The organism is Archangium sp. (genome assembly GCF_036277355.1).
GTDB lineage: Bacteria > Myxococcota > Myxococcia > Myxococcales > Myxococcaceae > Archangium.
Genome location: NZ_DASUNC010000146.1, coordinates 1 through 115343, shown reverse-complemented (window position 1 = coordinate 115343; position 115343 = coordinate 1). Strand labels below are relative to the sequence as shown.

Sequence of the window (115343 nt, the reverse complement as noted above, 5' to 3'; positions counted from 1 at the left end):
GCTACCTGCCCGAGTTCGGCCGCGCCACGGGAGGCGTGGTCGACGTGGTGACGAAGTCCGGCTCCAACGCGTTCCACGGCTCCGTGTTCGGCAACTACACGCCGGGGACGTTCGCCACGGGGGGCAGGGAGATCCGCCAGGAGGTGGGCGCGATCTCCGGCCGGGAGTCCCTGTGGAACCTGGGAGACCTTGGCATCGAGCTGGGCGGTCCCCTCCTCCGGGACAAGCTCTGGTTCTACGTGGGCGTGGCGCCCTCGTTCACCCGGTACCAGCTCGAGCGCAACCTCAACGTGCGGGTGCTCGACGAGAACGGGGAGACGCTGCAAGACGAGGAGGGCTTCACGCGGACGCGGCGCATCGAGGGGACGCAGCGGAACTTCTTCGCGGACCAGCGAGCCCTCCAATACATCGGGAAGCTGACGTTCCTGGCGAGCCAGAACCACACCGTGACGCTCTCGGTGTTGGGCACCCCCGGCTCCTCGGGCGGCCCGGGGCGCTTCTCCTTCCTCGCGGACAACGGTGCCCCGGAAGTCACCGTCATCCAGGGGGCGCCCGAGGCCCTGAGCACCCAGCGCTTCAGGAACGGTCTGGACGTGGGACTCAAGACGTCCTCCTCGTTCTTCAACAAGCACCTGCTCCTGGACGTCACGCTGGGCTGGCACCACCAGGAGAGCGCCATCCGTGCCTCGGATGGCTCGCGGGCGGGCAGCAGGCAGGGGCTGTCGGAGCTCCCCCAGGTCAGCTGGGAACGGCGCAGCCCCTACGAGCACGCCCTCCAGGATTTCGAGCCGCTGCCAGACCCATCCGTCTGTGGCACCACCCCGGAGGAGGCAGCGCAGCTCTGCCCGGTCTTCGGCTACGTCACCGGCGGCCCGGGCGCCCTGGAGGAGCGGACGCTGGACCGCTACCAGGGACGGCTCGTCGGAACTTTGCTGGGGCGGGCCGCGGGTCAGCATGTGCTCAAGGCGGGCCTGGATGCCGAATGGACGCGCTACGACCACCTCCGGGCGGTGAGCGGCGGAAGTCTGATGTTCGAGTCGGAGGAAGGCGCCTACTTCGAGGACGACACCCAGTACGGCTACCTGCTCGGCCCCGATCAGGCGCGCCTCCTCCGCTCCTATCGAGCCCTCTCCAGGTCCAACACCCTGGGTGCCTTCGTGCAGGACAGTTGGAGCGTGCTCGACCTGGCCACCTTCAACCTGGGCGTGCGCTATGACACCCAGTGGCTGCGGGGAAGCAACGAGCTGGCGCTGGTGCTCGCCCACCAGTGGTCACCCCGGCTGGGCCTCATCGTCGACCCCACCCGCTCCGGCCGCTCCCGGCTGTACGCCAGCTACGCGCGCTATTTCGAGACGCTCCCGCTGAACCTCATCGACAACGCCTTCCCGGGCGCGCCCCAGGTGCTCTCACGCAAGAGCGCGGAGGTCTGCCGTCCCCTGGAGCCAGCGGCCAGGGAGGCGTGTTCCTCGGACCTCGCGCGGCTGCCCTACCAGGTGGACATGTCGCCCCTGGACCCCAGCCGGCTGTGGCGGGTGGAGGGGGCGAACAGCCCCCTCGTGGACCCGGACATCCAGCCTCAATCCACCACGGAGTGGGTCGCCGGTGCGGATTACGAGCTCTTCCCCTCCTTCCGCATCGGCCTCTCCTATACGCACCGCTCCCTCGACAAGGTCGTGGAGAGCATGAGCCGGGACGAGGCGGGGACGTTCCTCATCGGCAATCCGGGATATGGCCTGGGGCAGGACTTCGAGAAGGCCACGCGGACGTACGACGCGGCAACCCTCCTCCTCCAGCGCACCTTCGCCGAGCAGTGGCTGTTCCAGGCGAGCTACACGCTCTCCTTCCTGCGCGGCAACTACGAGGGCCTGTTCCTCAGCGAAACCGGTGAGCTGAACCCCAACAACAACACCGACTTCGATTCTCCCTCGCTGTCCATCAACCGCCAGGGCCCGCTGCCGGCGGACCGCACGCACCAGTTCCAGGTGTTCGCCGCCCGGGAGTTCGTGTTCGGACCGGACCTGGGCATCCAGCTCGGCCTCTCCTATTTCGGCGGCTCGGGAACGCCCTACAGCCATCTCGGCTCGCACGAGGTGTTCGGCGGAGGCCAGGTCTTCATCCTCCCCCGCGGCTCCGCCGGACGCCTGCCCTGGCTCCACCGGATCGACAGCCGTCTGGCCATTTCCTACAGGTTGACGAGAACCCTGACGGCCTCGGCGGGCGTGGATGTGTTCAACCTCTTCAACTTCCAGGCGGTCACCGCCTATGACGAGCAGTACACGCTCCAGGACGTCCGCCCCCTCCCGAACGGGACGCGGGAGGATCTGCCGGAGCTGAGGCGCACGAATGGCGATCCGCTCGAGCCAGGAGAGCTCAACCCGAACTTCGGCAAGCCCGTCAGCTACCAGTTGCCTCGTTCCTTCCGGTTCAGCGCCCGGCTGTCCTTCTGATGTGGCCAGCGGTTGTCAGGAGATTCCCATGACCCGGCATTTCCCGAGCAAGCGCCTCCTGCTTCTGACGGCGGCCTCCGCCCTCGCCGCATCCTGTGACACGCGGCAGCCCTCCCTCGGCTGCCAGGTCCAGGGAGTCGACTGGGTGGCCACCTACAAACCCGTGGGCACCAGTACCTGCCCCGAGCTCCCGGGCGAGAGCCTCGGACTCCAGGCCTATACCCGGTCCACGGGAGAACGGCTCCTGGCCCTCAAACCGCAGACGCTCAATGACATGGATGCAACGGATGAGCTGGATCCCGAGCACCCGCCCTACTCGCTCGGCGTGCTGCCGGCGGAGGCGGATGCGGAGGGCTTCTGCACCATCCCCTCCCTCTCGGTCGCGGAGAAGCATGTCCCGGAGGATCCGGAGCAGGGGCTTCCCGCGGATGCCCTCTATCGTTGGAGCAACGTCCGGATCGTGACGCGGCCCGAGGTGCCGGGGACGCAATTGATCGCGGACCTGGAGTACACGGCGGATGGCTGCACCGCCCGGTACGAGGCCTGGGCCATGTGGCCCGGGGACCTCGACTGCGCGGACGCGGACGCCCCCGACACACCAGACGAAAGCCTTTGCCAACAATCCGAGAGGATTCCCCCCCGTTTCGCCGTCACCTGCGACCCCGTCCTGCTTCGCTGCGTCCCGGCACGGCGTCCGCCTTCTACCCACCCGTAGCATCCCCCTGCACTGACTGGGAAACCCGCTTCCCCAGAATCCACCCCGGGGAGCATGGAGTGTGTCGTCGCCACTCCTCTCCGTGCCATGGCACGTGCGCTGCTGACGAAGCCTCATCCATTCCAACCTTGGGAGGAAGCGATGAGGCAGCAAGTCATTCAGTGGATGCTCGCGGCATGCGTGCTGGCGGGCTGTGGCGGTGCGGTGGAAGATCTGGCGGGAAGCGAGGAGACACTCGCACCGGCCGAAAGGGAGGACCCGGCGCCCGTTCGATACGGGCCCCAGGTCATCGCGCCCACCCACCAGGATCTCTCGGAGCCGTTGCGAGACCTCCCCGTGCCGCCCGCGAAGCCGCACGTGAACAGACCGCGCCTGCGCCGCCCTTTCCGCCAGTCGTGGCATCCCCCTCCCCCCTTCGAGGATCCCATCATCCAGCGCCACCCCGGCGCCTGGAAGATCCCCGAGCTCCTGCTGGAGGTGGAGGGCATGGGCCAGGGCTTCGCCGGGCCCGATGGCCCCTTCACGGTGGAGCGCTTTCCAGCGGATCCCGCCGGGGATGTGGGACCCGAGCACTACATGCAGATCGTCAACTCCAGCATCTCCGTGTTCGACAAAGGCGGGCGCGTCGTGTTCGGGCCCGTGCCCACCCGGATGCTGTGGTACGGCTTCGGGGGTCCCTGCGCCGACCCCCTCCGTGATGACGACAGCCGGGATGGAGATGGCGTGATCCGGTACGATCACCTGGCCGACCGCTGGGTCGTCACCCAGTTCATCCTCGAGCCCAATATCAACCGCTACCACGAATGCGTGGCGGTGTCGGAGACGGGAGATCCCACCGGCCGCTACCACCGGTATGCCTTCAGGTTCGAGGCCCCCAATGACTACCCGAAGCTGGGGCTCTGGCCGGACGCCTATTACATGACGTTCAACATGGAGGTACGGGCAGACCTCACCATCGCGCGGGTCTGCGCCCTGGACCGGGCCCGCATGCTGGTGGGTGATGCGGCCGCCACGCTGCAATGCTTCGACACGGATTCCTTCGGGCTGCTTCCAGCCGACCTGGATGGACCGAGGCCGCCGCCCGCGGGCTCCCCCCACTTCACCTTCGGGCTGGGCGAGGACTCCACCCTGGAGATGTGGAAGTTCCACGTGGACTGGGACGAGCCGGCCCGCAGCAGCTTCACCGGTCCCCACCCCATCTCGGTGGTGCCCTTCACGCCCCTGCTCTGCGAGGAAGGCGGCGAGCAGACGACCCGCTGCGTGCCCCAGCGAGGCGACGGGGCGCCCGCGTTGGACTCCCTGGGGGACGTGTTGATGAACCGCGCGCCCTACCGCAACTTCGGCGGCCACCAGTCCGTGCTCCTCACCCACTCCGTCTGGGCGGACGAGGATCGCGGCGGCATGCGCTGGTACGAGCTCCGCCACCCGGAGTCTCCCATCGTGTACCAGCAGGGAACCTACGCACCGGATTCGCACTACCGCTGGATGGGCAGCATCGCCTCGGACGGGATGGGCAACATCGCCCTGGGGTACTCCATCTCCAGCAGCAAGCTCTACCCCTCCATCCGCTACACCGTCCGGCGGGCCTCGGATCCCCTGGGGAAGATGGGCGGCGAGAAGACCCTGGCACGGGGCCACGCCTCCTTCGTGCTGAACAACTGGGGAGACTACAGCTCCATGAACGTCGATCCGGTGGATGGCTGCACCTTCTGGTACACGAACATGTACCTGAACGCACCGGAGGCCGTACCGGAGTCAGCCAGAAGAGAGGAAGAGGAGGACATGTTCAACCTCGACTGGAGCACGCGCATCGGTTCGTTCCGGATGCCGGGGTGTGATCTGCTGGCGCCCACGGTGACCCTCCTCTCGCCGGGCAACGGCGCCACGGTGAGGGGCGAGGTGGAGGTGCTCGCCCTGGTGAAGGACGACGTGGGCGTCATCCGGGTGGTGCTCTCCGTGGACGGGCGGCCGGTGGACACCGACAAGTACGCGCCGTACCGCTTCGAGTGGGACAGCACGAAAGTGCCCGACGGCCGCCATGAGCTGCTCCTCCAGGCCTACGACGCGGCCGGCAACGTGGGCCAGGCCTCGGTGACGGTCATCGTCGCCAATGAGGTGTGTGGCACCACCGCGCAGCTCCTGGCCAACCCGGGCTTCGAGGATGGCCCCACGGGCTGGCGGGCCACGGCCGGCGTCATCAGCCACATCACCAGCCCCACCCTGCCGGCCCATACGGGCGCCTGGCGGGCCTGGCTGGGCGGCTACGGCAAGCGCCACCGCGACACCCTCTCCCAGGAGCTCTCCATTCCCGAGGGAGCCTGCGGCGCCGAGCTGACCTTCTGGCTGCGCGTCCACACCACCGAGACGGCCTCCAGCGCGCGGGACACCCTGACGGTGCGGCTGCTCGACCCCCGCGGCCGCACGGTGGCCACCCTGGCCCGCTATAGCAACCTCGATGCGGGCCCGGACTACACGCAGCGGAGCTTCGACCTGAGCGCCTTCCGCGGGCGCACCCTCCGCATCGTGTTCGAGAGCGACGAGGATGCCTCGAGTGCCACCGGCTTCCTCATCGACGATGCCGGGGTGAACGTGCGGGTCCGCTCGACGCTCGTGAAGCTCGGAGAGAGCAGCGGGGCCTCCGCCCGGCCGTGAGGAACGCAGCTCCCGGGGAGCCGGCGCTGGAAGAGTCCCGCGCCGGCTCTCCGTCTTCCCTTTCAGGGATAGGGAGGGCACCTGACCGCCTGCGAGCTGTTGCTGGCACAGCCCGGCAGCTGGAAGGATCTGATATGGGTACGCCAGAACGACTGGATGCTCCGTCCCCTCGTGTATTGCGCCGTGTACCAGAAGGTGCAGCCGTCCGGGTCGACGTTCAGGGTGCTGGAGGTCGACCAGTTCGGGAATTCCTGGCGATCCCCTCCCAGTTTGAGCTCCTTCTCCACCCGGGCCATCGTCCCCCGCGTCGCCCTGGGTCCCGTCGCATCACAGCTCGTCGTGCGGCCGGTATAGAAGAGGGAGGGAGGACGATCCCTGCCGGTCACGGTGTAGGCCAGGGCGATGTTGCCTGCCTTGTCGAAGGCAATGCTGCCCAACCACCGGTAGCCATCATCCGGCGCATAGGTGCCGTATTGATAGGGTTGACTCGCGGGCCAGTCCTGGGGAGCCGCGGGCAACCGGATCTCGTACCAGCGCAGGGCACTGCCCCGGGTGGAGTCACCGGGCCTGTTGATGGCATGGGTGAGGAGCACGGCCTGATGGTCACCGAAGTTGCGGTAGGGCGCGCGGCCCGACAGCTTGTACTCCAGCGGATTGAGCCTCACGCTGGAAGACTCCCGATTCCTCGTGGCGTCCCACGGCTTCACCTCGAATTCCATCTGGAAGCGCTCCACCCGGAGCTCGTGGGGGCCGATGAGCGTGCTGGCGTGGCGCGGCTCCGGCGCGTTCCAGTCCACGAACACCTTCCAGACCCCCAGCCGGTTGAAGAAGTCATAGGTCCTGGACGTCATGGGGACCCGGGGCCGCGTCTGGCGCAGGGAGAAGACATGGAGCGGTGCGCCCACGGGTGGCGCCTCGGAGTCCCCGGGCGTCGCGCCCATGTCCAGATCGGCCGCCAGCAGATCCTGGTAGTGTTTGACATGGGCGTCCAGATTGAAACACAACATCCTGGCGGACCTGCCCTCCAGCATCTTCGCCTGCTCCATGGCGCAAATCCTCGCGCGGCGCGGGTGGATCTCGCCGTCGGCGCCAACCGAGGACATGGTGGTCGTCAGGTAATAGGCATCCCTCCACACACTGAGCTTCGGGAAGGCGTTGAACCCCTCGAACGTGGCGACATACCGGAAGTACGAGCCGGTGGGGTTGGACGTCTGCGACACCGCCACGCATTGGTAGTGCCTGTCCCGGTTCGCCCACGAGGCCTGGACGTCGGGCGCCAGGTCCGCCGTCGAGACGGTTTCGATGCGCGTGCGTGCCGCGGCGCGCACCGTGCCACGGTAGGTGATGATCCACCGCTTGTTCAGGGAGTCATAGCGAACCGTCCCGTCGGTCAGCGAAGGTCCTTCGCAAGGAGTTCCAGCCCACAACCGCTGGGCGGGCAGAGGCCCCGCGATGATGCCCCCGCGCCGTTTGTCGAACACGGCGATGGTGTCGTTGACGGCCTGAACGTAGTAGTCGGAATCGACATCACCGGAAGGAGCCGGTTGCTCATGGAGGGAACTGAAAGATGAAAAGTCCCTTCCCAGACCCGGGAAGCCGGGGCCTCGCAAATCGTCCAGGTCCAGTCTGTTGAGCTCACTCTTGGGCAACGTCGCGAGGGTGCCAGGCGTGCGGCGCGGCCTCGGGATGTTGAGGATGCGGATGGGCCTTCTGCCCGCGTTCGGCCCTCTGCGCACCTCACTCAGTGGAGTGGGCGAGAGGCCATGCCCGTCGAAGGGGATGGCGAAGGCATCGCGCTGCTCCACGGGGACGTGCATCGCGGTCACCGGATCATCCGGATCGTCCGGCATCCCCCCTTCCGCGACGTCCTCCACGTCCTCCACCCACTCCTCGCCCCCGCAGCCCGCCAGGACACAGGCCACGACCAGTCCACAACGAATGAGGGACTTCCGCATGCGCTTCTCCTCTCCGTGGTCCAACGAGCCACCACGGAGAGCAGCCGGTGTGCCATGACGCCATCACCCAGGCGGGGACAGCGGTCTCGCGCCCGGGGGCAGGGATGAGGAACCCGCGTTCCACCTTCCATGATTTTCCGGGAATACATGAGGAGGTACAACAACCTGGGAGTGCATTCCCTGACAGAGCCACACGCCGGGAATGTCACAAATGGGCCGGGCGCAGTCCCTTCCTGAGGGAAGGTGTGCCTACCTTGAAGCATGAGGGGCACCGGCCGAGCGCCTCCCGGGAAGAGCGAGCGCGATGAGGATGGAGGATGTTCGATGTATTCCTTTCCCATAACAGCCAGGACAAGGCGGCGGTCGAGCTCCTGGCGGAGCGGCTGAGGTCCGAGGCCGGGCTGCGTCCCTTCCTGGACACCTGGAACCTGGTGCCGGGCACGAGGTGGCAACCCTCTCTGGAAGACGCGCTGGAGAAGAGCCAGTCGGTGGCCGTCTTCTTCGGGCCCTCGGGCGTCGCGCCCTGGCACAACGAGGAGGTGCGGGTCGCGCTGGCCAACGCGGTGAGGACCCGGGATGAGTACCGCGTCATCCCCGTGCTCCTTCCCGGTGCGAGAGCCGAGGAGGTGACGGGCTTCCTGGCCCAGCGCACCTGGGTGGACTTCCGGGCGGGGCTGGAGGATGCCGCCGCATTCACCCGGCTGGTGGCGGGCATCAAGGGCCAGGCCCCCAAGCAGGACACCTTCCAGCTCCCCGACGAGCCCGCTCCCTACCGGGGCCTGCTGCCCTTCGGCAAGCGGCACGCCCGGTTCTTCTTCGGACGCGAGCAGGAGATAGAGACGGTGCTCGCCAAACTGAGACACTCGCCCTTCCTCGCGGTGGTGGGGGCCTCGGGGGTGGGCAAGTCCTCCCTGGTGCTCGGCGGTGTCCTCCCCCGCCTCGAGGCCTCTGGCCTGGGGGACGACACCCCGCTGCGCCTCCGGACGATGACTCCGGGAGGCCGTCCCCTCCGGGCCCTCGCGGACCAGATCGCGACACTGGGGCCGCCCGAGGCCCGCCTGGCCACCGCCGATGCGATCCACGAGCGCCTGGGCTCGGAGCGCGATGCCTTCAGGACCGCGGTGTGCACCCTGACGGCCGACCAACCCGGCACCTTCCTGCTCGTGGTGGATCAGCTCGAGGAGCTCTTCACCTATTCCGCGGACGGAAGCCTCTCGAAGTCCGCGACGGCCTTCCTCGAGAACCTGCGGGATGCCGTCGAGCACGGAGGCGGCGCCCTCCGCGTCATCATCACCCTGCGCGCGGACTTCTTCGAGCGCTGCCTGCGCATCCCCACGCTGCGGCTCCTGCTGCAGGATCGCGAGGTGTTGCTGGGGAGCATGGGGCCGGAGGCCCTGCGGGATGCCATCATCCGGCCCGCGCAGGCCGTGGGGGCCTTCCTGGAGAAGGGGCTGGTGAGCGCCATCCTGAAGGACGTGTCCCAGGAGCCCGGCTCGCTGCCCCTGCTCGAGCATGCGCTGTATGAGCTGTGGCGGGCGCGCAGCGGCGCCTGGTTGACCCTGTCCGCCTACGAGGCGAGTGGCGGTGTGGCGGGAGCGCTCCAGCGGCGCGCGCAGGCCTGCTACGAGGGGCTGAGCCCCCTGCAACGGGAGATCGCCCGGAGGCTCTTCCTGCGGCTGACGACGCTGGGCGAGGGCACTCCGGACACGCGGCGGCGCATCCTGTACAGCGAGCTGAGCTTCCCCGGGATGCCCGCCACCGAGGTGGAGCATGTGCTCCAGGCGCTCTCGGGCCCCGAGGCCCGGCTCATCGTCGTCCACGAGAACACCGTGGAGGTGGCGCACGAGATCCTCATCCAGACGTGGACCACCCTGCGCGGGTGGCTGGACGAGAACCGCCGGGAGCTGAGCATCCACCGCCGGCTGACGGAGGCGGCCAACGAGTGGACGGAGCACCAGCGGGACGCCAGCTACCTGTACACCGGCTCCCGCCTGCTGGAAGCCGAGGAGTGCTTCTCGGGACGGCCCGAGCCGTTGAACGAGCGCGAGCGGGAGTTCCTGGATGCGAGCGTGGAGCACCGCGACGAGGAGCGGCGCGCGGAGGAGCGCCGGCGTCAGGCGGAGCTCGAACACTCGCAGCAACTCGCCCGGGTGGCGGAGGCGGGCAGGCGGGCCGAGGCGGCACGGGCCCAGGTGGCCCGCAGGGCGACGCGGAGATTGCGCGTGCTGGCCCTGGTGCTCACCCTGGGCTCGGTGGGCATCTTCTCCTTCTGGAGGGAGGCGCGGCAGGAGCGGGATGAGTCCCTCTCGCGCGAGCTGACGGCCAATGCATTGCTGGAGCTCAAGGAGGAGCCGCAGCGCAGCCTGCTCCTCATCCAGCAGGCGTACCGCATCGCTCCGACGGAGCAGGTGGCGAGGGCCCTGTCCGCGTGGGAGCTCGAGCCGGCCCTGCTGGTGCTCCGGGACACCACCAACCTCGTCAGCCGCGCCGGGTTCCACCCCGATGGCACACGCATCATCCTGTCCAACAGCGAGGGGACGGTGCGCATCTGGGACGTGGCCTCCGGAAGGCCCCTGGTCACCTTGAGGAGACACACCCGCCCGGTGGGAAGCGCCCGGTTCGACCCCGACGGCTCCCGCGCCGTCACCGCCAGCCAGGATGGCACGGCACGCATCTGGGACGTGGCCTCGGGCAGACCCCTCGTCACCCTCGAGGGGCATACGGATGCGGTCTGGGATGCCCGGTTCAGCCCGGACGGCCAGCGCCTCATCACCGTGAGCCGTGACGGCACGGTGCGCACCTGGGATGCGGCCTCGGGCAGGCCGCTCCACATCCTCGCGAGGCGTCCCGAGGAGGTGGGGTTCGCCCTGTTCAGCCCCGACAGCACACGCGCCGTCACCGCCAGCAACGATGGCACCGTGCGCGTGCTCGACGTGGCCTCCGGCAGGCTCCTCACCACCCTGTCGGGACACCGCGCGGAGGTGTGGGAGGCCCGGTACAACCCGGCGGGCACGCGCATCGTCACCGCCAGCGCGGATGGCACCGCGCGCCTGTGGAACGCGGACTCCGGCAGGCTCCTCGCCACCCTCGTGGGGCACACCGGCGCGGTGCAGGGCGCCACCTTCAGCCCGGATGGCACGCGCATCGTCACCGCCAGCGAGGATGGCACCGCGCGCGTGTGGAGCGCGGACTCCGGCAGGCTCCTCACCACCCTCGTGGGGCACACCGGCCCCGTGGTGGAGGCGGGTTTCCGCCCGGATGGGGCGCGCATCGTCACCGCCAGCGAGGATGGCACCGCGCGCATCTGGGATGTGGCTTCCGGATTGCTGCTCACCACCCTCTCGGGGCACACCGACGCGTTGCAGGGCGCCACCTTCAGTCCGGATGGCACGCGCGTCGCGACCTCCAGTCTCGATGGCACGGCGCGCCTCTGGAATGCCTCGGGGAAGGTCTCCACCACCCTGCCCGGCACCGCGGCGGACTTCAATGCCGAGGGGACGCTCGCCGTCACCACCGGAGATGATGGAACGGCCCGCCTCTGGGATACGGACTCGGGCAGGCTCCTCCTGTCCCTCTCGGGGCATACCGGCGCCGTGCTGGGCGCGACCTTCAGCCCCAATGGCTCGCGTATCGCCACCACCAGCGATGATGGGACGGCTCGCCTCTGGGACGTGGCCACCGGCAGGCTCCTCGCCACCTTCTCGGGCCACACCGGAGAGGTGTGGTCCGCCAACTTCAGCCCCGACGGCGCCCGCGTCGCCACGGCCAGCACGGACGGGACGGCACGCCTGTGGGACGCGGCCTCAGGCAGGCTCCTCGTCACCCTCTCGGGCCACTCCGGAGAGGTGTGGATCGCCCAGTTCAGCCCCGACGGCGCCCGCGTCGCCACGGCCAGCACGGACGGGACGGCACGCCTGTGGGACGCGGCCTCGGGCAGGCCCCTCGTCACCCTCTCGGGCCACACCAGCCTGGTGTCGGATGCGAGCTTCAGCCCCGACGGCGCCCGCGTCGCCACGGCCAGCATGGACGGAACGGCACGCCTGTGGGACGCGGCCTCGGGCAGGCTCCTCGTCACCCTCTCGGGCCACACCACCGGCCCGGTGGAGGAGGCCCGGTTCAGCGCCGACGGCATGCGCGTCATCACCACCCACCAGGAGGACACCCCCTGTCTCTGGGACGCGGCGTCCGGTCAGCTCCTCGCCAGGCCCTTCGGGGAGGCCAGCCTGCTCCGGGGAGCCATCCTCAGCCCCGATGGCTCGCGGCTCTTCACCCGCAATGGCAACGGCACCATCCGCATCTGGACGCACCGGCTGTGGGAGCCCCTCGAGACGCAGCTCTCGAGCTGGAGCGCCGGGCGGGACCTGACGTGCGAGGAGCACGTGCTCTACCTGCACGAGAAGCGCGACTGCCCCCCCGCGGAAGCGCGAGCCAGTGGCTCCACCCGGTGACCCGGGCGCTCACCTCCTCGAGGAGCAGGCGCTGGCCACGAGGCTCACGACATGACGCGCGGGCCTCCATCTTGTGACGGGTCCCTCTCGAGTGAAAGGCATGTTCGATTCTGTCCAGGGCCGTGGGCAGAGCCCCAGGTCTCGCATCGTCCTGAGCGTCCTGCTCTCGCTCGTCCTGCATGCCGGCGTGTTGCTCCTCGTGTTCAGGTCCCTCACGCGGCCGCCCCCACCCCAGCAGGAGGTGCTGCGGGTGTCGCTCCTCCCAACCTCGGGGCCGCCCATGGCCGCCCCTCCTCCTCCGCCTGCCACCGTGGCGCACGGGACGACGCCCCCCCATCAGCCGGGAGGGAAGAAACCAGACGCCATCGTCCGGCCCAGGAGCCGCCCCCAGGAGCCACGGCTCCCCGAGGGAGAGCCCAAGCCGGACGCCGGGAAGGAAGAGAGCCCCGGGGAGATGGCGCACGGAGGAGCGGGTGAGGCGGGCAACGAGGCGATGGGCGGCGTGGTCGGAGGCGTGGTCGGAGGCATGGTGGGGGGCGCGGTGGGCGGTGTGCCCGGTGGCCAGGTGGGCGGTGTACCCGGTGGTCAGGTGGGCGGTACGGGAACGGGCGTGCTGCCATTCAGCACGGGAATGACCCGCCCGAGGAAGCTCTCGGGTCCGAAGCCCGAGTACACCCGCGAGGCGCTCGCGGCCCGCGTCGAGGGGGTGATGATCGTCAGGTGTGTCATCACGCTCGAGGGCAGGGTCGAGCAGTGCCGCGTCCTCAGGTCCCTGCCGTACATGGAGCAGGCCGTGCTGGATGCCCTCTACGCCCAGCGCTACCAGCCGGTGACGTCCCAGGGCCACCCCATCGCGGTGGACTACACCTTCAACATCCGCCTGAGCCTGCCCCGCTAGAGGGCGGGTGTTACATTCGGTGCCGATGAGCCTCGCCCCTCCATCTGCCGCCCCCGCACTGTCTGAACTGAGAACCTCCCCCGAGGACTCGGACCAGAAGCTCGCCGCCCTGCTGCGCTGGCTCGAGGACGGCGGCGCCCGCTTTCCCAAGCTGCACATCGTCCGGCAGGAGAACGGCGAGCGCTCCGTGCTCGCCCGGGCCGACATCTCCAAGGGAGAGGCCGTCCTCCAGGTGCCTCGCAGCCACCTCCTCACCCTCGAGGCCGCCAAGAGCTCCGACATCGGGCGCCTCATCCAATCCCACGTCAATCCGGACAACGAGGAGCTCTACCTGGCCTCCGCGCTCCTCCAGGAGAAGCACCGGCCCGGCTCCTTCTGGAAGCCCTACGTGGACACCCTGCCCGAGGCCTTCCCCCACGTCCCCCTCTTCTACAGTGAGTCCGAGCGCGCCCTGCTCGAGGGCTCCTTCCTGCTCACGCTGCTGGAGTTCCAGCACTACACGCTCCGGCAGGACCATGCCCTGCTGTGCCAGAAGGTCCCCGGCTACGAGCGCTTCTCCTTCGAGGAGTTCGTCTGGGCCCGGCTCTCCGTCTCCTCCCGTAACTTCGGCCTCAAGGTGGGCGGCCTCCAGGGGCGAGCCCTCGTCCCGCTGGCGGACATGCTCAACCACCGCCGGCCTCCCGACGTTCTGTGGGACACCTCGGCCGATGGCCAGTTCTTCGTGATGACCGCCCAGAACGCCGTGGCCACCGGCCTCGAGATCCACGACAGCTACGGCGCCAAGAGCAATGATCTGCTCCTGCTCCACTTCGGCTTCGTGGCCGAGAACAACGAGCAGGACGAGGTCTTCCTCTCCCTGGGTCTCCCCGAGGGCGCCGCGCTGGCCTCCGGCAAGCAGAAGCTGCTCGGGCTCTCGTCCCCCACCGCGCGCCAGCCCTTCAAGGTGCCGCTCCAGTACGAGCACGCGTCCACCCAGCGGATGTTCTCCTTCCTGCGCGTGGCCTGCGCGGCGCCCCTCGAGCTGCCCAGACTCGCCCCCCGGCTGTTGACGGGCCTGGGCTCCCTCAAGCCGCTGGGCGTGGCCAACGAGGAGCGCGTCCTGCGCGCCCTGGCCGCCGCCTGCGAGGCCCGGCTCGCCGCCTTCGACACCTCCTTCGAGGAGGACGAGCGGCTGCTCCGCGAGGAGACGCTCGCCCACAACGCCCGCAGCTGCATCCTCCTGCGGCGCGAGGAGAAGCGGATGCTGCGCGCCTGGCTCGAGCTGACCCGCGCCAGCCTGGAACTGCTGCGCATGCCTCGCGCGGAGCTGGAACGGCTCGCCGGGCTCCCCCAGTCACCCTGGGGCTGGTTCGATCGCTACGTCCGCGAGGCCGTGCTGGAGCTCGTCCGCCGCGCGTAGACGTCATCGCGCGGCCGCGCCTCCCACGAACACCGAGGGCAGCATGGCGCTCACCCCCAGCTCGGCGGAGAGCGCCTCCAGGGCCCCCGGGGACAGCCGTGGATCCTGCCGCAGCTGACCGAGCACCCGGGCCGACTCCACCACCCCGGGGCTGGCGCTCCGCACCTGGGCGACGAAGGCCGCGGCACACAACAGAGCCCTCGCGACGCGCCCCGCGGGAGGCGAGGAGTCGTGCCCCGCGAGCAGCACGGCGGACAGCACGTCCCCCAGCTCCGGGAACCCCTCCACCAGGCGGAGCACCCGCTCCCGCGAGGGCAGGACGAAGCGCCGGGGCTCCTCCAACCGCGCCGCGAGCACGAGCGTCCGGGCCGCCATGACGGCCAGCGCCTCCTCGCCGCAGCCTCCGCCCAGCCACGTCACACAGCGGCGGGTGAGCCGGACCAGCAGGGGCGCCATCTCCGCGCCCCCTCCCACCAGCTTCAACGCCTCGTCGAGCAGCCGTGCCTGCAGCTCCTGCGGCGTCACCGGGCGCTGTGTCCGGGGCGTCTCCCGCATCTCGTCCGGTGCCTCGTCCGGCGGCTCTTCCGAAGTCTCCTCGAGCGCCGCATCCGGAGGCGGAGGCGGGCCCACGGGGTACAGGGGCAGGGCCTCCAATCGCGGCGGCATGCGATCGGCCAGGGAGAGCTCCTCGCCCTGCCCGTCTCCCCCCACCTCGAGAAACGAGCGGTGCGCGGGGAACAGGCGCCCGAAGAGGCTGGCGATGTCCAGATGATCCACGCCGAGCTGGCGCTCCTCGAGGAAGGCCCGCAGGGTGTCCGCGAAGGCACGCGCCGAGCCGAAGCGGGCCTCGGGATCCGCGGCGAGGGCCTGGAGCAGCACGGTCCAGAGCGAGGGCGGGCACCCGGGCAGCGGCTCCAGGGCGCGCTCGTCGAAGGCACCGATGTGACGGAGGGCCTGGGGCGGCGGGCCCGCGAAGAGCGGCCGTCCCGCGAGCAGCTCGTAGAGGATCAACCCGAGCCGGAAGACATCCCCGCGCGCATCCGCGGGGCGGCCCCGGGCCTGCTCGGGCGTGAGGTAGGGCGGATTGCTCCGGGAGGCCCCCCCGGTGTCCACCAGCTTCACCTCGCCCCCCCGGGAGATCCACACGTGGCTGGGATGCAGGCCCCGGTGGCGGGCGCGCGCCTGGTGGAGGCTGTCGAGCCCCTCGGCCACCTGCAGCACGATGAAGCACATCTCGCGCAGGCCTATCACCATCCCCCGCGCCCGCGCCGCGAGCACCGCGCCCAGCTGCTCCCCGTCCACGAGCTCCAGCACCCGGCAGGGCAGCTCCCCGCTCAGGCCCGCGTCGAGCACCCGCACGACATTCGCATGCCCGGGCCCGGTGGCCCGCGCCGGGCCCAGGAAGAGCTCCACGAAGGAGGCATCCCGGGCGAAGCCGGGCAACAGCCGCTCCAGGATGACGGGCGAGACGGCCGGTGACTCCAGAGTCCCGGGCCCCGGGCTCCGGGCGAGGAAGGCCTCGGCCACGGGGTTCACCGCCAGTCTCCGGATGATGCGATAGGTACCCACGAGCGCCCCCGGCGTCCCGCCACCACCCGCGTGCCTGGCCCGGCTCCCCTTCGGAACCGGCCAGCCCGGGCCTCGCCTGGAAGCTAGGAAGCCCCCCCGCTCCGGCACCCCTCCTCACGGTACGGGTTGCCAGCCATGCAGCGAACGCTGGCTCGCCCTCCGAGCCTTCGAGCCGGGCAAAATTCCAAGAAAGTCGGGAACTTGAGGGGCTTCCGAGCACGTGGTACGACCTCGGAAGGCGTGCGACTTTTCGCCTTGATTCCCCTCACGGAGCCGGTTTCCCCATGAGCGAGCGCAACGATCTGCCGAGGATGCCCTCCTCGACGTCTCCCGGTGTGTCCTCCCCCGGTGTCCCCGTGGGCACCGTCAGCCTGGGAGGCTCCCCGACCCGTCCGGTCGCCACCGAGGCCCTCGCCTCCAACCTGGCCACGCTCCCCGCGGCCTCCACCAGCCCCGAGCAGGACGCCCGCGAGCGCATCGCCACCCTGGAGCGCGAGGCGCGGGCGCTCGGCAACGAGCCCCAGGCCGCCCTGCTCTTCCATGAGATCGGCCGCCTCTACGAGGATCCCCTCAAGAACCCGCGCAACGCCGCCATGGCCTACAACCAGGCCTACCGGCTCGCGCCCCGGTTCCTCGCCAACCTCCGCGCCGCGCGCCGGCTCTTCGCCGACGTGGGCAACTGGCAGATGGCCGTCCAGCTGCTCGAGGCCGAGCTGAACGCCACCGAGACTCCCGGTGATCGCGCCACGCTCCTCTTCGAGAAGGGCACCCTGCTCGAGGAGCGCCTGTCGCGCGAGGCCGACGCCACCGACGCCTTCCACCAGTGTCTGGAGCTGCGGCCCCAGGATCCCTCGCTGCTCACCCAGCTCGAGGCCATCTATGCCGCGCGCAATGATCATGCCTCGCTCGTGGAGGTGTACCGGCTGCTGGCCGCCGCGCTGGAGACGCCCTCGCTGCGCGCCCACTACCTCACCGCCGCGGGCCTGGTGCTCGAGGAGCGCCTGAAGCGTCCCAGCGAGGCCGCCGCCTGCTTCCGCGAGGCCTTCACCCTGGACCGCACGGACCTGCTCCTGCTCAACGCCCTCAAGCGCGTGGCCCTGCGCGAGGGCCGTGCCGAGGAGCTGCTCGAGGTGCTCACCGCCGAGGCCGAGGTGCTCGGGCCCCAGGGCGCCCCCGCATGGCTGCAGCTGTGCAAGATGTACGAGCGGCTCGGGCGCAAGGAGGAGGCGCTGGCCGCGCTGCTCGACGCGCGCCGCGTGAGCCCCAACGAGTCCCTCATCCTCGCCGCGCTCGCCAACATCTACGAGACGCGCCAGCGCTTCGAGGAGCTCGCCGACGTGCTGCTCGCCTGGGTGGGCTGCATCAACGACGAGAGCGAGCTGGTGGCCATCAACCTGCGCCTGGCGGCCCTCTACGAGGAGGATCTCAAGCGCGAGGTGGAGGCCATCTCCCGCTACCAGGCCATCCTCTCGCGCATCCCCGGCCACGCCGCCGCGCTCGCCGGCCTGGGCAAGCTCTTCTACCGCATGCGGAACTGGGAGGGCCTCGTCTCCGTCTTCGACGCCGAGACCGCCGCCACCCCGGATCCCAAGGAGAAGGCCGCGCGCATGTTCAAGGCGGCGGAGATCCTCGAGGAGCGGCTGGGCCGGCAGGAGGAGGCCATCCAGCGCTACAACACCTGCCTCCAGCTCCAGCCGGGCTACCTCCCCGCCCAGAAGGCCCTCACCCGCCTCTACGAGCGCCAGAGCCGCTTCGCCGAGCTGGTGGCCATGTACGAGCAGGATCTGCTCCAGACGCAGGACAGGGATCAGCTCATCACCACGCTCAACAAGGTCGCCGTCATCTACGAGGACCGGCTGAGCGATCTGGACCACGCCATCGAGTGCATGCGGCGCATCCTCGACCTGGCGTCGGACCACCTGCCCACCATCCGCAACCTGTCGCGGCTGCTGGAGCGCGCCGGGCGCTTCCAGGAGCTCATCACCAACCAGGAGCTGGAGGCCTCGCTGGTGGGAGACACCAAGCAGGTGCTCTCGCTCTACCACCGCAACGCGGAGATTCTGGACGAGCACCTGAAGGATCGCGCGGGCGCCATCGCCGCGTACGAGCGGGTGCTGACGCTCACGCCCTCGTACCTGCCGGCGCTCAAGGCGCTGGGCCGGCTGTACGCGCAGGAGGGCAAGTGGGATCTGCTCATCCGCATGTACCGGGCCGAGGCGGAGTTCGCCCCCACGGCCGAGACCGCCGCGTCGCTCATCTACAAGATCGGCGAGCTGTGCGAGCACCGGCTGAAGGACGAGCACCAGGCGGTGGCCTCCTACCAGGAGGTGCTGACGCTGGCGCCGAGCCACTTCCCGGCGCTGCGCGCGCTGGCGCGGCTCTACAAGGCGCAAGGCGCGTGGGAGAGCCTCATCGAGGTGCTGCGCGCCGAGGCCGCCAACCGGACGGATCCGATGGAGCGGGCCAACGCGCTCTACCACGCGGCCACCATCTGGGAGGATCAGCTCAAGCGGCCGGAGATGGCCATCGAGGTCTTCCAGGAGGTGCTGCGGATGGCGCCGGGCCACGCGGCCACGCTGCGCGCCCTGGAGCGGCTGTACCTGGCGGACGAGGACGTGAAGGAGCTGGTGGCGCTGCTGGACCGCGAGACGCAGATGGCCCAGACGCCGGGGGCCAAGGTGGCCGCGTACATGAAGCTGGCGCGGCTGTACCTGGACCATTTCCAGGAGCCCGCGCGCGCGGCCCAGTGCTGCGAGGCGGTGCTGGCGCTGGAGCCCGGCCACCTGTCGGCCCTCAAGACGCTGGAGCGCATCCGCGCGGGGGACCGGGCGCGCCGGGGCGAGCTGCGCCTGCGCCTGGCCGAGGTGGTGAAGGACGCGCGCCTGGGCACCGCCCTGCGGGTGAACGCCGCCACGGACCTGGACAAGGGCGCCGACGTGGAGGCCCTGCGCCGCGCCGTGGCGGAGAACCCGCGGGACGTGCGGCTCGCCTTCTACCTGGAGCGCGCCCTGCGCCAGACGGGCGACGCCGCCGGCCTGTCCGAGCTGTACATGCGCCGGCTCCAGGTGGTGGGTGACGAGCTGGAGCGCGTGGAGCTGATGCTGCGCTGCGCGGAGCTGGACGAGACGCGCCACAACAACCCCACCCGCGCCGAGCAGGCCTACCGCGCCGCGCTGCAGCTGCAGCCGCAGTGCCTGCCCGCGCTGCAGGGCCTGCGCCGCCTGCTGGCCCGCAGGGGTGACGCCGCCTCCGCCCGGCTGCTGCTGGAGAGCGAGGCCCGCGTCGTGAAGGATCCCCGCAGCGCCATCGAGGCCTTCGTCGCCGCGGCCCGGATCGCCGCGGGCCCGCTGCGGGACTCGGAGGGCGCCATCGCCCTGTACCGCCAGGCGCTGGAGAAGGATCCGCTGGACGCCCAGGCGACCGCGGGCCTGGAGGATCTGCTGGCCGCGCGCGGTGGCGCGGCGGACCTGGCCACGCTGCAGGAGCGTCGCGCCGAGGCCCGGCTGGCGCAGCAGGATCCCGCCTCGGCCGCGGCGGCCTTCTTCGGCGCGGCGAAGACGCACCTGTCCTCGCTGGGCAACCGCGCCCGCGCCCTGGAGCTGCTCGAGCGCGCCCTGTCCCTCCAGCCGGCCCTCCCGGAGGCCCTGGAGCTGCGCGGCCAGCTGCTGCTGGAGGAGCACCGGTACGCCGACGCCGCCGCGATGCTCGCCCAGCGCATCCCGCTCGGGGGCGAGCCGGCCCACGTGGCGAAGCTGCACCTGACGCTGGGCGCGCTGTACCAGGATCAGCTCTCCGAGCCGAGCCGCGCCGCCATCCACCTGCACGCCGCGCGCGAGGGCCTGCCGCGCAACACCGAGGTGCTGGAGCGCATGGCCGCCCTCTTCCAGCAGGTGCGCAACTGGCAGGGCGCCCTGGACTGCCTGCGCCGGCTGCTGGAGATGGACCTGCCCGTGGCCGAGCGCGCGCGCCACACCGTGACGCTGGCGCAGATCCACGAGCAGGGGCTGGGAGACGGCGCCTCCGCCTCCACGCTCTACCGCCAGGCGCTGGAGCTCACCCCGGGCGACGGCACGCTGGTGGACCGGCTGGTGGTGCTCTACGAGCGCGCCGGCAACCTGCTGGAGCTCTCGCAGATGCTCGAGGCCCAGGCCGCCCAGGCCCAGGCCACCGGGGACACGAAGCGCGCGGCCTCGCTGCGGCTCAAGGTGGCGGACCTGTACGCCGGCCCGCTGGAGGAGCCCACCCGCGCCATCACCTTGTACCGGCACATCGTCGACGCGGATCCGGCCAACGTCCCGGCCCGCTCGGCCCTGGCCACCCTGTACATGCGGGACGCGGCGGCCTCGCAGCTCGCCATCGAGGAGAACCGGCAGCTGCTGAAGCTGGAGCCCACCCGCGTGGAGAGCCTGCACGCGCTCTTCCGCCTGTGGGAGGGCACCCGGCAGACGGACAAGGCCTTCTGCGCCGCGGCCGTGCTGCACTTCCTGCGCTCGGCCAACGAGGCGGAGGCCACCTTCTACTCGGAGATGCGCAGCCGCCTGCCCACCGAGACGCAGGAGCGTCTGAGCGTGGCGGACGTGGACGCGGGGCTCATGCACCCCTCGGCCCGCGGGCCGCTGCTCGAGGTCATGCGCGCTGTGGGAGATCAGCTCAGCAAGCTGCACCCGGCCCAGTTCGAGCTGCTCGGGGTGGACCGCAAGACGGACAAGCTCAAGCCGGACCACGCCGTCTTCAAGGCGGTGCGCACCGTGGCGCAGGTGTTCGGCGTGGAGGAGTTCGAGGTGTACCAGGCCCGCCGCGGCCTCATCGGCCTGGAGACGACCGAGCCGCTGAGCATGTGCGTGGGCCAGGACGTGGTGCGCCGCTTCAACGCCCGCGAGCAGAAGTTCCTCTTCGGCCGCGCGGTGCTGGGCCTGCTCAACAAGACGGCGGTGCTCTCCAAGCTGTCGCGCGGCGAGACGCAGGACCTGTTCGGCAACTCCGTCCGCATCTTCGCCCCGCTGTTCACCGCGCTGGGCCGCAACAACGAGGAGCTGGTGCGGCAGTACCGCCGGGCCTACTCGCGCAAGGCGCTCAAGGCGCTGGAGCCGGCCGCCCTGGAGCTGGGCCCCCAGTCCCGGGTGGAGCTGGAGCCCGTGCTGGAGGGCATGGCGTTCTCCGCGGACCGCGCGGGCGTGCTGATGTGCGGCGACGTGTCGGTGGGCCTCACCATGGTGCTGCGCGAGGACCCCCACTTCGCCACCGCCCGCCTGGACAACGCCGAGCCCCTGCTGCAGGCCCTGCGCGAGCGCGCCGACCTGCAGCAGATCCTCACCTACGTGCTGTCCGACGACTTCCTGCGCCTGCGCCAGCGCGTCGCCCTGGCGCTGCCGTGAGCTGAAACCGACCCGAGATGAGGGGCACCCCCCTCCCGCCCCTCACCTCGGATCGACCTGCAACCCCTCCGGCGCGCGCTTCGGCGGCAACACCCGCTGGAGGGCGAGCAGCGCCTCGCTGTCCAGCGCCACTCCCGCGAAGACGGTGGGCGTCCACGCCCCCTGCCAGAACGCGGCCTGCGTCGGCGGCCCCTGGCGCCAGGCATCCTCCTTGCGGAAGTTGGCCCCGGCGTTGAGGTACAGCACCCACACCTTCAGCGTCAGCCCGGCGTAGACGTTGGCCGGAAAGCCATTGCCCCCCAATCCCGCCATGACGCCCAGGCTGAACGTCTGGTGGCGATCCCGGCTGTTGAAGTCCACGGGCAGGAACGCGACCGCGCCCAACACGTCCACCCGGGGCGCCTCCGTGCCCACCAGGCCCGGAGAGGCCCCACCGCCCCCCGGCCCGAGCTGGACGTCCTCGAGCCGCCGCAACCCCACGCCGCCTCCCACCATGAAGCGGAGGAGCTTCCGCTCGTTCCCGAGCTCCTCCAGCGCGTCCGCATGCTCCGCGGCCATGGACAACAGCTGCTCCTGCCGCGACACCGCCTCCCTCAGCTCCCTGTTCTTGTCATCCACCGCACGGACGAGCTTCGCCCGCTGCTCTTTCAGTTGCGTGGAAGTCTTTTCATCCGGTCTGATCTTCTCCAGTTGCGCATCCAGGGCCTCGCGCTCCTGGAGCAGGCGCGCGATCCGGCTGCTGTGTGAGGCGATCTGGTTGCGCAGATCGGTGACGACGAGCTCCGGGTGGACGATGACCGGAGGCGGAGCGGGAGCTGGCGCCGGAGCCACGGGCGCCGCGGGTGCGGCGGACACGGCCACGGGCTTGTTCTGCGCCAGGGCCGGCGCCGCCCAGAGGCAGAGCGCCCCCAGGACGCGGTGAATGGATTTCCACGATACGTGTTTTCCTCCATGTGTCGCGGCCATCGTCTCCCCCCTGAAACGTGAGCACCCGGCTCGGGCCGGAAAGGAGCGGGTCCTGCCCCCGCGCCTTCACCCGCACTGTGCACCAGGGGCGTGATTGGCGCGTGATGTGAGGCCTTGAAGCGGTGCTCCGAGGCGTGACTCCAGCGTGACAGCGGTGTGTCTCCGCGAGTGCACGGGGCTCAAACCATCCTTGCGGCCTGGCTCACGGAGCGTGAAGAATCCCAGCTTCTCTGGAGGGGGGTGTATGCCATCGGTTGCCACGCATATCGAGGTGCTTGGCCGTGCCCGGGTGAACTCGCCCCTGCATGGCGCGAGACACATGGAGCGCAAGGCGGCGGCGCTGGTGACGTACCTCGCCATCGAGGGCCCCACCGAGCGCAGCCGGCTCGCCAGCCTCCTGTGGCCGGATGCGCCCGACAGGAGCGCTCGCGTCAACCTGCGCCAGCTCCTGCGCAGGCTGCGGCTCACCCTGGGTGAAGACAGCCTCGCGGGAGATGATCCCGTCTGGCTTTGTGAGGGCATCCTCGTGGACGCCCGCGAGTACTCCAAGCTCCCCCCCTTCCAGGGCGAGCTGCTCGCCGGCTTCTCCTACGAAGACTGTGGAGAGCTGGAGGAGTGGCTCCGGATCCAACGGACCCGGTTCCACTCCCTGCAATGCCGTGCCGCCGAGGCCGAGGCCCTCCGCCTGGAGCAGGCCGGCCAGCTCGAGGCCGCGCTCGAGACGGTGCGGCGTCTGCTCCAGCTGCAGCCCACCTCCGAGCAGGCCTGGCAGACGGCGATCCGCCTCCACCTGCGGCTCGGGGATCGCTCCTCCGCCCTCCTGGCCTACCGCGACTGCCGGGAACAGCTCCACCGCGAGCTCGGCATCGATCCCTCCCCGGAGACCCGGGCGCTCGTCCAGGAGTTCGAGCGGCCCGCGGAGCAGGAGCGCCCCAGGCTCCGTGCGCCCGAGGAGCTCCCGCTCGCGATGCTCTCCCCTCTGGAGCTGGTCGGCCGCGACAACGAGTGGGCCGTCCTGGAAGAAGCCTGGGCCGCGGGCCGCCCCGTCTACGTGCTCGGCGAGGCGGGCATCGGCAAGACGCGGCTGGTCTCCGAGTTCTGCAGTGCCCAGGGCTCCTGGCTGCTCGTCGCCGCCCGGCCCGCGGATCCGTCCACGTCCTACGCCACGAGCGCCCGGGTGTCCCGCGCCGTGCTGGGGCTCGAGCCGGAACGGCCCCTGGAGCCCTGGGTGCGGCGGGAGATCGCCCGGCTCGTCCCGGAGCTGGAGCCCAGCGCACCGCCCCTGCCCTCCACCCCCGAGGAGAAAGCCCGGCTCGCCGAGGCGCTCGCCCGGTTGATCCGCACCCGCTGCGGGGAGATGTCGGCGCTGGTGCTCGACGACGCGCACCGCGCGGACGCGGCCAGCCTGGAGTTGCACCTGCGCGTGCAGGATCTGCTGCTGGAGCCGGAGCCCGGAGGTGAGGCACTTCGCCTGCTCACCTGCTTCCGCACGGGCGAGCTGGCCCCCGCGTTCGAGGAGCGGCTGCGCGAGCACCGGGAGGCGGGACTCGCGGCGTGGCTCCCGCTGGAGCCGCTGATGCTGTCGGCCGCGGGCGAGCTGCTCGCGCAGATGGGGGTGCCCCGGCTGGAGGCGATCGTTCCGCAGCTGGCGAGGTACACGGGCTGCAATCCGCTCTTCCTGATCGAAACGGTGCGGAGCCTGGTGGCGGCGGGCTTCGATGGAACCTTTCCCGCGGCACCGCCGCCGTCCGACCGCGTGACATGGATTGTCGAGCAGCGGCTCAAGCGGCTGTCCCCGGATGCGCTCCGGCTGGCACGCACCGTGGCGCTCGCGGGAGCGGACTTCAGCCTGGAGCTGGCCACGTGCGTGCTGGGGTTGCACGCCGATCAGCTCGCCGCGCCCTGGAAGGAGTTGGAGGAGGCGAAGGTGCTGCGCGGCGCCACCTTCACCCAGGGCGTGCTGCGCCGGGCTGTCATCGAGACGCTCCCCCAACCGGTGCGCGAGGCCGTCCTGCGGCGCATCTCCGCCTGTCTGCAACCCATGAAATGAGGGAAGGCCGCACCGCCCCCCCTGGTGACATGTGAGGTGCACAGGGTCTCTGGCATCGCCGTCCCCATCGAGCCCCCCTTCCGGGGCAGAGGAGCAAACGCCATGGGCCTTTCGAACGGCGAATGCCTCACGGGTCTGGCGAGGCGGCGGGAATCCACCCCGCCGCCACCGCGTCAGCTCACAGCACCTGGATGGTGAAGTTGGTGGAGGTCTGGCCGAACCAGGCCACGTTCTCCTTCAGCATGCGCCACTGGAAGTTGTAGACGCCCGGGGTGCTCGGCGCGCGCAGGTTCATGGTGATGTACGCCCACTGGCCCGTGTAGATGGTGCCCGGGAGCGCCACGCGGTGGGTGCCCCACGTGGAGTTGTCCTGCGGGTTCTGCGAGCCCAGCTTGTAGCCGGCCGCGATGCTCCAGGCCGTCGTGCCGGTGTTCTCGAAGATGGCCGTCACCGTGAACGTCTGGCCACGGGTGACCGACGTGGGCCGGTTCTGGAAGTCGATGAACTTCGCGTTGTCGTACGGCTTGTACAGATAGGCGAGGTTGCGCACGTCATACGCGACGAGTCCCGGGTGCAGGCTCTTGGGCGGCGCCACGGTGACGCCCGGCTTGAAGGCCGCGCGGCCGGCGAACTCGCCCTCCGAGTAGTGCATGATGGACTGCGTGTTGTACGGCTCGTTGGGCACCACGGGCTGATCGCACTGCGCCGCGATGTTCCCGTCGCTGGGCGCGTAGATGTAGAGGTAGGTGGCCTGCTCGCAGCGCTGGTGCTCGTGCCACAGGCCGATGGTGTGACCCAGCTCGTGCACACCCACCTGCCACAGGCTGTTCTGGAACCACAGGCGCTGCGCGTAGCCCTTGTAGCCCACCTCCGCGCGATCCGAGCCATACGTCAGCACCACGTACTTGCCGCCGTTGGTGCCCGCGACCAGGCGCACGCCCGTCTCGCCCGAGCGGCTGTTGAGATAGTCGATGGCCTGCTGGAGCACGCCGCGGGTGCCCGAGGGCATGCCGGCGTCCCACTGGTAATAGACGACGCCGCCCGGCCACATGCCGCCGTTGATGTACATGACCTGCGAGGAGACGTCCCCCGCCTGCGCGGAGACTCCGCCGCTCATGCGCCGCAGGGCCTCCTCGCGCGTGGTGGCGATGTCCTCGGCGCGGCCGAAGACCATGTCTCCCTGGACCGCGTAGCCGTCCTCCACGGTGTAGCGAACCTCCACGGTCTTGCCGTGGGCGGCGGGCACGTAGCCGACGCGCACCTCGCTGGACGCGGCCTTCGGCTGCTCGGTGTCCTCCGGCTGGCACGCCGTGGCGGTCAGCAACAGGGTGGAGGTCAGGAGGAACTTCGACAGCGACTTCAGCTGCTTCCAGAACGGAACGGAGGTCATGGGAAGAGTGCTCGGTGGCAAAGGGCTTTGGGTCGAAACGAGTGGGACCTGCAAATCGGGCATCCCATCGCCATGACGTTTGACCGGGAATTTCGTCCCATTTCCTCCAGCGGTGGGGAGTGGCGCCTTCAGCGCCACGCGTTGGCACTGAATTCGCAGATAGCCGCGGCCCACCTCCGAGCAGGCCTGGCAGACGGCGATCCGCCTCCACCTGCGGCTCGGCGACCGCTCCTCCGCCCTCCTCGCCTACCGAGACTGCTGGGAGCAGTTCCACCGGGACCTCGGCATCGCACCCTCTCCGGAGACCCGCGCGCTCGTTCAGGAGCTCGAACGGCCCGCCGAGCAGGACCGTGCTCATCCTCGACGACTTCGGTCTGGAGCCCTTGGGCGCCAGCGAGCGCAAGGAGTTGCTGGAGGGGCGCTATGGCGCCGGCGCCACCGTGGTGACCAGCCAGCTCGACCCGAAGGACTGGCACGCGGTGATTGGCAACACCACCCTGGCCAATGCCATCCTCGACCGGCTGGTGCACAACGCCCATCGGCTTGAGGCTCACGGGCGACCCGGTGCGTAGCCCGGGAGGGAACTTGACCCGGGCCAAGAAGGGGGTGAAGTGAACCCCGGCCAGTGTCGCTGACGCTCCGACTGTTCCGCTTGCTCCGAAACGAGCGTTCCACTTCGTCCGGAACGAGTGTTCCACATCACCGGAATACGCAAATCGACGGGGTTCAGCATCCAGACCGGGCGGTTCGCCTGGAGAGGCACACAGATGTCCAGGCATGCATTCGGTACTCGTCCCGTGGACACACAACGGCCCTTGCGCGTGGGGGCGCTGGCCCTGGCGGCGGTGATGCTGGTGACAGCGTGCGCCACGGGAGCCCCCTCCGGCGGAGGAGTGACGGCGTACCGTTACAGCCCGCCCACACCCGAGGGCTCCTCCGAGGCGTGGACGCTGGAGGAGGAAACCGACGAAGAGGACACAGGCGACGGCGAAGCCATCTTCTCCAATCTGCCCACGGACTTTCAGCCGGTGCGGGTCAGTGACTCCGAGCTCAACGCCGCTCTGACAACGTTTTGGCTCCAAGTCCCGCTGCGGGTGTCCGCCCCATGTCCCCCGTTGTACGTCGGCCGGAAGCTGGCGCTAGCCTCCGCGCCTTTGAGTGGCGAGGCGTGGCAATCAGACCTTGCGCAATCCTATGAGCGATTTTGCGAGCGGCGTGGCACTCCTGGCGACTGTCTAAGTTTGCTTGATGATGGGCCCCGCCTTCAAGCCAACGACAAGCGCAGCATTGCCCTTGCCCTGGCGGTGGGGCCTGCCCTGGAAGGAGTGGACGCGGAGGCGCGGGCCATGCTCAACCCCATGCGGGTGCTGGCTACTCTCAGCTTCACCATTACAGCACACATGGCGCTTTTGCTTGCACCGGAGCCAGTGACAAAGGGCATAGCCCTCGCGTTCTCCGTGCTCATGTGGGGCTATCTCGGATGGGAGTTCTTCGATCTGCTGCGGGCTTATGCACAGCTTTACGAGGATGCGCCGCGAGCCTCTACCTTTGCGGAACTGCGGGAGGTGGGAGACAGGTTCGGAAGAGTCATCGGCCCCAATAGCGTTCGAATTCTCGTCATGGTAGCGACGGCGGCGGTAGGTGAAACGGCGGTACTCATGTCGAAAGGGCCGAATCTGCCGGGCTTCGGGCAAGCCTCGCGCACGGTCGAGACAAACACCGGGCTCCGCCTGATGGATGCGGCAGCCGGGGCCGAGCGAGTCATTGTTTCCGTGAACGAGGGTACGATTCGTATTGTCTTACCAGTCAACGCGGTGTCAATGACTGCACGTAACGGGGGCGGCGAGCGCTCCGCGCTCAAGGCCATTGAATCCCCAAAGAGCGGCAGACTTCTCCCTGATGGTCATCGTGCCTTCCGTTCATTCAGAGCCTTCAAACGTCAGATGAGCAAGGCTGGGGAGGGCCAGGAGTGGCATCATCTTGTCGAGAAGCACAAGTTCAACATCAAACGCTTCGGTGCCGAGGCCATTCACAACACCGAGAACGTAATTCCATTGGATAAGGATCTGCACACGAGAGTGAGTGCGTTCTATTCCGCGAAGAACCCCTACATCACCAGCTCGAACAACTTGACGGTACGAGAGTGGATCAGAACGCAAAATTACGAGGCGCAGCGCTCGTTTGGATTGCTTGTCCTCAAGAAGCTCAGGAGCGGGGAATGGTGAGGAAACTAGAGAGGATCGTGGAGGAATTTGCGGAGAACGTGGCCGCACAAACAGATGCGATAATGAGAGGGGATGCCAAGACCGGCAACAAACACGCTAATCGTTACATCGCTGCGCTCGAAAAATTGCGGTCGGAGGGCGATGCCGGACGTGACGCCCTGTCCTTGCTACTAAAGCATCCGCGCCCGGATGTGCGCGTCGGTGCTGCTGCGTTCTTACTGCGTTACCGGACAGCAGAGGCAAAAGCAGTGCTCGAGGCAGCCGCTAGTGGGGGCGGAGTTGCGGCTATCAATGCGACCATGGTCCTGAAACATTGGGAGGAAGGAACATGGAACCTGGATCCTGAGTAGGACGCCGCGCGAACCTCGGGCCGGTGGGAGGCCGAGCCTCCTCCCAACGAGGAGGCAGAGGGCCTTCATCGTCACCAGCGCGCTGCTGACGTTGAAGTGACGCCAGACACTAAGCTGGATGTAGATGGACGCCCGGGGGAAGTACTTGAGGTGGCCCGTGTGGTCGTAGTGCACGTGGCTGAGGATGACCGAGCGGATGTCCTCCGGGCCCACGCCCAGGCGCTCCAGCTGGGGCAGCAGCTCGTGCTCGGGGAGGATGATCGGCGGCGCCACCCATCCGGGGCCCTGGAAGCGCTGGCGCCCCACTGGATCCTTCAGCCGCGCCGGATCCGTCCCCGTGTCGAAGAGCACCCAGCCGTGCGCCGTGTCCAACAGATACGCGCACACCGGCTCGCACAGGATGACGGTGGGATCCGCGCCCCGCAGAGACACGGACCGGGGGAGGACCTCATAACCACAGCGGAGGATGAACAGCCGGCGCACGTCGCTCATGCGCCCCGAGTCTCACCCGGACGGCGGCTCGAGTGCATCCGGCGCGTCGTCCGGAGGCGCCATCTCGTGTGCCACCAGCGCATAGGGGAAATCGAAGCTCCTCTCTTCATCCTCGGTAACCGGGGGGGTCAGAACCCGAGGAACTCGGTGTGGCAGCTCGTGACCCTCGAGAACCGCGACGTCTCTGGGCGATGCGCCGCAGCAGTGCCTCCCCCTGGGAACGAGGCGGCTGGCGGGCGAGGAACGCGGGCACCCTGGGCGGACTACCTGAACCGTACCGACGCGTCCCAGGGTGTCAACGCAGCGGCCACCGGCACCGGCACCGCGTGGACCCTGACCATGGTTCCCTGAGCCGGCGCGTGAGTCCAGGTGCTCCAGACTGGGAGAAGCCTTCCAGCAAGGCGCACCGAGGCTCGTCAGAACTCGATGACGATGCTGACCCGGCCGGGCAGGTCCTGCTTCTGCTCGGGCTTCAGCCGGTAGCCCGGGCTGGAGAGGACGCCCTGGACGCAGTCGCGTTGCTTCCCGCTCAGTTCGCCGCCCGTTCCCACGAGCTCGAGCGCATGGTCGGAGACGGAGCCGCTCGCGGCGTTCACCGCGGCCGTCCAGCGCAGGGCCCCGGGACGCTCGGTCCCACTGAAGCACTGCGCCAGACGCGGGCTGCGCGCCGCGACCTGAAGGCGGAAGTCGTCCAGCCAGCCCGGCGAGGTCTGCGCCTCGTTCTGGTAGCGCCCTCGCCGCTGGCGCTCCATGCGCTCGCTGGATGCCTTCGGCTTGCTCGCGGGCGGCACGGGCTTCTTCGGCGTCACCTCCGCCGGCACGGGCTTCACCTCCGGCTCCGGAGGCGGTACGGGCGGCGGCGGCGCGCACTCACAGCGCACCAGCATCGCCAGGAGCAGCAGCGCGGCGATCGTCACCGCTCGGCGAATACGCCTCCGCCTCTTCTCGCGTTGGACGACGGGGAGCTGCTCCACCCGCTCGCGTGCCGCCCGCTTCATGAGCGCCACCGAGCGGCTCAGCTCCTTCTTGCGCTGGCGCAGCTCGCGCCGAAGCTCCCTGGGGGTCATTCGGAGAGCCTCCACCCGAAAACGAGTGCGCCCTTCGCGTCCCGCCACTCCACCGGCTCGAGCACGATCGGCGTGAAGACGGACGGCGCCTCGGGCTCGGGCGGCCGGAAGGGCCATGGCAGCGGATCGGCCGGCGCCAGGCGGATGCTCCCGGCGAAGGTCGAGCGCGTGGGCGACAGCGCCCGCGCGTTCCCACTCACCGAGTCATCGAGGTGGCTCAGGCCATCGAGGATCGACTGGGTCCGCTCCATGAGCTCGCCGGCCGTCCGGCTCTGCGACTTCGCCGTCGTGGATTCGGCGCTCAGGGGCCGGAGCAGTTCGAGCACGCGCTCGAGCGTCGGAACGTTGGCCCGGCGCACGTCCGCATCTTCCACTTCGATGTTCTCAAGGAGCTGGCGCAGGAACCTCAGCACCGACGAGGGCTCCTCGCGGAGCGCATCGCGCAACCGCGCCGCCATCTCTCCCGGCTTGCCCTGCGACAGCGGCCGGAGCCGCTCGACCGTCGCGTCGAAGGAGCCACCGCGCCGGGCACTCCGGTCAATCCGCTCGAAGGAGCGAGCGTCCGCACGCAGCGCCGCGCGCCAGACCAGATCCTCGATGACCTGGTTGTACTCCTGCCGAGGAACCAGCGCCTTCAGCGTGGCGACGACCTCGTCGTTGGTCTCGTAACGGGAGAGCACGTACGACAGCCACCGCCGTGCGAGCCCCAGGGTGACGGCCGCCTCGCGCGAGGTCTCGGCCTGCTGCATGGCGTACGCGAAGGAGCGCAGGGACTCCTGCAGCGATCCCTCCTCCAGGAAGCCCACGCCCCGGTGCAGCGCGATGACGGCCCGCTCGCGGAACCCGGTGCTCTCATCGAGCTCGAGGAGGCTCTTGCCTCGTTCGCCCGAGGTCAGCGCACCGCGCGGCTCCGCCGACTCGCTCGCTCCCACGAAGCCGATCCAGGCCTCGAGCTCCTTCCCGTCCTTGCGGCGGATCAGCTCGTCGATGATCTCGAGCATGAGCTTCTGGAGCGCGGCTGGCTCCTTCGACAGCGGTTGCGCCCGGGCGAACAGGAACAGCCGCCGCTCCCGGCTCAGCGCCAGCCACTCCCCCGAGGTCCAGGTGAGGCTTCGGCGAAGGAACGCCGCCTGCGGCGAGTCCTCGGGAAAGGTCTCCAGCTTGCTCCGGAGCTCCGCCGCACCCGCCGCGGAGACACCGGCCACCCGGGCCTGCTGCGAGAGGTTCCGGGCGCTCTGACGCGCCTTGCGCGCCTCCAGGTCCGAGAGCAGCAGGTTGAGGTCGAAGATGCGCGCCTCCACCACCGACAGGTTCCGGACCTTCTCCCGCACCAGGGTGGCGCGAGACCTCGCCAGCAGATCCCGCAGGAGCCAGCCCGCGTTCAGTCGATCCTCGAGATCGAGGAACGGGGTCCATCCGAACCGAAGCGCCGTGAGGGCCGGCAGCAGGCAGTCGGTCCGGAAGAAGGTCACGGAACGCAGCTCCTCCGCCGAGAGCACGTCCCGCAGCGAGATGAGCCGCTGCTGGCGCCCGACCTCGAAGACGTCCCACGGCGCGGGCATCGAGGGCGGCGAGCCTCCGCCGAGCCCCTGGACGATCGTGTTGTGCAGCCCCAGCGGCCAGAGGCCCGCGCCCCCTCGATCGTCCTCCTCGAACCCGTCCTGGCACATCCCGAGGCTCCCGAGCGCCGCCCACACCACGGAGCGGAATTCAGGATCCTCTCGCGTGCGCTCGCCCTGCTGGAGAAGGCTGTTGCGAAGCAGCCACAGCTTGAGCACGTCCTCCGGACGATGGTCCCGGAGCGCGAGGCGCGCGTTGTAGAAGACCACGGTCTGCCTGGACGCCGTCTCCTCCGCGGCCGCGGCGCTCGACAACAGGCCAGCGATGATGACGGCGGCCCAGCGCATCAGAGTGTCCAGCCCACGGCGAGCGAGAGCTCCCACCAGAACCCCAGGCCCGTTCCGGTGACGAATCCCAACAGCGGCACGGCCATCATCGCCCGCGGCGACAGGAAACCGCCGGACCCGAAGTACACGTCCACGGAGAGCCCCGTGAGGAGGCCGTACCGGGCGGGGTCGATCTGCATGCCGCCCGGCCGCGAGGCCTCGAGCTGACCCAGCTCGTGGTCGGTGAGGCGCGGCGCGAGGAGCGAGGTGGCGACATCCTGGAACTTCATGCCGCCCATCGCCCCCGGGTAGAAGAGGTAGCGGAGGCCCGCGTTGGCCGAGAACACCAGCTCGGTCGCGGGGAAGAAGCCAGGCAGCGCGGTCACCACGCCCTCCGCCAGCGGGTACCCGACGTTGACGTCGAGCTCGATGCGGCTGGGGCGGCCGTATTGGCGGTACGGCGTGAGCGCCAGCTTGTCGGTGCTGTCGGTTCCCCAGGTGAACGCGCGGGAGAGGGCCACCTCCCCCATGAACTTCCCGAACGGCCTGCGCGCCATGAGGCCAAAGCGGGTGCTGCCGAAGTTGTTCCGCTCGAGGAGCTCGCTGCCGATCAGCCCGAGCCCCAGGGTGGACTTCCGCCAGTCGAAACGCACCGACTTCGAGGCCGCGCCGATCATCCGCTCGGTGAGCGTGTCGAGCGGCGCGCGGAAGCCCTCCAGCGTGTCGTCGGCCTTCTCGGGGCCCGCGGGGGGCGTTTCCGAGGACGTTTCCGGAGCCTGCGCTTCCGGGGGCTGCGCTTCCTCGGCCAGTACGGCGCGCGGCGACAACAGGAGGACGAAGAGGACGAGAAGGCTACGGATCATTCGGGAAGCCTCCGTCACCCGGCCGCGGGAACATCGGGCGATAGCACTGCATGCGGTAGGCGTCCCGGAACAGCGCATGGACGTTGTAGGTGACGCTCGTATCGAACGTCGGGTGATCGCAGAAGCGCGTGCACTGCGCCAGGATGTTGCCCACGGGGAACTCGCCCGTCGTCCACAACTGGCTTGCCCAGGTCTCCTCGTTGGAACTGCCGATTCCGAACGGCACGCTGAAACCGTAGGCCGTCACGGCCCCGGCGAGAGAGCTCTCGTAGCTCGCCTTCAACAGGAACGGGAAGTCCCAGAACAGCCCGAGCGCATACGCGGGCTGCGGGGCCGACTGGTGCAGCTCGGGAAGCTGCTCGAGCGCTGCCGGAGGCGTGCTCGGGGTGCGGAACACGATCTTCCGCTGGTCCGCGTCCGGGCAATAGGAGAACGCATCGCCCGGCTCCGCCGTGATGAGCTCGTTGTTGTAGAAGGTCGCGGTCCCGAAATCTCCCACCGGTACGTTCTCGGTGAGAGGCGTGTTCTCGGGAGCCCGGAACGACATCGAGGTCATCCTCCCCGCCTGGCTCTCCGAGTACTTCTCGATGAACCGGAGGTACTGCGCACGGGTCGTCAGGATGGGGATCTGATTGAAGCGGAACGGCCCGAGCTGGATGTCGGGGATCTCCGGCACCGCGGGGCAGGTGCTCGACGCCGCCGCGGGAACGTCGTCGAGATCATCGAACGAGAAGTTGGGGGGGCACCACAACACCAGCCGCCGGAGCTCCGGGCGCCCGACGGTGCGCGCCAGGCTGTCGTAGACGAAGGCACCGGTGACCCGTGGCGAGCTCTTGTCCCGCTCGAAGGGCAGAACCTTCTGGAGCGCCTCCTCGAGCACGGAGCCCAGCCGGCCCGTCGTGTCGTCGTGATGGAGCCCCAGCACGAGGACCATGTCCCGCCCCTGCATCCGCACTTCATCGATCCGCGTGCGGAGCCGGGCGGCGAGCTCGTCGGCGAACCCGCGAACGTTCCAGTCGTCGATGCAGAGTTCCGGAGCGTCCTCGAGGAAGAGGCGCTGCTCCTGCATCTTGTAATGCGGCGCGGAGATCGTCCTCCGGCACGGGCTCAACATGAACTTGATGGGAGTGTTCTCGGTGATGGGGCTGCGCAGCATCGGGAAGGCCGGGCGGACCTGCGGGTTCTTTCGCGCCAGCGCCACCGCCTCGAAGGTGCCCCGCTTTGCATCGATGACGGTCGCGCGCGCACAGACGACCGGGGACTCGGAGGCCGACAGCGGAAGCGTGCCCACGTCGAACACGGCCCGCTCGGTGGTCTCCACCGGTCCGAAGTCCAGTGGTGGCAGCGCTCCCGGACAGTCCGGAACCGAGCCGTAGCCGTATGGGTTCCCGCTGAAGTCCGCGGCGATGGCGCCGTGCCGCCGGCCGGAGATGGAGAAGTGGCGCCGCAGCCCGTACTTCTGCACCTCGTGGTTGCGCAGCGTGGGGAACTGGTGCCGGGCGCGCCATTGCACGTGCGTGTTGGTCTCGTCGAACACGCCGTACACCAGCAGGCTCCGGTTCGTGTGCGCGGGCCCCCTGCCGATGACGTTGAGGGCCACGCGCGCGTCCATCGTCATCTCGCCGGCACGGTGGTAGCGCAGCCGCAACTTCACCTCTCGCGGCGGCTCGCTCAGCGCCACGCTGGTGCTGCCGCACACGCTCTTGGGGCCGCAGTCGGCCGGAACGTGGGTGTGGACCGTGCTGAGCTGAGACAGCGGTGTCCAGGGCAGCTCGAAGTGATCGGTGCGGACCGTGAGCTCGAGCTGGCTGTCGGGCCCCAGCCCCTGCTCGGCGTTGGCCCGGTAGAAGACGAAGAGCGTGTCCTCCTCCTCGAACCAGGCCACGTCCGCGAGCGAGAAGCCCGCGTTGATGTCGACGATCGGCACCTTGTCGCAGGAGGCGATCGTGACGGCAGTGATCCCGATGAGCAGCAGGCGCGCGCGATCCATCCCGGTCCACCCCACCTAGGCGATGATCTCCGCGAAGGAGACCTTCCCTCGCGCGACCTGCTTCTTCACGGCGGAGATCAACTCGTTCTGGCCGCGCCGCGCGGCCCGGAGCTGCTCCTCGCGCGAGACGAACGACATGTTGGCGCGGATGGCGTTCTGCATCGCCGGTGCGAGCCGCGCGATGAAGCTCTCCTGCCACGCGGGCTGCTGCACCGAGGACCAGCCGGCCAGCCCCCGGACGTCGACGTCGAGCAGCATGTCCCTCTGGAGCTCGTCGGGCAGCTTGAGCAGCATGTCACCGTAGAGGATGTCCTGGTACCAGAGCGGCAGCGCCCCGCCGGAGCGCTCCAGCGTCCGCGCGAACAGCGCACCGCGCTCGGAGGACTCGATCAGCGGCAACAGCACCGAGAGCGCGCCCGCGGCGTCGAACGGGCGGCCCCGATCCAGGATGCCCTGAGCCGGAGGCGCCGGGGGAATCGGCTTCCCCGCGCGCGCGGCGTCGAGCACCTCGAACAGGTGGACCGTCTCCTCCTTCGAGATGCGGTTGGACGCGAGCAGCTCGTTGGCGATCCGCACCCGCAGCTCGGGTGGAAGGATCCGCGCCACGTCCTGCTGACAGTCGGTGGGCACGTGCCCGAACAGCAGCGCCCCATGACGGGGCGACAGGCTCTCGATCAGGTGCGCCACGCCGTTGGAGCCGAACTCCTCGCGCAGGCTGCGGTACACCTCGGCGTCGGCCTGGGCCATCAGCGTGGAGGAGATGGCGTGCTGGTTCAGCACGCGGAAGAACTCCGCGTCCGAGAGCAGCGCCTTCTCGTCCACCGTCTTCAAGTACCCGGCGAACTCCACCTTGCGCACGGCGAGCTCACCGTCCGAAGTGAAGGCCAGGGGCAGCCGATCTCCGAAGACGAAGATGGCCTTGGCCAACAGCTCGAACTCGCCGGCCTTCAGCCAGTCGCGCAGCAGCTCCACCACCACGCTCTCGTCCTTGGCCAGCTCGGCCTGGGCGATCCGGTCGTTCCACAGCCGCTGCTGGGCCGTGACGAACGCCGTCTCCACGTCCGCCTGGGAAGGCGCCGGGTCCACCTCGTCCGCGGTCGGCTCCTCGGCCTTCGGGGGCGTCCCGGCCTCCGGTGCCTTGTCGAGCGAACCCGCCGCGAGCTGCGCCGCCAGCGCCTTCTCCTCGAGCGTCTCGCGCCCGAGGCGGCGCAGGGCCCAGATGATGGTCAGCGCCGCCATCGTCAGCATGATCAGCGCGATCATCCACGAGAAGTGCGGAAGCAGGCTGACCCAGAGCTCCCGCAGCGCGACGTCGGCCTGCCACGTCACCGGCGCGGGCGGCTCTACCGGCGCCACCGGCTTCTCCTCGACCTCGGGGGCCGGAGGCTTCGGGGGCTCGGGCAGAGGCGGAGACTCACGCAGTCCCGGAGAGATCGGCTGGAGGATCTGCCGGCCGACCTTCACCTTGAGCCACCCCTTCGACAGCCGCTGCTCGAGGCGCCGGACCAGGGCCTGGACGTCCTGGGTGGAGACCGACTTCTCGTGGGTGAACTCGCACTGCGCCTGCGTCAGGTACTCCTGCGGCGGCACGCTGCCGGGGCCTTCGGTCTGGCCGAGCCCGGGCAGCGAGCTGGTGCGCGGCATGTCGACGGTGACGTGGTCGCGGTAGACACAGCCCTTGGAGAAGCAGCGCTCGGGGGCGCAGTCCTGGGCCAGCGCGAGATCGAACTGGCTCTCGAGCGTGCGCAGCTCCAGGAGCACGGGCGCGGGGACATGGCCCTGAGGCACCGGTGCCGGCGCTTCAGGGAGGCTGGTGCCGGCCGGGGGTTGGGTCTGGGCCTGCGCCACGGCGCTCAACGCGACCCAGGCGACGAGGACGGCGAAGCGGCTCATCAGTAGATCCTCACGACGACACGGCGATGCCGGGCCAGGCGCTCGTCTTCACTCAGGCCCTTCAGCAGTTGCTCGGGGAGCGGCTTCGTCTCGGCGTAGCCCTCGACGCGGATGCGCGAGCGGTTGATCCCCACCTCTTCCAGCCGCTGCCGCACCACGATGGCGCGCGCGCTGGAGAGCTCCCAGTTGCTCGCGAACAGTCCACCGCTCATGATCGGTGTCGAGTCGGTGTGCCCCTCGACCGCGAAGTTGTAGTTGGACGAGTACGGCGCGAGCTCCTTCAGCATCGACGCCACGGTCTCCTCGAACTCCGGCCGGATCTTCGCCTTCCCCGAGTCGAACACGAGCCCGGAGTTGAGCGACACCTCCAGCCCCGCCTCGGTCACCGTGGTGGTCACGAGGTTCTGCAGGTTCTTGGCGGCGATCTGCGCCTCGAGCTCCTGGCGGATGGACTCCAGGCTCGCCGGGCTCTGCTTGCCGGAGATGCTCTGGGCGATCTGCTGCATCTTCATCTTGCTGAGGTTCGCCGCGGTCAGCAGCACCACGAAGAACAGCAGCAGGTTGGTGATCAGATCGGCATAGCTGAGGAGCCAGCTCTCCTCATGCGCCGCTTTGCGTCTTTGCATGGCTCACCTTCACCGCTCGCCGCGGGAGACGATCTCGTTGACGCTCTTCTCGCACCGCTCGAGCAACCCCAGGCGGTCATCGAGCAGCCCGTTGAGGAAGGTCCCGATCGGCCCGGCCACACCGGCGCCGAACGCCACGCCGTACAGGGTCGCGAGCAGGGCCAGCGACATCGCCGCGCCGATGTTGAGGTTCTCCGAGCTCATGTTGCGGAAGAGCTGGATCATGCCGGTGATGGTGCCCACCATGCCGAACGCCGGCCCCAGCTTGGCGAGCATCTCCCAGTTGTGGATCGCCGGCTGCCACCGGCTGATCTCCTCGTGCCGCAGCTCGGTGAACGTCTTGCTGCTGGAGGCCTCGTTCGCCCGGTTGAGGATCAACTCCAGCATCTGCTTCACCGCGGGGAAGCGGCTGTTCGCGGCCAGATCGACCGCCTGGCTGCGCTTGCCGTCACGCCACAGCGCGGACAACTGCTCGCGCTCGGCCTCCATGGCCCGGGTGGTCCGGCTGAACAGCGCCAGGCCGGGGATCAGCTCACGCAGGCACAGGACGGTGCGCCACACGGTGGTGTGGCTGGAGCTCACCAGCACCGCCGAACACGACCCGACCAACACCATCACCATGGCGTGGGCGTCGAACGCGGAGATGACCGCGTTGCTGCGATCCTTGAACCCGTACCAGATGATGAAGCCCAACAACACGAAACCGATGATCTGCACGAGGTGCTTCTCCTGTTACTGCTGGCGCTGGAGCTCTTCGAGCTTCTTGCGGACGCCCGGCTCACTCTCGATGGCTTCGACCTGCTCGTAGATTTCGATGGCCTTCTCGCGCTCCCCCATCATCAGGAGCAGCGAGCCCTTGGCCCGAAGGAACTCGGGGTGCGACTTGTAGCGTGCCAACACGGTCTCACACCACTCCAAGGCCAGGTGGTAGTTGCCCTCGCGGGTGGCCTGCTCCATCAAGGTGCGCGCACGGGTGATGCTCACCTCCGCCGCCGCTTCGTCGATGCGCAGACCGCGCGCCCGGTAGGCCTCGATGAGCGATTTGTCCGCCGCGGAGGGCGGCGGTGGCACCACCCGGCTTGCGGGGAGCGTCTTCACGTCGCCGTTGCCCGCGCCGTGCTCGATGACGATGCGCTGACCCGTGGCCAGCATGGGCACGTCCACCTCGGTCATCAGGTTGCCGTCGTTCCAGCGGACCTTCATCACCGTGGTCGAGCCGAAGCCGAAGGGCCGCACCAGCGTCCCCTCCTCCTTGAGCGCCTCGGGCTTCTTCGGCGGCGGCTCGACCAGGTAATGGGTGTAGTTCCGCGTCGCGCAAGCGGAGGCCAGGAGCGGCAGCAGGAGGAGCAGGAATCGGTTCATGGCAGGAAGGGCAGCGCGGTGATGTTCATGAGGGAGATCCCGATGCCGACTCTCCCGTTGGTGGACGCGGTGAAGGTGACGCCGTAGTTCGAGCTGGCGATCGGCACGCGCAACACGAAGACGGCGGTCAGCAGCGGATCGAGGACCTGGGTGGGCTGGCCGCTGATGCCGCTGGCGATGGCCGTGGGCACGCTCAGCAGGACCTTCCCGCCGACCATGAGGTTCATCGCGTTGGGGATGACGCGGTAGTAGGAGCCGCCCACGCCCACCAGCGGATCGAAGATGGAGAGGGTCAAGCCGGCGAGGTTCGCGTTGGTGTCGCCCCACTGCTCCGCCCAATCCAGGGAGACGTGCTGGCCGGGGTACATCGTCACGTCGAGGAACGTGTGGGTGAGGCTGTCTCCCCGCGCGCGCCGCTCCAGCTCCTCGGTGAGGGTGAAGTTGCGGCGGGTGCGGGTCAGCTCGGTGAGCCTCGGGTCGAAGTTCTGCACGAACACGATGCGGCTGTTGTGCAGATCGATGATGCGCAACGAAACGCCCTCGGGCGTCTCGTCGAGCCAGATCGCCGCCCGGGCCGGCGGAGCCGTTCCCCGTGCGTTCTCGTCCAGCCGGATGATCTCCTCGGCGCCCAGCGTGGTCGTGAACTGCTCGAGCCGGCCCTCCTCCACGTACAGGCGCGACGTCATGCACGCCTCGCAGGAGCGGAGCGCGGCGGAGCCGAACACGCGAACCAGGGCCTGCAACGCGGCGGCCGGGTACCAGGCCCTCGACTCCTCGAAAGCCGGCGAGACACTCACCACGATGGCGGGGGTCACGTCCTTCAACGCGCTCCCGCCCTCCCCCAGGCGCAGGGTGAGGGTCTCCTCCACGCGGGCGAGCGCCTCGCGCGAGGTGTCACGCTGGGCGAGGGCCACGGCCGGCAGCAACACGGCGAGCAGTGCGAGTGGCTTCAGAAGCAAAACGTCACCTCCGCGCCCACCGTGTGGAACTTCAGGATGCCGAGCAGGTTCAGGTGGGTACCGATGGAGGGCGCGGTGTCGAGCGCTGGCGCGGACTCGAGGAACACCGAGGCCGCGATGCGGTTCCCGACGCGCAGCTCGAGCCCGATCGGAAACGCGGCGAAGGTGGCGTGGGGCTCGATGAGCAGCGACGGGATGTCGGAGAGGACATCCTCCAGGTTCAGCACCTCGCTCCGGAACACCCGCGCCCCCTGCCCGTGGATGGAGATCACGGAGCCGCCCAGGAAGAGGTAGAGATCCGGCTGGGTGAGCGAGGCGACCGAGCCGGTGAGCAGGCGGGAGATACGCGCCTGCCCCATGAAGCCCGTGTGCAGTTGGGGCATCCAGGTAACACCCAACGAGAAGGTACCGGTCCAGGCTCGCGCCTGGGTGAGCGCCACCTCGGCCCCGGCCTGGAGCCAGATGAAGGGCATCGCCGCGATGGGGCCCGCGCTGGGGGGCGAGGCGTAGCTCCGCACCGCGAAGCGCAACGGCACGGTGAACACGCCGCGGCCCTGCAGGGCATCGAGGTACTCCTTCCGCGCCTCGGCCGCGCTCTTGAGCTGGTCCCCCGAGCGCAGCAGCGCCGCCGACGACGTGGAGGTCGTGAGGGTCCGCGCGTGGATGATCGGAAGCGCCGGCTCTAGCGAGGTGATGCGGGCGCGCAGCACCAGCGCGCTGCCTTCCGCCTCGAAGTCGAGGAAGATCGCATGGCGCGCACCGGAGAGCGCCCCCGCGGCGGCCAGCGCTTCCGGCTGGTCCACCCCCCGGGAGACGATCGTCCCCTTCGCGCCCGAGTGCACCACCACCGCGGTGCACTGCGGGCAGTGCGCCAGGGTCACCCGGGTGCGCGGGTTCTTCACCACCAGCTCGGCGAAGTGGTTCTCGATCAGGGCGGCCAGTCCACTGCCGAAGCCCACCGGCACGGTGACATCGGCGAGCACCACCGGTGTCTCCAGCTCGAACACCGGCTGCCGCGTCCAGCCGTAGACGAGCTCGTCGAGCAGATCGTACGCCTGCAGCTGGATCTGCCCCGCCACCTCCGCGCGGAGCTTCTCCATCTGCGCCCGCTGCGCCTCGGCGACCTCCGGGGACACCCCCGCCCACGCCGGCGAGGAGACCAGCGCGAGCGTGAGGGCGAGAAGCGCCGGCCTCATCGCAGCCATCTCCACTCTCCCTTCAGACACAGCCCGGCGTGGAGCTGCGTCTCCCGTTCGTCGATCAGCATGATCCCCAGGAACGCGTCGTTCTCGCCGAGCGCACGTTGAGCGAAGTAGCGCTTGCACGCCAGCGGGTAGGCATCCTTCGGCGCCATCCGGCCGAGCACCACGATGTCGCCCGCGGCGAGGACCGGAACCTTGTCGGAGACCCTGCGTCCCTGCTCGGCGAGCTCGGTGCGCGCCGCCACCGAGATCTTCGCCGCCACCTCGGGCTGGGGATAGAAGGCGTCCACGTGCCAGGTGAGCCCACCCTGCCCCAGCGCGCTGGCGACCTCGGCGAGCTCTCCCACCGACTCGCGCAGCGAGGAGAGGATGACCTCGTCGCGCTCCGGCCGCTCTCCCTGGCTCATGATGCGCCGCGTGCAGACGAGCGCATCGGACTCCTGGTTCGCCAGGCGCGCGGGCGGCGCGGGGATCTCACCCGGGTGGAGCTCATGCGCCCGCTGCTGGCTCATGCGCGAGCAGTCGAGGTTGCGCGCCTCGGACTTGCCGTGCCAGATGCCGGGCGCGGGATCGTACGGGCGCCCCGAGGACACCGAGAGCTGCACCAGGAGCAGGACGAGCAGGGTCTCCATCACGGCACCGTACCCGTCTGGCGTGGGTCGCCCCCGCCCTGGGGACGAGGCTCGAAGGAGCGCAGCACGTCGGCCCGGACCCGCGCGTTGAAGGCGAGCTGGCTCAGCTGTGCGTAGAAGTCACGCGAGAAGTCCCGCGACGCCGCCTCGCCCGTGATCTCCTCCTCCGGCGGGCGCACGACGGCATCCAGCACCCAGTTCACGCCCCAGACTCCGGCGCCGAAGTACTCGATGAAGCGCGCCTTCAGGCTGTCGGAGGCGAGCACGAACCCGCTCGCGTCGCGAATGGTCACGTCCTGCGCGACGCTGTACTCCGTGACGGCCGGCACGATGGTGAGGGAGATGACCGTGAGGGCCCACAGCACGCCGCTGGACTCCTTGTGGAGGAGCCGCGACGTCAGATCGACGACCAGGTCGGGCGGGGTGCCGTCCTGGAAGCTCCGCGACGGCCTGCCACTTCGTGACACGTCGGTTTCGACCCGCGCGCCCTGGTTGCGGAACAGCGAACCGACCTTGCGGCAGAGGAGATCGGTGTCGCTCGCATTGAGGTAGTCCCCCGGAACGCAGCGCACGAGCAGGCGCATGCCCTCGAAGTTCGCGAGCTGCGGATCGACGATCGACGGGCGCTGCAAGGAGCTGAGCGGCTGGTACACGGTGGTGGTGACGCAGCCGGAGAGCAGCACGCCCAACAGCAGCACCCAGCCCGCTTCACTCGCCCTGCGCCCGGATTTCACAGCACGGCTTGTCATGTGGTCGACGACTTTATGCAACTGTTGCGCCGACGCCTATAGGAAGAACACCGAGGCGAGCTGTGCGCTTCAAGCGCAACGAGCCGTGACACGGATGTCACACGGGCCTTCATGGCCGGGCGCGACCCTATCAGAATCCTGAACCCGGCGAGACGTCTGCTCCGTTCCCTGGGCACATGCCGCTGGCCCCGCCCCTCGCGTGTACCTCATGCCGCCGCTTCCTCGGTGGCGGCCACCCGGGTATGCGCCAGCGCGGCCAGCGCTCCCGGGCCCTCCACCCCGTACACCTCGAAGTCCGACGCCGGCTCGAAGTTGCGGCGCACCAGCCCGCGCAGCACCTTGCCGGGCCCCACCTCGATGAAGGTGCGCGTGCCCGCCGCCATCATCCCGGACATCGTCCGCGTCCACAGCACCGGCTCGGCCATCTGCGCCAGCACCTGGCCGGCGATGCGCTCCGGGTCGGACTCCGTCTCTCCGGTGGTGTTGAGGTAGAGCGGGACGCGCGGCGGGCGGAAGTCGACCCGGCAGAGCGCATCCAGGAAGCGCTCGCGCGCCTCGTGCATCAGCGGGCTGTGCCAGGGGCAGCTCACCCGGAGCATCACCGGCTGGCCTCCCAGGCGCGAAGCCAACGAGGCCACCGCGTTCAGGGCCTCCACCTCTCCGGACAGCACCGTCTGCATGGGCGCGTTGTAGTTGGCCACTCGCAGGCTGTACCGGCCCCGCAGCGAGCCCACCAGCTCCTCGACGGCCACCGTGGTCAGCCCTCCCACGGCCAGCATGCCACCCGGGTGGCGCCGCGCGGCCTCGTCCATCAGCCGTCCGCGCACGGCCGCCAGGTAGAGGGTCTCCTCTTCCGTCAGGACTCCCGCGGCGCACAAGGCGGCGAACTCGCCCAGGCTGTGCCCCGCCACGCTGTCCGGCTCATGGCCCGCGTCCCTGAGCAGCGCCAGGCAACCCAGGGTGATGGCCGTCAGCGCCGGCTGGAGCACGTCCGTGCGCTCCAGCTCATCGCCCGGGCCCTCCCAGCAGAGCCGGGACAGGGGCAACCCGCTCACCTCCTCCGCCTGCTTCAGGATGCGCAGGGCCTGCGGAAAGGCACCGCACAGCTCCCGGCCCATTCCGATCCGCTGCGAGCCCTGTCCCGGAAGGAGCCAGGCCGTCAGGGTGGAGTTCTTCGACGCAGTCATCACATCTCCTCGCTCAAGGTCCGTTCAGGAAGAGCCTTTCAGCGGGGAATGTGACGGGCGATGGGCAGCGCCAGTGCAAGCAGGAGAAGCAGGCAGGCGCGGACTCCACCTCGTCACTGCGTGGGGCAGGGCCCGTCTATTCCATAGCAACCCCGTCTTGGAAAAGGATCCCCATGCCCATCACCGCCGCCATCCCTTCCCTCTCCCTCCACGAGGATCACAACCGGGCGCTCCAGATCATCGCCCGCTCCCTGTTCCGCGAGCTGAGGGCTCATGGCTACACGCCCCACCACGTCATCAGCCTCAGCACCGAGCTCATCGAGCTCGTCACCGACGGGTTGAAGGGCGCAATGCCCGAGCCCGGCACCCCTTGAAACATGGACGGAGCCGGCCCGCTGTGGACGTCCCAGGCTTCACGGCTGGGAGGTCCGGCGGCCCGGCCCTTGGATCCGCGGCACGCCAGCCCGCTCAGGGCAGCCCGTACTGGAATCCCACGGAGACGGTGTTCGCCACCCCCTCCGAGCCAAGCCACTGACGGGAGTAGTCGAGCCCCAGACGCAGGTTGTAGCCGGAGAAGAAGTGGGACACGGACACGTCCAGGCCCCGGACGTCCGAGAGCTGCGGCTGGAGGCGGCTCGCGAAGGCTTCTTCCCAACGGAGCCCGAGCTGCGTGCGGCCGGCACCGAGCTTCAGCGGGGGAATGTACGCGGCCGTGATGGCATAGGCCCGCTGGTAGTTCCGGTGCTCGTCGTAGTGGTAGTAGGCCAGGTCGAGCGTGGCCGTGCCCATGCTCCCGAAGTTCTTCTCCGCGAACAGGTCCGCCGTCACCGCCAGGAGGTCATCGACCTGCTGCGACACGGGCGCGTCCGCCGGCGGAGGAGGCGTGCCCAACGGAGGACCGGGCGTCCACGTGCGCCCGTCGTGCTGGTACTGCATCGCCACTCCGAGCGCGAGCACGTCCTTCTCTCCGAGGTAGGAGCTCGACACGAAGTAGCCGGGTTCACGGCCCAGGAGGCTGACGCTCAGGCGTCCCGACAGGCGCGGGCCCGCGTCGCGGTTCTCCAGCTGGTGCACCATCAGCTGATACTTGAACAGCCCCTCGGACAGGGAGCCCCAGACGGAAATACCGGTGTCACGCCCGAAGAGACCGTTCTCTCCGCCAACGCGGCGCACACCGCCGTAGAAGCCCGGGTAGTTCCAGATGAGGTTCCGGAACGGGCCGCTGAGATTGAAGCGATCGAAGGGCACGACGAACCGGCCCACCCAGATCTGCAGCGGGTCGGCCAGCTTGAACATGCCCACGGCGTCGAGCACCCGCACCTGCGCGGAGTCGAAGCTCTCCGCGGAGCCGACCCCGCTGAAGGCATACGAGAACCACGGGGTGAGCTGCCCGCTCACGCCCGGAACGGCCAGGATGGACTCGAAGCGGTAGTCATCCAGGAAGGCGTCATGCTTGCCCTCGGCCAGCGTGTTCACCCGGACCTGGAGGTGAAAGTCCAGCGGAGACGGCTTGGGGGCCGGGGCCGGCTTCGCCTCCTCCGCCACCGCTGCGTCGAGCGGAGCCATCAGCAGCGCCATCATCGCGGGAACCGTCAGGCTCGTCATGGCTCGAATACGATTCATGGACACGGGCTTTCTCCGGGGAGCAACGGTTCAGATGGTCTTGAGCTTCATGACGTGGGTCTGATCCATGAACCCCTTCGCGAAGTAGGCCTTCGTGTAGTCCTTGTTCATGTGCTCCCGCAGTGCTTCCCGGCTCTTGAAGATCTCCCACAGCACGAACCTGCCGGGGTTCTCCAGGTCCTCGAGCACCTGGAACATGATGCAGCCAGGCTCCTTGACGGTCTCCGCCACCACCTCTCGCAGCGCGGCCTTGAGCTCGGCTTCCTTGCCGGGCTTCGCGCTGATGAGCGCCGTCATCTCCAGTCGTTCATCCGTCATGGAATGTCCCCCGCTTGTCAGCGGCCGATGCCCTGCATCGCCGCTTCCGGGTAGCGTGCTCCCACCACCTGGCCCACGTCGATAGCACTGGAGAGCCGGTCGACCTCGGCGGTACTGAGATGGACAGAGCCCGCGCCGAAGTTTTCAATCAAATACTTCTCCCTGCGGGTGCCGGGAATGATGTGGATGTGCTCCCCACGCGCAAGCACCCAGGCCAGGGCAATCTGTGATGGAGTGCACTTCTTCTCGGCCGCGAACGCCTCGAGCTTCTCCACCAGGGCGAGGTTGCGGTTGAAGTTGTCTCCGGCGAAACGTGGCAGGAACTGCCGGGCATCCCCGCCCTTCCTGACGTCGTCGGGCTTGAGGGTCGCGGTGAGCAGGCCCCGGCTCAGCGGGCTGTACGCCACGAAGGCCACACCGAGCTCCTTGCACGTGGGCAGCAGCTCGGCCTCCGGGTCTCGCGACAGCAGCGAGTACTCCGACTGGACGGCGGCAATCGGGTGGACCTCGTGCGCCCGCCGCAACGTCTCCACGCTGACCTCGGACAGCCCGAGCGCCCGGACCTTGCCGGCCGCCACCAGCTCGGCCATGGCCCCCACCGTCTCCTCGATGGGCACCGACGGATCCCTCCGGTGCACGTAGTAGAGATCGAGGTACTCCACGCCCAGCCGCTCCAGGCTCCGGTCGCAGGCCTCGCGGACGTACTCGGGGCGCCCATTCACGCCACGAGCCAGGCCCCCTGCCCCGTCGCGCACGATGCCGAACTTGGTGGCCAGGAACACCTTCTCGCGCGGAACGTTCTTCACGAAGCGCCCGAGCAGACGCTCGTTGGCACCGTTCCCATACATGTCGGACGTGTCGAAGTGCACGTATCCCAGCTCGAGGGCCCGGGAGAGGATCCGGAGGTTCCCGGCCTCGTCCGACGGCCCGTAGAACTCACTCATGCCCATGCAGCCGAGTCCCACCCTCGGCACGGTGCGCTTGCCCAGGGTTCCCAGTGGCACGGTCTTTCGAGTCTCAGTCATCGCTTCTCTCCCATGAGTCCGGCGCCGGGATGGACGGGACTCGATTCGAGCTTCCGAGAGGAGCCGAGCGCGCCGAGCACGAGTGTGCCGAGCGTCGCGGCTCCGGCGGCGGCCATGACGCCCTTCCAGCCCCAGCGCTGCCAGACCGGACCGAGCGCATAGCTGCCGAGGCTGCCACCCGACAGGCAGCTCAGCAGATAGAGCGACGAGGCCGCCCCCATCTGCCGCGGCTGGATGGCGGTGGTGACGTCGTAGAACACCGCGGGCTGGCAGGCGTACACGCCGGTGTAGAGCACCAGCACGCCGAACATCACCGCGAAGACGTTGTGGAACACCAGCATGATGCCGAACGAGGCGAGCACCATGACCACGCCCGCGCGCACCACCCGGTTGACGCCGTAGGTCTGCGCCAGCGCTCCGGCCTTGGGCGCGATCACGGCGCCACCAACGCCGGCCAGGCTGAGCCAGCCAATCTGCCCCACCGTCAGGCTGAACGGCGGTTTGACGAGGTAGAACGTGAGGAAGGTCAGCGTGCCCAGGTAGGCGAAGAACAGCAGGAACCCCGCCAGGTAGCGGCGGATGATGTGCGGCATGGTCAACAGCTTCAGCGTCCGCGCGTACTGCCCCGCCAGCGAGGGCTTCTCCCCGGGGATGGGGAGCAGGACCCGGGCGCGGAACAGCGCGACCGCCAGCAGCAGGACCGGCACGCTGTAGCCGATCATGGCATGACGCCAGCCGAAAGAGCCGGTGAGGATGCCGAGCACCGTGCGGCCGACAATCAACCCGGTGACGGTGGCGCTCAGGCACAACCCCAGGTAGGCGCCCGCCTTCCCCTGGGGCGCGATCCGCGTCATGTACGGGAACATGGGGCTGACAAGCCCCGCGGCGAACACGCCAATGAGGCTCATCCCGACGTTGAAGATCGTGAAGCTCGGCGCCAGCCCGCACAGGGCGACGCTCCCCGCCAGACCGAGTGCGCTGAGCATGGCCATGCGGGTGAGGTTCATCCGGTCCGTGAGCGGCCCGAGCAGGAAGAACGCGATGGCGTACGCCAGGCTGCAGTAGCTGAACGAGACGCGAACCGCGGTGGTCTCGATTCCGAAGTCCGCACCGATGTTCTGGAAGATGGGTTGCACCATCACGATGGAGCCCAGCGCCAACAGGATGGCCGCACACGGCGTCAGGGCCGCCCACTTCGTGCTCTTGTCATGGGTCATGGCTGCCCTCGGGTATCGAGCCCCTCGAAGGGGGAAGGTCCGGACTTGAGCTGGGCGTGGACGTCGCCACCCAGACCGTGATGGCCAATGGCGCCCCCGAAGCTCATCTGGGGGCTCATCCACAGCACGATGACGTCGATGATGCGATTGGCGTCCGGGCCCGTGGGGAACGGGTTGGGCATGCGCGCGAAGTAGGTCGCACGCCCGTTCGCGTCGGGGATGAACACGTTGGGGATCCCCAGCGGACCGGGACGCTGGGGATCATTGGGCCGGATCTCGTGCCGGCGCAGCGCCATGATGGTGTACAGGCTGTGGGGAATCATGCCTTCGAACTCGAAGGAGAAGTCCGCGTAGGTGTCCGCGACCTCCACCGTCATGGTGCCCCTGGCCTTGCACCACTGGCCGAGCGTGATGGGTGACGTGATCTTCCGGCCATCCATGGGCCGGTAGTCCGGAATGTACGCCTCATGGAGCGGGAGCGACGGGCGCACGATGGAGTGTGCGTCCGGCGCCTGCTCGGGCGCGAAGACACACGGGTAGTTGTTGCACGCGAGCGGCAGGGACACCGTGTAGAGCACGGCATCGCTGCTCGCCAGTTCATCCGAGGACAGGTACCGGATCACCTTGTACGGGAGCAGCTTGCCGAACTCGGGCACGGGGCTCTGTGCCGAGACGATGGCCGCACTCCACTTCATCGTCAGGTCTTCCTGGATCACGTTCCCGATGACGATGAAGTTCCCATCCTTGTCCATGATTTCACTCGGTGGATAGGGAGGGCCCTGGGTGGTCAGCTTGAGATTGGACGTGTGTGTCGTGGTCATGGCTCGTCTCTCGTCCGTGCCGCTCAGTGCCCCGCCAACACGCGCCAGTTGCGCTTCCGGGCGACCTCGAGCATTCCCGGGGAGTCCCCCACGACGACGGGGTTCCCGACCTTCTCCATGAAGCAGAGATCGGAGACGTGGTCGCCGTACGCGAAGCAGGAGTCCAGCGGGATGCCGCGCCCGTCGATGTAGCGGAGGATGGCGTCCCACTTGCCGTCCCCGATCACCTGCTGCAGCAGCCTGCCCGTGTAGACGCCGTCCTTGACCTCCAGCTCGGAGCAGATGAGCCGGTCCGCGCCCACGTACTCGCGGATGGGGCCGAGGATGTCCTCGAACGACCCGGAGACGAGCACGAGCTCCGCGCCACGCTTCCGGTGCTCCTGCTGCTCGGAGTACGCGGCTTGGACGAACATGTCACCCCGCGCCATGAGGTCCTGCATCCACGTCCTGGCGATCTCCCGCAGTTCCGCCTGGGAGATGCCCGCGAACATCTCGTAGAAACGCCTGTTGAGCGCCACCCGGTCCGCGGTGGGCGTGTTGCCGTCCTTGATGGCCTGGAACTCCTTGCGCTTCTGATCCACGCTGGGATTGGCCGCGTAGGGCGACTCGTACAGGAAGTAGTCCATGAACGTGATCATGCTCTTGAAGCGGATCAGCGTTTCATCGACATCCGAGAACACGATGTACTTGTTGGTCATTGCGGTGGGGCTCCTGCTCAGGCGTCGACTTCGTTGATGGGAGAAAGGCTGGGGGAGTGCTTCACGAGCGCCATGCGGGACAGGAGTCCCTCACGCGCGCTCAACAGGGCCTTGTCGAAGGCCGCGTACTTGATGACGCATTCGGTGATGGGCACGCCGACCTGGAAGAACTCGACCTTGATGTCGAGGAACACCGACCCCGACTGGCGCGTGTCACCGCGCTCCGCCAACACCTTCATCGTGATGTCGGTCGGCAGGGGGAAGCCGAACGTGTGGTACGTGATGTTGTACTCGTTGAGCACGAAGTAGTAGGGGCGGCCGATCTGCTCCAGCCAGAAGCGCTCGGTCGCGGCCAGCAGCATCTGCCGCGATGCCTCGAAGAACACCACGCCCTGGAGGTGGTGACCCGTGACGTGGTCGCTCATCTCCGCGCAGTCATCGTCCAGCACCAGGTGGCAGCGATACAGATCCGCGGCCTCGTCCTTGTACGGCGTGGTGATGATGGTGTTGTAGTTGAAGTGCTTGTGGGTGTACTTGCCCGGGCACCGGTCGCGGATGCGGGCCTCCTGGATGGTGACCAGGGAGCGTGCGGCGCTGCGCTGGATGCGCTCCTCGAGCAGGCCCAGGCGCTCCAAGGAGACGCCCTGCCCCACGATGAGGGCGTGCGGCCGGTGGACCGCGTTCTTCTCCAGCAGCTTCTCGAGGTTGGAGACGGTCATCACCCCCGGGTTCTCATTGGAGAAGGTGACGAACTTGTCCCCCACCACATGAAGCACCTGCGTCGTGTCCCGGCCGAGCGACTCGGGTGGGCGAGCAAGCGGACCAGCGCCAGCGCTCTCTACTGAGGCGCCGCCAGGCCGCGGATGAACCGTCTGGGAGGAGGAATGAGGTTGTTGATCAGATGGGAGCATGGGGCCTCTGTTGATGGAGGGGACCCGGCGGGGTTTGTGACGACATCTGGCCCGCCGAAAGCGCCTCTCCTGCGTTGAGGGACTGAGCGGAACTTTGTGACGGCGTCTTGCCGCGCACCGCGAACATTCCGCTGCTCCATCACATCGTCGGCATCTCCACTCTTTCGCTTCGTCTCTTCAAAAAGGGGTGAGCGAAGATGGCCGATGTACAGTGGTTGCTGGAGCGACTGGAGTCTCACGGCACGCGGCCCGCGATGATCTGGGACGATGCCGAGGTCACGTACGCCGCGCTCGTGCGGCGGGTGAACAGCTGGCTCGCGGAGCTGAAGGCGCGCTCGTTGGAGCCGGGTATGACGGTGGCGCTGAAGGGGGACTACAACCCCGAGACCTGCGCCCTGCTCATCGCCCTGGTGTTGAACCGCAACATCGCGGTGCCGCTCGCGCCGACCGTCAAGACATTGAAGGAGTTCCTGGAGATCGCCGAGTGCGACGCGATGTTCGAGTTCGACGGCACGGAGTTGAACGGGGTGACGCGGCTCACGCCCGCGACACAGCACCCGCTGAACGCGCAGCTCAAGCGCCAGGGCTCTCCGGGCCTCATCCTGTTCAGCTCCGGCTCGACGGGGAAGAGCAAGGCGTCGCTGCTCGACTTCGAGAAGCTGCTGCGGAAGTTCCAGAAGGCCCGCGCCGGGTCGCGCACCTTGAGCTTCCTGCTGCTCGATCACATCGGCGGCATCAACACTCTACTGCATGTGCTGACGTCGGGCGGGACCGTCGTTCCGCTGCGTGAGCGCTCGCCGCAGGCGGTCTGCGGCGCCATCGCCAGACATCGGGTCCAGCTCTTGCCCACCACCCCCACCTTCCTGAACCTGCTGCTCATGTCGGAGGCGTATCGCCAGTGCGACCTGTCGTCGCTGGAGATGATCACCTACGGCACGGAGCCCATGCCGGCCGCCACCCTCAAGCACCTCCACGAGGTGTTCCCGCACATCAAGCTCAAGCAGACCTACGGGCTGTCGGAGCTGGGCATCCTGCAGACGAAGTCGAAGGACGACGCGTCGCTCTGGGTGAAGGTGGGTGGTGACGGCTACGAGGTGAAGATCGTCGACAACATCCTGTGGATCCGCTCCGAGTCGGCGATGCTCGGCTACCTGAACGCGCCCTCCCCTTTCACCGAGGATGGCTGGTTCATCACCGGCGACGCGGTGGAGGTGGATGGCGAGTACATGCGCATCCTCGGCCGCAAGTCGGAGCTCATCAACGTAGGCGGTGAGAAGGTCTATCCCTCCGAGGTGGAGAGCGTCCTCCTCCAACTCCCCAACGTGGCGGATGTGACGGTCATGGGCCGGCCGAGCCCCATCACCGGCCATGTCGTGGTGGCGAGGGTCGTGCTGCGCGAGACCGAGGACCCGATGGCGCTCACGAAGCGGCTGCGCCAGTTCTGCCGGAGCCGCCTCGCTCCCTACAAGATTCCCGTGGCGGTCGAGGTGGTCCAGGGCCAGCTCCACGGGGACCGTTTCAAGAAGGCTCGGGCTGCCTAACACGCATCAGGAGAAGTGAATCGTGTCTACCAACGCAGAGAATCGTTCCAAGGTCGTCATCGTCAGTGGAGGCAGCCGCGGGCTGGGCCAGGCGCTCGTCACCGGCTGCCTCGAGCGGGGCTACACCGTGGCCACGTTCAGCCGCTCGGAGAGTCCCTTCATCAAGACGCTCACCCAGCAGGATCCCGAGCACGAACGCTTCCTGTGGGAGCCGGTGGATGCGACCGACCCCGCCGCGCTCAAGGCGTTCGTGAGCCGGGTGGCGTCGGCCTACGGCCGGGTGGACGCGCTGATCAACAACGCTGGCGTGGGCATCGACGGCATCCTGCCCACGATGCGCACCGCGCAGATCGAGCAGGGCATCGACCTGAACCTCAAGGCCAGCATCTACCTCATCCAGGCGTGCTCGAAGCAGATGCTGCAGCACTCGTCGGGCTCCATCATCAACATCTCCTCGGTCAACGCGGTGCGCGGGCACTCGGGGGTCGCCGTCTACAGCGCGACGAAGGCCGCCCTCGATGGCCTGACGCGGAGCCTGGCCCGCGAGCTGGGGCCGAAGCACATCCGCGTGAACTCCGTGGCACCGGGCTACTTCGAGAGCGAGATGGTGGCCGACCTCACGCCCGAGGCCAGGCAGCGCATCATCCGCCGCACGCCCCTGGGCCGCCTGGGCACGGCCGACGACATGGCCCATGTCGTGCTGTTCCTCTTGTCACCGCAGGCTTCTTTCATCACCGGTCAAACCATTGTCGTCGACGGGGGTATCACATGCTGAATCAGGTTCCGAGCAAGCAGGAGATCCAGAAGCTCATCGAGGAGAACATCCGTCAGATCCTCGAGGAGAAGGCCCTCCATGACGGCGAGCTTCCCGAGATCGGCCTGGAGGACCGGCTCGGTGCCGAGCTGGGACTCTCCTCCCTCGACCTGGCGCAGCTCGTGGCCACGCTCGAGATGCACCTGAAGGCCGATCCCTTCCAGGAGTTGGTGCCCATCACCAGCATCCGCACCGTGGCCGACCTGTGCGGCGCCTACGAGAAGTTCTTCTCCGGCGACACGACCGACCAGGACCAGATGGACGCGCTGCTCGCGAGCAAGCGCCGCGCCGAGGCCCGGCGCAACAACAACCGGTCCTGATCCACCTGCAACTCCTCCCCCACTGACTTCGCACGAGACACACTGTTATGAGCGGCTTTGACAACCTGAAGGGCGTCGCAATCATTGGCATGGCGTGCCGTTTCCCTGGAGCCAAGGACCTCGACGCGTTCTGGAGGAACCTGTGCGAAGGCAGGGAGTCCATCACCTTCTTCAGCCGGGAAGAGCTGGCTGAAGCGGGTGTGCCCGCCCACCTCCTGGACAACCCCGGCTTCGTTCCCGCCTCGCCCTGCATCGAGGGCGTGGATCAGTTCGACGCCGGGTTCTTCGGTGTCACCGGGCGCGAGGCGAGCCTCATGGACCCCCAGCAGCGCCTCTTCCTGGAGGTGGCGTGGGAGGCCTTCGAGGACGCGGGCTACCACCCCGAGTCCGTCGGCGTCCCGGTGGGCGTGTTCGCGGGCTCCGGGGGCGTGGTCACCAGCTACCTGGCCGCGTACCAGCAGCGCGCCCCGGAGCTGCTCGGGCCCACGGGCAGTCTGCAGCACATCGGCAACGACAAGGACTTCGTCGCCACCCGCGTCTCGTACAAGCTGGACCTGAAGGGCCCCAGCATCAACATCCAGACCGCCTGCTCCACCTCGCTCGTCGCGCTGCACCTGGCGTGCAGGAGCCTGCTCGAGGGCGAGTGCGACATGGCGCTGGCGGGTGCCTCCACCATCCGCTTCCCGCACAAGAATGGCTACGTGTACCAGAGCGAGGACATCCTCTCTCCGGACGGGCACTGCCGCGCCTTCGACGAGAAGGCCCAGGGCACCATCTTCGGCAGCGGAGTCGCCACCGTCCTGCTCAAGCCCCTGCGCGCGGCCATCGAGGATGGTGACCACGTGTACGCGGTCATCAAGGGCAGCGCCATCAACAACGACGGCGGGCAGAAGGTCAGCTACAGCGCGTCGAGCGTGCCGGGCCAGGCGACGGCGATGCTCGAGGCCATGACGGTGGCCGACATCTCGCCCGACACCCTCGGCTACGTGGAGTGCCATGCCACCGGCACCACGGTGGGAGATCCGCTGGAAGTCCAGGCGCTCACCCGCGCGTTCCGCACCGGCACCCAGCGCAAGGGCTTCTGTGGCATCGGCTCGGTGAAGACCAACGTCGGCCACCTGGAGCAGACCGCCGGCATGGCGGCGCTCATCAAGACGGCGCTGACGTTGAAGCACCGCCAGATTCCGCCCACCATCAACTTCGAGAAGCCGAACCCGAAGCTGGGGCTGGCGACCAGCCCCTTCTACATCCAGACCGAGCTCACCGAGTGGAAGGCCAGCGCCGAGCATCCGCGGCGCGCGGGCCTCAATGGCCTCGGGTTGGGCGGGACCAATGCCTTCGTGGTGCTCGAGGAGGCGCCGGAGCAGGCGGCGAAGGCCCGCGCCCCGGTGGACCGTCCCGTCCACACGCTCGCGCTGTCGGCGCGCGGCGAGGCGGCCCTGGCGCAGAGCGCGGAGCGTTTCGCCCGGTACCTCGCGTCCCACCCCGGCGCGGAGCTCGCGGACGTCTGCTACACCGCCAGCACCAGCCGCTCGTACTTCGGGCACCGGCTGGCCGTCTCCGCCAGCACGGTGGAGGAGCTCGCGGCTCGCCTGGCGAGCGTGGGCGGGGAGACGCTCGCGCCGGGCGTGGCGAAGGGCAATGGCAAGGCCCGCCCCGTGGTGTTCCTGTTCACGGGACAGGGCGCGCAGTACCCGGGCATGGCCGCCGAGCTGTACCGGACGCAGCCCGTCTTCCGCGCGGCCCTGGACGAGTGCGACACCCTGTCCCGGCCGCACCTGGACCGGCCGCTGCTGAGCGTGCTGTTCGCCGAGGGTGAGGACGCTCAACGGGTGAACGAGACGGGCTACACCCAGGTGTCCCTGTTCGCGGTGGAATACGCGCTGGCGATGCTGTGGCGCTCCTGGGGCATCAAGCCGGACGTGGTGATGGGCCATAGCGTGGGCGAGGTGACCGCGGCCTGCGTGGCGGGCTGCATGAGCCTGGCGGACGCGCTGAAGCTCATCTCGCACCGGGGCCGCCTCATGCAGAGCCTGCCGCGCACGGGCGGCATGGCGGCGGTGTTCGCCTCCGAGGAGAAGGTGCTCGAGCTGATCGCTCCCCACGGAGAGCGCCTGTCCATCGGCGCGAGCAACGCGCCCGGCAGCACCGTCGTGTCCGGCGAGAAGGCGGCGCTCGCCTCGCTGCTCCAGACCCTGACGAGCCAGGGCATCGGGTTCAAGGAGCTGGTCGTCTCCCACGCCTTCCACTCGGCGCAGATGGACCCCATCCTCGACGCGCTCGAGGCGGTCGCCGCGGGGATCCGCTTCCGCAAGCCGTCCATCAAGCTGGTGTCGAACCTCACCGGCACCTTCATGGAGGAGGCCCCCACGGCGCGCTACTGGCGTGACCACGCGCGGGGGGCCGTGCGCTTCGCTCGCGGCATGCAGACCCTGCGCGAGGCCGGTTACAAGCTGTTCCTGGAGGTGGGGCCGGGCTCGAGCCTCCTCGGCCTGGGGCGGCAGTCCGTCACCGACGAGCCGGCGCAGTGGCTCGCGTCGCTCAGCCGCCAGAAGAGCGACTGGGAGGTGCTCTCGGAGAGCCTGCGGGCCCTGTACGTGGGCGGATACGCGGTGGACTGGCGCGGGTTCGACCAGCCCTACACGCGCCAGCGCCTGTCGTTGCCCACCTACCCCTTCCAGCGCAAGCGCTACTGGGTGAGCGAAGCGCGCCCCACGAGCACGGCCCAGCGCAACAGGAATGGCCACCCGCTGCTCGGTGAGCGCCTGCGCTCCACGCTGAAGGAGGCGCAGTACGAGGCCCACTACAGCCTGGAGGAGCTGGCGTACCTGGATGACCACCGCATCTTCGGCCTGCCGGTGCTGCCCACCACGGCGGCCCTGGAGCTGGTGACGACGGGCGCTCGCGCGCACTTCGGCGTTGACGACGTGGAGATGGGGAACTTCCTCTACCGCGAGGCCATGGTCCTCCCCGAGGACGGCAGCCGCGTCGTTCACCTGGTGATCTCTCCCGAGTCGGAGGAGCGGGCCACGTTCAAGGTGTTCAGCACCGACGAGCGTCCGGGCGCGCCCTGGATTCATCACATCGACGGGGAGCTCAAGCCCCGGCGTGGCGCGGGCGGCGAGCAACCGGCGTCCCTGGCGGCCCTGCGCGAGCGCTGCGCGAAGCAGATTCCCATCGACCGCTACTACCCCGCCATCCGCGCCATGGGCCTGGAGTACGGCCCGGCATTCCGTGGCATCCAGGAGCTGTGGCAGGGAGAGGGCGAGGCCCTGAGCCGTGTCCGCCTGCCGGAGCACGTATCGGCCCAGCCCTACACGCTCCAGCCCGCATTCCTGGACGCGTGCCTCCACATCTACGCCTCGCTGGCCGAGGCCCATGGGGACTTCACCGTGCCGCCGGAGGACCTGCAGCGCACGTTCCTGCCCATCAGCATGGAGCGATTCCACACGGCCGGCTCGGGTCTCCGGGAGGCCTGGGTGCATGCGGTGCGCCGTCCGGGTGCCACGCCGGACATGATGGTCATCGACATCCGCCTGTACTCCGAGAACGGCCGCCCGCTCGCGGTGATGCAGGGCCTGCAGGTGCGCCGCCTCACGCGGGAGGACATGCAGCCCACCGCGACGGTGACCGATCCGCTGCTGGACTCCATCCACCAGCGGACCTGGGAGGAGCGTCCCGCCCTGGCGCCGGTGCACAAGGAGAAGGACGCCCTGCCGGACCGCTGGCTCATCTTCGCGGACCGGGGCGGCGTGGGAAGCGCCCTGGCGGAGCAGCTCCGCGCGCTCGGGGAGAAGTGCCACCTCGTCTATCCGGACCTGAGGCTCGTGGTGGGAGACCGCCGCAAGCCCCTCGCCGCCGACGAGCCGGGACTCTTCCACCTGTTGCTCCGCGACTACTTCGGCGTCCCCGGCATCTCCTACCGGCACGTCGTCTACCTGTGGGGGCTCGACGCTCCGTCCATGGATGGGCTGACGCTGGAGAAGCTCGCCGGCAGCGAGGGCGGGCCGATTGGCAACGCACTGCTGCTGATCCAGGCCGTCTCCGTCGTGAACTCGGTGACGGGTGCCGCGCCACGCCTGTGGTTCGTCACACGCAACGCGCAGAGGCCCACGCCAGGCCCCGGCTCCGTGGACGTGGCGCAGGCGCCGCTGTGGGCGCTGGGCTCCACCATGGCGCTGCGCCATGCCAACTTCTGGGGCGGCATGGTGGACCTGGAGCGGCGCGAAGCGGGCAATCCCTCGGCGGACGCCTCGGTGCTGCTGGCGGAGCTGTGGGGCTCCGACGGCGAGGACCAGGTCGCCCTCCGCGGCGGCAAGCGCTTCGCCCCTCGCCTCACCCGCGCGCAGAAGCCCCGGCCGGAGCAGCAGGGTGCGCTGTTCCGTGGCGATTCGACGTACCTCATCGCCGGTGGACTGGGCACGACCGGTCTCCAGCTCGCGGAGTGGATGGTGAGCCAGGGAGGGGCCCGGCAGCTGCTCCTGGCCGATGTCCGCGCCCTGGACGAGGCCAGCACGAAGTCCATCGAGGCGCTGAGGAAACGCGGCGCGAAGGTCACCGTGTCCCAGGCGGACCTCACGCTCGACGGCGACGTGCAGCGGCTGTTCGGGGAGCTGAAGGCCCTGCCACCGCTCAAGGGCATCTTCAACTGCGTCGCCACGCGGCAGGACGACCTGCTGGACATGATCGTCTGGAAGAAGTTCTCCGGCGGGATGGCGCCCATGACGAAGAGCGCCTGGCTGCTGCATCAGCACTCGCGTGACCTCGCGCTCGATCACTTCGTGCTCTTCGGCACGGTGCTGAGCTGGCTGGGCTCCGAAACGCGCACGAACGAGGCCGCGGGCAGTGCATTCGTGGAGGCACTCGCCCAGGCCCGCCGGGCCATGGGGCTGCCAGCCACGGTGGTCCACTGGGGCCCGTGGGAGATTCCCGGCAAGCAGCTCGCCGGGACCGAGACCTCGCACGGGGTGCAGACCCTCCCGCGCGCGCACGCCATGGAGGCGATGGACTACGTCCTGCGCCACGGCCTCGAGCACGCGGGCGTCACGCTCACGGACTGGTCGGCGTGGATGCAGCAGTACAAGCTGGGCACGCCGGCACTCTACTCGTCGCTGGGCAAGGGCGGCGCCCGTCAACGGCGCGCGCCACGGGCCAGTGAGGATCCGCGTGTCCACCTGCAGCGCATCCAGATGACTCCCGAGGGCGAGCGCCGCGGCGTGATCATCGAGATCGTGCGCAAGCAGGTGACGGACATGCTGGGCGCGGACGAGCTGGTGGACACCCAGGCCCCGCTGGTGGACTTCGGTCTGGACTCGCTCGTGTCGGTGAACCTGGTGAACCGCCTGGAGCCCGCCCTGGGCGTGCCCGTGTCGCTCGCCAAACTGCTGCAGGGGGCCAGCGTCGAGAGCCTGGTGGATGACCTGTTCCCGGCGCTGCGCACGGTGGCCAGCAAGGCGGCCTGAGCCCTGGAGGATGCGATGAAGGAGTTCCTGTTGCTGAACTACATGAAGATGGCGGCGCAGGAGCTCCAGGGTGTCGCCCAGATCCTGCGCCAGCCGCGGCCCACCGACGCGCGGTTCCCGCGCAGCGTCTACCAGCACGAGGGGGGCGACCGGCTGATGGAGTTCGTGGCCCTCCAGGAGCTCTCCGGACTCGGGGAGCTGCTGGGCGACGCCTCGTGGCGGGAGACCGAGTCACTCGTCCGGCCCCGCCTGGCCGTGGACTACCGCCGGCAGATTCACGTGTTGAGCGACGTGGTGAAGCCGCCGGCGTCACCGGTGCCGGGCGGGGACAGACTGCAGCTCACCCGCGCGGAGATCGCGCCGCGGAAGCTCGGCGAGTACCACGCCTGGCGCCGCGACGCCTTCTTCCCGCACGTGCGGGCGCAGGAGCACGTGGAAGGCTTCACGGCCTACCATTCCGTGCTCAGCACCGAGCCCGGCACCCTGTTCCTGGCGCAGTTCTCGTGCTCCTTCGAGGAGTACCTGGAGAGCCAGAAGGCCCCCGCCTACCAGGAGCTCACCCGTCACGCCGCCAGCCACTACGTCCTCGGCGCGGTGGCGACGTCCCACTGGACGCGGCTCTGAGTCGACCTTCCACGACTGGGGCGGGAGAGACACGAAACTGGGACAGGCTCACCCCTTCGAGGCCTTGGCCAGGGCATGATTCCGAAGCATGAGCAGAGCCCATGTAGCGCTCCGGCTGATCCTGGTCTTGACTGTCGCGTTCCTGTCCAGCGCGTGCGCCAGCTCGCGGGCGCTCATCGACCCAAGAGGAGCACGGCAGGCCACCGACACTCCGCATGGTGGCGCCCACACCATCGGGCCTCGCCAATCCCAGGGGCGCGTCATCGAGCAGCAAGCGCCTATGGGACCCGCTCCGTTTCAGTTGCTGCCAGTTGGCCTCCGCCAGCTCCCCGATAGTCGCTGGCAGTTCTTCTTCCCTCGTCATCCGCTCAACCCCACCCTCGAGGTGCTGAGCCTGGAAGAGGTGCGCCCCTTCCTCGCCGTCTTCGCACACCTCGGAGCGCAATCCCGCCCTCGACTGCATCTGCTGGAGTTGTCCGGAGCGGGCAGCCCCGGACAGGGCACTGTTTCGCCATGGGAATCACGGCTGCGCGAGGAGTTCCTCTCCCACGTCGGCCCCCCGCTGATACCTCTCCCCGAGTCCCTGACATCCAGCCGCCTCTTCCTCGCCCTCCAACTCTCCACCCGCTACATGAACGAAGGCATCCGTGAGGCCGCCATCGCGCTCTTCACCTCCCCCGCCTTCGTCCTCAGCGTCTGCCTCTCCATTGTGGTGTACTTCGCCGCCTGGCTGGCGCCCGAGCCGCTGTTCTCGAAGGCCTTCGCAGCGACACTCACCCTGCGCCTCTCCATGGCGGTAGGCCTGATCGAACTGGGCCATGTGGCTCTGGCCTGCTTGCGCCTGTACCAAGAGACAGAAGCCGCTTCTACGCCCCAGGAATTGGAAGCGGCCTCCGCGCGCTTCGGCAGGTCCATGGGCGGCACGTACCTGCGAGTGCTGGTGACGGTAGCGTCCCTGGGAGTGGCCAGGCTCATTCCCCAGGTACCCGAGGGCGGAATCTGGCGACTCCTGCCCACGGTGACCCCCGAAGGGCTCGTGATCCTGGAGCAATCCGTCTCCACCGCCCAGGTCGTGGCGGATGGTTCCCTGATTGTCTCCGGCGTGGCCACGGGCACCGTCACCTGCTCCAGTCTCGCTCTTTGCGCGACAAATGCCTCAGCAGGTGACTCCAGCGGCACACCCACGCTCTCCACCCGCTACGGCAACCCCCACACCCGGCAGAACCCGACGCATAACGAGGCCATCGAGAAGGAACTGGCCTCCCGGGAAGCGGCCGGGCATACGAATCTGAGGAAGGACAGGGTTCAGAGGAACGCAGCAGGCAAGCGCGTTTATGATGAAGCACCCGTGAGAGATGTTCGTTTCCGGAGACCCGATGCCTCCTCGGTGCGTCCGGATGGCGTTCGGCACAACACCAACTACGTCTCCAACACTCAGGACCTGAAGCGTGAGTTGGAGGCTTTCGAATCCATGAAGCGGGCGGACCCGGACGCCATTCTCGAGCTGTATATGCTCGACGGAACGCTGGTGAGAAGGTACGTCCCTCCCGGCGTAAGCTTTCCGTAGGAAGAAGACCTGGGCGAGACATGGCGCAGAAGGACGATGTCACGCAGTGGCGGAGCGAGTTCCTCGCTGCATTCAACGAGGGCGATGAGACCCGGACACGAGCGCTGGTGTCCCAGCTCGGCGTGCGCCAGGCCCGACCCTTGTTGGCGGCCATGCTGGAGGACCCCGATGCAACCGTACGTCAGGCAGCGGCATTCGGCCTGGGCGAGTCGGGCGGTGCCGCCAGCGCCAAGCGCCTCGAGCACCAGCTCACCATGGAGGAAGCACGGGGGGACCACGATGGCGCCACGGTCGTAGAGGCCATCACACAAGCGCTGGGACGCATCAAGGGAGCAAGTGCGCGGGCGAGCCTGACACGCAGACTGGATCGGCTGATCGCCGCTGGCCAACCAGAGCCCGCGGATTTGAATGACGTGGCCTGCGCGCTGTGGCGCAAACGGCACCAGGACCTGATTCCTGTCGTCCGACAGGCGCTAGCGGAACTTGCTCCTTCAAAGCCAACGGCCTTGCACGGCCTGCTCGTGTTGCTGGAGAAGTCCCCGGAAGAACTTCGTGCCTGGGCCTCCGATGACTCCGTTCCCATCGAGATCAAGAGCGAGGTGCTCACGGTACTCATCGAGGAGATACCCGAGACGCTTGTCTCCACCCTGCCCGCCTTCATCTCATCGGCATGGCCCCTGGTGGACACAGCCGTGAAGCGCAAAGGTACGGCCTCGGGCTACTGTGTGGATTTGTTCTCCCTGCTCCTCTCGAGCCCAGAGCGGTTCCTCCCCATGCTCCCGGAAGCAGACCTCACCAGGTTACGCGACATGGCCCGGAGATTGGTCGCAGCGACATCCTCTCTCAAGTGCTCGCTGCAAGCGGCCGTCCTGCTCGAGCACCTGGGCCACACAGAGGATGCAGCGCTTCTCGAAGCGCACCGGCCAACAGATCCCACCCTGGCCAAGGTCTTCGAAGATGCGGCCCTTGTGCTACGTGGACGATCCGTTTGAGCGCCTCCAAGACGCCCGGCAAGTCCAAAGCGCCACGCCCCGCACACGAACGCGGGGCGTGGCGCCGAGTACGCCGACTCAGGACTTGCAGGCCTCGAGGTAGCCCGCGGAGTCCTCGTAGAAGTGGTACTCGAGGATCTTCCCGTCCTTGACGATGATCTTCAGCGCCCAGTCACTGGCATAGGGCTTGCCCGTGGTGCGGATGTTGTGCACGAAGGCGCCGCTCGCGTACGCGACGTTGCCCTCGCCGATGACGTGCTCCACCGAGAAGGCCTTCGTGTCGAAGTTCTTCCCGAGGTTCATCACGAACGCCTTGGCGCCCTCCTTGCCGGAATACGAGCCGTGGAGCTGGCTGTCCTTCCGTTCCCCCTTGCGCACCGCGACGATGACGCTGTCGGGGTGGAAGGAGTTGATGACACCGTCGGCGTCGCCCTTGCCAAATGCTTCGAAGAAACCCTTCAACACCTCCGCGGCGCTCTTCCGGGTGTCGATATTCGTGACGGTGTCATTCGCGGCGGTACTGCTCGTGGCGGTATTGCTCATGGTCTTGCGCCCCTTCGGGGTGAGTTCGTCGTTCCTGCACCCTGGCCGAGTCCTCTGGCGCCGGATGTGACTCCTGCCTTGACGAACAATGACCGGAGCGGACTGCTGAGCAACCGTCTGCTGGGCCGCCAGGGTGGAAGAAGGCATGATGGGGACAATGGACTCGAGGGACACCGTACCGGACAGCCTGCGGTTGCCGTTGCGCTTCGATGCGCGGCGCCTGCGGGAGGACGTGGAGCGCCTGGCCCCGGAGGAATGGGTGGCCCACTTCAACACGCAAACCTACGAGGGCGAGTGGAGTGGCGTGGCGTTGCGTGCGGTGGGAGGTGTCGCCGGGCGGTTGTACCCGGACCCCGCCGCGAGTGAGCCCTTCGCGGATACGCCCGTGCTGGAGCGCTGCCCCGGGGTCCGCGAGGTGCTCTCCGCCTTCGCCTGCCGGATCGAGTCGGTCCGGTTCCTCAAGCTGGCCGCCGGGGCCCGCATCCGCGAGCACCGCGACTACCGGCTCGGTTACGAGGACGGTGAAGTCCGGCTCCACATCCCCGTGGTGACCCATGAGAGCGTGGGCTTCTTCCTGTCCGGCCAGCGCGTCCCCATGGGCGAGGGCGAGTGCTGGTACCTGAACGTCAACCAGCCACACCGGGTGGAGAACACCGGACCGGTGGACCGCATCCACCTGGTGCTGGACTGCGTGCTCGATGACTGGCTGCGGGCGCTCTTCGCGCGCGCGGTGCGGGAGGCCGCCCATGCCGCGTGAGGCCTTCGAGCGCTTTCGTGCCCTCGTCCTGGGAGAGCCGGAGCTGCAGGGACAGCTCCGGGACGTCCGGGACCCGGCGGCCTTCCTGGAGCTCGTCGTGAGGTTGGGCGGGGAGCGGGGCTGTCACTTCACCTCCGAGGAGGTGCGGGCCGTCTGGCAGGAGGCTCGCCACGCCTGGTACGAGCGGTGGCCATGACACTGGAGCCAACGCTGCTGGCCGAGTGGATTCCCCTCCGCGTCCACGCGCGCGAGGACCGGTTCATCGTGGAGTGGTGCCACCTGGGTGGCGAGCGCTTCACCGAGCCCTTCTTCGACGACACGATTCAACGGCGGCTCCGCTACCCCTTCAACTGGTTGTTCCGCCACCAGACGTCACTCGACGAACTGGCCGAGTTGGAGGCGAAAAGCCCCGGGCTGGCCCCCACGGGGCTCATCTTCCACATGTCGCGCTGTGGCTCGACGCTGCTGGCGCAGACGCTGGCGGCCCTGCCTCGCAACGTCATGCTCTCCGAGCCGGCGCCCGTGGACACGGTGCTGCGCGCCCGGTGGGGGGAAGCGACGCCCACGGAGGAACAGCGCATCGCGTGGTTGCGCGCCATGGTGGGCGTGCTCGGGCAGAAGCGCCATGCGCCCGAGCGGCACCTGTTCATCAAGTTCGATGCGTGGGCCCTGCTGCAATGGCCGCTGATCGAGCGCGCCTTCCCGGGTGTGCCGTGGCTCTTCCTGTACCGGGATCCCGTGGAGGTGATGGCCTCGCATCTGCGCCACAGCGGTGCCCATATGGTGCCCGGCGTGCTCGAGCCCGCGCTGCTGGGATGGAGCCCGGAGCAGCTCCCCGGCATGCCTCGCGAGGAGTACGGCGCCCGCGTCCTGGCCTCCCTCTGTGAGGCCGCCCTGGGGGCCTGGGAGTCCCGGCGTGGGCCCGCGCGGCTCGTGGAATACCGCGAGCTTCCCGCGGGGATTCCCTCCCTGTACTCGGAGCTCTTCGGTCTGGAGCTGTCGGGTGAGGAGCTCGCGGTGATGCGCGAGGCCATGGGGAGGGATGCCAAGAACCCCGTCGTGCCCTTCGAGGACGATTCCGCGATGAAGCAGCGGGCGTTGACCGGTCCGGCCCGTGAAGCCGTGGAGCGGTGGGTGCGTCCCCTGTACGCACGGCTGGAGGCGGCCCGGCGCGAGACGCCTGGATTTGGACTATAAAGTGGCCATGAGCCCTGCTCGTCCGGCGATCATGTCCGTGGTGGTGCTGCTCGCGTTGCTGTCGGCCTGTGGAGGCGGAGGGCCGTCGGTGGACGGTTACTTCGCGACGCTGCCTCCCGGCACTCCCCTGCCCTCCGGAGCCGAGTGCGCCGGACGGGTGCGGCGCTCCTCGTGGGAGCCGCGTCCCGGGAACGCCACGGCCAACCAGACGCGGGGCCAGCCCGGCGTGCGCATCGACGGGGCCAGCGACGAGTTCAACGCACAGTACTCGGGACGGGTCGACGGCGACTTCACCGGCACCACGGATGAGATCATCCAATGGGGCGCGTGCAAGTGGGGCCTGGACGAGGACATCGTGCGCGCGGTGGCGGTGGTGGAGAGCGGGTGGCGGCAGGACGAGCTGGGAGAGGACTGGTCCACCTTCGGCATCATGCAGGTGAGGAGCTCGGTGCACGCGGGCACCTACCCGTACACGAAGGACAGCACGGCCTACGGCATCGACTACGCGCTGGCCTGGCGGCGCGCCTGCTACGAGGGCGACTTCACCTGGATGAACAGCCCGTACAAGAGCGGCGGCTACGGCAAGGGTGACGAGTGGGGCTGCGTCGGCGCCTGGTTCTCGGGCGACTGGTACGACGGCGACGAGAGCGTGCCCTACAGCGGCGCGAAGCCCTACATCAAGCTGGTCAAACAGCGGCTCGCCGAGCGCACCTGGACGCGGGCGGACTTCTAGAGCGGAGCGGTCCGTCCTCCTGGCGGCCCGGCCGCCCGCCCTACTTCCGAGGGAGCCTCCCTCCTTCACGAGGGCTCCCACATGCGTGGCCTCCTCGGACATGATGCGCGCATTCCCAGGAGAAGCCGTGATGCAGCAAAGCCCCGCAATCCCCCCTGAAGTCGCCGCCGAGAAGAAGAGAGCCCTGCCCCAGTCGTTGGTGGTGACCCTCAGCCTGATCGCCATGGGCGCCCTGCTCTTCCTCTCCGCGGGCCGGCTCGACTGGAAGGAGGGCTGGGTGTTCGCGGGGCTCATCGTCTTCAGCCTCGTGGCCAACGCCTACGGCACGCGCGTGCTCAACCCCGTGTTGAACCAGGAGCGGTGGAAGGAGCGCGAGGACACCAAGCCCTTCGACCGGCGCATCACCCACACCTACCTGGCCATGCTGCTGACGATGACGGTGGTGGCGGGGCTCGACACCGGGCGCTACGGCTGGTCGGCGCTGCCCGCGTGGTGCATGCCCGTGGGCGTGGTGCTGCACGTGCTGGGGCAGGTCCCCATCCTGTGGTCCTTCGCCGCCAACCCGCACCTGGAGACGACGGTGCGCGTGCAGAAGGACCGCGACCACCAGGTCATCAGCACCGGCCCCTACCGCTTCGTGCGCCACCCCATGTACCTCGGGCTGCTGATGATGCTGGTGGCCTGGCCGCTCGTCTTCGGCTCGCTGTGGGCGTACGTGCCCGCGGGCATCGCCATGGCCGCGTTCATCCTCCGCACCGCGCTCGAGGACCGCACCCTCCAGCGCGAGCTCCCCGGCTACACCGAGTACACGCGGCGCACCCGCTACCGGCTCGTCCCCGGCATCTGGTAGCGCCGGACGGGCGTCGATTGACGCTCGGGGCGGGCGTCACTAGGGTCGCGGCCCCTTCCAGGAGTCACGACCATGACCGTTTCCGCCCTCTTCAATCCCGCGCGCTGGCGCGAGGTGGAAGGCTTCAAGTTCGACGACATCACCTACCACCGCTCCGTGGAGCACGGCACGGTGCGCGTCGCCTTCAACCGGCCCGAGGTGCGCAACGCCTTCCGGCCCAAGACGGTGGACGAGCTGTACACCGCGCTGGAGCACGCCCGCGTGACGACCGACGTGGGCTGCGTGCTCATCACCGGCAACGGCCCCTCGCCCAAGGACGGCGGCTGGGCGTTCTGCTCGGGCGGAGACCAGCGCATCCGCGGCAAGGACGGCTACAAGTACGAGGGTGACGCGGCCAACAAGCCCGACGTGGGCCGCATGGGCCGGCTGCACATCCTCGAGGTGCAGCGGCTCATCCGCTTCATGCCGAAGATCGTCATCGCCGTGGTGCCCGGCTGGGCGGCGGGTGGCGGGCACAGCCTGCACGTGGTGTGCGACATGACGCTGGCCAGCAAGGAGCACGCCATGTTCAAGCAGACGGATGCGGACGTGGCGAGCTTCGACAGCGGCTACGGCTCGGCGCTGCTGGCGCGGCAGGTGGGCCAGAAGAAGGCGCGGGAGATCTTCTTCCTGGGCCTGGAGTATACGGCGGACCAGGCCGCCGCCATGGGCGCCATCAACGCGTCCGTGCCGCACGCGCAGCTCGAGGACACCGCGCTGGAGTGGGCGCGGATCATCAACGAGAAGAGCCCCACGGCCATGCGCATGCTGAAGTACGGCTTCAACCTGCCCGACGACGGCATGGTGGGCCAGCAGCTCTTCGCGGGCGAGGCGACGCGGCTCGCCTACGGCACCGACGAGGCCCAGGAGGGCCGCGACGCCTTCCTGGAGAAGCGCGAGAAGAACTACAAGCGCTTCCCCTGGCACTACTGAGCCGGCCAGGTGGCGGGAGGACCCAGCTCCAATGACGTGGTGCCGGTCCTCCCGCAGCGGTCCGCCGCATACACCTGGATGCGGCGGCTCTCCGTGAGCGTCCAGTTGCTCACGAGGACGAGCATGCCCGAGACGCTCACGGCTCCGCCCTCCTGGGCCACGAAGCGCCGCGGATCGCTCACCAGCCGCTCGTCGAGCCCCATGGTCTCCGGAGCCAGACAGTCGCCCGCTGGCGAGCAGCGCTGGCGCTGAAGCACGAACTTCACACTCAGGCCGGGAAACTCGAGTGCCGGGTTGGCCACGCGCACGCCGAGAATCACGTGCGTGCCGCCTTGGGGGCCGTGGTACAGCACCGGCTCCTGGCCGGGCTCGAGCGGGAGGAAGTTCGTTCCATCCCCCTCGCCCAGCTTCAGCTCCAGGGTCCCGGTGAGCTTGCAGGCCGGATCCTTGTCGATCGTCCCATTCCCATACGGGTCATACACATACGTGCCCGCGTTGCCGGGCTCGGGAGGCGTGGGGCAACCCGTCACCAGGCTCGCCAGGACGAGCACCCGTCCCACCCGCCGCGCGCCGTGGGCCCTCGTCTCACATCCATTCCTTCGAACCGGCTTCATGCCACCTCTCTTGTCGAGCGGCGCAGCGTACTCCCCGCCAGAAGTTTGCAGCCAGGGCGGCTGACGTGTTCGCCATCCGCTTCGCGTGTTCTCCGAAGGAGCACATCCCCGTTCCCCGGGGAGTGGACAGCGGCGGGCGGGAGACCCACCTTGCTCGAATCCTGAGAAACAACTCTCCACCGAGGAAGCCAGCGCACCAGAGCGGACATGCTTCACCTGCGTATCCACGCCAAGCTACTGGTCGCGTTCATCATCGTGCTCCTGCCGGTGCTGGGACTGCTGTTCGTGGACCTGCTGTCGGACCTGGAGCGGACGCAGGAGGACATCCTCGACGTCCAGTTCATGACGGCCCAGGCCGTGGCCGGGCAGGCCTCCGAGACGCTGGATGCCGCCATCAGCTTCGGTTGGGCCGTGTCCAAGGATCCGCTGCTACAGACCCTGGATCCGAAACAGTTGGACCCCCACCTGAAGGAGCTGGCCGCGCAGAGTCCGCTCTATGACTCCGTGGCCGTCTTCGATGCCACGGGCCTCAACCGCGGCTGGAGCAACCCCACCGTGCCGGACGAGCCCCGGCTCTGGATAGGCGATCGTCCGTACTTCCAGAAGGTGCTGGCCACCAACGCCCCGGTCATCTCCGAGGTGCTCGAGCTGCGGCGTCCCATCCGCACGGGCCTGCTGGTGAGCACGCCCATCCGGGGAGCGGACGGGCAGCCGATCGCCGTCTTCAACGTGGTGCTGCGCACGGATCTGCTGGAGCAGCGCTACGCGGGCGCGCGGCTCCAGCCGGGGCAGTCCCTCTTCCTCGCGGACCAGAACGGCCGGCTGGCCTTCCACACGGGCATGCCCGAGCTGTCCTTCGAGGAGAGCAACGCCTTCGCCCGCTTCGAGCCCCTGCGGACGGCGCTGCGCGGCACGCCCTCGCGGCTCGCCCGGTTCACCAGCCCGCTCCAGGGCGACGAGCGCCTGGGGGCCTTCGTTCCGGTGCCGCGCTACCCGTGGGCGGTGGGCGTGACGATCCCCACCCGGGTGGCCATGGCGCCGCTCCACGAGCGGGCACACGCGCGGCTCGCGGCCTTTGGCGGCATCCTGCTGCTCAACATCGCGCTGGCCGCGATGCTGGCGCGATTCTTCACCCGTCCCGTGCGGCAGCTGCGCAGTGCCTCGCAGGCGCTGGGGCGCGGGGAGATGGGGCGGCGCGTCCAGATCTCCACGGGCGATGAGCTGGAGGAGCTCGGCACCGCCTTCAACGAGATGGCGGCCCACCTCGCCCGGCGCCAGGTGGAGGTGGAGGCCCTGCGCGTGCAGGCCGAGCACCAGGCCCAGCAGCTCGCCGCCATCATCGCCAGCGTGCCGGATGCCATCTTCCTCACCACCCCGGAGGGACGGCTGGTGGACGCCAACCCCGCGGGCCTTCGGCTGCTCGGGCTCGGGGAGCGCTCGGAGCTTGGAGGCTCGGCGGCGGGAGCCCTGCTGCTCCAGGACGTGCGGCATCCGGACGGACGTCCCATGGCGCCGCACGAGCTGCCCATCCGCCGCGCCCTGGCCGGAGAGACGTTCACCGACGTGGAGGTGCTGCTGCGCGGCCGGGATGGGCAGGATCGCCTGCTCAGCGTGCACGGCGCACCGGTGCGGGATGCGTCCGGACAGCTCCTCCTCGGCGAGGTGGTGGTGCGCGACATCACCCGGCGCCGGAAGGAGGAGCGGGAGCTGTCGCGGATGTTCGAGCGGGAGCTGGCGCTGTCGCGCATCGGGCAGGCGCTCGTCAGCGAGATGGAGCTGGAGCGGATCGCCCGCGTGGTCATCGAGCAGAGCCTCCATGCCCTGGCGGCGGATGGCATCGGGCTGTGGCTGGCGGATCCGGAGCGGGAGGAGCTGTCGCTGATCAGCTCGCACCAGCTGACGGTGGCGGTGGTGGACGGGCTGCGCCGCATTCCGTTCGACGCCCCCCTGCTCACCGCGAAGGCCGCCCGGGAGGAGCGCATCCAGGTGGTCGAGGACGTGCTGGAGGGAGGCGCCCCCGCGCGCTCGGGGTGGCTGGCGCGGGAGGGAGGCTACCGCGGAATCGTGGCGGTACCGCTGCACGCCCACGAGCGGTTGGTCGGGGTCATGTCCTACTTCACGCGGGAGCCCCGCCCCGTCTCCACCCGGGCGCTGGAGTTCCACGCCATGGTGGGCCGGCTGTTCGCCGTGGCCATCGAGAAGGCCCGCCTGTTCCAGGAGCTGCGCGCGGCCCTGCGGCTGCGCGAGGAGTTCATGTCGGCGGCGGCCCACGAGCTGAAAACGCCGGTGACATCCATCCAGACGTGGGCGGAGCTGCTGCTCAACCTGGAGGTGCTCACGCCCCGGCAGCAGAAGGGACTCCACATCATCGCGCGCAACTCGCGGCGGATCTCCCGGCTGGTGGAGCACCTGTTCGCGGCGGTGCGGATGGCGCCCGGGCCCCCGAAGCTGGAGCGCCAGCGGTTCGAGCTGCACGCGTTGGTGAAGGAGCAGGCGGAGAAGTTCGCCCGCACCACGGAGAATCCCATCCGCATCGAGGCGATGGAGGAGCTCGTCATCCACGCCGAGCGCCAGCTGTTGGGCGAGGTGGTGACCCACCTGCTGGAGAACGCCGTGCGGTATTCGCCTCCGGGCGGGCCGGTGGAGCTCCGGGTGGAGCGCATCGGCGGCGAGGCGGTGGTGTCCGTGCATGACCACGGGCCGGGGATTCCACCGGAGCGCCAGCCCCATGTCTTCGAGCCGCTCTATGAGCCGCTGCCTCCCGGGGCCCCGGGCTATACGGGCGTGGTGTACCTGGGGCTGCACCTGAGCCGGCAGATCATCGAGGCGCATGGAGGCCGCATCTGGCTGGAGAGCCACCCGGGCGAGGGCTCCACGTTCTGCTTCAGCCTCCCGCTGAGCCCCGCCTCGACCGAGGAGGACTCCCACACGTACAGCTGAGGTGCCTCCGCGCGAATTCCGACAGGAGCCTCGTCCTCCAGGGGGGCTCGCCGCCGGGGCTCCACCCCCTTAACTCAGCCCCTTGGCTGCCCGGCCGGGAGGCGCGCGATGGGAGGACGCAGGGTCCAGGGGACGAGGGGATGGGCGCGGAGGCTGCTGCCAGCACTGGCCGCCGTGCTGCTCGTGACGGGTTGCCGCAAGGAGCGGGGCGAGGACTTCGCGGTGGTGCCCGTGCGGCCCGCTCCGGCCCTGGAAGCGCCCCGGGCCTCGGGCGGGGTGTTCCGGCTGAGCGAGCAACGGGGCAAGGTGGTGCTGCTGTCCTTCGGCTACACGGCCTGCCCGGACGTGTGCCCCACCACGCTGTCGCAGTTGCAGCGCCTCCACACGCGGCTGGGCGAGGCCGCGCGAGACGTGGAGGTCGTCTTCGTCTCGGTGGACCCCGAGCGCGACAGCGCGCAGCAGCTGGAAACGTACGTGCACGCCTTCAACCCGCGCTTCACGGGCCTGCGGCTGGAACCGGAGGCCCTCGCACCGATGCTGGCCGCCTGGCGCGTCACCGCCACCCGCCGCTACCCGGACACCGCGCGCTACCGCGAGCACCCCTTCACCGGAGACCTCCCGTACACGATGGACCACACCGGGGCCTTCTTCCTCGTCGACAAGGCGGGCGCGTTGCGCGCGCGCATGCCGTACACCGTGTCCGTCGAGCGGCTGCAGCAGGAGGTCGAGCGGCTCCTCTCGGAGGAAGGGACGCCCGCCGCCGGGGTGCGGGTGGAGAAGGCCCGCGCACGGCTGACACCGGCTCGCGTCGGGGCCGTGTATCTCACGCTGGTGAATACGAGCGGGCGGGAGGATCGGCTCGTCTCCGCCGAGTCCACCACCGCCGCGAGGGTGGAGCTGCACGAGGTCATCGCGCAGGGGGAGTTGCTGCAGATGCACCCGAGGCCCGAGGGCTTCGTGGTGCCCGCGAAGGGCCGTGTCGAGCTGGCCCCCGGGGGCAAGCACCTCATGCTGTATGCCCTCCAGGACTCGCCCGCGAGCCTGCCGCTCACCCTGCACTTCGAGAAGGCGGGCACCGTCCAACTCACCGTCCCCGTCTCCGCACCCGGCGCGGACGAGCCGTAGTCACGCGGGGACACCATGATTCCCCCTTTGGACAGGAGCACCCGTCAGCTCGGATGGAACGGCACGCGGTGGGTGGTGTGCGGGCTCGCGCTGCTGGCCATGCTCGCCGGAGGTGCTCTGGCGCTCCAGGCCCGGGCCACCCAGCCTCGGAGGGAGACCGAGCTGAGCGGGCTGCGTCTGCGCCTGGAGCGAGCCGTCTGGCTGCACGAGCCGACGGACCATGGGGATACGGCCACCCTGCCCTCCCTGCCCGGAGCTCCGGCTCCCGGACAGCGCCGCCTCACCGTGGAGCTCACCGTCTTCAACCCCCGGCGACTCCCGAGTGACTTCACCCCCGGAGAGCTGCGGCTCACCGATGCGACGACGGGCTCGGAGTGGCGGCCCACGATGGGAGGCTCCGCCGCGTTCACCGTGCGGCCCTCGGAGGTGTCGTCCGTGACGCTGGGCTTCGATGTCCCGCGCACCTCCTCCGTCCTGCGGCTGGAGTGGGCACGCGGCTCGGAGCGCGCCCTCCTGCTCTCCACCCGGCGTCCGAAGAACCCCAACGAGGGCCCTCCTGGATGGCCCCGGCGCGTGGAGGAGCTTCCCCCGGGCAATGCCAGCGCGGGCTCGGCGCTCTTCCATGGACGGCTCGCCTGCGCCACCTGCCATGGCAATCCCGCCGAGCCGGAGGGCCACCGCATCGGACCGGCCCTGGCCAACTTCTCCCGGGTGGGCGCCACGCGCGTCGTGGGCATGAGCGCGGCGCAGTACGCCTATGAATCCCTGCTCAACCCGGGTGCCTTCATCGCCCCCGAGTGCTCCGGGCAAGGGCCCTGCGCCCAGACCCGCACCATGCCCCTGTACGGCGAGACGCTGTCGCCCCAGGAGATGGCGGATCTCATCAGCTACCTCGTGAACCCGCGGACCGGGGATTGAGCATGGCACGCAATGGGTGGAGGCTCGGCGTCCTCCTCACGCTCGGCTTGATGGGCTGGGAGGTGGGCCTGCTGTGGCTGCTCTCCGGAGGCTTCGGCCCGCGAGCGGACGCGCTGGGCTCGCGGCTCGCCTGGGACGCGGCGCTCCTGTTGCCCGTGGCCTGCGCGGCGGTGGGCTGCGCGCACTGGCTCTCCCGGCGCGGAGGCCAGGACAGGTCGACGGTGGAATCGGCCGCTACGCTGTCCGTGTGCTTCCTGCTGCTGCTGGTGCCCGTGGCCACCGGCCGGGGACTCATCCAGCGTGAGCTCGCGCGGACTCCGCCTCCGGCGGCCTCCGAGGGACAACCCGTGTCCGCGACACCCCAGGACGTGGGGGACGAGAGCCGCTTCCTCTGCGCGGCGGTCGCTCCGGACCTCTCCGCCTCTCCCGAGGATCCAGACGGTGGCTCGTTGGCCGAGGCCTCGTGGGCCGGTGTGCGGGATGCGCTGGTGCTTCAGGTGCCTGTCTTCCCTCTTGCGTTGCTGCTGCGCCGCCGTTCGAGGTCCGTCATCTCCGGTGCGCGTGCGGTCGTGTCACCCCTCGCGCTGCTGATCATGGTGGGCGCCTCCTGCGCATGGGAGTCGGATGGACGGCGCCCTGCCCCGGACGTGTCTGGACTCGCGGAGGGAGAAGGCGGCTGTGCTCCCGGGGCTCGTGTGAGGACGTACGCCGTGGCGGCCGTCCCGGTGGACCTCCCGCTCAATCCGCAGGGAGACCATGTACCCCGGGGCCTCATGTACCTCCTCGAGGAGGCGCGGCCCGCGCTCCAGGAACGGGAGCCACAGCCGCTGGTGCTGCGCGCCAATGCCGGCGAGTGCCTCGTGCTGCGCTTCACCAATCGACTGCCCACGGAGCCCGCGGCCCTGCGCATCGAGGGCCTGCGCGCCACGGTGAGAGGCCCGGAGGGAGGCTTCGTCCCCGGCACGTCCGTTCCACCTGGACAGAGCCTCACGTATGTCCTCGCGCTGCCCGAGGCGCCGGAGGCGGAGGGCGCCTACCTCCTGCATGACTCGGGGGACGGTGGCGAACGGGAGGCACGCGGGCTCTTCGGCGCCCTGCTGGTGGAGCCGGCGGGCTCCGTGTACCGCAGCACCGAGACGGGCGAGCCGCTCCGCGACGGCAGTGGCTGGGAGGCCCTCATCGACGTGCCCTCGGGCCAGGACTTCCGCGAGATGGCGCTGCTGTACCACGCCATGGGCCCACCGGAGGTCGCGGACGTGCGCTCCGCCCGAGGCGAGCCCCTGCCCTTGCAGGACGAGATGGCGGGCCCCTTCCGGCCCGGCGCATTCGGCATCAACTACCGCAGCCAGCCCCACTTCGAGCGGGAGGAGTCCCCCGACGACGAGGACGAGCGCTCCGAGTCACCCAGGCGGGTGGCGGCTCCGCTTCAGCTCCGCTCGTACCTGGGCGAGCCCATCAAGCTGCGCGTGCTGCACGCGGGGAGCGCGGAGTTCCACATCCACCACCTGCATGCGTGGCGCAGGGGCCAGCGGGCGAAACAGGCCCCCGCTTCTCCCTTCGAGGCGCCCCAGCTCTTGAGCCCGGGCAGTGGCCTCACCCTCGCCACCTCGGGCGCGGGAGACTTCCCCACCGCCGCGGGGGACTTCATCGTCCACTGCCACCTGCCCAACCACTCCGCCGGCGGTGAGCAGTTCTCCTGGCGCGTGTTCGACTCGCCCCAGCCCCGGCTCGCCCCGTTGCACGGGACTGGGAACACGGGGGCGCGGGACTGACGGACACACGGCGCTCGTCCCCGGATGGGAACACGGGGACGGATACCCTCACCCCGACCCTCTCCCGAGGGGAGAGGGAGGGATGCGCCGCGGAGTGGGGTTGACGGAGATGCGCAGTCGTGGCTCAGAACTGCGCCGAGCCCGGCACGCGCGGGTACGGGATCGCGTCGCGGATGTTCTGCAGGCCGCACATGTAGACGATCAGCCGCTCGAACCCGAGTCCGAACCCCGCATGCGGCACCGTGCCGTACCGCCGCAGATCCCGGTACCACTGGTAGTGCTCGGGCTTCAGGCCGAACTGCTGCATGCGCTTGTCCAGCATGTCCAGCCGCTCCTCGCGCTGGCTCCCGCCGATGATCTCCCCGATTCCCGGCGCCAGCACGTCCATCGCCGCCACCGTCTTCCCGTCCTCGTTCAGGCGCATGTAGAACGCCTTGATCTTCTCCGGGTAGTTCATCACCACCACCGGCCGGCCCACGTGCTCCTCCGTCAGGTAGCGCTCGTGCTCCGTCTGCAGATCGTTCCCCCACTCCGGCGTGTAATCGAACTTCTTCTTCGCCTTCTTCAGGATCTCGATCGCGTCCGTGTAGTCGATCCGCTCGAAGCTCGAGTTGATGAACTTCTCCATCCGCTCGATGACGCCCTTCTGCTGGCGCTCCTCGAAGAACTTCATGTCCGGGCCGCACTCGTTGAGCACCGCCTTGAAGACGTACTTGAGGAAGCGCTCGGCCAGGTTCGCGTCCTCGTTGAGGTCCGCGAAGGCGATCTCCGGCTCGATCATCCAGAACTCGGCCAGGTGCCGGGTGGTGTTCGAGTTCTCCGCGCGGAACGTGGGCCCGAACGTGTACACCTTGGACAGCGCCAGGCAGTAGGCCTCCACGTTCAGCTGGCCGGACACCGTGAGGTAGGCCTCCTTGCCGAAGAAGTCCTTGCTCCAGTCGATCTTCCCACCGTCCGTGCGAGGCGGGTTCACCGCGTCCAGCGTGGACACGCGGAACATCTGCCCGGCGCCCTCGGCGTCACTGGCGGTGATGATCGGCGTGTTCACCCAGAAGAAGCCCTCCTCGTGGAAGAAGCGGTGGATGGCCTGGGCCGCCGTGTGGCGCACGCGGGTGATGGCGCCGAACGTGTTGGTGCGCGGCCGCAGGTGGGCCACCTCGCGCAGGAACTCCAGCGTGTGCTGCTTGGGCTGGATGGGGTACGTGTCCGGGTCATCCACGAAGCCGAGCACCTTCACCTCCTCGGCCTGCACCTCGAAGGACTGGCCCTTGCCCTGGGACTTCACCAGCGTGCCCCGGCACACCACCGAGGCGCCCGCCGTCAGGTGCAGCACTTCCTTCTCGTAGTTGGGCAGCGTATTGGGCGCGACCACCTGGATCGGATCGAAGGTCGAGCCATCGGTGACGTTGACGAAGCTGATGCCCGCCTTCGAGTCCCGGCGCGTGCGCACCCAGCCGCGCACTTCCACCTTCGTGTCCGGTGCCATCGAACCATCCAGCGCCTTCTTCACACTGACGACCTGCATGACTGGCGTCCTTCCTCCGAAAAAGTCTCGCGGAACGCGGAGTTAGCCGCACCCTGGCCCGAGGACAAGTCCCATGAGCACCGGTCCGTGGTTTCCACCCCCCCTGCCCCCCCGGCAGCCAACGCATCGCGGCACGGACGGGGGGAGACCCGGCGGGTGGGATCGTGCTAATCCGCCCTTCCCCATGCGTTCCCTCTTCCAACGCAAGCAGATCGCCGACCTCGTCCCTGATTCCGAGGCCTCCGGCGGCCTGAAGCGCGCGCTCGGCACCGGCGACCTGGTCATGCTCTCCATCGGCGCGGTCATCGGCGCCGGCATCTTCTCCACGCTCGGCACCGCCGCCGCTGGCGAGACCCTGCCCACCGGAGAGGTGATCCGCTACGGCGCCGGCCCCGCCCTGGTGCTCTCCTTCCTGCTGCTCGGGGGCGTCTGCGCCCTGGCCGCGCTCTGCTACGCCGAGCTGGCCTCGATGATCCCCCAGGCCGGCAGCGCCTATGCCTACTCCTACGCGACGCTCGGGGAGCTCGTCGCGTGGATCATCGGGTGGGATCTCATCCTCGAGTACGCGGTGGGCAACGTGGCGGTGGCCATCGCCTGGGGCGGCTACTTCAACTCGCTCATCTCCCCCTGGGTGCAACTCCCCGGTTGGCTCACGCATGGCTACTACAACGTGCTCGCCAGCTCGGACCCCGCCATCCGCGCCCTGCTGGACACGGCGCCGCGCGTGCTCGGCATCCCCGTGCTGGTCAACCTGCCGGCCTTCCTCATCGTGATGGCCATCACCTGGCTGCTCGTCATCGGGGTGAAGGAGAGCACCCGGGTCAACAACGTCATGGTGGTGGTGAAGCTGCTGGTGCTCGCCGTCTTCATCGGCGTGGGCGCCCTGCACATCAACCCGGCCCACTACACGCCCTTCGCGCCCAACGGCTTCACCGGCATCCACCAGGCGGCGGCCATCGTCTTCTTCGCCTACATCGGCTTCGACGCCATCTCCACCGCCGCCGAGGAGACGAAGGATCCCCAGCGCACCATGCCGCGCGGCATCCTGCTCGGGCTGGCGGTGTGCACCCTCATCTACGTCATCGTCGGCGCGGTCGCGACGGGCCTCATCCCCTACTCTCAGCTCAAGTCGTCGGATCCGCTGGCCCACGCCTTCGAGGTGGCCGGGCTGACGCAGTTCAGCTGGCTCATCTCCCTGGGCGCCGTGGTCTCCATGGCGGCGGTGCTGCTCGTCTTCCAGTACGGCCAGCCGCGCATCTTCTACGCCATGGCGCGGGATGGGCTGCTGCCCCCGTGGGCGGCGAAGCTCCACCCCAAGTACCGCACCCCCCACGTCACCACGATCGCCACGGGGGTGCTGGTGGCGCTCGGCTCCCTGGTGGCCGATGACGCCGCGACCTACGATCTCACCAACATCGGCACGCTGTCCGCCTTCATGCTGGTGTGCCTGGGCGTCCCCATGCTGCGCCTGAAGGACCCGGACCGTCCGCGGCCCTTCAAGGTGCCCTTCGTGTGGCCGGTGTCCCTGGCCGGAGCCGGCGCCTGCCTCTTCGTCATGCAGGGCCTGCCCTCACACGCCTGGGTCCGCTTCGGCATCTGGCTCGCCATCGGCCTCGCGCTCTACTTCGCGTATGGCTACCGCAACTCCGTGCTCCGGCGCGGGGCACCGCCCGTGAACCTCGAGGGCAGCGCCCCGCCGAGCCCCAGCGTCTAGGCTCAGGCCCGCGGGGTTCCGCCCCGCGGCACGGAATCCCAGTACAGCCCGGCGCTGCTCAGCAGGCGCTCGTTGCCCAGCCGCGAGAGCGCCTCGCACACACCAGGGTCGGACAGCAGGTGCCGCTCGCAGCTCCCCCAGTCCAGCCGCAGCAGGACGCAGGCGGTCTCCGCGCACACGGTCGCCGTGGCCGCCAGGCCGAGCATCAGGGCGATCTCCCCGAACATGTCCCCCTCGCCCAGCGTGCGCAGGGGGACCTGGCTCCCGTCCGCGTGACGGTGCAGCACCTGGCACCGCCCGCGCAGCAGCAGGTACAGGGCATCCACCTCGCGGCCCTGCTCCAGCAGGAGCGTGCCCGCCGGCCGGGTGCAGATCTGGAAGTCCCGGGCCAGGGCCTCGCGCTGCTCGGGGCCGAGGCTGCGGAAGAGCGGGTTGCCGCGCAGCACGTCCTCCAGCAGGCGCTCGCGGTGGAAGCCCTGCAGCACGTCCTCCACCGACGGGTGCGTCTGGAGGAGCTGCTCCAGCTGCTCCCGCGTCAGCTCCAGCACCGCCGTGCGCTCGAAGGCCCGCACGGTGGCGAAGCGCGGGGTGCTGGCCAGCAGCGACATCTCCCCGAAGAACTCGCCCTCGCCCAGGAAGGCCACCGTGCGCCGGCGCCCCGACTTGAGCGTCCGCACCACCTCCACGCTCCCCTCGACGATGGCGAACATGGAGCTGCCCGGCTGCCCCTCCTCGACGATGTTCTCGCCCGCCTGGAAGATCCGCGGCTCCAGCGTCTCCATCATCGACAGCAGCTCCCGCGGACCCACCCGCGCGAGCAGCGAGGCGCGCGGCACCGCTTCGGCCCCGGTGGACACCTTCTCGGCGGCGGCCTCCAGGAACCGGGTCCTCGGGACGGCGGGCCCCGGCGGCGCGGAGGGATCCAACCGGCGGGCATCCAGCTCCGCCAACAGCCGCCGCGCCGGCTCATGCGCCGGATCCAGCCGGAGGATGACCTTGCACAAGGCAATGGCGCGCACCAGCAACCCTTGCCGCGCCCAGAGTTCCGCCAGTTGTTCGTAGCCCTCGAGCATCACTTCCGCTGGTTCACGAGCGAAGGACTGAATAACCCCAGCTTCCTGCTGACGCAATGTGTCGGACATCGTTCCCCCCTCTGACCTGGCTCCCCCCGGAGTCCGGGCGGTGGAGCGTGTCGAGGCTCAGAGTGCGCGCCCGTGGCTCCCCTGTCTGTGAGGGGGTTCACACACGCGGGGAGATGTCCTCCACCCCACACTACTCCGTCCGGACCACCGAGCCCGCGGGCAGCCCGGTCCGCAGCCGGGTCAGGGCCAGCTCCACGGCGTCCGGCTCCACGCTCTCCACCGTCACCTTCACCACGTAGTCCAGCGAGCGATCGAACATCGGGTAGGAGCCGATGGCCACGTGCGGCATGTCCAGCGCCACCCGGTCCAACACCGCCGCCACCGCGCTCTCCCCCAGGTTGAGGTACAGCACGCGCAGGTGCATGGGCGTCCCGCGCAGCTGTGCCAGCACCGCCTCCAGCTGCGTGCGGAAGAGCTGCGGCACTCCGGGCAGCATGAACACGTCCCCCACCGTCAGCACCGGGTACCAGCTGCCCGGCTGGGCGAGCAGCACCGCGCCCTCGGGAGCGTCCGCCAGCCGCATCGCCTCGGCCGTCGGCTCGTCCACCGCCTTCTCGCGGATGAGCGCCACCATCTCCGGCAGCCGCACCACCTTGCGCCCCATGGCCAGCGCCACCGCCCGCACCGTCACGTCGTCGTGCGTGGGGCCGATGCCGCCACTGGTGAAGACGTACTTCGCGCGCAGCCGCGCCCGCGCCACCGCCTCCACGATGATGTCCACCTCGTCCGGGACGATCTCCAGCGTGCGCAGGGGAATGCCCACCTCCCGCAGACGCTTGATGAGGTGGGGGCCGTTGGCATCCACCACCTTCGCCGTGAGGACCTCGTTGCCGATGATGACCGCCGCCGCGCCGGTGGGATCCATGCGGCCGGGACTCTACCGTACCGCCGCTCGCGTGGGCTTGCGTCCGAGCAGTTTGCGCACCTGGGCCAGACAATCGGCCGTCACCGCCTCCACCGTCTGGTCCCCGTCGATGCGCACCACGTGCTCGCGCTTGCCCCTCAGTTTGATGGCCGCCTCGTACTGCTTGGAGATGCGGCGCTGCTTCTCCTCCGCGTCGAAGAGCTCCTCCGGCCCGCCCCGCGCCGCCCGCCGCCGCGCCGCCACCTCGATGGACACCCCGACGAAGAGCGTCAGGTCCGCCGGCACCGCGTGCGCGTTGATGGACTCCACCCACTCCATGGGCAGCGACGCCCCCTGGTACGCCAGCGACGACAGCACCGAGCGATCACTCAGCACCACCTGCCCCGCCTCCAGCGCCGGCAGCACCTTCGCGCGCAGGTGATCCGTCCGGTCCGCCGCGTACAGCAGCGCCAGTGTCTCGGGCGCCAGCGGCCCCGCGCCTCCGGGCAGCACCAGCCGCCCCGTCAGCGCCTGACGGATGAGCACGCCCACCGGCCCGTCCGAGGGCTCGCGCGTGGTGAGCACGGACTGGCCCTCGGCCCGCAGCGCCGACGCCAGCCGCTCCACCTGCGTGGTGGTGCCGGCCCCGTCCAGGCCCTCGAGGACGATCAGACGCCCGCCGCGCGCGGGCTTGCGTGCCGGACTCACCGGGGCAGCAACGCCCTGGGATCGTCCAGCCCCAGCCGGTGGCGCAGCTCCAGCATCGTCTCGTAGCGCACCAGCTCGTCCGCCAGCACCGTGCGGCCCTGCCGGTAGCGCACCACCCCGTAGATGACCAGCCCCAGCGTCGCCGCCAGGCCCAGCCACGCCACGTGCGGCGCCCTCGTCGAGTCCCAGAAGAGCTTCGCCGTCGCGCCCCCGAGGATGAAGGACACCACGAAGGACACGCCCGCGTGGGCGAACAGAAGCGTGCTCTGGCGCGTGGACAGCGCCTCCTGGAGGCGCTCGAGCTGCTCGTGGAGATTCTGCTGCGTTTCTGCGTTCACGGGGGCGGCAACCTAGCGGAAGCGGCGGGCCACGTCGACTCCGCACACCGGGCTCCTGGAGTGGGTAGGCCCTCAGCGCAGCAACACCTACAATACAGGATTCGAGAATCCGATAATTCGACAAATCGGTGTAACCGGATCAGCGGGGCTGTCGTACCGCGAGCACCCACTCCACGAGACGCTCGGCCTGTCCGACGCGGAGGTGCAACTGCTCGTCGCGAACACCCAGGAGGGCTACGGCGAGCGGCTGCAGGAGCTGGGGCTCGAGCCGGAGCAGATCCGCGAGCTGCTCACCCAGACGGATCCGCCGCTGTTCGCCTTCTCCGGCGGCCTGGGTGACTACGTGCCGTTCGGCAACCCCAACCCCATGTTCGAGACGCTCGCCGCGTTCGGTCTGAGCGGGGATGAGGCGTTCCGGTTCCTCCAGGAGCACGGCGGCGCGCTCGCGGCGTTCGACACCGTCATCGCGGACCCGTACAACGCGGAGGCCTCGCTGGGGAACGCGCTCGCCTCGGGCGACTTCTCCGCCTTCCGCGAGAATGCGCTGGAGCGGTTGCCCGACGACATCGCCGACGCCCTGCGGCCCTATCTGAACGCGCAGCCGAACACCGAGTACTTCGAGAACTGAGGCCCCGGAGAGCAACCCGGGGCACCCGGCACCCTCACCCCGTCCCTCTCCCGGTGGGAGAGGGAATGTGTGCGCGGGTTACTGCCGCGTCAGCGTGATGGAGGTCCGCGCCACATTGCACGCGGTGGCGGAGCTGGCCGCCTCGAAGTAACCGGTGATCTTCTCGCCGTCGTACTCGCCGTCGATCTGGATGATCGTGTTCGAGCTCTCCGAGCCCGACCCGGACCCACCGAACTCCACGCTCGTCTCGGCCAGCGTTCCAGCGAGGGTCCCATTGTTGAAACAGGTGGCCTTGTTGGTGCTGAGCACTCCGGTCACGGCCACGATGGAGCTCGAATACTGCTCCTTCACGTTCACGGTGACATCCCAGCCGGATGCGCTGCCCTTCCACGTCCCGACGAGGTTGTTACCGCCACATCCACAAACAGCGAGGGCCATACAGGCAACCCACTTCTTCATGCGCTCTCCTGGAGAGACTGCGAGTGAAGTGGGGCACTATAGGTGGGGCCGCCCGCATCGCATCCAGATTCGCGGGCAGCTCCACCTTCTCGAATCTCAAGGTCCGCAAGTGGTGCGTCCATACGCCGTGACGCACACCCCCGAGACGGCAGGCGGCCCCCAGAGGTGCAGGCGGCAACCGTCGTCCTGCATCAAGGTCCCGGCCACCGCGTCCGTCCAGACGCAACGCTGCAACCCGTGCAACTCGGAGCCATCCGAGCCGCGCGCCCACGCATCGAGCGTCCGCTCCGCGTAGTCCAGGCCCGGCGGCCCCTGCCAGGTGCCCAGCTCCAGGCTCCAGCCCTCGTCGAGCACCGCCTCCATGGGCAGCCGCAGGGAGGCCCCACGGTAGGAGAGCTCCGGCCCCGTGCCAGGGGCGACGACCTCGAGGATCTGCCCCGAATTCCGCCGGGGATGGCGCTCGGGCTCTCCCATCCGCAGGATGCCGCGGATGTCGGTGAGCACGAGTCCCTCACCGCCCACCCGCACCTCGCCTCGCGGAGTGTCGGCGAAGAGGGCGATCGACGCCTCGATCGCGCCTCCGACGAAGTAGCGCCCCACCCCCGGTTGACCGGGCGCTGCGTACGGATGCTCCAGTTCCAGCAACTCGAGCCGGGTGGGCTCAAGGCAGGTGAGCTCGAAGGCATCCTCATAGCGGACCTCGCTTCCGGCCATCACCCGCACCCGCACCTCGTGCGCGCGCCCCGGCTCCGCGTCACAGCGCGTGCGCAGCCGGTAGCCTCCTGGCAGGTAGCGGGCCGGGGATTCCTCGCGGGAGACCTCGAAGTCGAACCCCGGCGGGGCCTGGACCTCGAGCGTCGTGCCCTTGAAGTCCCACCGCTCGACCCGGTCCGCCTCCATCGGATCGATGTGTTCCGGCCACGTCCGCAAGTCGTTGAGCCGCACGGTCGTGTACAGGCCCGAGGCCACCTCCTCGGAGGAGTGGAGGTACAGCTCCCCGTGCTTTCCCGTACCCCGCGGCTCTTCACACCCCGCCACGACGGCCATCCACGCGATCAGTCCCAGTGCTCCCGCGCCGCGTCTCGTCAGCATTGCCATTCGGACCCCCCTCTTGTGTTTGCGAGGGGCCGACTGAGCAAGCCGTGTTCCAAGCACGCGTGACACGCGCAAGACGGGTGGGCTGACTCCCAAGCCGCGACATCCGTGTCAGGTTCATCGGGGCCGCGGTCGAAGATCCATTGCCCGTGGTCTCGGGCCTCACGGGGGCAACCCGGGGCGCTCGATACCCTCACCCCGTCCCTCTCCCGGGGGGAGAGGGGAAATGGGGGGTGATTGGAGCTGGGCGCTACAGGTCCGACAGCGCCGCGCGCACCGCGTCCAGGTTCGCGGGCAGGTCCACCGGCGGGTTCGCGTAGCGGCTCTTCACATCCTCCAGCACTCCCCGGTGGTAGCCCACCTTGAAGTCCGGGAACTTCAGCCCGTGCGCCGTGGACACCACCGCCACCCGCGCTCCCCGCGCAATCACTCCCTGCGCTACCAGCTTCTCCAGCGCCGCCAGCGCCACGCCCGTGTGCGGACACGTGAACGTCCCCTCCCGGTCCGCCCTCGCCGCCGCGTTCGCCAGCTCCGACTCCGTCGCCTCCTCCACCACTCCGTCGAACGCCTTCAACATCTTCACCGCTCGACGGAACGACACCGGCGCGCCAATCTGGATCGCCGACGCCAGCGTCTTCTCCGCCTTCATCGGCACCAGCTCCGCGAAGCCCCCACGGAAGGAGCGCATCAGCGGATTGGCCCGCTGCGCCTGCCCCACCGCGATCCGCGGACGCTTGGAGATCACCCCCAGCGCGTGCATCAGCTCGAAGCCCTTGCCCAGCGCGCTCGCGTTGCCCAGGTTGCCACCCGGAATCACCACCCAGTCCGGTGGATCCCACTCCAGGTCCTGGCACAGCTCGATGGCCACCACCTTCTGCCCCTCGATGCGCAGCGAGTTCATCGAGTTGGCCAGGTACAGGCCCGAGTCCTTCGTCACCTGCTGCACCAGCTTCATGCAGCCGTCGAAGTCCGTGTCCAGCGACAGCACCCGCGCCCCGTTCGCCACCGGCTGCACCAACTGCGACAGCGACACCTTGTCCTTCGGCAGGAACACCACCGACGGAATCCCCGCCGCCGCGCAGTAGGCCGACAGCGCCGCCGACGTGTCTCCCGTCGACGCGCACGCCACCGCCCGGATGGGCACGCCCTTCGCCCGCATGTGCTTCACCGCGGACACCAGGACCGTCATCCCCCAGTCCTTGAAGCTGCCCGTCGGCGAGACGCCGCACTCCTTCAAATCCAGGCTCGCCAGCCCCAGCTCCGCCGCCATCCTCGGCAGCGCCTTGAGCGGCACCCGCCCCTCTCCCAACGAGACGATGTCCCCCGCCGGAAGCCGCGGATACACCCACTCGTGCTTGCCCCATACCCCCGAGGCGTACGGCAGCCGCGAGGCCCCGAAACGCTGCTCGAAGCGCCGCTTCCACTCCTCCGCGGACACCGAGCGCAGCGCCTCCACGTCGTGCGCCACCTCCAGCAACCCGTCGCACTTCGGGCAGCGGTAGACGACCTCCAACAACGAGGCCCGGAAGCCACAGCCCTCGCTGCAGGCGTATTCGGCGTGAAAGGCAGGCGTTCCCATGGTGTTCACTCCGCCGCTGGAATCATCGTGCTGCACGTCACACAGGCCCGGCCCGCGTACCCCGGCGTGTGGCACTTCGGACACGCCGTCCGCTCCCCGGACTGCGGCGGCTTGCCGGACGCGGACGCCTCGGCCGGCGCCAGGCGCGCCTTGGGCAGCCGCATGCCGCAGCGATCACACACCGCCCCGATGTCCTGCACGTTGCGGCAGTACCGGCAGACGACCGGGCCCGTGGGTGCCGCCGTCTTCAGTCCGTCGGACATCGCCCGGCCCGTGTCCATGTCCTGGACCGGCGCCACCACGACGTTGCCCGCCGCGGCGGAACGGCCCGTGTCCAGCTCCGGCACCGCCTGCACGGCGACCTCCGGCACCGCCTGCTGGGCCGTCAGCTCCAGGTCGGGAATCGCCGCGGTCTGCACCGGGGCGCGCCCTCCCGCCAGCTGCGTCTGCTCCAGCTCCGCCAGCCGTGTCACCGGCACCGCCACCGGCGCGGTCGTGAACAGCTTCTTCCCACAGACTTCACACTCGGTGCCCTGAGCCTGCTGGTGCTCGCACACGGGGCAGATGATCATGACCAGGAGGTTAGCCGGTCCCCAGCGGATGGAGCAATCAATGCACGAAGTCCGGCGGCGGCGCGCTCGTCATCGGCACGAAGCGCACGCCCAGCAGCTTCTCCACCTGGGGGGCCTCCCCTCGTAACGGCCGCGTCACCCGGATCAGCTCCTGGGAGCCCTGCCTCGGGCCCACCGGCAGCACCAGCCGCCCGCCCGGCCGCAACTGCTGGTAGAGCGCCGGGGGCAGCCGCTCCGGGGCCGCCGTGCCGATGATGGCGTCGAATGGCGCGTCCTCCGGCCAGCCAGCCGTGCCATCGCCTACCCGGAAGTGGATGCCGCCGAGGCCCATCCGCTCCAGCCGCTCCCGGGCCGGTCCCGCCAGGTCCGGGAGGCTCTCCACCGTGTACACCTCGGCCCCCAGCCGCGCGAGCACGGCCGTCTGGTAGCCCGAGCCCGTTCCAATCTCCAGCACCCGCTCCCCGGGTTGGAGGTTCAACGCCTCCGTCATGAAGGCCACGATGAACGGCTGGCTGATGGTCTGCCCATGGCCGATGGGCAGCGGCGTGTCCTGTCCCGCCACGTCCCGCATCGACTCGGGGACGAACGCCGCCCGGTCCAGTGCTCGAATCACCTCGAGCACCCGCGCGTCGGAGATGCCCTGCCGCCGGAGTGCCTCCGCGAGTTCCACGTCTCCCATGGGACCAGCCTAACCACATCGAGGCACTCCCGCAGGCCCTGCCTCGCTTCCCCGGGAACGGAGCGGACACTCACGGCGCCCGCCCCGTCCCGGCGACACTCGCCCGAGGCTTCCCCTTGCACTTCCCGGTGGGCCATGGTGGGAATCCGGGCAGGAGAGCCCACGCATGGACGCCGCCGCCGACGAATTGCTCCGCCTCGCCTTCGACCGCGCCCCCGCCATGGAGGCCAACCAGGCCATCGCCCGCATCCGCGACGCCGCCGGAGATGAGCTCTCCGGCGCCACCAGCTACGAGCTCGTGCTGCCCGCGGACAACGTCCGCTCCTTCCTGCTCGACTACACCCTGCCCCGGCTCGTGGACTACCTCGAGTCCAGCGGCGCCAAGCTGCCCCACTGCGGCGGCGTCTTCCTCTCCGTGTTCTCCGGAGACACGCTCCACTTCCTGCACGCCCGGGACGTCGTGGAGCTGCTCTCCCGCTGGAGCGGCCTGTCCATGGCCGAGCTCAAGACGCGCTACGGGCCCAAGTAGAGGGCCCGGGCCGCCCCCCCCCCGGTCCGGGTGTCCCCAGGGCCCGCCGTCAGCCCGGCGAGCATCCTCGTCCTCCGGCTCGCGCCTCCGTGTTATCCCTCCCGGAGCCATGACCCCCACCGAGCGCCTCTACTACAGCGATCCCTTCCTCTTCCGGTTCACCGGGCGCGTGCTCGCGCATGGCACGTGGAACGGTGCCCCGTCCGTCGTGCTCGACCGCAGCGCCTTCTATCCCGAGGCCGGTGGCCAGATGGCCGACCGGGGGGTGCTCGGCGGCCGGGCCATCCGCGACGTGCAGGTGGATGACGCGGGGGTGGTCCACCACATGCTGGAGCTGTCCGAGGGCGCCACGCTCCCCGAGGTCGGCACCGAGCTGGCCGGGGAGATCGACCGGGTCCGCCGCCGCACGCACATGGCGCTGCACACCGGCCAGCACATGCTCTCGCGCGCGCTGGTGGACGTGGCCAACGCCCACACCGTGTCCTCGCGCCTGGGCGAGACGCTGTGCACCATCGACGTGGACCTGGACGTGCTCGACGAGCGCCGCGTCGCCGAGGCCGAGGACCTGGTCAACTCCATCATCGACGACGACATCGTCATCCGCGCCTTCTTCCCCACGCCCGAGGAGCTGGCCACCCTCCCCCTGCGCCGCGCCCCCAAGGTCACCGACAACATCCGCGTCATCCAGATGGGGGACTTCGACGTGTCGCCCTGCGGCGGTACGCACTGCACGCGCTCGGCGCAGGTGGGCCTGGTGCGGGTGCTCGGCGTGGAGCGCTACAAGGGCAAGGGCCGCGTCCTCTTCTCCGCGGGCCGCCGCGCCCGGACCGGGCTGTGGGAGGAGGCCGGCACCCTGCGCGCGCTCGGCAAGAGCTTCTCGTGCGGACCGCTGGATGTGCCCGCCTCCGTGGACAAGCTGCGGCGCGACCTGACCGAGGTGCGCGAGGCGCTCGGCGCCGCCCGGGCGAAGCTCGCCGAGTCCACCGCCGCCGAGCTCGCCGCCCAGGCCGAGCAGTCCCCCGGCAAGCCCGTGGTGGCGGTGCTCGAGGGTGCCACGCCCGAGGACCTGCGCTCCGTCGCCGCCCGCCTGACGAGCCGGCCCGAGGCCGTGGTGCTGCTCGCCGGCCGGAATCCCGACGGCCTGTCGGTGCTCATCACCCGGGGCAGTGGCTCCAGCTTCGGCTGCGGGGCCTTCCTCAAGCGCGCCGCCGAGGCCGCCGGAGGCCGCGGAGGTGGCCGCCCCGAGCACGCCGAGGGCCGCCTGCCTCCCACCACCGACTGGCCGGCCATCGTGGCCTCGCTGCTCGGTTGAGACGCGCGGGGCCGGTGCCTCCCGGGAGGACCAGCCCCGTCTTCACGGCCGCGCGTCCTTGCGCGCCAGGAGGTCTCTCGCGGCGAGCTCCACCGCCCGGCATCGCAGGACGGTCCTCCCTTCCTCGTCACCGCGCACCAGCCCGGAGAAGTACAGCCGCACCTCCGGTTCCTCGATGTGGTTGTCCAGCGGCTCGAGCGCGTTCACGGGCCGGCCCGCGAGCAGCTCGTGCAGCACGAAGCGGCAGCCCCGCGCCCCCGAGTAGCCGTTGCGTTCGTCCTCGCGCAGCACCTCCTGGAGCACGCCGCGCACCCACGGGCTTCTCGCCAGGCGCTGGGTCACCGACTCCCGGTCGAGCGCTCCCGCTCCGGCCACGACCTCCTCGAGCAGGCCCGGGTGACCGCCCGTGGCCTCGTGGACCTCCCGGGCCCACCGCTTCCCGTCCAGACCCGCTCCGTCGAGCAGCTGGCACACCTCGTCCACCGTGAAGTCGGGCACCTCGCGCCGCGGCGCGTCCTTGTACACGGAGGACTTCGCCACGTTGTGCTGCAACCACGCGCCCCGTGCCCCTCCTCCCGCCACCAGCAGGTGGAGCTCCACCTTCGACGGCTCCTCCAGCAACCGCCGCAGGTGCTTGCCGAACATTTCCAGGTGTCCCAACGGCCCCCACTCGTAGCGCAGGACGAACAGGTGCTCGCGCCCGAGTCCCTCGGCCTGCTGGCGCAGGTGCTCCATCAGGGCGTCGAAGCTCGTGACGCTCTTGTCTTCCGCGAGGGCGCGGCAGTAATCGGCTTCCGTGCAGTCCGGCACGTTCGGCGGCTCCAGCCAGGTGACCCGCTTCCCGTACGGCTCCGCCAGGCGGCGCGCGATCGACTCCGCCCCCCCTTCCTCGGGCGCGAACAGCACCAGCCGGTGCTGGGTCCAGAGGATGCGGGCGTACACGTGCTCCAACGCCTCCCGGGGAACGAGTGGTGGATTCCGTGGGACGGGAGCTGGCCGCGGCGGGGCGGTGGGGGCCGCCTGCGGAGGAGGCACCTGGGACGGCCCGGAGAGAAACGACTCGAGCAGGAACGCGTCCGGCGAGGGCGCGGGCCCCACCTTGGTGGGAACGGACGCGGGTGCGGGTATTCCCCGCGTGGGCTCGACAGCGGGACCTGGCCCGCGAGGCAGCGGCATGCGGGACGCGGGGGGCTCACCGAAGGCCGCTCGGGACAGCGCGTTCAGACAGGCCGCCAGCGGCGGGCCGTGATCCTCGTACTCGATGAGCTGGATGTTGTAGCGGGGCCACAGCGCGCCGCGCTCGATGCTCCCCTTCTTCATCAGCGCGAAGCTCGGCACGTGCCGCCCCTTCGTGATGCCCAGCACGTGCTCGATCTGCTTGAGCACGTAGGGATCGCTGAAGCTGAAGCCCACGTAGAGGAAGGGCCTGGCGCGGATCCACTCGCGCAGCCGCACCAGCGCGTTCGTGTACTGCGAGTAGCGCCCGTCCTGATGGGTCCCATCTCCATAGAGCCGCGCGTAGTCCGCCCCACCGAGGATGAGTGTCGAGAGCCGGTGGATGGTGCCGTGCAGGTACCAGAGCCGCGGCGCGTCCGGCGAGGCCTCCGCGTCCATCAGGTGCAGCTCGTCGTCCTGATCATTGGAGAGGGGCTCCGCGCCCTCCTGGCCCCACAGCAGGACGTCGTCGTAGTTCGTCGTGAGCATCACCTCGGGCCGCAGGCTCCAGAGCGCCCGCACCACCGAGAGCTCCGCGTCCGCCGGCCGGCGCACCCGCAGCCGCTCGCGCAGGAAGCGGTTGAAGCGGAACGCCCCCATCTCCTTGAAGCCGATCTCCGCCGCCGTGAGGAAGTCGCCCCCGGCGATGTGCCGCCGCACCTCGGCGACCACCGTCTCCGGCAGCGCCTCCTGCTCCAGCCTCTCCGCGAGCCCCTCGAGCAGCTGCTTCCACGAGGGAAACAGCTCCCGCTTCACCCCCATGCTCACACCCGCTCCCACGAAGGGAACCACCTGGTGTTTGCGTACCGCCTCGATCAGCTCTCTCGGAAGAGTCATGGCCCCCTCGGTCTCCGCCCGAAGCATAGCGCGGGCGGAGAACGGGGAGGGTCACTCCGACGAGCCCGAGAGCCCCGCCAGCGCTCCGAGTCCGCGCTGGAACTCCTCGAACGAGATCTGCCCGTCGGCGTAACGCTCGCTGAGGCTCAGCAAGGGCTGGGCCTCGGCGACGGCCAGCCACGCGTTCCGGGCCTGCGCCTCGGCCTCGGAGGAGGACGCCGGAGCCGGCACCTGGCGGGCCAGCTCCTCCAGGCGGGCACTGGCGCGCCGGGCCAGTGCCCTCAGCTTCGTCAGCACCTCGGGCGTCAGCCGCGCGGGCTTCGCGTCGATGACGCAGAAGGAGCCCACCGTCTGCCCCTGCACCTCCAGCGGGAAGCCCACGTAGGCCCGGATGCCGTAGCGCTCCACCAGATCCCTGGGCAGACCGGGCTCGCGCTCGGCGTCCTCGATCTCCAAGCAGTCACCCCGGGCCACCACGAACTGGCAGAAGGACGTGCAGCGATCCGTGGCGAGCGTCGCCGAGAGATCCGGCGGCAGCCCCACCTGCGCCCGGAAGAACTGGATCTTCCGCACCACCAGGCTCACCAGCCCGATGGGAAAGCCCGTCAACGTGGTGGCCTCGGTCACGAGCGCCTGCAGCTCCGGGTCCGGCGTGGACTCGAGCAATGGGGCATCGAAGGACGCCAGCCGCTCGGCGTCGTCCAACACCGACATGTCCTTGGGAGGCACGAAGTTCATCGGCCACCTGCCTGCCAGGGTGGCGAGGAGAGGGTCTGGATACGCAGCGACCGGGCGGGCTGCTGCATCCGGGTCTGCTGACGCAGGCACAGCGGGAAGACGGACTTCTCCTCGGTGTCCATCAACGAGCGCAGCGCGGCGGCCACCGTCCGGAAGCGCTGGTGGAGCCGCTCCGGATTCGTGTCCACGTTGGAGAAGAAGCCGAGCACCGCGCTGGACATCACCGTCAGGTTGGTGCGGAAGATGTTGAGCAGCGTGAGCGTGGTCGCGTCCTTCGAGTCCTGGCAGCTCGCCACCACCACCTCGTAGAGCTGCTCCTTCGCCCGCTGGTGGGGCACGAAGACGTCATGGAGTTGCCGCAACAAGCCTGGCAGCTCCGACGCGCTCGCCTTCTCGCAAACACCGAGGAGCACGCGCAGCCGACCGTGGTCCCGCTTCAACGTCTCCACCCGATTGATCATGGTGGGGGGAGCTACTGCGACGGACATGCCAACCGCCCTTCTCTTGGGTTCCAACAATCCAGCAGGACTCGAACTGTAGCGTCTCGCCACAATCCTGGGGACCCCCTGGGATCGTGGCGTTCCGGGACTGTGGCGTTGTGCCACACCCTCCCCGGAGCGGGAGCCCCGCTGTACCCGGCGAGTCCTTGGCAGGGTGAACAGCGGACGGACAGGCTCGGGCCCCCATCTAACAACCCAGGCTCCTTCCCGCATGTCCGCGAGCACCCATCACCGGCGTGGACCGCTGGGAGTTCCGCGACGGCCGCATCTGCCACGACCAGGCCTTCCATGCTCTCTCCTCCCTGCCGCGGCAGGTGGGCCTCATCCCTTGAACGCCGGGTGTGGGGCGCCCAACGCTGGGGGTCTCGCCACCTGAGAATCGCCACTTGCCTCGTTCACTGCCGGGCGTTGCTCCGGGACGGCCATGAGGGGGAGCGGGCAAGCGGGAGTTCGACCTGTCACGATCTCCCGCATGATTCCCCTGACGGACACGCACGGCCGGGCACCGCCGCGACTCGAGCAGCTGCTCGAGGTCGTCACGGACGGAGTGCTCGCCCTCGACGTCCAGGGACGGCCCACCTACGTCAACACCAGCGCCGAGCGCATCCTGGGCCGCTCCCGGCACCTGCTGCTCGGCCGCCGGCTCTGGGCGGAGCTGCCCGGGTTGGAGGAGACGGAGCTGTACCGGGCCTGCCACCGCGCGCTCGCGGAGAGCACGCCCACCACGGTAGAGGAGCACCTCGCGTCGCTCGGGGCCTGGTTGGAGGCCCGGGTGTTCCCCACCAGCGAGGGGCTGCTCGTGTTGCTCCGGGACGTGACGGCGCTCAAGCACATGGAAGCCGTGCGCTCGCGCTGGAGGGCGGAGCACCTGGCGCAGGACCTGAGCCGAAGCGAGGCGCGCTTCCGCTCGCTGGAGCTCATCTCCGAGGCGAGTGCCGCGCTCTCCTCCACGTTGGAGCTGCGCCAGGCGTTGGAGCGCCTCACCCGGAGCCTGGTGCCGCGCTTCGCCGGGTGGTGTGGCATCTACCTGCGCCAGGGCAAGGGTCCGCTGGAGCGGGTGGCCTTCACCGACGTGGATCCCGTCCGCGCCCTGCGGCTGCGCAAGGCGGGCAAGCAGTGGGAGGGTCCGTACCCGCTGCCCACCGCGGTGCTGGAGGGCGGCCGGCCCGAGCCCCTCCCCGTGCTCACCGAGGAGGCGCTCGCCCCGGAGCCGGACGAGGCGCTCCGGGAGCTGCGGCGCGCCTTCGTGGGGATGAGGGGGCTGGCGGTGCCCATCGTCCTGGACGGGCAGAAGCCCGGAGTCCTCGTGCTCGCCACGGGCGACGAGTACCGCGCCTACGACGCCGACGACGTGCGCCTCTGCGAGGAGCTGGCGCACCGGGCCGCCATCACCGTGGAGCACGCGCGCCTCTTCGAGCTGGCGCGCCAGGAGCGGGACCGGGCCGAGGAGGCCAACCGCGCCAAGGACGAGTTCCTCGCCACCGTCTCGCACGAGCTGCGCACCCCGCTCACGGCCATCCTCGGCTGGACCAGCATCCTGCGCACCAGCACGCTCACCCCGGAGAAGCAGACGCGCGCCCTGGAGACGGTGGAGCGCAGCGCCAGGGCCCAGGCGCAGATCGTCGATGATCTGCTGGACATCTCGCGCATCGTCGCCGGGAGGATGCGTCTGGACATGCAACCGGTGAAGCTGGCGCCCGTGGTGGAGGCGGCGCTGGACGCGGTACGCCCGGCGGCGGCCGCCCGGAACGTCCAGCTCGAGCCCCAGCTGGAGGCCGGCGTGGGCTCCGTCCAGGGAGATGCCCAGCGGTTGCAACAGGTGGCGTGGAACCTGCTCACCAACGCCATCAAGTTCACGCCCGATGGAGGCCAGGTGACGGCCCGGCTGCGGTGCGTGGAGGGCCACGTGGAGCTGCAGGTGACGGACTCGGGCAAGGGAATCGATCCCGCCTTCCTGCCCCATGTCTTCGAGCGCTTCCGGCAGGGCGATGGCAGCTCCACCCGCCGCTACGGAGGCCTGGGGCTGGGACTGGCCATCGTGCGCCACCTGGTGGAGCTGCACGGAGGCACCGTCCAGGCCCACAGCGAGGGCGAGGGCCGCGGCTCCACCTTCACGATGCGCCTGCCCCTGATCGCGGCGCGCCCACCGGAGGGCGCGTCCCCGGGCATCTCGTCGATGCTCCCGGATCCCTCGCTGGCCGCGTACCTGCCGGATCTCTCCGGCGTGCGCGTGCTGGTGGTGGATGACGAGCAGGGCACCCGCGAGTTGCTGCGGGCCCTGCTGGAGGAGCGCGGCGCGGTGGTGTCATCCGCCTCCAGCGCGGCCGAGGCGCTCGAGCAGCTCCAGCGCGCCCCACCGGATCTGCTCGTCTCGGACATCGGCATGCCGGACGCGGATGGCTACACCTTCATCCGCCAGGTGCGCGCCCTGCCTCCCGCGCGGGGAGGCCAGGTGCCCGCCGCCGCGCTCACCGCCTATACGCGCTTGGAGGATCGCACGCGCGCCTTGAGCGCGGGCTTCCACGTCTACGTGCCCAAGCCGGTGGATCCGATCGAACTGGTGATGGCGCTCGCCAATCTGATCAATCGCTTTGCCCGAAATTGAGAGCCGCGCTCAGTTGCTCGCTCTGCGGAAGACGAGCCGGCGAGCGCTGGGGGTGCTTGGACAGGCTGTCTGAGTTCAAACTATCATTCGATCCCCCGGACCCTGGCTCGTTCAGCGGGGGATGTGGAGACCGGGAACCCCCCAATTCCAAGACGGAGGCTGCATGCGTTTGAGGCAGACGTTGTGGGCCGGCTTGTTGCTCACGCCCCTCGCGAGCGGAAGTGCCCTGGCCGCGACTCGAGGTAATTACGACGCCTTCCTGGCTCGCCAGGAGGAGAAGGGTCTCGCCGCCAAGGACGACGCCCTCCGGACGCGCGGCCTGCGCGTGTCGCAGATGGAGGATCGGCTCGGAGTCCCGAGCTTCGTGTGGAACACGCGTGAGGGCTCCAGCTCCACGACGAGCATGAGCAAGGCGCTGGGGGCCCGCAAGCCGGACCAGGCCGCGCGCGCGCACCTGCAGTCGGTGGCGGACCTGTACCGCCTGGGCTCCGAGGACGTGTCCTCCGCGGTGCTGAAGTCGGTGCACCAGAGCGGCAAGGGCCCCGTCATCGCCCGCTTCGCCCAGCAGGTGGATGGCATCGAGGTGTTCCGCAACGAGGTGAAGGTCGTCATGGACCAGAACCTCGACCTGGTGGCCGTCTCCGGCTACCTGGCGCCCGCGCAGTCGGCGCGCAAGGCGAGCCTCGGCGCGGCCAGCTCCTTCAAGCTCTCCGCCGAGCAGGCCATCGCCATCGCCTTCCAGGATCAGACGGGCATCTCCATGCCGGCGCGCGGCTTCGTGGCCACCGGCAAGGCGAACGGGCCCTACTCGCACTACGAGCTGGACTCGAGCTCCGCCTCCGTCCTCACCCACCCCCTGGTGGTGCCCGCCCGCGCCAGGCAGGTCTACTTCACGATGCCGGACGGCCTGGTGCCGGCCTGGTACGTGGAGGTGAACAGCGGCGTGCGCAACACCACGGCCTCGGACTACCACTCCTTCGTGGTGTCGGCGGTGGATGGCGCGCTGCTGATGCGCAACAACCTGTCCGCGCACGCCGCCCCCGCCAGCTACCGCTACAAGGTGTGGGCGGACGCGACGGCGCCCTATACCCCGTATGACGGCCCGCACGGCACCAACACCACGCCCTACACGCCTGGCGTTCCGGATGGCGTGGACGTGCCGCTGGACGTGCCGCCCAACACCATCACGCTCTCCAGCCTGCCCGGCAATGAGCCGTGGCTCCCCGCGGGGGCCACCGAGACGGAGGGCAACAACGTGGATGCCTACGCCGATCTGGCCGCGCCGGACGGCTTCCAGCCCGGTGGCCAGGACGTGCGCGCGGCCCTCACGGGCGAGGCGTCCGATCCCGGCTTCGACTACCTCTACGATCTGACCAAGGCGCCCGGCTTCAACGCCACCCAGCGCCAGGCGGCGGTGACGAACCTCTTCTACGTCACCAACTGGCTGCACGACTCGTTCTACAACGCCGGCTTCGACGAGGCCGCCGGCAACGCGCAGGCCTACAACTTCGGCCGCGGCGGTGTCGAGGGTGACCGGATGCGCGCCGAGGCGCAGGACTACGGCGGCACCGACAACGCGAACATGTCCACTCCCGCGGACGGCGCTCCGCCGCGGATGCAGATGTACGTGTTCAACCCGGTCTCGCGCTTCAGCCTGGACGTCAACACGCCCACGGACCTGAAGGTCACGCCCTCGGCCGCCCAGTTCGGCGCCCAGGAGTATGACATCACCAAGGACGTGGTGGTGGCGCGCCACGGGACCGCGACCGACGGCTGCAGCACGGCCGCCTTCAGCAACGCGGCGGAGATCGCCGGCAAGATCGCCCTGATGGACCGCGGCACCTGCGCCTTCACCATCAAGGCCAAGAACGCGCAGAACGCGGGCGCCGCCGGTGTGATCCTCGCCAACAACACGTCCGGCGGCATCACCCCCGTGGGCGATGACGCCAGCATCACCGTCCCGGTGGTGGCCGTGCTGCAGGCCAATGGCATCGCCATCAAGAAGGCGCTCGAGACGGGCCCCGTCAACGTGCGCATGGTGAAGTTCAAGCCCGGCGCGGCCCGCGACGGCACGCTGGACAGCGCCATCATCGCCCACGAGTGGGGTCACTACATCAGCAACCGCCTCATCGGCGACGCCAACGGCCTGGGCAACTACCAGGGCGGCGCCATGGGCGAGGGCTGGGGCGACTTCCACGCCCTGATGATGCAGGTGCGTGAGTCGGACCGGGAGGTCCCGGGCAACAACCTCTTCCAGGGCGTCTACACGGTGTCCGCCTACGTCACCAGCGGCCCTGGCGTGCCCGGTGCCTACTACGGCATCCGCCGCATCCCGTACTCCACCTCGTTCGACAAGAACGCCCTCACCTTCAAGCACATCGCCAACGGCAACCCGCTGCCGGAGACGAACGCGCTGGCCTTCGGCCATGACGGCCGGGCCAACTCCGAGGTCCACAACGGTGGCGAGGTGTGGGCCACCATGCTGTGGGAATGCTACACCTCGCTGCTCAACGCCTACTCCTTCGCGGACGCGGAGGACCGGATGAAGCGGTACCTGGTGGCCGCCTACAAGGCCACCCCGTCGAACCCCACCTACATCGAGGCGCGTGACGCGCTCCTGTCGGTGGCCAAGGCGTCGGATCCCGCGGACTACACGCGCTTCGTGAATGCCTTCGCCCGGCGCGGCATGGGCTTCGGCGCCAAGGCGCCGGACCGCGACTCCCAGGACTTCATCGGCGTGGTGGAGAGCTACCAGACGGGCAACAACCTGGAGGTGGTGAGCATCAAGCTGGACGACACCATCAGCGGGTGTGATCAGGACGGCGTGCTGGACGTGGGCGAGACGGGCTACCTCACCGTCACCCTGCGCAACGTGGGCGCGGACAACACCAGCGCCTTCACCGCCACGCTCGCCACGACGGGCTCCACGGCCACCTTCGCGCTGCCCGCGGACAACAAGATCGCCTTCCCGGCCCTGGCGCCCGGACAGACGGCGACCCGGAAGCTGCCGCTCCAGCTGGTGAGCACCACCGGGACCGAGCCCCGCGCGGGCATCACCCTGGCGCTCGATGAGCCCTCGCTCCCCGACCCGCTGCGCTCGGCGCGCTACGACGGCCTCGTCAACACGGACGAGTCCGCGGGCACCAGCGCCCTGGACACGGTGGAGGACGTGACGACGGCGTGGACCTCGTCCGTCCCCGGCTCCGGCCCCACGCAGCCCTGGCAGCGCGTGGAGGAGAAGGGCAACCGCTACTGGAACGGCCGCGACCTGCCCTTCACCGCCGACATCGCCCTCACCTCTCCGTGGGTGCAGGCGAGCGCCGACGCGGACTTCATCTTCCGCTTCAAGTACCGCCACTCCTTCGAGACCGACAACGGCGGTGGCGCCCCCTGGTACGACGGCGCCGTGGTGGAGTTCACCACCGACGGCATCGAGTGGCACAACGTCTTCGATCTCGACGTGGACCCGGGCTACACCGACTTCATCGACAATGATGGCAACCCGCTCTACGGCCAGCCCGGCTACACCGGCCTGAGCGCGGCCTTCCCCGCGTTCGATGAGGCGGAGCTGGACTTCGGCCGTCAGCTGGCGGGCAAGCGCGTGCAGTTCCGCTTCCGGATCGGCTCCGATGCGGGCGTGGGCGCGCACGGCCTGGACGTGGATGACCTGCGGTTCGTGGGCATCGATCCCCGGCAGCTGCCCTTCGGCGGCCCGGTGCGCGAGGCCTTCGAGGGCCCCGCGGGCGACCCCTCGGCCCCCGCGTGCAACCGCCGCCCGGTGGCCAACACGGGCAAGGGTCCGCAGACGGTGGCCAACTTCACCGTGAACCCGGGCACGGGTGACAAGGTGTACACGACGGTGAAGCTCGATGGCAGCGGCAGCTTCGACCCGGATGGTGACGCCCTCACCTACACGTGGACCCAGCTGTCGGGCCCCGCCGTGACGCTCACGGGCGCCAACACGGCCCGGCCCACCTTCACGCCCCGCGTGGCCAACAACGAGACCTTCGTCTTCCAGCTCGTGGTCAACGACGGCAAGGAGAACAGCGCCCCGGTCAACACCACCGTCTATGTGCTCACGGATCACGATCCCGTGGTGGACGCGGGTGCTGACTTCCGCGCTCCCGCCCGCGGCGTCGTCACGCTCTCGGGCTCGGTGATGGATCCGGACGGGGACCCGGTGCTCGGCTCGCTCTGGCTGCAGCTCAGTGGCCCGGACGTGACGCTGAAGGATGACGGCGCGCTCACGACGACCTTCACCGCCCCGGACGTGAAGGAGGACACGGAGCTGGTGTTCCTCCTGCTGGCCCAGACCAACGCGCTGGTGGGTGAGGACACCGTCACGGTGGTCATCCACAAGTCCAACCGTCAGCCGGTGGTGAAGGGCCCCAACGACAAGATGGTGGAGGAGCGGACCCACCTCACGCTCGACGCCGAGGGCACGGACGCCGACGAGGACACGCTGAGCTACCAGTGGGAGCAGACGGGTGGCCCGGTGGTGGAGCTGTCGGGTGACGACACCGCGAAGCTGAGCTTCACCACGCCCGAGGTGCTGGGTGACACCCTGATGACCTTCCGCCTGATGGTGAAGGACTCGGATGGGGCCGAGAGCGAGGCCGTCACCGTCAACCTGCTGGTGACGGACGTCAACCGCGCGCCCACGGCGCTGGCCCGGAAGATCGCCGGCGGCAGCGTGGCGGGTGACAGCATCACGCTGGACGGCACCGGCTCCACGGATCCGGACGGCCAGACGCTCACCTACCAGTGGACGCAGGTGTCCGGCCCGTCCGTCACGCTCACCCCGGCGGATGGCGCGGTCACCAGCTTCGTGTCCCCGAAGTCCAAGGATGGCGCCACGCTCGTCTTCGAGCTGACGGTGTCCGATGGCAAGGCGTCCGCCACGAACCAGGTGACGGTGGACGTGCCGAAGGCGCAGGGAGGCATGGGCTGCTCCAGCACGGGCGGCTCCGGCCAGAGCTCCCTGGTGTCGATGCTGCTGCTCGGCGCCGGCCTGCTCTTCTCGCGCCGCCGCTCCTTCGGCCGCGGGTAGTGTGACCGCGGGCCCCAGGCCCTGTTGAACGAGGGGTGGCCTCCGGGCCACCCCTCTTCTTTTCCGGCCTCCCGCTCAGCCCACGCGGGCGAGGGACAGCCGCCCCTCCCAGCGCTCCTCGAGCGCCTTCACCAGCGCCTGGTGCTCGGGGGCGGCGAGCTTCGGATCCCTCGCGAGGATGCGCCGCGCCTCCTGCTGCGCCAGCGACAGCAGATCTCCATCTCGCGCGAGGTTGGCCACCGCCAGCTCCGGCAGGCCGCTCTGCCGCGTGCCGAGGAACTCGCCCGGGCCGCGGATCTCCAGATCCTTCTGCGCGATGACGAAGCCGTCACTGCTGTGCTCCATCACGCCCAGCCGCTCCGAGGAGTCCATGGAGGAGCGCGCGAGGTTGGCCACCAGGTAGCAGTAGCTCACCGCCGCCCCGCGCCCCACCCGGCCGCGCAACTGGTGCAGCTGCGACAGGCCGAAGCGCTCCGCGGACTCGATGACCATCACCGAGGCGTTGGGCACGTCCACGCCCACCTCCACCACCGTGGTGCACACGAGAATCTGGAGGGTGCCGGCCCGGAAGGCGTCCATGACGAGGTCCTTCTCCTCGGGCTTCATCCGCCCGTGGAGCAGCCCCACCTCCACGCCGGGGAACACCTGGCGCAGCTTGTCCGCTCCGCGCGTGGCGTCCTCCAGATCCAACTTCTCCGACTCCTCCACCAGCGGGTACACCACGTAGGCCTGGTGGCCCTTCTGCACCTCGGACGCCACCGCCTCGTACACCCGCGCCCGCTGCTTGTCGTTGAAGACACGCGTCTTCACCGGCGTGCGCCCCGGCGGCAGCTCGTCGATGACGGACACGTCCAGGTCCCCGTACAGCGTCATCGCCAGCGTGCGCGGAATGGGCGTGGCCGTCATCACCAGCACGTCCGGCGACACGCCCTTGCTCATCAGCGTGTGCCGCTGCAACACGCCGAAGCGGTGCTGCTCGTCGATGACCACGAAGCCCAGCTTCTGGAAGCCCACGTCCTGCTGGATGAGCGCGTGCGTGCCCACCGCCAGGTGGATCTCCCCTCGCGCCACCGCCTCGCGTACCTCGCGCTTGCGCTTCGCCGTCCCCGCCGCGCTCAACAGCCCCACCTTGTAGCCCAGCGGCTCCAGCAGCTTGCGGAACGTGCGCTCGTGCTGCTCGGCGAGGATCTCCGTGGGCGCCATCACCGCCACCTGGTAGCCGTCCTGCAACGCCACCAGCGCCGCCACCACCGCCACCGCCGTCTTCCCCGAGCCCACGTCGCCCTGCACCAGCCGGTTCATCGGCTCGGCCGCGCCCATGTCCTGGGAGATCTCCTCGATGACCTTCTTCTGCGCCCCCGTGAGCTGGAAGGGCAGCGCCCCGCGCGCCTTCTCCAGCCGCGGCGCCGACACGTCGAAGGTGATGCCCTTCTCCGTCTTCACCCCCTGCCGCTTCAGCCCCATGCCCAGCTGCAGGAAGAAGAGCTCGTCGAACGCCAGCCGCCGGTGCGCCGGGCTCAGGTGCCGGTCCAGCATCTCCGGATCCGCGTCCCCCGCCGGGAAGTGGATGGACTTGAGCGCCTCCGTCAGCGTCATCAACTCCAGCTTCCGGCGCAGGCCCTCCGGCAGCGGCTCCTCCACGTGCTGCGCGTAGGACTCGCTCACCACCGAGGCCAGCTCCCGGAACATCCGCTGGTCCCCCCGCTCGAAGCCCGGGTACACCGGGACGATGCGGTTGAAGTGCACCGAGGACACCTCGAGGTCCTCCGCCGGCTCGATCTCCGGGTGCGCCATCTCGCGCCCCGACAGCGACGCGCGCACCTCGCCGGACAGCACCAGCCGCTTGCCCACCGGGAAGCGCGCCTTCAGCCACGGGCCCGCGTTGAAGTACGTCGCCGCGATGCTCCCCGAGCGGTCCGCCACCACCGCCCGGAAGTAGCGCTTGCCCGTCCGGCTCGGCACGAAGTCCGCCATCTTCACCACGCCCACCGTCACCCCACGCTCGCCCGGCATCAGCTCGGCGATCGTCTGCAGCCTGCGCCGATCCTCGTAGCAGCGCGGCAGCAGGAAGAGGATGTCCCCCACCCGCTTCAGCCCCTTCTTGTTCAGCGCCGCCAACAGCCTCGGGCCCAACCGCTTGCCCATCGTCTTCAGCGGAATCGCCAACGGCCCCGAGCGCGGTGCGATCGACAGCAGCTTCGCCTCCGCCCGCGACTCCTCCTGCCCCTTCGCCACCTTCTTCTTCTTGCGCTTCGCGGCGGGTTTCTCCTCGGGGGCCGGCGCATCGGGTGGCGCGGGGGGCACGGGTTTCGTGGGGGTGCGCGCGAGGATGGGGGCCGTGGGTCTCGCCGGGGCCGCGCTCCGCGTTCCCGGGGGCGGCGGCGCCGGGGTTCTCGATTTCCACTCGGGGACCAGGTCCTGACGACCCTCACCCCGTCCCTCTCCCAGAGGGAGAGGGGTGCGGCTCAACCTGGGGGACTCGATACCCTCACCCCGTCCCTCTCCCGGAGGGCGAGGGGTATTGGGCACGGCGGGGGATTTGGGCACGGCGGGGGATGGGGGGGCACTGGCGGCCAGGGGGGGCGCGGCGCTCGCGACCTGGGCCAGCTCGTCGGGCAACTGCACCCCGCTCAGCTTCAGCCCCGCCAGGACCCTCCTCAACGCCTCCTTGCGCCGCTCCGGCGCCGGATGGTCCACGTGCGGCAACGCCGCCCTCAACTGCTTCAGCGCCTCCCCGTCCACCCCCGTCGCCCCCGCGAGCGCGCGCTCCAGGAGACCCCGCAAGTCCTTCACCGTCGACAGATGGGCGAAGTCACTCCGGCACGCATAACGCAATGGTCCAACGAGGCTGGTCAGCGGATGGTTCACAGTCAGGATCCGAGCGTTTCATCCTAAGACGCGGCCTTCTCTCCGCCCACCAGAACGACACGGGGGAACGAGCTCGCGCCCGCTCCCCCGCCCGCCTGGCCTCGAGCTGTTCTTCAGCCCTCCGCCGGCGCGTCCTCCTGCGGGTCCTCGAAACGGACCTCCTGGACCTCGTACTCGCGGGTGCCACCCGGGCTCTGCACGGTGGCGATGTCGCCCACCTTCTTGCCAATCAACGCCCGCGCCACCGGCGACGTCACGGCGATCCACCGCTTCTTCAGGTCCGCCTCCAGCTCGCCCACCAGCCGGTACGTCACCGTCTTGTCCGACTCCACGTCCAGCAGATCCACCGTGGCACCGAACACGACCTTGTCCCCGCCCAGCTTCGCCGGATCGATCACCTCGGCCCGGGCGATCCAGTCGTTCAGGTCCAGGATGCGCCCCTCGATGTGGGACTGCTTCTCCTTGGCCGCGTGGTACTCGGCGTTCTCCCGCAGGTCCCCGTGCGCACGGGCCACTTCGATCTCCCGGGAGATCTTCCCGCGCTCGACGGTCTGAAGGTGCTTCAGCTCCGCCTTCAGCTTCCGCAGACCCGACGGGGTCATCGGAATGTTCCCGCTCCCACTCATCGACACGACTCCTTCCCACGGCAACAGGTGAACGCCGCGGCCCACGGCCACCGCCCTTCAACGATGGCGGCGGCCGGGCCGAAAGGGAAACTGTAAGGGACGTTTGACAGGCCGGTCAACGAAAGCCGCCGTCCGGACCAGCGTCGGCGCTTCTTCCGCCCGCCCGCCCCGCCGGACTTCTGGCATGCTGCCACGCCGTGCTGTCCATCCAGGAATTGCGCGCGCTCGGCGCGTCATTGTCCATCGGGGCCTTCCGCCGTCAACTCGGCCCCTTCGTCCTCATCCAGCGCGCCCCCGGCCGTCCCTCGGCCGCGCTCGAACCCACCCGCGTGGCCTCCGCCGGCGCCATCGAGCAGGGCATGCTCTCGCTCCTCTTCGAGTTCGAGGACCTGCTCATCACCACCCTCCCCCCGCTGGCCCGCGCGGAGGCGCTGAGCGTGGGACGGCTGCCGGACTGCGACCTGGTGATCGACGACGCCTCGGTGTCCAAGCGCCACGCCGTGCTGCGCTGGAACGAGCCCCAGGGCCGCTGCACCGTGCAGGACACCGGCTCCACCAACGGCACCTTCCTCAACGGCAGCACGCTCGGCACCCGCGAGGCCACGCTCAAGGACGGGGACATCCTCAGCTTCGGCAATGTCCAGTTCTGGTACCTGGTGACGGACACGCTGCACGCGCGGCTGCACGGCTCTCCGGCCCCCAAGGGAGCCAGGGGGCCTCACAAGGGCCGGTAGCGAGGGGCCCCGCTCAGGGCAGCCGGCCCGCCGCGGGGTTCTTGCGCGCGGTGGAGAAGGCGCCGCGCAGGGCGTCCACCACGCCGCCCACCTCACCGGCGTACTGCACGGCGTGGATGGAGTAGAGGTCCTGCACCTCCTCCAGGCGGCGGAACACCTCCTTGAGGTTGGCGCGGTCGCGGGACTCGAGCGCGCACCGGGCCTCGGCGTCGCGCATGTGCTGGAGCCAGGTGGTGCGGAAGGCGAGCCACTGCCGGTCCACCTCGCGGGCCGGGGAGATGCGCACCAGCTTCTCGCGCTCGGACTCGAGCTGGGACCAGAGTGCATCCGCCTCGTCGAGGCACTCCCGGTAGGAGAGCACCTGCTCCGCCGGGGGCTTCCTGGGCGGCGTCATCGCCCGCACCGAGCGCGTCACGCCGATGATGACCGCGATGCAGAAGGCGGACACCACGGCGATGTAGAGGCCGTAGGCGGCGGCGCGGAAGGGACGGTAACGGGGATCTTTCCGGGGATCGGACTCGGACACGGCCCCGTCTTACGACCGCGCGCCCTCCATGGCAACGCCCGGGTGGATCCCAATGTGGAGCAGGCATCCGGACGGGGCCTCCTCCACCCAAGCCACCTCATCCGTTTGGCCGATGAGCCTGTCTCCACGGGTGGATACAGGTTCCGGAGGAGGGGCTTGTCATGACTGTCACAACCACCCAGCAGGATGGCCGGGTCGAACCGGGGCCAGGAGCGAGCAGCCAGCCGCCGGGCATTCCCAGGCCGGTGAGGTGGATGGGGTTCTGGTCGGCCGTCCTCGCGACCGTGCTGACCGCTCTATGGCTCGCACTCGCCTTCGGGATCCAGACCCCGGAGTGGGCGGGAATCGAGGCCTACGCCAGGAGCTTCCACTCGCGCCAGCTCATCAATCTCTTCCCCGCGCTCCTGCTGGCACCGACCCTCGTCGTGAACATGGCCAGCATCCACATGTCCGCGCCCCAGGAGAAGAAGCTCTACAGCCTGCTGGGGATGCTCTTCACCCTCGCGTACATGGCCATCATCTGCACCAACGACTACCTGCAACTGTTCGTGGTGCGGCTCAACCTCTCGAGTGGTGACCTGGAGGGGCTCTCGCTGCTGGCCATGCCCAACTTCCACTCCGCCTTCTTCGCAATCGAGACGATCGGTTACTCGTTCCTGGGCCTCGGGACCCTGTCCGCCGCGTGTGTCTTCCACGGGGACGAGGTGCAGAACTGGATACGCCGGCTGTTCGCGGCGAATGGCATCCTCGGCGTGGCCACCGTACCGGTGGCCCTCCTGGATGTGCCCATGGTTCTACTCCCGGGCCTGGGGCTGTGGTCGCTCATCTCCCTCGTCTCGCTCATCCTCGTCGCCATCTACTTCAAACATGGAACATCGGTCACGGTGAGCCGGCCTCCTCTCCTCACGCAGGCCAACACCTCGAAGTCGGGAGTGTGAGGTAGCTCGTCCGAGGCGAGCAGCCCATCGCACGGAGGTGAAGACCGAGGAAGGCTCCTCCTCGAAGAGCTCGAGCACATGCGCCAGGCACCCGCGTGGGCAATCGCCACGCGAGGGCCCCCTCTTCTCGAGAACCCTGCTCGGATAAGCTCCCGCCCGGACCCGAGGGCCTCCATGGACGAACAACACGAAGCAGGGCCGCGAATCGTCATGGAGGAACAGGCCGGTTACTCGCGGCGTGTCGGGCTCTTCTCGGGCGTCATGCTCGTCATCGGCGGCATCATCGGCTCGGGCATCTTCCTCAATCCCTCCATCGTCGCGCAGCGGGTCCACACTCCGGAGCTCACCCTGGGCGTCTGGGTGCTCGGCGGCGTGGTGGCGCTGATCGGAGCATTCGTCTACGGCGAGCTCGGTCAGCGCGCCCCGAAGGCGGGGGGCAGCTACGTCTACCTTCGCGATGCCTTCGGACCGCTGCCGGCCTTCCTCAACGCGTGGAGCCTGCTGCTGATCATCGCCACCGGAGCCATCGCGGCGGTGGCGGTGGCCTTCGCGAGCTACACGATCGCGCTGCTCGCCCTGCCGGACACGGCCCGGCTTCCGCTCGCGGTGGGTGCCATCGTCCTGCTCTCGGGCATCAACTACGTCGGAGTGAGGCTCGGGGCGCTCGCCCAGAATGTGTTCACGCTCCTGAAGCTGGTGGCGCTCGCGGTGCTCTGCGGTGCCGGGCTCTTCCTGGCCAGACAGGCGCCGGAGGCCGCCCTCGGCGCTTCCGCCGCCCTGCCCGACTCGCTCGGACTGGCCGTGGGCGCGGCTCTGGTCCCCGTTCTCTTCAGCTACGGCGGCTGGCAGCAGACCAACTTCGTGGCCGAGGAGATGATCGACCCCGAGCGCAACCTGCCCCGCGCGCTCCTCCTCGGCGTCATCGCCGTGGTGACGGTCTACCTCCTCGCCAACCTCACCTACCTGCGCACGCTCGGTGCGGAGGGGCTCGCAACGAGCAGCGCACCCGCGGCGGACGCGCTCGGACAACTGCTCGGGCCCGGAGGCCGGACGTTCATCACCGCGGGAATCGCGGTGTCCACCTTCGGTTTCCTGAACCTGGTCATCCTCGTCTCGCCACGCGTCTACCAGGCCATGGCGGCGGATGGGCTCTTCTTCCCGCGGCTCGCCCGGCTGCATCCCCGCTACCGCACCCCCACGTCCGCCATCGTGTTCCAGGCGGCCTGGGCCATCTTCCTCACCCTCTCCGGGACCTACGGCGAGTTGCTCGACGCCGTCGTCTTCGCCGACTGGCTCGTCTTCGGCGCCACGGCGGCAACGCTCTTCGTCTATCGCGCCCGCGAGCGCGCGGGCAGCGTGCCGCGAGCGCGATACCGGGTTCCCGGCTACCCCCTCACCCCGCTGCTCTTCATCGCGGCGGCCGCCTACGTCGTCATCGGTTCCATTGCGTCGAACCCCACCCACGCGCTCGAGGGGGCGCTGCTCCTGCTCGCGGGCGTCCCGGTCTTCTTCTTCTGGCGGCACCGCACGTCCGGGGAGAAGAGCGCGCCGCGGGTGAGCGCACAGGCCGGCGGCGAAGGCTGAGGCTCGCCAGAGTTGTCCACCCGAGGGCTTAGCGGCTCTTTCCATCCACGTGCTGGATGTTCAGCCGGGTCACATCCACGTCATCGAGGCAGCGGGTGTTGACCGCCACCATCGGGCCGTTCGGACCGGTGCCCCGCGCGAAGGAGCGGATGCCGCAGGTCTTGCAGAACAGGTGATGGATGACCTGCTTGTTGAACTGGTAGTCGGTCAGGTTCTGCTCGCCCTTCTCGAGCGTGAAGCTGCTCTCGGGCACGAACGCCAGCAGCGTGCCGGTGCGTGCGCAGATCGAGCAGTTGCACTGGATGACGGGCTTGGAGAGATCGAGCTCGACGCGGTAACGAACGGCGCCGCAGTGGCAGCCGCCGGAATGCGAGGGGGTGGTGGACATGCGCGGAGCCTAGGCAATCGCGACCCGGACAAGCCAGCAGGACATGAGGGGACTCCGGGTCCACATCGCGGACGGGTTACACTCCGCCCCACCATGGCGACTCGAACGAAAGCAGCGAAGAAACAGGTGAAGGCTCCCACCCAGGCGAAGAAGGCCGCGTCGAAGAAGAGCCCGGCGAGGATCCTCCTGCCCAGCGGAGTCGCGGACGACGACAAGAAGAAGGCCGCGCCGAGGAAGAGCCCGGCACGGCGTTCCAAGACGGACAAGTAGCCCGGGCATCAGGTGCTCGGAAAGGGGCGCACGGTGTTCGCCCCATCCGCGCCACGGCCCAGGTATGTTCCGGCCATGAACGACATCTCCTGGAAGAAGCTCGCGCTGCCGGTGACGCTGTTGCTGAGTGGATGTGCCACCCAGGGTGGACGGACCAGCCTCACCGAGACGATGGCGCGCACGCGCATCGTCGACATCAGCCATCCCCTCACGGAGCAGATGCCCGTCTACCCCGGGGGCACGCCGATGTCCGCCAAGGTCAAGGGCACCGTCGAGAAGGACGGGTACTACATCCGCGACTTCACGGTGGGCGAGCACACGGGGACGCATGTGGACGCTCCGGCCCACTTCGCCGCCGGTGCGAAGACGGTGGACCAGCTCCCCGTGGAGTCACTGGCGGGCCCGGCCGCCGTGCTGGACGTCTCCGCCAAGGCCTCGGAGAACGCGGACTACGAGGTGACGGTGGCGGACATCGAGGCCTGGGAGCAGAAGCATGGTGCGCTGGAGCCCCGGCACATCGTGCTCATCCGCACCGGCTGGGCCTCGCGCTGGCCGGATGAGGTGCGCTACCGCAATGCGGACGCCTCCGGCGTGATGCACTTCCCCGGAGTCTCGATGGCCGCGAGCCAGTTGCTGAGCACCCGTCAGGTGCGCGGCATCGGCATCGACACGCTCTCGACGGATCCGGGGCCGAGCAAGACGTTCCAGCAGCACCGGCACTTCCTGAGCGGCGGCGGCTATCACATCGAGAACCTCGCGGACCTCTCCGCCCTGCCGGCCGAAGGAGCCTACGTCGTCGTGCAGCCGGTCTCCGTGCAGGGAGGCAGTGGCAGCCCCGCGCGCGTGCTCGCCTTCATTCCCCAGGAGAGCCGTTAGCCCGCGCGGCCAGCCCGTCTCGGCAACCGCGACACATGTCGCATCGCGAACGCTCTCATCGCCCGCGAGGTCTACACCCCCAGAGTGCTCAGGGTGTCCGTGAGAATGCGGGCAATGTCCGTGGCGTGGGTGTTGAGCATGTTGATGGAGGCGGCGGGGAGGTGGTGTTCGGTGTAGGAGGCAGCGCCGGGGAACTTTTCCGCGAGTCTGGCCTTCTGCTCGGTCATCCGGTAGCCGATGGCATCGAAAAAAGTGACGCATTGCTCGCCAAACACGCACAGCACGGAGCACTTCACCTGGTGGGAGAACCGGGTGAAGTCGAAGAGCTGCGGCTCCTGGATGTGGATGTTCAGGGGTTGGCGCAGGTTGCGCTTGAGGCGGTAGACGGCGTCGTCCACCACGCAGCGCGTATTGATGTCCGGGGGGAGGAAGGCGCTGCGCAGCTTCCAGATGTCCGTGAAGTGGCTTCCGTCTGGCTTGGACTCCCACGCGGCCCACGACGGGTTCTCCGAGGCGGCCTGGCTGCGTGCCTTCTCCACGGCCTCGTCCGGCCACAAGTACGGGTTGTGCAGGAAGAGCCCGGCACAGCGCTCGGGAAAGCGCGCCGCCAGATTGATGCCCATGTAGCAACCCATCAGGCTGCCCACCATGCAGAAGCGCTGGATGCCCAGGTGCTCCACCACACACATGACAGCGTCCGCCAACTGCTCCAGCGTCACCGACCTGTCCGGGTTGTCGCTCGCGCCGTAGCCCAGCTCGTCGATGGCCACCACCCTGCGCTCCTCCGAGCCCAGGAGCTCCTGCAGTTCTCGGAACTCGTCCACACTGCGCGGGCTCATGTGCAGACACACCAGCGCGGCGCGGTCCGGCCGCGGCGTGCCCACCGCCACGTAGTGAATCAGCCCATACGGCGTCTTGACCAACCCGCGTTGTTTCAGCACCATCCGCGCAATCCCTTTCCTCTATGCACAGCGGAGGGCGGGCCTGGAACGGCCGCCCCTGTCCATGTTCTCTACCCCGGCAGAAAGACGAGCTGCGAACGCATCGTGTTCATCTTGTTGACGGTCTCGATGTATTCGCGCTCCGCGATCGACTCGGCGACGATCCCGGCGCCCGCGTTCAGCCGAACAGTGCTCCCGTACTGGTAGACAGCCCGGATGGCGATCGCCATGTCCGCCGCGCCCCGGCTGTCCATCCAGCCGATCGCGCCGCCGTAGACCCCCCGCGGCTCTCGCTCGAGGCGGCCGATGAAGCGCAGTGCCGTGCCTTTATCAATGCCAGACACCGTGATCCCGGGAAACAGCGCCTTGAGCGCGTCCCACACGGTCTTCTCCTGGGCGAGCCGGCCAGAGACCCTGGACGACAGGTGCTGCACGAAGCGGAACGGCTTGACTTGCATGAAGTCATGGATCCGCACGGAGCCGGCGAGGCATACCGAGCGAAGCTCCTCCTGGGCGGCGAGGATCGAGAGCGCGTGCTCCTTCACCTCCTTCGCGTCGGAGTAGAGCTCGCTCCTGATGCGCAGGTCCTCCTCGGCGTTCGCGCCGCGAGGCCTCGTCCCCGCGAGGGGGTTCGTCATGACCAACCCGGAGGCATCGGCCTCGAGCAGGAGCTCGGGGCTCAGTCCGGCACCGGCGACGTGGCCGAGCTGGAAGCAATACGAGCGCGCCGCGTGGTTGGTGCGCACGGCCGCGGCGTAGGTGCCAAGGACATCGAGCGCTCCCGGGATGTCCACGGAGCGCGAAAGAATGGCCTTCTCCAACTCGCCCGCCCGGATCGCCTCCGAGAGCGACAACACCTTGTTCTGGTAATCGTCGCGATCGGAGAAATCAATGTCCGGCGGGGTGGGGGCGGCCGTGGTCTGGTCGTCGCTCGTCGTCGAGACGATCCGCTCGATCGCCTCCTTGTTCGCCGCGCTTTGGACCAAGGCGCACCCGCCGCGGAGGTGGACCTCGATGGCCGGAATCACGAGGTGGAGCAGGGGCCAGCTCATCGCCTTGCCGTAGGGATGATAGAAGCGGGCGACGTCGAACCCGACGTACCCGTACGCCGTCCAGTGCGGGATTCCCACCTCGGCGAGCATGCGCTCGATCTGCTTGAACGGATCATGCGCACGCTCCGAGCGGCGCGGGCCGGAAGGGCCCTCGAGGATGAGCTCGTCTCCCGAGAGGAGGACCCTGGCGAGGCAACCGCCGACGATCCTCGTCTCGGTGCCGCTCTCGTACATCACATAGTCATCCAGCACACCGGCATCGCGCAGTCCTTTCAGGATGCCGTGCGGCCTGCGCGCGCCTGGGATGATGCCCTGTCCCTGGACCATTTGACTCAAGGCGCTCGCCCCCAGACCTGGAAGAACATGTGCGAGATGATCAAGACGTCCGGGCGCGCGATGTGCTCATGCAGCGCCCGGAGGTGCGTGTCGAGCTCGTCCTCGCTGATCCGTCCGTCGGCGAGCAGGTGCGCACGGACGTTGCCGATGAACTCGAGGAAGATGCCGCGCCGCGGATGTCCGGGGGGATAGACGTGAATCAGCGGGTGCACGCGCAGGTCGATGAGCCCCGCCGCGCGGAAGAGGCTGTGCGTCCGCCGGCCGATGAACAGGTCGATCCCATTGTCGCGCGAGTAGGCCTCGTAGACCGCGAACAGCCGGTCCCACGATGGGTGCGGCGGGTCGCAGCGATGCGCTGCATAGTCCGCCTCGTGGCTGGCGACAACGCCGCCCGGCCGGGCGAGCGCGACCATTTCCCGCACGATCTCCTCTGGCCTCGGCACGTTCACCAGCACGAGCCGCGCATGCACGAGATCGAACGATGCGCGCGGCAAGCCGCTGGCGCGTGCGTCGCCCGCGACGACCTCGATGTTGGCCAACCCTCGCTCGCGGACGAAAGCCCGCGCGAGCGCGGCTGCCCGCGCATTCTTCTCGAGCCCGACGACAGAGCCGGAGGGGCCAACCCGCTCGGCGAGGAGCTCGAGGCTCCCCTGCGGCCCACAGCCGAGATCGAGGACGCGCTCGCCCGGCCCGACCCCGATCTGATTGAGCAACCCCCCTGTCTCATGCGCGAGATCCCGCGATTGTTGCCGCAGCCTGAGCGCTTCGCGTTCGCTGTAGCCAAGAAGATACTGTTCGTCTCGCATCATCCGGTTGTCCTTGTTGGAATCGCAGGAGCTGCCTGCGGCTCAGCGAACGTCAGGTGCGGAGCGTGGCGTCCGTGGCCTTTCGCCACGCACCGAGCAGGTGATCGATCACCTCCCGCAGCCCCACGCCCTTCGTCACCTGGGTGAAGACGAACGGCCCGTCGCCCCGCATCTTCCGCGCGTCGCGATCCATCACCGACAGGTCCGCGCCCACGTGCGGCGCCAGGTCCGTCTTGTTGATGATCAGCAGGTCCGACTGGGTGATGCCCGGCCCACCCTTGCGCGGCACCTTGTCCCCACCCGCCACGTCGATGACGTACACCGTGTAGTCCGCCAGCTCCCGGCTGTACTGCGCCGCCAGGTTGTCTCCCCCGCTCTCGACGATGAGCAGCTCCGGCTTCAGCGCCTCCATCAACTCCTCGAGCGCCAGCAGGTTGTGGCTGATGTCCTCGCGAATCGCCGCGTGCGGGCAGCCGCCCGTCTCCACCGCCTTGATGCGCTCGGGCGAGAGCGCCTGGTTGCGCACCAGGAACTCCGCGTCCTCCTTGGTGAAGATGTCGTTGGTCACCACGCCCAGCCGGTAGCGCTCCCTCAGCTCCCGGCACAGCGCCAGCACCAGCGCCGTCTTCCCGCTGCCCACCGGCCCTCCAATGCCAATCGTGAAGGCCCTCGCCGAGAAGTCGCGGCGCTCGGGCTGCTCGCGCTCGTGGAAGTGACCCGGGTGGTCCCACTCCTCGTGCGTGTGGTCATGGTCGTCGTCATGGCCGTGGCCACGGTGGTCGTCGTGCATGGTTCACCTCAGGAAAGGAACAACCGTGAGTAGAGCCTGTCGTGTGTGGAGCCGAGCAGGTCCATCAGGGGTGATGTCTGCGCCAGCGACTCCACCCCCAGCCCGGCACACGTCTCCAGCACCGTGTCCAGCAGGGGCGCGCACCGGTTCTGCAGCTGGTGGGACTCGTGCGTGCCGGCAATCCCGATCCGCACCGCCGCCGACAGCGCCCCTCGCAGCGTGAGGGACAACAGGAGCCGCTGCGCGTCGGACAGCTCGACGTCCAGCACGCGCAGCACCGCGCCGAACAGGGGCGCGTGGTGGTAGAGCACCCCCGCCTCCCGCGCCGCCTGCCGCAGCGGCCCCACCGGCCCGGGGAAGATGCGCGCGCACGTGTCCAGGAAGGCCCGCCCCTGCGTGCGGCTCGCCCGGTTGGCCACGTGGTTGGTGAGGAAGGCGTCCGCGCGTGCGTCCAACGTCTCCAGCGTCGAGGGCTCACGCCAGGCCGCTCCCAGCAACGGCAGCGCCCCGTGCCCCGTCTGCCACATCAGCTCGTGCACGAAGCGCTCCAGGCCCTCGCGCCCGCGCACCTCGCCCTGCTGTACCGCCGCCTCCAATCCTCCCGAGTGCGCGAAGCCCCCCGTGGGGAAGCCCGAGTCGGCCAGCTGCAGCACCCTCCACGCGGAGCCCATGTGCGTCTCTCAGAAGAGCGAGTAGCGCTGCGCCAGGGGCAACCGGACGGCGGGCTCGCAGGTCAGCAGCTCGCCATCCGCGCGCACCTCGTACGTCTCCGGATCCACCGTGAGCACCGGCAGCGCGTCGTTGAGCTTCATGTCCCGCTTGCCGATCCCCCGGCACCGCTTCACCCCGGAGAGCTGCTTGGACAGCCCCAGTCCCCGCACCGTCCCCTCGGCCAGCGCGCGGCCCGAGACGAAGGCGATGCTGGTGGCTCCCAGCGCATGGCCCCGGGCTCCGAACTGCGGCCGCATGTAGAAGGGCTGCGGCGTGGGAATGGACGCTCCCGGGTCTCCCATCTGCGCCCAGGCGATGAAACCGCCCTTCACCACCAGCTCCGGACGGATGCCGAAGAAGGCCGGCCGCCACAGCACCAGGTCCGCCAGCATCCCCACCTGCACCGCGCCCACCTCGTGCGCCAGCCCATGGGCGATCGCCGGGTTGATGGTGTACTTCGCCACGTAGCGGCGGATGCGCAGGTTGTCGTTGTCCCCCGTCTCCTCGCGCAGGCGCCCGCGCTGCTCCCGCATCTTGTGCGCCGTCTGCCACGTGCGGGTGATGACCTCGCCCACCCGGCCCATGGCCTGGCTGTCCGAGGACATCATGCTGATGGCCCCCAGGTCGTGCAGGATGTCCTCCGCCGCGATCGTACTTCCCCGGATGCGGCTCTCGGCGAAGGCCACGTCCTCGGGAATCTCGCGGTCCAGGTGGTGACACACCATGAGCATGTCCAGGTGCTCGTCCAGCGTGTTCACCGTGTACGGCCGCGTGGGGTTCGTCGAGCTCGGCAGCACGTTCGGCTGGCCGCACACCCGGATGATGTCCGGCGCATGCCCGCCGCCCGCTCCCTCCGAGTGGTACGTGTGGATGGTCCGGCCCTTGAACGCGGCGATCGAGTCATCCACGAAGCCCGACTCGTTCAGCGTGTCCGTGTGGATGGTGATCTGCACGTCCTCGCCCTCGGCCACCGACAGGCAGTTGTCGATGGTGGCCGGCGTCGTGCCCCAGTCCTCGTGCAGCTTCAGACCGATGGCTCCCGCGGCGATCTGATCCAACAGGCCCTCGGGACGCGAGGTGTTGCCCTTGCCGGTGAGGCCGATGTTGAGCGGAATGTTGTCCGTGGCCTGCAGCATGCGCCGGATGTTCCACGCGCCGGGCGTGCACGTGGTGGCGTTGGTGCCCGTGGCCGGCCCCGTGCCTCCGCCCACCCAGGTGGTGATGCCGCTGGCGATCGCCTCGTCCGCCTGCTGCGGGCAGATGAAGTGGATGTGCGAGTCGATGCCGCCCGCCGTGACGATGAGCCCCTCGCCCGCGATGGCCTCGGTGGTGACGCCCACCACCATGCCCGGCGTCACCCCCGCCATCACGTCCGGGTTGCCCGCCTTGCCAATCCCGGTGATGCGCCCCGCCTTGATGCCGATGTCCGCCTTGTAGATGCCCGACCAGTCGACGATGAGCGCGTTGGTGATGACGCAGTCGAGCGCCTCCGCGTCCCCCACCCCGGACTTCTGGCCCATGCCGTCGCGCAGCACCTTGCCGCCGCCGAACTTGCACTCGTCCCCGTAGACGGTGAAGTCCTTCTCCACCTGCGCCACCAGCCCCGTGTCCCCCAGCCGCACCCGGTCCCCCGTGGTGGGACCGAACATGTCCGCGTAGTGACGGCGATCCATCTTCCGGCTCATGCGCCCTCCTCGTGTCCGAAGCCCCGCGCGGCCACCTCGGCCAGGGCGCGCTCCTGGTTCTCCGGCGTCACCGGCCCCGAGCCCAACGCGTTGCCGCCCCACACCACCCTCGCCCCCGCGATGGCCACCAGCGACACCGTCTTCTTCTCCCCGGGCTCGAAGCGCACCGCCGTCCCCGCGGGGATGTCCAGCCGCCTCCCGTACGCCTTCGCCCGATCGAACACGAGCGCCCGGTTCGTCTCGAAGAACGGGTAGTGGCTGCCCACCTGCACCGGACGGTCTCCCCGGTGGGTGATCTCCAGCGTGACGGTGTCGCGGCCCTCGTTGAGCACCAGCTCGCCCGGCTGCACCAGCACCTCTCCCGGCCGCACCTCCTCCGGCTGGGGCGCCCGCTGGAAACGCTCCAGCGGCGGCACCGGGAGGAAGCTGCCGTAGAGCGCCAGCGACAGGTCGCCGTGCTCGGCCTCGATGGGGTGGTGCACCGTCACCAGCTTCGAGCCGTCCGGGAAGGTGCCCTCCACCTGCACCTCCGCCACCATCTCCGGCACGCCCTCCATGACCTGCGCTCGCCCGAGCATCTTCCGTCCCACATCCATCAACTCGGCCACGCCGCGGCCGTCACGGATGAGCTCCAGGAGCTGGGTGGCGATGAGCGCCACGGACTCGGGGTAGTTGAGCCGCAGGCCCCGCGCCAGACGCTTCTGGGCCAGGAAGCCCGCGCCATGCAGCAGCAGCTTGTCGATCTCACGCGGTGACAGGTGCATCGCCCCTCCGGGTGGGCCGCCCAGCACCAGGGCGGGACGGCCAAGGGGCCACCCTAGTCGAGTGCCCACGAAGTTTTTGGACATAGTTGCGGGGGATGAATAGCTCTGACTAAACGACCGGACAGAAACACCTGAACAGGCGCTCACTACCACCGGTAACTGGGCTCCAGTTAGCCCATCATATTCATGACAACTGGCCCAACTCATGCATGAGAGCAGGAGCCAGGGGCTCTTGTGAGCGATTTCGAGCACAGAACAGACGTCGGCCCTCCCGTGGGCGCGGGTAGCAAGCAGGAGTGGTTGGAAAGGGTGCGGCGAACGACTCGACGGATGAGCGGTAATGGCTGTCGAGGTTACGTGATGTGGGCCGTACTCAGAGCGCCGAGCTGGCTCCACAGCTTGCGCCAGAGACCGGCCGACTCCTGGCCCATGACCAGCACCACCCGCCTGGCGTGCACCAGTACCCGCGCCGCCACCTTGAGCACCCGCTCGCGAACACGGCGCAGCCCCCAGCCTTCGCCCGTGGCCTGCTCCATCAACACGCGCGCGGCGTGCACGAGGTCGTAGGCCAGCGCGTTGAGCAGCAGGCGCACCTCGTTGTTGGCGAAGGCATCGATTGAAACCGAGCGCTGCACGGGCGGATGGCCCTGGTAGTTGGACTTGGGCCGTTTGGCCGAGGAGAGCGCCGGGGCCAGCACGTCCATGAGCTCTCCGAAGTGCCCCTCGGCCGTGCCGCGCTGGCGGTAGTGCGTAAGCAACGCTTCGGCGGGCATCTGCTCCGTCGTCCAGCTCGTCACCAGCCAGAAGGCATAGGGAAAGAGTTCCTCCTTCCTCTGCACCAGCACCAGCACCAGCACCAGCACCACGCGCCGCGCACGGCTCCATCCTTGCGCCTGGTACTCCGACTCGTACAGGAAGGTACCTGGCTGGCCCTGGGGGACGCCCGAGTGGAGGAAGCGCCAGAGGGCTGCCTCCTTCTGCAGTGGCGCCGTGTTGCGCACGCGCGCCACGTAGGGCGTGCCTCGCTCCTCCAGCATCCCCAGCAGCTTCTCCTCGGGGAAGCCCGCATCCATGCGCACCGCCGCCACCTCGCATACTTCCTTCTCCACCCGCTCGAGCAACTGGGAGATGAAGTCCAGCGCCCCGCTGGCGCTGTGCACGTTGCCCTCGCGCAGTCTCACGTCCAGCAAGTCCCCCGTCTCCGCCATGCTGGCCACCAGCGGATGGTACATGCGCACTCCATAGTGTCCGTTGTACGCGCTGCCCTCCTGGTGCCCGTGCACCTCCACCGGCAGTCCATCCACGTCCACCGTCACCTGCTTCAGCCGCTCGCCCTTGGGCCTCGACGCCCTCAGTCTGCGCCCTGTCAACCACACCAGTGCCTCTCTGAGCACCTCGCGGTTGCCCTCCTGGGCCAGCATGGCCGTCAGCCGGGACAACGTCGGAGCGCCGCGTCCTCGCGCAGCGCGTCCGCGTCATCGATGTCTTTCCACCCCTGCGCCAGCAGCAACAGGTGCGTGCGCACCAACTCCCGCAGCGAGTGGGTGATTCGGCTCTCGTCCCGCGTGTCCGTCAGCGTCTCCCCCAGCCAACGTGTCAGCCCCAGCCTCTCGTCCACCTCCCGCAGCAGCACCGCCCCTGCTTCCGACGTCAACCGCTCCGCCCTTGCCTCCAGCTT

General features: G+C 69.3%; 90 protein-coding genes and 3 pseudogenes (1 of these 93 running past the window's edge). 41 read left to right on the top strand and 52 right to left on the bottom strand.

The annotated features are described in order from the left end of the window. The 3 genes from VFZ09_RS35835 to VFZ09_RS35825 form a co-directional block, all read left to right on the top strand. Nucleotides 1-2447 carry the 3' portion of a TonB-dependent receptor gene (locus tag VFZ09_RS35835; protein WP_329732255.1) on the top strand. The gene continues 688 nt to the left of window position 1, outside the view, so 2447 of the gene's 3135 nt are visible here — the last part of the coding sequence; its start codon lies beyond the left edge, outside the window; it ends in the stop codon at nucleotides 2445-2447. Nucleotides 2448-2475: 28 nt separating this feature from the next. Then, nucleotides 2476-3162: a hypothetical protein gene (locus VFZ09_RS35830; RefSeq protein WP_329732254.1), complete on the top strand. Its 687-nt coding sequence runs from the start codon at nucleotides 2476-2478 to the stop codon at nucleotides 3160-3162. A gap of 141 nt (nucleotides 3163-3303) precedes the next feature. Further along, a complete protein-coding gene (locus VFZ09_RS35825; protein ID WP_329732253.1) occupies nucleotides 3304-5814 on the top strand; it encodes an Ig-like domain-containing protein in 2511 nt (836 codons plus the stop codon). A gap of 62 nt (nucleotides 5815-5876) precedes the next feature. Here the strand turns inward: VFZ09_RS35825 and VFZ09_RS35820 are convergent, their stop codons facing one another. Further along, a complete protein-coding gene (locus VFZ09_RS35820) occupies nucleotides 5877-7769 on the bottom strand; it encodes a hypothetical protein (protein WP_329732252.1) in 1893 nt (630 codons plus the stop codon). A gap of 317 nt (nucleotides 7770-8086) precedes the next feature. Between VFZ09_RS35820 and VFZ09_RS35815 the strand changes: the two genes are divergently transcribed. The 3 genes from VFZ09_RS35815 to VFZ09_RS35805 all read left to right on the top strand — a co-directional run bounded on the left by VFZ09_RS35815 (nucleotide 8087) and on the right by VFZ09_RS35805 (nucleotide 14514). Then, nucleotides 8087-12217, top strand: coding sequence for a TIR domain-containing protein (locus tag VFZ09_RS35815; protein WP_329732251.1), 4131 nt, complete (start codon nucleotides 8087-8089; stop codon nucleotides 12215-12217). A 100-nt stretch (nucleotides 12218-12317) separates the two neighbouring features. Continuing rightward, a complete protein-coding gene (locus VFZ09_RS35810; RefSeq protein WP_329732250.1) occupies nucleotides 12318-13115 on the top strand; it encodes an energy transducer TonB in 798 nt (265 codons plus the stop codon). Nucleotides 13116-13140: 25 nt separating this feature from the next. Continuing rightward, complete coding sequence (locus VFZ09_RS35805) at nucleotides 13141-14514, top strand: SET domain-containing protein (protein ID WP_329732249.1); 1374 nt, start codon at nucleotides 13141-13143, stop codon at nucleotides 14512-14514. Between the two features lie 3 nt (nucleotides 14515-14517). Here VFZ09_RS35805 and VFZ09_RS35800 read toward each other — a convergent pair whose 3' ends face one another. Beyond that, nucleotides 14518-16083: a serine/threonine-protein kinase gene (locus VFZ09_RS35800; RefSeq protein ID WP_329732248.1), complete on the bottom strand. Its 1566-nt coding sequence runs from the start codon at nucleotides 16081-16083 to the stop codon at nucleotides 14518-14520. A gap of 284 nt (nucleotides 16084-16367) precedes the next feature. Between VFZ09_RS35800 and VFZ09_RS35795 the strand changes: the two genes are divergently transcribed. Next, on the top strand, nucleotides 16368-21458 hold the full coding sequence (locus VFZ09_RS35795; protein WP_329732247.1) for an Adventurous gliding motility protein K: 5091 nt from the start codon (nucleotides 16368-16370) through the stop codon (nucleotides 21456-21458). 42 nt (nucleotides 21459-21500) lie between these two features. Here VFZ09_RS35795 and VFZ09_RS35790 read toward each other — a convergent pair whose 3' ends face one another. Next, complete coding sequence (locus VFZ09_RS35790) at nucleotides 21501-22424, bottom strand: hypothetical protein (protein ID WP_329732246.1); 924 nt, start codon at nucleotides 22422-22424, stop codon at nucleotides 21501-21503. 244 nt (nucleotides 22425-22668) lie between these two features. On the opposite strand from VFZ09_RS35790, the gene VFZ09_RS35785 reads away from it, so the two are divergent. Beyond that, the gene (locus VFZ09_RS35785) at nucleotides 22669-24474 is read left to right on the top strand and encodes an AAA family ATPase (RefSeq protein WP_329732245.1); all 1806 of its coding nucleotides are present in this window, start codon (nucleotides 22669-22671) and stop codon (nucleotides 24472-24474) included. A gap of 178 nt (nucleotides 24475-24652) precedes the next feature. Here the strand turns inward: VFZ09_RS35785 and VFZ09_RS35780 are convergent, their stop codons facing one another. Beyond that, entirely contained in the window at nucleotides 24653-25864 is a 1212-nt protein-coding gene (locus tag VFZ09_RS35780) for a M12 family metallopeptidase (protein ID WP_329732244.1), read from the bottom strand. A gap of 199 nt (nucleotides 25865-26063) precedes the next feature. Between VFZ09_RS35780 and VFZ09_RS51775 the strand changes: the two are divergent. The 4 genes and pseudogenes from VFZ09_RS51775 to VFZ09_RS35765 all read left to right on the top strand — a co-directional run. Continuing rightward, a pseudogene (locus tag VFZ09_RS51775) lies at nucleotides 26064-26132 on the top strand (hypothetical protein); the annotation flags it as partial. Between the two features lie 82 nt (nucleotides 26133-26214). Continuing rightward, on the top strand, nucleotides 26215-26436 hold the full coding sequence (locus VFZ09_RS35775; RefSeq protein ID WP_329732243.1) for an ATP-binding protein: 222 nt from the start codon (nucleotides 26215-26217) through the stop codon (nucleotides 26434-26436). Between the two features lie 195 nt (nucleotides 26437-26631). Continuing rightward, the gene (locus VFZ09_RS35770) at nucleotides 26632-28089 is read left to right on the top strand and encodes a hypothetical protein (protein WP_329732242.1); all 1458 of its coding nucleotides are present in this window, start codon (nucleotides 26632-26634) and stop codon (nucleotides 28087-28089) included. Further along, complete coding sequence (locus tag VFZ09_RS35765; RefSeq protein ID WP_329732241.1) at nucleotides 28083-28439, top strand: DUF2019 domain-containing protein; 357 nt, start codon at nucleotides 28083-28085, stop codon at nucleotides 28437-28439. Before VFZ09_RS35770 ends, VFZ09_RS35765 begins: the two co-directional genes overlap by 7 nt. A 114-nt stretch (nucleotides 28440-28553) precedes the next feature. Here VFZ09_RS35765 and VFZ09_RS35760 read toward each other — a convergent pair. The 14 genes and pseudogenes from VFZ09_RS35760 to VFZ09_RS35695 all read right to left on the bottom strand — a co-directional run. Then, nucleotides 28554-28931, bottom strand: a pseudogene (locus VFZ09_RS35760) (MBL fold metallo-hydrolase); the annotation flags it as partial. A gap of 416 nt (nucleotides 28932-29347) precedes the next feature. Continuing rightward, a complete protein-coding gene (locus tag VFZ09_RS35755; RefSeq protein WP_329732240.1) occupies nucleotides 29348-29998 on the bottom strand; it encodes a hypothetical protein in 651 nt (216 codons plus the stop codon). Further along, nucleotides 29995-31905 carry a hypothetical protein gene (locus tag VFZ09_RS35750; RefSeq protein ID WP_329732239.1) on the bottom strand — a complete coding sequence of 637 codons (1911 nt, stop codon included), beginning with the start codon at nucleotides 31903-31905 and terminating at the stop codon, nucleotides 29995-29997. The genes VFZ09_RS35755 and VFZ09_RS35750 overlap by 4 nt, the downstream gene beginning before the upstream one ends. Next, complete coding sequence (locus tag VFZ09_RS35745; RefSeq protein ID WP_329732238.1) at nucleotides 31905-32747, bottom strand: hypothetical protein; 843 nt, start codon at nucleotides 32745-32747, stop codon at nucleotides 31905-31907. Before VFZ09_RS35745 ends, VFZ09_RS35750 begins: the two co-directional genes overlap by 1 nt. Further along, entirely contained in the window at nucleotides 32737-34737 is a 2001-nt protein-coding gene (locus VFZ09_RS35740) for a hypothetical protein (protein WP_329732237.1), read from the bottom strand. The genes VFZ09_RS35745 and VFZ09_RS35740 overlap by 11 nt, the downstream gene beginning before the upstream one ends. Before the next feature lie 15 nt (nucleotides 34738-34752). Continuing rightward, the gene (locus tag VFZ09_RS35735) at nucleotides 34753-36630 is read right to left on the bottom strand and encodes a hypothetical protein (protein ID WP_329732236.1); all 1878 of its coding nucleotides are present in this window, start codon (nucleotides 36628-36630) and stop codon (nucleotides 34753-34755) included. After that, nucleotides 36630-37256, bottom strand: coding sequence for an OmpA/MotB family protein (locus VFZ09_RS35730; protein WP_329732235.1), 627 nt, complete (start codon nucleotides 37254-37256; stop codon nucleotides 36630-36632). The genes VFZ09_RS35735 and VFZ09_RS35730 overlap by 1 nt, the downstream gene beginning before the upstream one ends. A 9-nt stretch (nucleotides 37257-37265) precedes the next feature. Beyond that, nucleotides 37266-37973 (bottom strand): MotA/TolQ/ExbB proton channel family protein, encoded by a 708-nt coding sequence (locus VFZ09_RS35725; protein WP_329732234.1) that lies wholly within the window; start codon nucleotides 37971-37973, stop codon nucleotides 37266-37268. Between the two features lie 15 nt (nucleotides 37974-37988). Then, a complete protein-coding gene (locus VFZ09_RS35720) occupies nucleotides 37989-38618 on the bottom strand; it encodes a hypothetical protein (protein WP_329732233.1) in 630 nt (209 codons plus the stop codon). Continuing rightward, on the bottom strand, nucleotides 38615-39577 hold the full coding sequence (locus VFZ09_RS35715) for a hypothetical protein (protein ID WP_329732232.1): 963 nt from the start codon (nucleotides 39575-39577) through the stop codon (nucleotides 38615-38617). Before VFZ09_RS35715 ends, VFZ09_RS35720 begins: the two co-directional genes overlap by 4 nt. Then, the gene (locus VFZ09_RS35710) at nucleotides 39568-40773 is read right to left on the bottom strand and encodes a hypothetical protein (RefSeq protein WP_329732231.1); all 1206 of its coding nucleotides are present in this window, start codon (nucleotides 40771-40773) and stop codon (nucleotides 39568-39570) included. Before VFZ09_RS35710 ends, VFZ09_RS35715 begins: the two co-directional genes overlap by 10 nt. Then, a complete protein-coding gene (locus VFZ09_RS35705; protein ID WP_329732230.1) occupies nucleotides 40770-41414 on the bottom strand; it encodes a hypothetical protein in 645 nt (214 codons plus the stop codon). Before VFZ09_RS35705 ends, VFZ09_RS35710 begins: the two co-directional genes overlap by 4 nt. Continuing rightward, nucleotides 41411-42160 carry a hypothetical protein gene (locus tag VFZ09_RS35700; RefSeq protein ID WP_329732229.1) on the bottom strand — a complete coding sequence of 250 codons (750 nt, stop codon included), beginning with the start codon at nucleotides 42158-42160 and terminating at the stop codon, nucleotides 41411-41413. The genes VFZ09_RS35705 and VFZ09_RS35700 overlap by 4 nt, the downstream gene beginning before the upstream one ends. Nucleotides 42161-42366: 206 nt before the next feature. After that, a complete protein-coding gene (locus tag VFZ09_RS35695; protein WP_329732228.1) occupies nucleotides 42367-43347 on the bottom strand; it encodes an ACP S-malonyltransferase in 981 nt (326 codons plus the stop codon). 173 nt (nucleotides 43348-43520) lie between these two features. Here VFZ09_RS35695 and VFZ09_RS35690 point away from each other — a divergent pair, with 173 nt between their 5' ends. Next, nucleotides 43521-43721, top strand: a complete 201-nt coding sequence (locus VFZ09_RS35690) for a hypothetical protein (protein ID WP_329732227.1) — start codon at nucleotides 43521-43523, stop codon at nucleotides 43719-43721. Between the two features lie 94 nt (nucleotides 43722-43815). On the opposite strand, the gene VFZ09_RS35685 is transcribed toward VFZ09_RS35690, so the two are convergent. Genes VFZ09_RS35685 through VFZ09_RS35655 form a run of 7 tightly spaced genes read right to left on the bottom strand, consistent with a single transcriptional unit; the run spans nucleotide 43816 to nucleotide 49825 of the window. Next, nucleotides 43816-44970, bottom strand: a complete 1155-nt coding sequence (locus VFZ09_RS35685; protein WP_329732226.1) for a hypothetical protein — start codon at nucleotides 44968-44970, stop codon at nucleotides 43816-43818. Between the two features lie 30 nt (nucleotides 44971-45000). Continuing rightward, nucleotides 45001-45288: a putative quinol monooxygenase gene (locus VFZ09_RS35680; protein WP_329732225.1), complete on the bottom strand. Its 288-nt coding sequence runs from the start codon at nucleotides 45286-45288 to the stop codon at nucleotides 45001-45003. A 17-nt stretch (nucleotides 45289-45305) separates the two neighbouring features. Continuing rightward, a complete protein-coding gene (locus VFZ09_RS35675; RefSeq protein ID WP_329732224.1) occupies nucleotides 45306-46313 on the bottom strand; it encodes an aldo/keto reductase in 1008 nt (335 codons plus the stop codon). Next, the gene (locus VFZ09_RS35670) at nucleotides 46310-47530 is read right to left on the bottom strand and encodes an MFS transporter (protein WP_329732223.1); all 1221 of its coding nucleotides are present in this window, start codon (nucleotides 47528-47530) and stop codon (nucleotides 46310-46312) included. The genes VFZ09_RS35675 and VFZ09_RS35670 overlap by 4 nt, the downstream gene beginning before the upstream one ends. Continuing rightward, on the bottom strand, nucleotides 47527-48351 hold the full coding sequence (locus VFZ09_RS35665) for a hypothetical protein (RefSeq protein WP_329732222.1): 825 nt from the start codon (nucleotides 48349-48351) through the stop codon (nucleotides 47527-47529). Before VFZ09_RS35665 ends, VFZ09_RS35670 begins: the two co-directional genes overlap by 4 nt. 23 nt (nucleotides 48352-48374) lie before the next feature. Then, complete coding sequence (locus tag VFZ09_RS35660; protein WP_329732221.1) at nucleotides 48375-49049, bottom strand: HAD-IB family hydrolase; 675 nt, start codon at nucleotides 49047-49049, stop codon at nucleotides 48375-48377. A gap of 17 nt (nucleotides 49050-49066) precedes the next feature. Beyond that, nucleotides 49067-49825 carry an AfsA-related hotdog domain-containing protein gene (locus VFZ09_RS35655; protein ID WP_329732220.1) on the bottom strand — a complete coding sequence of 253 codons (759 nt, stop codon included), beginning with the start codon at nucleotides 49823-49825 and terminating at the stop codon, nucleotides 49067-49069. Between the two features lie 332 nt (nucleotides 49826-50157). Here VFZ09_RS35655 and VFZ09_RS35650 point away from each other — a divergent pair, with 332 nt between their 5' ends. The 7 genes from VFZ09_RS35650 (at nucleotide 50158) to VFZ09_RS35620 (ending at nucleotide 61280) form a co-directional block, all read left to right on the top strand. Next, nucleotides 50158-51501: a fatty acid--CoA ligase family protein gene (locus VFZ09_RS35650; protein ID WP_329732219.1), complete on the top strand. Its 1344-nt coding sequence runs from the start codon at nucleotides 50158-50160 to the stop codon at nucleotides 51499-51501. 22 nt (nucleotides 51502-51523) lie between these two features. Further along, complete coding sequence (locus VFZ09_RS35645) at nucleotides 51524-52276, top strand: SDR family NAD(P)-dependent oxidoreductase (RefSeq protein WP_329732218.1); 753 nt, start codon at nucleotides 51524-51526, stop codon at nucleotides 52274-52276. Continuing rightward, nucleotides 52270-52635 carry an acyl carrier protein gene (locus VFZ09_RS35640; protein ID WP_329732217.1) on the top strand — a complete coding sequence of 122 codons (366 nt, stop codon included), beginning with the start codon at nucleotides 52270-52272 and terminating at the stop codon, nucleotides 52633-52635. Before VFZ09_RS35645 ends, VFZ09_RS35640 begins: the two co-directional genes overlap by 7 nt. A gap of 47 nt (nucleotides 52636-52682) precedes the next feature. Further along, nucleotides 52683-58097: a type I polyketide synthase gene (locus VFZ09_RS35635; protein WP_329732216.1), complete on the top strand. Its 5415-nt coding sequence runs from the start codon at nucleotides 52683-52685 to the stop codon at nucleotides 58095-58097. Nucleotides 58098-58112: 15 nt separating this feature from the next. Continuing rightward, on the top strand, nucleotides 58113-58721 hold the full coding sequence (locus VFZ09_RS35630; protein WP_329732215.1) for a hypothetical protein: 609 nt from the start codon (nucleotides 58113-58115) through the stop codon (nucleotides 58719-58721). An 88-nt stretch (nucleotides 58722-58809) separates the two neighbouring features. Further along, a complete protein-coding gene (locus tag VFZ09_RS35625) occupies nucleotides 58810-60288 on the top strand; it encodes a hypothetical protein (RefSeq protein ID WP_329732214.1) in 1479 nt (492 codons plus the stop codon). 20 nt (nucleotides 60289-60308) lie between these two features. After that, on the top strand, nucleotides 60309-61280 hold the full coding sequence (locus tag VFZ09_RS35620) for a HEAT repeat domain-containing protein (protein WP_329732213.1): 972 nt from the start codon (nucleotides 60309-60311) through the stop codon (nucleotides 61278-61280). Nucleotides 61281-61358: 78 nt separating this feature from the next. On the opposite strand, the gene VFZ09_RS35615 is transcribed toward VFZ09_RS35620, so the two are convergent. After that, entirely contained in the window at nucleotides 61359-61823 is a 465-nt protein-coding gene (locus tag VFZ09_RS35615) for a nuclear transport factor 2 family protein (RefSeq protein ID WP_329732212.1), read from the bottom strand. A gap of 145 nt (nucleotides 61824-61968) precedes the next feature. Between VFZ09_RS35615 and VFZ09_RS35610 the strand changes: the two genes are divergently transcribed. From VFZ09_RS35610 to VFZ09_RS35585, 6 genes are all read left to right on the top strand, one after another. Then, nucleotides 61969-62580 (top strand): aspartyl/asparaginyl beta-hydroxylase domain-containing protein, encoded by a 612-nt coding sequence (locus tag VFZ09_RS35610; RefSeq protein WP_329732211.1) that lies wholly within the window; start codon nucleotides 61969-61971, stop codon nucleotides 62578-62580. Beyond that, nucleotides 62570-62776 carry a Nif11-like leader peptide family natural product precursor gene (locus VFZ09_RS35605; protein ID WP_329732210.1) on the top strand — a complete coding sequence of 69 codons (207 nt, stop codon included), beginning with the start codon at nucleotides 62570-62572 and terminating at the stop codon, nucleotides 62774-62776. Before VFZ09_RS35610 ends, VFZ09_RS35605 begins: the two co-directional genes overlap by 11 nt. Continuing rightward, nucleotides 62773-63777 (top strand): sulfotransferase family protein, encoded by a 1005-nt coding sequence (locus VFZ09_RS35600; RefSeq protein ID WP_329732209.1) that lies wholly within the window; start codon nucleotides 62773-62775, stop codon nucleotides 63775-63777. Before VFZ09_RS35605 ends, VFZ09_RS35600 begins: the two co-directional genes overlap by 4 nt. A gap of 7 nt (nucleotides 63778-63784) precedes the next feature. Further along, complete coding sequence (locus VFZ09_RS35595) at nucleotides 63785-64510, top strand: hypothetical protein (RefSeq protein WP_329732208.1); 726 nt, start codon at nucleotides 63785-63787, stop codon at nucleotides 64508-64510. Between the two features lie 130 nt (nucleotides 64511-64640). Beyond that, nucleotides 64641-65360, top strand: coding sequence for an isoprenylcysteine carboxylmethyltransferase family protein (locus VFZ09_RS35590; protein ID WP_329732322.1), 720 nt, complete (start codon nucleotides 64641-64643; stop codon nucleotides 65358-65360). Between the two features lie 72 nt (nucleotides 65361-65432). Then, nucleotides 65433-66332: a 1,4-dihydroxy-2-naphthoyl-CoA synthase gene (locus VFZ09_RS35585; RefSeq protein ID WP_329732207.1), complete on the top strand. Its 900-nt coding sequence runs from the start codon at nucleotides 65433-65435 to the stop codon at nucleotides 66330-66332. On the opposite strand, the gene VFZ09_RS35580 is transcribed toward VFZ09_RS35585, so the two are convergent. Next, the gene (locus tag VFZ09_RS35580) at nucleotides 66326-66946 is read right to left on the bottom strand and encodes a hypothetical protein (protein ID WP_329732206.1); all 621 of its coding nucleotides are present in this window, start codon (nucleotides 66944-66946) and stop codon (nucleotides 66326-66328) included. The two genes, VFZ09_RS35585 and VFZ09_RS35580, sit on opposite strands and share 7 nt — an antisense overlap. A 207-nt stretch (nucleotides 66947-67153) precedes the next feature. On the opposite strand from VFZ09_RS35580, the gene VFZ09_RS35575 reads away from it, so the two are divergent. The 4 genes from VFZ09_RS35575 to VFZ09_RS35560 all read left to right on the top strand — a co-directional run bounded on the left by VFZ09_RS35575 (nucleotide 67154) and on the right by VFZ09_RS35560 (nucleotide 73701). Then, nucleotides 67154-69886 (top strand): ATP-binding protein, encoded by a 2733-nt coding sequence (locus VFZ09_RS35575; RefSeq protein WP_329732205.1) that lies wholly within the window; start codon nucleotides 67154-67156, stop codon nucleotides 69884-69886. A gap of 108 nt (nucleotides 69887-69994) precedes the next feature. Next, nucleotides 69995-71011: an SCO family protein gene (locus tag VFZ09_RS35570; RefSeq protein WP_329732204.1), complete on the top strand. Its 1017-nt coding sequence runs from the start codon at nucleotides 69995-69997 to the stop codon at nucleotides 71009-71011. 15 nt (nucleotides 71012-71026) lie between these two features. Beyond that, complete coding sequence (locus tag VFZ09_RS35565) at nucleotides 71027-71929, top strand: c-type cytochrome (protein ID WP_329732203.1); 903 nt, start codon at nucleotides 71027-71029, stop codon at nucleotides 71927-71929. A gap of 2 nt (nucleotides 71930-71931) precedes the next feature. After that, a complete protein-coding gene (locus tag VFZ09_RS35560; RefSeq protein WP_329732202.1) occupies nucleotides 71932-73701 on the top strand; it encodes a multicopper oxidase domain-containing protein in 1770 nt (589 codons plus the stop codon). A 124-nt stretch (nucleotides 73702-73825) separates the two neighbouring features. Here the strand turns inward: VFZ09_RS35560 and asnS are convergent, their stop codons facing one another. Then, on the bottom strand, nucleotides 73826-75226 hold the full coding sequence (asnS, locus tag VFZ09_RS35555) for an asparagine--tRNA ligase (RefSeq protein WP_329732201.1): 1401 nt from the start codon (nucleotides 75224-75226) through the stop codon (nucleotides 73826-73828). Between the two features lie 184 nt (nucleotides 75227-75410). On the opposite strand from asnS, the gene VFZ09_RS35550 reads away from it, so the two are divergent. Then, on the top strand, nucleotides 75411-76940 hold the full coding sequence (locus VFZ09_RS35550; RefSeq protein ID WP_329732200.1) for an amino acid permease: 1530 nt from the start codon (nucleotides 75411-75413) through the stop codon (nucleotides 76938-76940). A 2-nt stretch (nucleotides 76941-76942) separates the two neighbouring features. On the opposite strand, the gene VFZ09_RS35545 is transcribed toward VFZ09_RS35550, so the two are convergent. The 4 genes from VFZ09_RS35545 to VFZ09_RS35530 form a co-directional block, all read right to left on the bottom strand. Continuing rightward, complete coding sequence (locus VFZ09_RS35545) at nucleotides 76943-78013, bottom strand: cyclic nucleotide-binding domain-containing protein (RefSeq protein WP_329732199.1); 1071 nt, start codon at nucleotides 78011-78013, stop codon at nucleotides 76943-76945. 199 nt (nucleotides 78014-78212) lie between these two features. Next, the gene (locus VFZ09_RS35540) at nucleotides 78213-78947 is read right to left on the bottom strand and encodes a competence/damage-inducible protein A (protein WP_329732198.1); all 735 of its coding nucleotides are present in this window, start codon (nucleotides 78945-78947) and stop codon (nucleotides 78213-78215) included. 12 nt (nucleotides 78948-78959) lie between these two features. Continuing rightward, the gene (gene tmk / locus VFZ09_RS35535) at nucleotides 78960-79634 is read right to left on the bottom strand and encodes a dTMP kinase (RefSeq protein ID WP_329732197.1); all 675 of its coding nucleotides are present in this window, start codon (nucleotides 79632-79634) and stop codon (nucleotides 78960-78962) included. Further along, nucleotides 79631-79972: a hypothetical protein gene (locus VFZ09_RS35530; RefSeq protein WP_329732196.1), complete on the bottom strand. Its 342-nt coding sequence runs from the start codon at nucleotides 79970-79972 to the stop codon at nucleotides 79631-79633. The genes tmk and VFZ09_RS35530 overlap by 4 nt, the downstream gene beginning before the upstream one ends. Before the next feature lie 202 nt (nucleotides 79973-80174). Between VFZ09_RS35530 and VFZ09_RS35525 the strand changes: the two genes are divergently transcribed. Further along, nucleotides 80175-80600, top strand: a complete 426-nt coding sequence (locus tag VFZ09_RS35525; RefSeq protein ID WP_329732195.1) for a hypothetical protein — start codon at nucleotides 80175-80177, stop codon at nucleotides 80598-80600. Nucleotides 80601-80678: 78 nt separating this feature from the next. On the opposite strand, the gene VFZ09_RS35520 is transcribed toward VFZ09_RS35525, so the two are convergent. From VFZ09_RS35520 to VFZ09_RS35500, 5 genes are all read right to left on the bottom strand, one after another. Next, nucleotides 80679-81059, bottom strand: a complete 381-nt coding sequence (locus VFZ09_RS35520; protein WP_329732194.1) for a hypothetical protein — start codon at nucleotides 81057-81059, stop codon at nucleotides 80679-80681. Between the two features lie 96 nt (nucleotides 81060-81155). Beyond that, a complete protein-coding gene (locus VFZ09_RS35515) occupies nucleotides 81156-82157 on the bottom strand; it encodes a hypothetical protein (RefSeq protein WP_329732193.1) in 1002 nt (333 codons plus the stop codon). Between the two features lie 247 nt (nucleotides 82158-82404). Further along, nucleotides 82405-83733, bottom strand: a complete 1329-nt coding sequence (gene thrC, locus VFZ09_RS35510; RefSeq protein WP_329732192.1) for a threonine synthase — start codon at nucleotides 83731-83733, stop codon at nucleotides 82405-82407. 5 nt (nucleotides 83734-83738) lie between these two features. Next, the gene (locus VFZ09_RS35505; RefSeq protein WP_329732191.1) at nucleotides 83739-84305 is read right to left on the bottom strand and encodes a hypothetical protein; all 567 of its coding nucleotides are present in this window, start codon (nucleotides 84303-84305) and stop codon (nucleotides 83739-83741) included. A gap of 37 nt (nucleotides 84306-84342) precedes the next feature. After that, nucleotides 84343-84984, bottom strand: a complete 642-nt coding sequence (locus tag VFZ09_RS35500; RefSeq protein ID WP_329732190.1) for a protein-L-isoaspartate(D-aspartate) O-methyltransferase — start codon at nucleotides 84982-84984, stop codon at nucleotides 84343-84345. A 166-nt stretch (nucleotides 84985-85150) separates the two neighbouring features. Between VFZ09_RS35500 and VFZ09_RS35495 the strand changes: the two genes are divergently transcribed. Next, nucleotides 85151-85513: an STAUR_1299 family protein gene (locus VFZ09_RS35495; RefSeq protein WP_329732189.1), complete on the top strand. Its 363-nt coding sequence runs from the start codon at nucleotides 85151-85153 to the stop codon at nucleotides 85511-85513. Nucleotides 85514-85622: 109 nt separating this feature from the next. Continuing rightward, nucleotides 85623-86825: an alanyl-tRNA editing protein gene (locus tag VFZ09_RS35490; protein WP_329732188.1), complete on the top strand. Its 1203-nt coding sequence runs from the start codon at nucleotides 85623-85625 to the stop codon at nucleotides 86823-86825. A 42-nt stretch (nucleotides 86826-86867) separates the two neighbouring features. Here the strand turns inward: VFZ09_RS35490 and VFZ09_RS35485 are convergent, their stop codons facing one another. Genes VFZ09_RS35485 through VFZ09_RS35475 form a run of 3 tightly spaced genes read right to left on the bottom strand, consistent with a single transcriptional unit; the run spans nucleotide 86868 to nucleotide 90103 of the window. Continuing rightward, nucleotides 86868-88877, bottom strand: coding sequence for an SIR2 family protein (locus VFZ09_RS35485; protein WP_329732187.1), 2010 nt, complete (start codon nucleotides 88875-88877; stop codon nucleotides 86868-86870). A gap of 51 nt (nucleotides 88878-88928) precedes the next feature. After that, entirely contained in the window at nucleotides 88929-89615 is a 687-nt protein-coding gene (locus VFZ09_RS35480) for a GAF domain-containing protein (RefSeq protein WP_329732186.1), read from the bottom strand. Further along, nucleotides 89612-90103, bottom strand: coding sequence for a hemerythrin domain-containing protein (locus VFZ09_RS35475; protein WP_329732185.1), 492 nt, complete (start codon nucleotides 90101-90103; stop codon nucleotides 89612-89614). The genes VFZ09_RS35480 and VFZ09_RS35475 overlap by 4 nt, the downstream gene beginning before the upstream one ends. A gap of 484 nt (nucleotides 90104-90587) precedes the next feature. On the opposite strand from VFZ09_RS35475, the gene VFZ09_RS35470 reads away from it, so the two are divergent. Together VFZ09_RS35470 and VFZ09_RS35465 are read left to right on the top strand one after the other, a co-directional pair. After that, nucleotides 90588-92720: an ATP-binding protein gene (locus tag VFZ09_RS35470; RefSeq protein WP_329732184.1), complete on the top strand. Its 2133-nt coding sequence runs from the start codon at nucleotides 90588-90590 to the stop codon at nucleotides 92718-92720. 163 nt (nucleotides 92721-92883) lie between these two features. Beyond that, complete coding sequence (locus VFZ09_RS35465; protein WP_329732183.1) at nucleotides 92884-97770, top strand: myxosortase-dependent M36 family metallopeptidase; 4887 nt, start codon at nucleotides 92884-92886, stop codon at nucleotides 97768-97770. Between the two features lie 75 nt (nucleotides 97771-97845). Here the strand turns inward: VFZ09_RS35465 and recG are convergent, their stop codons facing one another. Further along, nucleotides 97846-100638 carry an ATP-dependent DNA helicase RecG gene (recG, locus tag VFZ09_RS35460; RefSeq protein ID WP_329732182.1) on the bottom strand — a complete coding sequence of 931 codons (2793 nt, stop codon included), beginning with the start codon at nucleotides 100636-100638 and terminating at the stop codon, nucleotides 97846-97848. Between the two features lie 113 nt (nucleotides 100639-100751). Further along, entirely contained in the window at nucleotides 100752-101264 is a 513-nt protein-coding gene (gene greA / locus VFZ09_RS35455; protein ID WP_329732181.1) for a transcription elongation factor GreA, read from the bottom strand. A gap of 197 nt (nucleotides 101265-101461) precedes the next feature. Between greA and VFZ09_RS35450 the strand changes: the two genes are divergently transcribed. After that, nucleotides 101462-101998 (top strand): FHA domain-containing protein, encoded by a 537-nt coding sequence (locus tag VFZ09_RS35450; RefSeq protein WP_329732180.1) that lies wholly within the window; start codon nucleotides 101462-101464, stop codon nucleotides 101996-101998. A 13-nt stretch (nucleotides 101999-102011) separates the two neighbouring features. Here VFZ09_RS35450 and VFZ09_RS35445 read toward each other — a convergent pair whose 3' ends face one another. Further along, a complete protein-coding gene (locus VFZ09_RS35445) occupies nucleotides 102012-102524 on the bottom strand; it encodes a hypothetical protein (RefSeq protein ID WP_329732179.1) in 513 nt (170 codons plus the stop codon). A gap of 161 nt (nucleotides 102525-102685) precedes the next feature. On the opposite strand from VFZ09_RS35445, the gene VFZ09_RS35440 reads away from it, so the two are divergent. Both VFZ09_RS35440 and VFZ09_RS35435 read left to right on the top strand, forming a co-directional pair. Further along, entirely contained in the window at nucleotides 102686-103462 is a 777-nt protein-coding gene (locus VFZ09_RS35440) for a hypothetical protein (protein ID WP_329732178.1), read from the top strand. Between the two features lie 174 nt (nucleotides 103463-103636). Then, nucleotides 103637-105046 carry an APC family permease gene (locus VFZ09_RS35435; RefSeq protein WP_329732177.1) on the top strand — a complete coding sequence of 470 codons (1410 nt, stop codon included), beginning with the start codon at nucleotides 103637-103639 and terminating at the stop codon, nucleotides 105044-105046. A 28-nt stretch (nucleotides 105047-105074) separates the two neighbouring features. Here VFZ09_RS35435 and VFZ09_RS35430 read toward each other — a convergent pair whose 3' ends face one another. Continuing rightward, entirely contained in the window at nucleotides 105075-105434 is a 360-nt protein-coding gene (locus VFZ09_RS35430; RefSeq protein WP_329732176.1) for a GFA family protein, read from the bottom strand. 93 nt (nucleotides 105435-105527) lie between these two features. Here VFZ09_RS35430 and VFZ09_RS35425 point away from each other — a divergent pair, with 93 nt between their 5' ends. After that, complete coding sequence (locus VFZ09_RS35425) at nucleotides 105528-105704, top strand: hypothetical protein (RefSeq protein WP_329732175.1); 177 nt, start codon at nucleotides 105528-105530, stop codon at nucleotides 105702-105704. A 75-nt stretch (nucleotides 105705-105779) separates the two neighbouring features. Continuing rightward, a complete protein-coding gene (locus VFZ09_RS35420; RefSeq protein WP_329732174.1) occupies nucleotides 105780-106580 on the top strand; it encodes a cyclase family protein in 801 nt (266 codons plus the stop codon). Nucleotides 106581-106651: 71 nt separating this feature from the next. Here VFZ09_RS35420 and VFZ09_RS35415 read toward each other — a convergent pair whose 3' ends face one another. From VFZ09_RS35415 to VFZ09_RS35380, 8 genes and pseudogenes are all read right to left on the bottom strand, one after another. Next, complete coding sequence (locus VFZ09_RS35415) at nucleotides 106652-107524, bottom strand: alpha/beta hydrolase (protein ID WP_329732173.1); 873 nt, start codon at nucleotides 107522-107524, stop codon at nucleotides 106652-106654. 68 nt (nucleotides 107525-107592) lie between these two features. Continuing rightward, nucleotides 107593-108900, bottom strand: a complete 1308-nt coding sequence (locus VFZ09_RS35410) for a chorismate-binding protein (RefSeq protein WP_329732172.1) — start codon at nucleotides 108898-108900, stop codon at nucleotides 107593-107595. A 5-nt stretch (nucleotides 108901-108905) separates the two neighbouring features. Further along, nucleotides 108906-109718 (bottom strand): methyltransferase domain-containing protein, encoded by an 813-nt coding sequence (locus tag VFZ09_RS35405; protein ID WP_329732171.1) that lies wholly within the window; start codon nucleotides 109716-109718, stop codon nucleotides 108906-108908. A gap of 49 nt (nucleotides 109719-109767) precedes the next feature. Next, entirely contained in the window at nucleotides 109768-110505 is a 738-nt protein-coding gene (ureG, locus tag VFZ09_RS35400; protein WP_329732170.1) for an urease accessory protein UreG, read from the bottom strand. An 8-nt stretch (nucleotides 110506-110513) separates the two neighbouring features. Further along, entirely contained in the window at nucleotides 110514-111176 is a 663-nt protein-coding gene (locus VFZ09_RS35395; protein WP_329732169.1) for an urease accessory protein UreF, read from the bottom strand. A 9-nt stretch (nucleotides 111177-111185) separates the two neighbouring features. After that, the gene (gene ureC / locus VFZ09_RS35390) at nucleotides 111186-112901 is read right to left on the bottom strand and encodes an urease subunit alpha (RefSeq protein ID WP_329732168.1); all 1716 of its coding nucleotides are present in this window, start codon (nucleotides 112899-112901) and stop codon (nucleotides 111186-111188) included. Next, nucleotides 112898-113665: an urease subunit gamma gene (ureA, locus tag VFZ09_RS35385; RefSeq protein ID WP_329732167.1), complete on the bottom strand. Its 768-nt coding sequence runs from the start codon at nucleotides 113663-113665 to the stop codon at nucleotides 112898-112900. Before ureA ends, ureC begins: the two co-directional genes overlap by 4 nt. A 353-nt stretch (nucleotides 113666-114018) precedes the next feature. Next, nucleotides 114019-115283 (bottom strand): annotated as a pseudogene (locus VFZ09_RS35380) (IS1380 family transposase). Nucleotides 115284-115343: the final 60 nt, after the last annotated feature.

Bases quoted from the DNA above. Each gene is read 5' to 3' on its own strand.
- VFZ09_RS35830 (WP_329732254.1), top strand. From the start codon at position 2,476: ATGACCCGGCATTTCCCGAGCAAGCGCCTCCTGCTTCTGACGGCGGCC.
- VFZ09_RS35825 (WP_329732253.1), top strand. From the start codon at position 3,304: ATGAGGCAGCAAGTCATTCAGTGGATGCTCGCGGCATGCGTGCTGGCG.
- VFZ09_RS35820 (WP_329732252.1), bottom strand. From the start codon at position 7,769: ATGCGGAAGTCCCTCATTCGTTGTGGACTGGTCGTGGCCTGTGTCCTG.
- VFZ09_RS35815 (WP_329732251.1), top strand. From the start codon at position 8,087: ATGTTCGATGTATTCCTTTCCCATAACAGCCAGGACAAGGCGGCGGTC.
- VFZ09_RS35810 (WP_329732250.1), top strand. From the start codon at position 12,318: ATGTTCGATTCTGTCCAGGGCCGTGGGCAGAGCCCCAGGTCTCGCATC.
- VFZ09_RS35805 (WP_329732249.1), top strand. From the start codon at position 13,141: ATGAGCCTCGCCCCTCCATCTGCCGCCCCCGCACTGTCTGAACTGAGA.
- VFZ09_RS35795 (WP_329732247.1), top strand. From the start codon at position 16,368: ATGAGCGAGCGCAACGATCTGCCGAGGATGCCCTCCTCGACGTCTCCC.
- VFZ09_RS35790 (WP_329732246.1), bottom strand. From the start codon at position 22,424: ATGGCCGCGACACATGGAGGAAAACACGTATCGTGGAAATCCATTCAC.
- VFZ09_RS35785 (WP_329732245.1), top strand. From the start codon at position 22,669: ATGCCATCGGTTGCCACGCATATCGAGGTGCTTGGCCGTGCCCGGGTG.
- VFZ09_RS35780 (WP_329732244.1), bottom strand. From the start codon at position 25,864: ATGACCTCCGTTCCGTTCTGGAAGCAGCTGAAGTCGCTGTCGAAGTTC.
- VFZ09_RS35770 (WP_329732242.1), top strand. From the start codon at position 26,632: ATGTCCAGGCATGCATTCGGTACTCGTCCCGTGGACACACAACGGCCC.
- VFZ09_RS35765 (WP_329732241.1), top strand. From the start codon at position 28,083: ATGGTGAGGAAACTAGAGAGGATCGTGGAGGAATTTGCGGAGAACGTG.
- VFZ09_RS35755 (WP_329732240.1), bottom strand. From the start codon at position 29,998: ATGACCCCCAGGGAGCTTCGGCGCGAGCTGCGCCAGCGCAAGAAGGAG.
- VFZ09_RS35750 (WP_329732239.1), bottom strand. From the start codon at position 31,905: ATGCGCTGGGCCGCCGTCATCATCGCTGGCCTGTTGTCGAGCGCCGCG.
- VFZ09_RS35745 (WP_329732238.1), bottom strand. From the start codon at position 32,747: ATGATCCGTAGCCTTCTCGTCCTCTTCGTCCTCCTGTTGTCGCCGCGC.
- VFZ09_RS35740 (WP_329732237.1), bottom strand. From the start codon at position 34,737: ATGGATCGCGCGCGCCTGCTGCTCATCGGGATCACTGCCGTCACGATC.
- VFZ09_RS35735 (WP_329732236.1), bottom strand. From the start codon at position 36,630: ATGAGCCGCTTCGCCGTCCTCGTCGCCTGGGTCGCGTTGAGCGCCGTG.
- VFZ09_RS35730 (WP_329732235.1), bottom strand. From the start codon at position 37,256: ATGCAAAGACGCAAAGCGGCGCATGAGGAGAGCTGGCTCCTCAGCTAT.
- VFZ09_RS35720 (WP_329732233.1), bottom strand. From the start codon at position 38,618: ATGAACCGATTCCTGCTCCTCCTGCTGCCGCTCCTGGCCTCCGCTTGC.
- VFZ09_RS35710 (WP_329732231.1), bottom strand. From the start codon at position 40,773: ATGAGGCCGGCGCTTCTCGCCCTCACGCTCGCGCTGGTCTCCTCGCCG.
- VFZ09_RS35700 (WP_329732229.1), bottom strand. From the start codon at position 42,160: ATGACAAGCCGTGCTGTGAAATCCGGGCGCAGGGCGAGTGAAGCGGGC.
- VFZ09_RS35695 (WP_329732228.1), bottom strand. From the start codon at position 43,347: ATGACTGCGTCGAAGAACTCCACCCTGACGGCCTGGCTCCTTCCGGGA.
- VFZ09_RS35690 (WP_329732227.1), top strand. From the start codon at position 43,521: ATGCCCATCACCGCCGCCATCCCTTCCCTCTCCCTCCACGAGGATCAC.
- VFZ09_RS35685 (WP_329732226.1), bottom strand. From the start codon at position 44,970: ATGAATCGTATTCGAGCCATGACGAGCCTGACGGTTCCCGCGATGATG.
- VFZ09_RS35680 (WP_329732225.1), bottom strand. From the start codon at position 45,288: ATGACGGATGAACGACTGGAGATGACGGCGCTCATCAGCGCGAAGCCC.
- VFZ09_RS35675 (WP_329732224.1), bottom strand. From the start codon at position 46,313: ATGACTGAGACTCGAAAGACCGTGCCACTGGGAACCCTGGGCAAGCGC.
- VFZ09_RS35670 (WP_329732223.1), bottom strand. From the start codon at position 47,530: ATGACCCATGACAAGAGCACGAAGTGGGCGGCCCTGACGCCGTGTGCG.
- VFZ09_RS35665 (WP_329732222.1), bottom strand. From the start codon at position 48,351: ATGACCACGACACACACGTCCAATCTCAAGCTGACCACCCAGGGCCCT.
- VFZ09_RS35660 (WP_329732221.1), bottom strand. From the start codon at position 49,049: ATGACCAACAAGTACATCGTGTTCTCGGATGTCGATGAAACGCTGATC.
- VFZ09_RS35650 (WP_329732219.1), top strand. From the start codon at position 50,158: ATGGCCGATGTACAGTGGTTGCTGGAGCGACTGGAGTCTCACGGCACG.
- VFZ09_RS35640 (WP_329732217.1), top strand. From the start codon at position 52,270: ATGCTGAATCAGGTTCCGAGCAAGCAGGAGATCCAGAAGCTCATCGAG.
- VFZ09_RS35635 (WP_329732216.1), top strand. From the start codon at position 52,683: ATGAGCGGCTTTGACAACCTGAAGGGCGTCGCAATCATTGGCATGGCG.
- VFZ09_RS35630 (WP_329732215.1), top strand. From the start codon at position 58,113: ATGAAGGAGTTCCTGTTGCTGAACTACATGAAGATGGCGGCGCAGGAG.
- VFZ09_RS35625 (WP_329732214.1), top strand. From the start codon at position 58,810: ATGAGCAGAGCCCATGTAGCGCTCCGGCTGATCCTGGTCTTGACTGTC.
- VFZ09_RS35620 (WP_329732213.1), top strand. From the start codon at position 60,309: ATGGCGCAGAAGGACGATGTCACGCAGTGGCGGAGCGAGTTCCTCGCT.
- VFZ09_RS35615 (WP_329732212.1), bottom strand. From the start codon at position 61,823: ATGAGCAATACCGCCACGAGCAGTACCGCCGCGAATGACACCGTCACG.
- VFZ09_RS35610 (WP_329732211.1), top strand. From the start codon at position 61,969: ATGATGGGGACAATGGACTCGAGGGACACCGTACCGGACAGCCTGCGG.
- VFZ09_RS35605 (WP_329732210.1), top strand. From the start codon at position 62,570: ATGCCGCGTGAGGCCTTCGAGCGCTTTCGTGCCCTCGTCCTGGGAGAG.
- VFZ09_RS35600 (WP_329732209.1), top strand. From the start codon at position 62,773: ATGACACTGGAGCCAACGCTGCTGGCCGAGTGGATTCCCCTCCGCGTC.
- VFZ09_RS35595 (WP_329732208.1), top strand. From the start codon at position 63,785: ATGAGCCCTGCTCGTCCGGCGATCATGTCCGTGGTGGTGCTGCTCGCG.
- VFZ09_RS35590 (WP_329732322.1), top strand. From the start codon at position 64,641: ATGCAGCAAAGCCCCGCAATCCCCCCTGAAGTCGCCGCCGAGAAGAAG.
- VFZ09_RS35585 (WP_329732207.1), top strand. From the start codon at position 65,433: ATGACCGTTTCCGCCCTCTTCAATCCCGCGCGCTGGCGCGAGGTGGAA.
- VFZ09_RS35580 (WP_329732206.1), bottom strand. From the start codon at position 66,946: ATGAAGCCGGTTCGAAGGAATGGATGTGAGACGAGGGCCCACGGCGCG.
- VFZ09_RS35575 (WP_329732205.1), top strand. From the start codon at position 67,154: ATGCTTCACCTGCGTATCCACGCCAAGCTACTGGTCGCGTTCATCATC.
- VFZ09_RS35570 (WP_329732204.1), top strand. From the start codon at position 69,995: ATGGGAGGACGCAGGGTCCAGGGGACGAGGGGATGGGCGCGGAGGCTG.
- VFZ09_RS35565 (WP_329732203.1), top strand. From the start codon at position 71,027: ATGATTCCCCCTTTGGACAGGAGCACCCGTCAGCTCGGATGGAACGGC.
- VFZ09_RS35560 (WP_329732202.1), top strand. From the start codon at position 71,932: ATGGCACGCAATGGGTGGAGGCTCGGCGTCCTCCTCACGCTCGGCTTG.
- asnS (WP_329732201.1), bottom strand. From the start codon at position 75,226: ATGCAGGTCGTCAGTGTGAAGAAGGCGCTGGATGGTTCGATGGCACCG.
- VFZ09_RS35550 (WP_329732200.1), top strand. From the start codon at position 75,411: ATGCGTTCCCTCTTCCAACGCAAGCAGATCGCCGACCTCGTCCCTGAT.
- VFZ09_RS35545 (WP_329732199.1), bottom strand. From the start codon at position 78,013: ATGCTCGAGGGCTACGAACAACTGGCGGAACTCTGGGCGCGGCAAGGG.
- VFZ09_RS35540 (WP_329732198.1), bottom strand. From the start codon at position 78,947: ATGGATCCCACCGGCGCGGCGGCGGTCATCATCGGCAACGAGGTCCTC.
- VFZ09_RS35520 (WP_329732194.1), bottom strand. From the start codon at position 81,059: ATGAAGAAGTGGGTTGCCTGTATGGCCCTCGCTGTTTGTGGATGTGGC.
- VFZ09_RS35515 (WP_329732193.1), bottom strand. From the start codon at position 82,157: ATGGCAATGCTGACGAGACGCGGCGCGGGAGCACTGGGACTGATCGCG.
- thrC (WP_329732192.1), bottom strand. From the start codon at position 83,733: ATGGGAACGCCTGCCTTTCACGCCGAATACGCCTGCAGCGAGGGCTGT.
- VFZ09_RS35505 (WP_329732191.1), bottom strand. From the start codon at position 84,305: ATGATCATCTGCCCCGTGTGCGAGCACCAGCAGGCTCAGGGCACCGAG.
- VFZ09_RS35500 (WP_329732190.1), bottom strand. From the start codon at position 84,984: ATGGGAGACGTGGAACTCGCGGAGGCACTCCGGCGGCAGGGCATCTCC.
- VFZ09_RS35495 (WP_329732189.1), top strand. From the start codon at position 85,151: ATGGACGCCGCCGCCGACGAATTGCTCCGCCTCGCCTTCGACCGCGCC.
- VFZ09_RS35490 (WP_329732188.1), top strand. From the start codon at position 85,623: ATGACCCCCACCGAGCGCCTCTACTACAGCGATCCCTTCCTCTTCCGG.
- VFZ09_RS35485 (WP_329732187.1), bottom strand. From the start codon at position 88,877: ATGACTCTTCCGAGAGAGCTGATCGAGGCGGTACGCAAACACCAGGTG.
- VFZ09_RS35480 (WP_329732186.1), bottom strand. From the start codon at position 89,615: ATGAACTTCGTGCCTCCCAAGGACATGTCGGTGTTGGACGACGCCGAG.
- VFZ09_RS35475 (WP_329732185.1), bottom strand. From the start codon at position 90,103: ATGTCCGTCGCAGTAGCTCCCCCCACCATGATCAATCGGGTGGAGACG.
- VFZ09_RS35470 (WP_329732184.1), top strand. From the start codon at position 90,588: ATGATTCCCCTGACGGACACGCACGGCCGGGCACCGCCGCGACTCGAG.
- VFZ09_RS35465 (WP_329732183.1), top strand. From the start codon at position 92,884: ATGCGTTTGAGGCAGACGTTGTGGGCCGGCTTGTTGCTCACGCCCCTC.
- greA (WP_329732181.1), bottom strand. From the start codon at position 101,264: ATGAGTGGGAGCGGGAACATTCCGATGACCCCGTCGGGTCTGCGGAAG.
- VFZ09_RS35440 (WP_329732178.1), top strand. From the start codon at position 102,686: ATGACTGTCACAACCACCCAGCAGGATGGCCGGGTCGAACCGGGGCCA.
- VFZ09_RS35435 (WP_329732177.1), top strand. From the start codon at position 103,637: ATGGACGAACAACACGAAGCAGGGCCGCGAATCGTCATGGAGGAACAG.
- VFZ09_RS35430 (WP_329732176.1), bottom strand. From the start codon at position 105,434: ATGTCCACCACCCCCTCGCATTCCGGCGGCTGCCACTGCGGCGCCGTT.
- VFZ09_RS35425 (WP_329732175.1), top strand. From the start codon at position 105,528: ATGGCGACTCGAACGAAAGCAGCGAAGAAACAGGTGAAGGCTCCCACC.
- VFZ09_RS35420 (WP_329732174.1), top strand. From the start codon at position 105,780: ATGAACGACATCTCCTGGAAGAAGCTCGCGCTGCCGGTGACGCTGTTG.
- VFZ09_RS35415 (WP_329732173.1), bottom strand. From the start codon at position 107,524: ATGGTGCTGAAACAACGCGGGTTGGTCAAGACGCCGTATGGGCTGATT.
- VFZ09_RS35410 (WP_329732172.1), bottom strand. From the start codon at position 108,900: ATGGTCCAGGGACAGGGCATCATCCCAGGCGCGCGCAGGCCGCACGGC.
- VFZ09_RS35405 (WP_329732171.1), bottom strand. From the start codon at position 109,718: ATGATGCGAGACGAACAGTATCTTCTTGGCTACAGCGAACGCGAAGCG.
- ureG (WP_329732170.1), bottom strand. From the start codon at position 110,505: ATGCACGACGACCACCGTGGCCACGGCCATGACGACGACCATGACCAC.
- VFZ09_RS35395 (WP_329732169.1), bottom strand. From the start codon at position 111,176: ATGGGCTCCGCGTGGAGGGTGCTGCAGCTGGCCGACTCGGGCTTCCCC.
- ureC (WP_329732168.1), bottom strand. From the start codon at position 112,901: ATGAGCCGGAAGATGGATCGCCGTCACTACGCGGACATGTTCGGTCCC.
- ureA (WP_329732167.1), bottom strand. From the start codon at position 113,665: ATGCACCTGTCACCGCGTGAGATCGACAAGCTGCTGCTGCATGGCGCG.